Consider the following 115,343-nt stretch of genomic DNA (forward strand, 5'->3'; position numbering starts at 1 on the left):
GCGATGTGCGTGAATGACCTGGTGGTTCAGGGCGCAGAGCCGCTGTTCTTCCTCGATTACTACGCGACCGGCAAACTGGACGTGGATACCGCGGCAAGCGTCATTAATGGTATCGCCGAAGGGTGCCTGCAGTCTGGCTGTGCGCTGGTCGGCGGTGAAACCGCGGAAATGCCGGGCATGTACCACGGCGAAGATTATGACGTCGCAGGCTTCTGCGTCGGCGTAGTAGAAAAATCAGAAATTATTGACGGCAGCAAAGTGGCGGATGGCGATGTGCTGATCGCGCTGGCCTCCAGCGGCCCGCACTCCAACGGCTACTCCCTGGTGCGTAAAATCCTCGAGGTGAGCGGTTGCGACCCACAGACGACCGAGCTTGAAGGGAAACCGCTGGCTGACCATCTTCTGGCCCCAACCCGCATCTACGTGAAGAACGTGCTGGAACTGATCGAGAACGTTGACGTGCACGCTATTGCCCACCTGACCGGCGGTGGCTTCTGGGAAAACATCCCGCGCGTGCTGCCGGACAACACCCAGGCGGTGATCGACGAGTCCTCATGGCAGTGGCCAGCGGTCTTTAACTGGCTGCAGACCGCAGGCAACGTGAGCTCTCACGAAATGTACCGCACCTTTAACTGCGGCGTGGGCATGGTTATCGCCCTGCCGGCAAGCGAAGCGGATAAAGCGGTCAAGCTGCTGACCGAAAAAGGTGAAAACGCGTGGAAAATCGGTACGATTAAAGCCTCCGATTCCGAACAGCGTGTGGTCATTGAATGAAAAACATCGTGGTGCTCATTTCCGGCAACGGAAGCAATTTGCAGGCCATCATAGACGCCTGCAAGCAGAAGAAAATCAACGGCACCATTCGGGCAGTATTCAGCAACAAGGCCGACGCGTTCGGCCTTGAGCGCGCGCGGGAAGCGAACATACCCGCGCACGCGCTGGAAGCCAGCCAGTTCGCCGGGCGTGAAGCCTTTGACCGCGAGCTGGTTCAGGAGATTGATGCCTACGCGCCGGACGTCGTGGTGCTGGCGGGCTATATGCGCATTCTGAGCCCGGCCTTTGTCGCGCACTACGCCGGACGTTTGCTGAATATTCACCCTTCTCTTCTGCCGAAATATCCCGGCCTGCACACCCATCGTCAGGTTCTGGAAAACGGCGATGAGGAGCACGGCACCTCCGTGCATTTCGTGACCGACGAGCTGGACGGCGGTCCGGTTATCCTGCAGGCCAAAGTCCCGGTCTTTGACGGCGACAGCGAAGAAGACGTGACCGAACGCGTGCAGACCCAGGAGCATGCCATTTACCCACTGGTGGTAAGCTGGTTTGTCGACGGGCGTCTTGAAATGCGCGACGGCGCAGCCTGGCTGGATGGCGTGAAGTTACCCCCACAGGGTCATGCTGCCGAAGAGTAGTCTCTTTGAATTGCCCGGCGGCGCTTCGCTTGCACGGGCCTACGATCCCGTAGGTCGTGATAAGCGCAGCGCCCCCCTCCCCCAACCCTCTAAATTCCCCAACAAAAAAAATAACTGTCATACTTTTCTGGCACTGTTGGACATATCGTGGAAATGCTCGCCATAATAAGGACGAGACGGATTTACCACGTCCTGTGATTGAACTGGAGTGTGAGCTGTAATGGGTCAGGAAAAGTTATATATCGAGAAAGAGCTAAGCTGGTTAGCATTTAACGAACGTGTACTCCAGGAAGCGGCTGACAAAAGTAACCCGCTGATCGAACGCATGCGTTTTTTGGGCATCTATTCCAACAACCTGGATGAGTTCTACAAGGTTCGCTTTGCCGAGCTAAAGAGACGCATCATCATCAGCGAAGAACAGGGCCTAAACTCGCACTCGCGGCACCTGCTGGGCAAAATCCAGTCCCGCGTGTTGAAAGCCGATCAGGAATTTGACGGCCTGTATAACGAACTGCTGCTGGAGATGGCGCGTAATCAAATCTTCCTGATTAACGAACGTCAGCTTTCCGTTAACCAACAAAACTGGCTGCGCCACTATTTTAAACAGTACCTGCGCCAGCACATTACCCCGATTCTCATCAACCGCGAAACCGATCTGGTGCAGTTCCTGAAAGATGACTACACCTATCTGGCCGTAGAAATTATTCGCGGTGAATCCATTCGCTACGCGCTGCTGGAGATCCCGTCCGACAAGGTCCCGCGCTTCGTGAACCTGCCGCCGGAAACCCCGCGCAGACGCAAGCCGATGATCCTGCTCGACAACATCCTGCGCTACTGTCTCGACGACATTTTCAAAGGCTTCTTCGATTACGATGCGTTAAACGCCTACTCGATGAAGATGACCCGTGACGCCGAATATGACCTGGTGCACGAGATGGAGGCCAGCCTGATGGAGCTGATGTCCTCCAGCCTGAAACAGCGTCTGACGGCCGAGCCGGTGCGCTTTGTTTATCAGCGCGATATGCCGGACGCTATGGTAGAAATGCTGCGCGAGAAGCTGACCATTTCACGCTATGACTCCATCGTGCCGGGCGGCCGTTACCACAACTTTAAAGACTTTATTGGCTTCCCGAACGTCGGCAAGGCCAATCTGGTGAACAAGCCGCTGCCGCGCCTGCGCCATCTGTGGTTTGATAAATTCCGCAACGGGTTCGACGCCATTCGCGAGCGCGATGTTCTGCTCTACTATCCGTATCACACCTTTGAACACGTGCTGGAGCTGCTGCGACAGGCCTCGTTCGACCCGAGCGTGCTGGCGATCAAAATCAACATCTACCGCGTGGCTAAAGATTCCCGCATCATCGATGCGATGATCCACGCCGCGCACAACGGCAAAAAAGTGACCGTGGTGGTTGAGCTGCAGGCGCGCTTCGACGAAGAGGCGAACATTCACTGGGCGCGCCGTCTGACGGAAGCCGGTGTACACGTGATCTTCTCCGCGCCGGGTCTGAAAATTCACGCCAAGCTGTTCCTGATCTCCCGTAAAGAGGGCGACGACGTGGTGCGATATGCCCACATCGGTACCGGGAACTTTAACGAGAAAACGGCGCGAATCTATACCGACTACTCGCTGCTGACCGCCGATGCCCGCATCACCAACGAGGTGCGCCGGGTCTTTAACTTTATTGAGAACCCGTACCGTCCGGTAAGCTTCGACTATCTGCTGGTCTCGCCGCAGAACTCGCGCCGTCTGCTGTACGATATGATCGATAAAGAGATCGCCAATGCCCAGAAAGGGCTGTCGTCCGGCATCACCCTGAAGCTCAACAACCTGGTGGACAAAGGGCTGGTAGACAGGCTGTACGCCGCGTCCAGCTCCGGCGTGCCGGTTAACCTGCTGATCCGCGGCATGTGCTCGCTGATCCCGGAACTGGAAGGCATCAGCGACAATATTCGCGTGATCAGCATTGTTGACCGCTACCTGGAACACGATCGGGTCTATATTTTCGATAATGCGGGTGATAAACAGGTCTATCTCTCTTCGGCAGACTGGATGACGCGCAATATTGACTACCGAATTGAAGTCGCGGCACCGCTGCTGGATCCGCGCCTGAAGCAGCAGATCCTCGACATCATCGAGATTCTGTTCAGCGATACCGTGAAAGCACGCTATATCGACAAAGAACTCAGTAACCGCTATGTACCGCGCGGCAACCGCCGCAAAGTGCGGTCGCAACTGGCGATTTACGACTATATCAAATCACTCGAGCAACCCGATTAACCTATGCCGATAAATGATAAGACCCCACGCCCGCAGGAATTCGCCGCGGTCGATCTAGGCTCTAACAGTTTCCATATGGTCATCGCCCGTGAGGTGGATGGCGCGCTGCAGATCATTGGTCGTCTGAAGCAGCGCGTGCACCTGGCGGATGGCCTTGATGAACGCAGCATGCTCAGCGAAGAGGCAATGGAGCGTGGGTTAAACTGCCTGTCGCTGTTTGCTGAACGCCTGCAGGGCTTCTCGCCCTCCAGCGTCTGCATCGTGGGCACCCACACCCTGCGTCAGGCGCTGAACGCGCCAGAGTTTCTCAAGCGGGCCGAAAAAGTGATCCCCTACCCGATTGAGATCATCTCCGGTAATGAGGAAGCGCGTCTGATTTTCATGGGCGTCGAACACACCCAGCCGGAAAAAGGGCGCAAGCTGGTGATCGACATCGGCGGCGGTTCTACGGAGCTGGTGATCGGCGAAGACTTTGAGCCTCGCCTGGTGGAAAGCCGCCGTATGGGCTGCGTCAGCTTCGCGCAGATGTATTTCCCGGGCGGCACCATCACCCGCGAGAACTTCCAGCGTGCGCGTATGGCAGCAGTCCAGAAACTGGAAAACCTGGCCTGGCAGTACCGGATTCAGGGCTGGAACGTGGCGCTGGGCGCGTCAGGCACCATCAAAGCGGCGCATGAGGTGCTGCTGGCAATGGGTGAAAAAGACGGGTTCATCACGCCCGAACGCCTGACGCTGCTGACCGACGAAGTGCTGAAGCATAAAAGTTTTGACGCCCTCAGCCTGCCGGGTCTTTCCGACGAGCGTAAGGCGGTCTTCGTGCCGGGGCTGGCCATCCTCTGCGGCGTGTTTGATGCCCTCGCCATTAAAGAGCTGCGCCTTTCCGACGGCGCGCTACGCGAAGGCGTGCTGTACGAAATGGAAGGCCGTTTCCGCCATCAGGATATTCGCAGCCGCACCGCGCAAAGCCTGGCTAACCAGTACAACATCGACCGCGAGCAGGCGAAGCGCGTGCTGGACACCACGGTGCAGATGTACGAGCAGTGGGAAGAGCAGAATCCGAAGCTCGCGCACCCGCAGCTTGCCGCGCTGTTAAAATGGGCCGCGATGCTCCATGAGGTGGGGCTGAACATCAACCATAGCGGGATGCACCGCCATTCGGCCTATATTCTGCAAAACAGCGATCTGCCTGGCTTCAACCAGGAGCAGCAAACCATGATGGCGACCCTGGTGCGGTATCACCGCAAAGCCATCAAGCTCGACGACCTGCCGCGCTTCACGCTGTTCAAGAAAAAGCAGTTCCTGCCGCTCATTCAGCTGCTGCGTCTTGGCGTGCTGCTCAATAACCAGCGTCAGGCGACCACCACGCCGCCCACGCTGAAGCTTAAAACCGACGACCATCACTGGACGCTGAGCTTCCCGCACGACTGGTTCAGCCAGAATGCGCTGGTCCTGCTGGACCTGGAAAAAGAACAACAGTACTGGGAAGCGGTCACTGGCTGGCTGCTCAAAATTGAAGAAGAGAGCGCTGACGTCGCCGCGTAACGGTTCAGGCGTCCGCGCAGGACGCCTCCGTTTCCAGCAGTGATTCAAGCGGCGCTGGCCTGCCAATCAGATAGCCCTGCACATAATCGATGCCTAGCGCGTGAACCGCGCTACGTATTTCCTCGGTCTCGACATACTCTGCCACCACCAGCATCTTCTTCATGCGCGCCAGATGGCAGATAGACGCCACGATCTGATAATCCAGGCTGTTGTTGACGATATTGCGGATAAAGCTGCCGTCGATCTTGAGAATGTCGGCATCCACGCTTTTCAGCCGCGCATAGCTTGCATAGCCGGTCCCGAAATCATCAATTGCAATGCGTACCCCCATTTTCTGCAACTGCTGGAGGATGTGTAGCGCCTGCTCCCCGCTGCCGAAGGTGCTGCACTCCGTCACCTCAAAAATCAGCTGCCACGGCTCAATGGCGTATTTCGCCAGCAGGCGACTCACCTCAAGCGGGAACGGCACCCGGCATACGGTTGAGGGGGCCAGATTAATGGCAAAACGCTGGCCGGGCAGGCTCTCGCGATGCGCGGCCAGGAAGCGCAGCGTATGCTCAAGCACCCACAGGTCCACCCGGGAGGACAAACCAAACTCCTGCGCGACTGGCAGGAACTGGTCGGGAGAGATCAATAGCCCGTTTGTATCCGGCATCCGCAGCAGGACTTCGTGATAGCGATCGCCACGCAGGCCGCGAACGGGTTGAACCAGCAGGGTGAATTCGTCGTTATCGAGCGCCTTTTGCAGGCGGCTCATCATCGCGACTTTATCCTTCAGGCTGCGCTGCAAATGGACGGCACCACGCTGCTGAAGATTTTCCGGATGGTTTGAGGAGAGTGACAGATCGGCCACCACCCCCAGCTCACCCAGCACCAGATAAAGATGGTTAACCGGGGACCGGACATAGCAGTAGCTTACGCCCACCTGCGGCTGCAGCGGCATGCCGTCCCAGACAAAGCGGAACTGCTTGATATGCTCGTCCAGGGTTTCAATTCGCTGCTGGTGCGATTCCGCGTTGAGCCGCACCGCCATGTCATACCCGGTGAGGTGATACACCTGCTCGTTGGGCTGGAGGGTACCGTTTACCCACTGCGCCAGCTGCTGTTTGTACAAAATACGCAGCAGCACGCCGTAATTTCGGCCCAGAATTTCCAGCTCCGGAATGCGCAGCAGGCAGAGCGCCGACCACGGATTCTTCGCCAGATCGCGCGACAGCGCCCGCAGGTTAGGCATATGGACGACCGGGTCGAGCAGCGCCAGCCTGCGGGAACGTTTATTCACGGCGCGCTGGCGAGTCGCCAGCATCGACATATAAATCACCACAAACGAGAAGACCAGGTAACTGGACGAGGTGATCGCCAGCTGAATGTCATACCCCTGGTTCAGCGGGATATAGTGATAATAGTAGTGAATTGACACCAGCAGCACCGGCGTCCAGATCAGCGATATCAGCTTATAGCCAAAACGCATCGCGCCCCAGAGCATCACCGGCATCAGCAGCGACAGGGTATAGTTTGTGGTGAATATGGAACTGTTTTCATTCATCGGGAGCAGCAGCAGCGTAAGCAGTCCGCCTAGCGCAATCGCCCACAGCACAAACTCAGCGACCGTCACCTTTTTGTCTATCTGGGCACGGATCTGCGAGAAAAGACTTTTAATATAGCGCGGATGACGAATCAGGCGGATCAGCAGATAGCTCAGCGGCACGCCCGTCAGCCCGCTGACCAGCAGCGCCTGGTAGTTGATGAGCGTACGAATATTAAGAGGGTTTAATCCCGCAAGGCTCTGGCGGCTCTCATACACGCCCAGATACACGGCAAACTGAAACAGCACCAGAAACAGCGTCGCGGGGCAGAAGGCCTGCCAGAAGATGCGCTGCGCCATCAAGCGGATGTCGCCGTACGCCGTCATATTGCGTCTGGGCGCAAACACCCGGTAGCCGCCCCAGCTGAGCACTAAAGGGACGATAAAATGGAGCACACCGGCAACCGTTTCAAACATCCCGACCGACGGGTAATAGCGGATAAACAGGGATAATACGATCCCGGGCAGCGCTTCCAGGCCAAAGAACATCATCAGCGAAAGCAAAAATGAGAGCGGTAAATAATAGAGTGCCACAATGCCGTCGCCCAGTTGCGTAAACGTATTCGCAACGCTCAGCGCGGGAAGTAAAACCACAGGTAAAATAAGCGGCAATGCCCACCAGCGGTTTGCATTGTTTTTCAGGAAAGCGAGAATAGTCATAGATGCCCGGTTAAACCCCTATCGCTCCAGAGGGAAATAAAGACAGGCATCCAACCTGACGTACGCGCCGCCCGGCAGCATGTCGGGCGAACAGTGTGGAGGAAGGATTTTAAATATCAGGGCCGGGAATCCGTTGACATAAATCAAACTACTTTACGCAAATAACATTTTGTGGCGTTTTTTCGACATCTTTTTCTTCATATTATCAATATGGTAAATGCGTTGATTAATTTCAATAACATTAATTAATGTAAACATTGACGGTTATTTACACATCACAGAATTGACCCCATCTTCTCGCTGTGCCTTAATATCCTTATCGCCCGGAAGGGCTTATCCAGGAAAAACAGAGTGAGTCAGGTCACGCGTATGCGCAAACGACATCGATTTAACACCCGAATGACCCGCATCATACTGCTCATCAGCTTCCTGTTTTTCTTTGGCCGCTTCGTTTACTCTTCGATTGGCGCCTGGTACCACCATCAGGATAAAACCCAGTCGCAGCAATCCAGCCTGACCGTCGACACCGCTGACCGCTAAACCGCCGAAGGATGCTGCACGAGCCGAATAAGGGCCGCGATCCCTTTGCTGAGGATTTTATCCTGCCGCATGACCACCGCCAGCTGCCGCTGCAGCATGGGCATCAGCGACATCACCCATAGCCCTTCGCGATCGACCTCCTGTTCCACCGCCATGCGCGGCACGATGCTGTAGCCCAGCCCTGCGCGAACCATCCGTTTGATCGCCTCGATGCTGCCAAGCTGCATCACCGGCGCGATCGCTAAACCCTGGGCGGCAAACCAGCCGTCGATCAGCGCCCGGGTCCCACTACCTGATTCAAAGGCTATCAGCGGATGAGCGTGCAGCGCGGCTGGGGTGAAGTCCCTGAATACAGCCTGCTGTTCCCTTGAGGCGATAAAGACAAACTCTTCGTCCATCACCGGCATCACGTCCAGCGCTCTGCCACTCACCGGCAGCGTGACCAGCCCCATATCGAGACGGTTCTCTTCGATAGCTCTGACGATGTCGAGGGTGTTGCCCGTCGTGACCCCCACGCTCAGGAGCGGATAGTCGCGGCGTAGCTGCTCCAGCAGCGGCGGCAGAAGATGGATGCAGGCCGTTGCCCCCGTGCCAAGGGTAATGGTGCCGCTTACGTCGTGGCTAAACGCATTCACGGCCCGGATGGCGTCATCCACCACCTGCTGAATACGCTCCCCGTGCGCCAGCAAGGTTTCTCCGGCAGCCGTCGCCTTAATCCCTCGCCCGGTACGCTCCACCAGCCGCGTTTGCAGAAACTGCTCCAGCTGGCGTATTTGCAGGCTGACGGCGGGCTGGGAGAGGCCCAGCACGTCCGCTGCCGCTGAAAAACTGCCGCGCTGGATCACCAGACGGAAGGTGGCGAGATAGCCCAGATTAAGCGTCGTCATTCAAAGTTTCTCTTATACCGCGCATAAGGTTGCGGCCCTGCCAGCACAATACCGCGCCCGTTATGCTCAGGACAACTGCATAGCGGAATGAACACTCATGGAAATACCTGCCCTGCCACACCGCCTCGCCCTCACGGCCGGGTGCAATCAGCTCATCAACTGGGGGATCTCGTTTTATATGCCCGGCACCTTTGCGCTGGCCATTTCAGCCGACCGGGGATGGTCATCACCGCAGATTTACCTCGGCCTGACGCTGGCGATGCTGGTGATGGCGGTAGTATCCCCTTTTGTCGCCCGCCTGCTGGCACGCTTTGGCGGTCAGAAGGTGGTGATGGGCGGAACGCTGCTGATCGCCGCAAGCTGTGCCTGTATGGCGTATACCCGGACGCTTTATGGCTGGTACGGCGCCTGGCTGGTCGCAGGCGTGGGAATGCGCCTGTCGCTGTACGATGCGCTCTTCGCCGCGCTGGTCAACCTCTACGGACAGCAGGCGCGAAGAACAATCTCGCGCGTCACGCTGGCGGGCGGGCTGGCCTCCGTCGTCTTCTGGCCGCTGGGCGATGCGCTGCTTCACGTGATGCGCTGGCAGGACGCATTACGCATTTATGCCCTGCTTGGCCTGCTGAGCGCGTTGCTGATCCGCACGCTTCCCCGGCAGCGGCTGACGGTGACGACGAAAATCGCCGCACCGCCGCTGAACAACGAGCGCCGAAACGGCTGGCTTTATGCCGCCTTCATTGCCCTCATCACCTTTGTCTCTAACGGCACCTCCACCCATCTGCCGGAGTTTATTGCCCACTACGGCCTGCCGGTCGCTATCGGCATGCTGTGGGGAATCGGCCAGACGGGCGCGCGCTCGCTGGAGGTGCTGGCGGGGGCTCGCTTAACGCCCTTCACGTTAACGCTTTTTACCGCTCTCGCCATGCCGCTCTGTTTTCTTGTTGGGTTGAGCAGCGCCCTGTTTGTCTGGTGTGCGGCCGGCTTTGTGCTGGGCTATGGGGCCATCAACGGGCTGGTTACCCTTGTCAAAGCCACCCTGCCGCTGGAGCTGTTTAGCGCGGAAAGCTATGCCCGCCGCACGGGCATGCTGCTTATCCCCGGTCAGCTTATGGCCGCAGCCTCACCGTATGCCTATGCGTGGCTAAATAAAACGCTGGGGATCGCGGGTGCAATGGGGGTATCGACGGGCCTGACGCTGCTGATTGCCGGGCTGGCGATAGCCATTGTGCGCCGTCCCGGGAGGCAAACTGTATCGCACTGTATCCCGCGGGCCACGGTGACAAACGGGTACAAAACGCCCCCTCCGGCAAATATCTCCGATACATAAAAATGGTTTTCTTTCCCTGTCGCCATTGAGAACTGATGAGGAGAGAGAGCAATGATTCGTCGCTACGTAATTTTCCCCCTGCTTGTCCTGACATCCGTCGCAGGTGCCCAGGCCACACCTCTGGACAATCTGAGCGCCGCGGACGTTAACGGCCCCGCCGCCGTTGCCCCGCTGGCGCAGCCGCAGCCGCCTGCAAAACTGATCGTCGATCCGCCGCTTGCCGGGCCGCTGAGCAAAGGCGCGGTGTTTATCCAGTACCGCGCCGAAAACCTTCGCATCGAGCCGGTATTCGGGCCCGACGCGCTCAAGGTCACCCCGCGCATCGGGCACATTCACGTGGTGGTGGATGATGCACCGTGGCACTGGGCTGACACCAGCGGAGAGCCGGTGATCCTGGTGGGGCTGCCCGCCGGTAAACACAAGGTGACGATAATTCTGGCCGACCCGACGCACAAGCCGCTCGACCACAAAACCGTTGAATTCACCGTCCCGCCCCACGCGGCGGTCCACCATTTTTAAGGAGTCTGAAGATGAAAGCACTGTCTGTAGTCACGGCAGGCCTGCTGGCGCTTTCCGCCAGCGCCTTTGCGCAGAGTAAAACCAGCGTCGTGTTGGTCCACGGCGCGTTTGCGGACGGCAGCAGCTGGAATAAGGTCATTACCCTGTTGCAGAAACAGCACGCAGAGGTCATTGCCGTCCAGCTGCCGCTCACGTCGCTAAAAGATGACGTTGCCGCCACAAAGCGGGCCATCGCCCGCGCGCGGGGTGACGTAGTGCTGGTGGGTCACTCCTGGGGCGGCACCGTGATTAGCGAAGCGGGCAACGATGCGCGGGTAAAATCGCTGGTGTATGTGGCGGCTTTCGCGCCGGACTCCGGCCAGTCGACGGCGGACCTGGCAGGAAGCTACCCTGCACCGCCGGGCAGCGCGGGCATTGCCAAAACGGCGGACGGCTATTTATACCTGCCGACGGAAGCCGTCAGGAAGGATTTCGCGCCGGACGTGAAGCCAGCCATTCAAGATACGATTGCAGCCACGCAGGGGCCAATTAAGGCCGAGGCGTTTGGTGAAAAGGTCGCCCACGCGGCGTGGCATGACAAACCGAGCTGGTTTGTGGTCAGCAAGAATGACCGAATGATCAACCCCGATCTTGAGCGTACGATGGCAAAGACGATCCACGCGAAAACCACCGAGGTGGCGGCGAGCCACGTGTCGATGGTGAGCCAGCCGCAGATCGTTGCCCGGACGATTGAGCAGGCGATTGACGCAAAGTAATTTTTTGCGAATTGTAGGCCGGGTAAGCGCAGCGCCACCCGGCAAAAAACAGCCTCAGCGCCCGCCATCCGCGGGATAATCCCGATTAATCCACGCGTGATCCTCTTCCCAGGTGAACATCCATTTGCGCACCGGCCCGGCCATCACGTTGAGATAATAGCTGTCATACCCGGCCATCGTCGCCACCGGGTGGTATCCCTTCGGCACCATGACCACGTCACGGTTGTAGACCGCCATACACTCATCCAGCGCTCTGTCGTCGGTGTAAACCCGCTGCATACAGAACCCCTGCTCCGGGTTGAGGCGATGGTAGTAGGTCTCCTCCAGATACGTCTCCTGAGGCGGGTTATCCGTGTCGTGCTTGTGGCTCGGGTACGAGCTGGTGCAGCCCTCGTTGGTCCAGACCTCCACCACCAGCAGGCTGTCGGCGGGCTTGTCTTCCGGCAGAATGTTATGCACGTAGCGCTGGTTGTGGCCCTTGCCGCGCGCTTCACCGTCGATATCCTGCGGCGCAATCAGCCGCGTCGGACAGGTGCCCTTGCCCGGCGCAGCGCAGACCGCCAGCTCCAGCGTCGTCAGCGCCTTCACCTGCACCGTCTCCTGCGGAGTGACGTACACCGCCCACGGCTTGATGCGCTCGAACGGGCTCATCCGCTCGCCGATGTCGTTAAACTGCGCGGAAGGCGTGCTGATGGAGGCGCGTCCTGCCACCAGCACCAGGCAGCGCTCTTCGCGGACGGCGGGCAGCGTCAGCGTCTGCCCCTCCTGTAGCTCATACGCCTCAAAGCCGACGTACCCCCACCCTGCGCTTTCCGGCGTGACGGACTGGGTGCGCCCCTCCGCGTTCGGCTGTTGCCAGCGTGATAACAGACGTGACATGTCACCTCCTCAAATCAGTCCGGCGTCGCGCGCCAGACGGCTCAGATTGTTATACCCCAGACGGGCGTAGGTCAGCGGATGGGCAATGGCCGGATCCTGCTCCGCCTCCACCACCAGCCAGCCGTGATAGTTCTGCGCCTTCAGCAGCCGCATGATCGGCGGGTAATCCACGCAGCCGTCGCCCGGCACGGTAAACACTCCGCTCAGTACCGCATCAAGGAAGCTGGTTTTACGGTTTTTCACATCCGCCAGCACGTCGGCACGCACGTCTTTGCAGTGAACGTGGTTGATACGCGACGCCCAGCGCTGCGCCACCGCCAGCGGATCGGCCCCGGCAAAGGTAAGATGGCCGGTATCCAGCAGTAGCCCCACCGCGTCGCCGGTGTGGGTCATCAGATTGTCCACGTCGTCGGCGGACTCAATCACCGTGCCCATATGGTGATGGTAGGCAATCTGCACGCCCTGCTGCTGGGTGTAGCGCGCAAATTCGGTAAGCTTCTCGCCGTACTCCTTCCAGCGCGCCTGCGGGAAGCGCGGGCGCAGATGCACCGGGGTCTGCTGCTCGCCGTGAATGCAGCCGCTCACTTCCGCAAAGACCAGCACCTTCGCCCCCAGCTCGCGCAGGAGCGTCAGGTGGGACTGCACGGCGGCGATCTCCTCCTCCACGCTGCGCTCCAGCAGGCGGCCGGAATACCAGCCGGAGACCAGCTGCAGGTCGTGGCGCTGAAGGATGGGGCCGAGCAGGCGCGCTTCGCGCGGGAACTTATTACCCAACTCGAAACCGGCGAAACCGGCCTCTTTACCTTCGCTCAGGCAGGTCTCAAGCGACGTCTCCGCGCCGAGAGAAGGCAGATCGTCGTTCGTCCACGTCAGCGGGTTAATGCCCAGTTGTACACTCATTGTCGTCTCCATTATGCGTGTCCGCGCTCGCGCCACCAGGCGATAAGCTGCAGGTAGTTGTCCCGGATGCGCGCCACCAGCTGCGCATCATCAATATCGTGCTTCAGCCACGCGCGGGAGGCATCGCCGAACAGCGTGCGCCCTACGGCGAAGCCTTTTACTACCGTCTGCCCCGCTGCGGCCCTAAAGTCGGCGCGCAGCTGTTCCGCCGGAGCGTCCAGGCCGAGGATCACCACCCCGCGGCAGTGCGGGTCCCGGCGTTCGATAATCTCGCTCAGCGCCGTCCAGCCCTCCGCTGAGAGCGGCGGCAGCTTCCACCAGTCGGGATAAATGCCGAGGTTGTAGAAGCGGGAAATGGCGCGCAGGTAGAGCTCGTCGCTGCGCGGCATGCTGGCGGGAAGGATCACCTCCAGCAGCAGCTCGTGCCCGGACCGGCAGCAGGCGTGATACACCTCGGCAATTTTCTGCTCCTGCTCCAGGCGCAGGCCGTGAGCGTCTTCCGGATGGAAAAAGACCAGACACTTCACCACGTGCTCCTGCGGCCAGCTGATGAGCTGGGTGCCAATGTTGCCATGCTCCATCTCCAGCGGACGCGAGCCCGGCAGCTCAATGGGGCGACCAATCCACCACCCCTCGCCGGTGATGGCGTTCAGCGCGTCCTGACCAAAGGTGCCGTCGCACAGCAGGCCAGCTTTGCCCTCCAGCCCGGCACGGCTCGCCGCCTCGCGGCTGGCCTGCAGGATCAACTGCTTCAGCGCCGGAATGCGCCCGATCGACGCGCCGCACTGCAGCGCCATATCCTCAAGCTGGCTGCGGTGGTCGAAGGCCATCACGCACAGCTCCGGCCACTCGCGGCGGCGGGTGGTCACCCGGTGGAGGTGGTTCAGACGCGGGTCGAGGTCCGGGCGCGGCACATCCGCAGCGCGGGAGAGATAGTCATCCAGCTCGATTTTGCTCGGCATCGCCGGGGCGCAGCCGTGGCGCGAGACCACCAGCGCGCCGCAGGCGTTGGCATAGCGACACGCCTGCTCCCAGCCCTCGTCGTTCAGGTAGCCGCGCAGCAGGCCGGACATAAACGCGTCCCCCGCGCCGAGGACGTTCAGCACCTCCACGCGCACGCCAGTCACCGTCAGGCCGTCGTCCAGCCGGGGTGGAATGGCGTCGGTATAGACCGAGCAGCCGAGGGCGCCGCGCTTGCAGACCAGCGTTGCTTCACTCACGGCACGCACCTGCCCCAGCGCCTGCAGGGTCTCCGTGCTGCCGCCCGCAATGTGAAACTCCTCCTCGGTGCCGACGATGACGTCGAAGAGGTGCAGCACCTCCTGCAGCTCGCGGGTGACCTTATCGGCGGCGATAAAGCGCGTTTCACCGTCGCCTAAGGAGGTCAGCCCCCACAGCACCGGACGGTAGTCGATGTCCAGCACCGTGCGCACGCCGTGACGGCGGGCATAGCCCAGCGCCGTCAGCACCGCATCGCGGGTCTGAGGATGAGAAAGGTGAGTCCCGGTGATGGCAAGACAACGTGCGGAGGCAATGTAGCTTTCGTCCACATCGCTGGCCGTAATGGCCATATCCGCGCAGTTATCGCGATAAAAAATAAGAGGAAAGGTGTCCCGGTCTTTAATGCCGAGTAGCACCAGCGCCGTGAGGCGGTCTTTATCAGTAATCAGATGGCTGGTATCGCAGCCCACCTGGTTAAGCTCTTCCCGCAGGAAGCGGCCCATATGTTCATCGCCGACACGCGCCAGCATCGACGAGCGCAGGCCCTGGCGCGCGGTGCCGTACGCCACGTTGCCGGACGAGCCGCCGAGGTATTTGGCAAAGCTCGACACATCCTCCAGACGGGCACCAATCTGCTGACTGTAGAGGTCTACCGCCACGCGGCCCATGCATATCACATCAAACTGCTTTTCCACGTTGATACCTCATCAGACAATGTCGTTCACGTTCAGCCAGCGGCCTTCCTGGTGCGAGAGCGCGATCGCGTCCAGCACGCGCGACACCTTCCAGCCCTCTTCGAAGTCCGGCCACATCGGCACGTCGGCGGCAATCCCGTCCACCAGATCGCGCACCTCCACCGTTTTTTGATCGTTAAAGCCTATCCCGTGGCCTGCGCCCATGCAGAACGCGGCGTAGTCGGGGTGTGCAGGGCCAACGAGTAAGGTGCGGAATCCCTGACGGTTAACCGGATCGTCATGCAGATAGAGCTTCAGCTCCGCCATGCGCTCCTGGGTGAAGCTGATGGCGCCTTTCGTCCCGGTAATGACGTACGACAGCCCCATCTTGCGGCCGCAGGCGACGCGGGAGGTTTCAATCACGCCCTGCGCCCCGCCCGCGAAGCGCACCATGGCGTGGGCCTGATCCTCGTTTTCGACGGCAACCATGTCCGACGAGTCGGCCTTCGCCGGGCGTTCCGGGACCACGATCTTCAGGTCGCCGCAAACCTGCTCAATCTCCCCGACCAGGTACTGGGCCATGTTGACGATATGCGCCGCGAGGTCGCCCAGCGCTCCCAGCCCGGCGGTCTCTTTGAAGCAGTGCCAGTGAATGGGCGAGCGCGGGTCGGCCATATAGTCTTCGTTGTGGGTGCCGTAGAAGTGGATCACCTCGCCAATCTCGCCGCGGGCAATAATCTCCTTCGCCAGCTGTGCCGTCGGGTTTTTCATGTAGTTGAACCCCACCAGCGTTTTCACCCCGGCCCGCTTCGCGGCGTCGACCATCTCCCGTGCGTCGTGGGCGTTCAGCGCCAGCGGCTTCTCCGAGTAGACGTGCTTGCCGTGGCGGATCGCCTCCAGCGCCATCTCTTTATGCAGATGGTTGGGTGAGCAAATATCCACCACGTCGATCGCCGGGTCGGCCACCAGCGCCCGCCAGTCGCCGGTGGAGCGGTTGAAGCCAAACGCCTGCGCGCGCGCTGCCGCCAGCTCCGGCGTGACTTCCGCCACCATTTCGCGCACCAGCCTGCCGCGCAGGTTGAACACCGTCGGGGCCTGGGCATAGGCGATAGCGTGCGCCTTGCCGATATACCCGGTGCCAATCAATCCAATACGAACCTCTTTCATCGTGATCCTCACAGTGCGCCGCGACGGCTCTTGGCGTAGGTATCAAACGCCACCGCCAGAACGATAATTAATCCGGTGATAATCTGCTGGTAGTAGGCCGAGACGTTCATCAGCACCAGGCCGTTAATCAGAATCCCCATGATGATGGAGCCGATAATGGTGCCGCCGATGCGCCCGTAGCCGCCCATCAGCGAGGTGCCGCCAATCACCACCGAGGCAATGACGCGCAGCTCAAAGGAGATCCCGGCCACCGCCTCGGCGCTCCCCAGACGCGCGCTCAGAATGAAGCCCGCCAGCCCCGCCAGGCAGCCAATCAGCACGTAGACGCTGACCAGCACGCGCTTGACGTTCACCCCCGCCAGGCGCGCAGCCTCCGGGTTACCGCCGATGGCGTAGACGAAGCGGCCCCAGCGGGTTTTATGCAACGCCAGATAGCCGCCGAGGGCGACGATGGCGAAGATCCAGATCGGAATGGAGATGCCGAACAGCTCCCCGCGCCCCCACCAGCGGTAGCCCTGATCGAAACCGGCAATCGGCGCGCCGTCGTTGATCACCAGCGTCAGGCCGCGCCAGATGGTCATCCCGCCGAGGGTCACGATGAACGGCGGCAGGCGCAGGCGGGTCACGCCCAGACCGTGCAGGAAGCCAATCGCCGTGCCCATCGCCAGGCAAATCCCCAGCCCAATCAGCCAGCTCATGCCGCCCCAGGCGTTCGGGTCGACGGTGGTGAAGTTGTCGCCCTTAATCACGTACGCCGCGGTCATGGCGCAGACCGCCAGAATGGAGCCCACGGAGAGGTCAATCCCGGCAGTCAGGATGACAAAGGTCATCCCCACGGCCATGATCCCGTAGATGGAGACTTCGGTCAGGATGTTGAAAATATTGCGTTCAGAGAAAAAATTGCTGTTCTGCGACTGGAAGAAGATCAGCAGCAGGATCATGAAAATCAGAACCCCGAAGCGCTCGAAGAAGGCGATGGGATCGATGCGTCCGGCGCGTTTGACCGGGGCCTGCGTTTTAGAAATCATCTGCGTCATGAGAAACTCCGTTATGCCGCGTTCAGGGCGTTGTGGTTGATGGCCATCATCGTCATCAGCCGTTCTTCGTTAGCGTCGTCACCGTGGATCTCGCCGGTCACCCGGCCTTCGCTGAGGGTGATGATCCGGTCTGACACCGCCATCACTTCAGGCAGATCGGAGGAAATCACGATCACCGCCACGCCCTTTTTCGCCATGTCAAACAGCACCTGGTGCACTTCCGATTTGGTCCCCACGTCGATGCCGCGCGTCGGCTCATCGACGATCAGCACCCGCGGGTTGAGCGCCATGCAGCGCGCGAGGATCACCTTTTGCTGGTTACCGCCGGAGAGCTTGCGCACCTCCTGCGCGCTGTTGACCATTTTGATCTGCAGCGCCTTGCGGTAGGACTCGATCAGATCGTCCTCTTTGCGGGTGTTCACGAACCAGCGCCACTGCAGCAGCGAGGAGAGGCAGGAGAGCGACAGGTTGTCGCGAATCGACAGTCCCAGCACCGCCCCCTCTTTTTTGCGGTCTTCCGGTACCAGCGCCACGCCCTGGTCGAGGGCATAGAGCGGGTCGCGCGGCTGGTACGGTACGCCGTCCAGCTCAAAGCTCCCGGCGGTAAACGCGTCTGCGCCAAACAGGCAGCGCGCCACCTCGGTGCGTCCCGCGCCCACCAGTCCGGCAATGCCTAAGACCTCCCCGGCGTGAACGTGGAAGCTGATGTCATGCAGGGCGATGCCGTGCGGATCCAGGGGCGGCTTTTCGCGGCTCAGCCCCTTCACCGCCAGACGGACGGGTTTGTCCTCATGATGGGTTTCGCTGGCGGGACGGCGATTAAAGGCCACGTCGCGCCCGACCATCAGGCGGATCAGTTGTTCGACGTTGGTCTCCGCCACCGCGCCGGTGCCGGTGAAACGGCCGTCCTGGAAAACGGTGAAGCGGTCGCAGAGCTGGAAAACTTCGTGCAGGCGGTGGGTGACATAGATAATGCTCACGCCACGGTTTTTAAGCTCGCGCACCACGCGGTGCAGGCTTTCCACCTCGCTGTCGCTCAGCGCGGCGGAGGGTTCGTCCATAATGATTAGCCTGGCGTTGAGGGTCAGCGCCCGGGCGATCTCCACCATCTGCTGCTGGGCAACGCTCAGGCGGGCGACCGGGGTGGTCGGTGCAACGTTCAGCTGCAGATAGTCGAGAATGACCTGCGCCTCCTGATTGACCGCCTTTTCGTCGACGATCAGGTTACGTTTACGCGGCTCGCGCCCGAGAAACATGTTTTCCGCGACGGTCATGTTGGGCAGCAGGTTGAATTCCTGATAGATGGTGATAATGCCCTTGTTCTGCCGTTCCACCGGGGAGTCGTCCACCGGCAGCGTTTCGCCGTTGAACCAGATCTCCCCGCGGGTTTGCGGCTGCGCCCCCGCGAGCGCCTTCAGCAGCGTGGATTTACCCGCCCCGTTTTCCCCCAGCAGGGCGTGGATCTCGCCCGCGCCGACGGTCAGCTGGGCGCTGCTTAACGCCCAGACGCCGGAAAAGCTTTTTGCCAGGTCGGTCACTTTCAGTAAGGGTTGCGACATCGGTCTGCTCCTCCTTTAGAGTGAGCCGCCGCGCCAGCGGCGGCTGCGGATAAATCAGTTACCGGCCTCACCGATACGCTCAGCCTGCTGCAGGTTCTCTTTGGTGATCAGCGTCGGCGGGTAGTCGGCCCCGGTGATGGCTTTTTTCTCGCGCACGTTGGCCACCAGCTGGCTCATCGCCGTCTGCACCGCAAAGCCCGGACGCTGATCCGCCGTCACCGCCAGCCAGCCGTCGCGCACGCGGGCCAGCGCTTCCGGTACCGCATCAAAGCCGGTGACCAGAATTTCGCCCGGCTTCACGCCCTGGCTCTGCAGCGCTTCAATCGCCCCCAGCGCCATGTCGTCGTTGGCGGAGAGGATCACCTGAGGACGTTTCGGCAGCGAGGGCAGCACGCTTTCCACGATGCGCATCCCTTCAGAACGCATCCAGTTGCCGGTCTGATCGGCGACGATCTTGTACTTATCCCCGCCTGCCTTCAGGCTGTCGCGGATCCCTTTGGTGCGTTCGATGTTGGAGGAGGAGCCCGGCTGGCCGGTCAGCAGAATGATCTCCGCCCCGTCGGGGAATTTGGTTTTGACGAAGTCGCCAATCGCCTGGCCACCTTTGTAGTTATTGGCGCCAAAGTGCGGCACCTTCTTCTGGCTGTCGACGGAACGGTCAAGGGTGACCACCGGCAGCTTCGCATCCTGAATTTCATCCACCGCGCTGGAGACCGCATTCACGTCGTTCGGGGAGACGATAAAGCCCTGCGCGCCGCGGGTGATGGCGTTTTCCAGGTCAGCCACCTGCTTCGGTGAACTGCCCTGCCCGTCCAGCACCTGAAGCTTCACGCCCATCTCTTTTGCGGCTTTTACCGCCGTGCGCTGCATGTGAACTTCAAACGGCATGGCCAGGTTTGGCGTACTGAAAACAATTTGCTCGTTTTCGGCGAGGGCGGCCCCGGACGTCATGGCGATGAGGGCGGCTACGATCAGTTTTTTCATTATTATGTCTCTCTGTGTAGGGTTGTGGTGTTTAGAGGACGATCTCGCGCTGGCTGCGCAGTGACTCCAGCGCTTTATCCGCAAGGTACAGCGCACGTTCACCATCATCGCCGCTGCAGTCAGGCACCGCTTCGCCGCGCAGGACCGCGACAAAGTGTTCCCATTCCGCGGCGTAAGCGGATTTGTAGCGCTGCAGGAAGAAGTGTTCCGGCAGCGCGCTGGTGCAGCCCTGTTTGCCGTAGTGCTGCACCTGGTTTTCCAGAATGTTGCCCGCGCACAGCAGCCCTTCGGAGCCGTGCAGCTCCAGGCGCTGGTCGTAGCCGTAAGATGAGCGACGGCTGTTGACGATGGTCGCCATCGCGCCGGAAGCGTATTTCAGAACGATAAACGCGGTATCGATATCCCCCGCCTCGCCAATCGCCGGATCCACCAGGTTGCTGCCCTGGGCATACACCGACACCGGCTCTTCGCCCATGATGAAGCGGGCCATGTCAAAATCGTGAATGGTCATATCGCGGAACATGCCGCCGGAGACGCGCACGTACTCCGCAGGCGGTGGAGACGGGTCGCGGGAGATGATCAGCAGCGATTCCGGCTTGCCGATGCGCCCGGCCTGCACGTCGGTTTTCACGCGGCGGAACTGCGGGTCAAAGCGGCGGTTAAAGCCGATAAACAGCGGCACGTCATACTCTTTGACCACCTTCAGGCAGTCGCGCACGCGGGCGAGGTCGAGGTGGACCGGCTTTTCACAGAAGATGGCCTTGCCGTGGCGGGCGGCCATTTCAATCAGGTCCGCGTGGGTATCGGTGGCGGAGGCGATCAGCACGGCGTGAACGTTAGGGTCGGTCATCGCTTCATCCAGGCTCTGCTGGCGGGCCTGATACTGCGTGGCGAGGCGGGTGGCAAATTCCTGATTCGGGTCAACCACGGACCAGAGCGTGGTCGCGCCGTGGCCGGCGATGTTAGCTGCATGTACCTGGCCAATTCGGCCAGCGCCCAGTAAAGCAATGTTAAACATAACGGCTCCCGGTGTTGGTGAATGCTGTGAACTAACGACCCTATAAATAAAACATTTATTTCATTTTTATAAATAGTGAAAATTATGTTTTTGAGTGCGGGTTAACACTTTTGAGATGAATGAGATAAATTTTGTTATCAATCTCACAACATGGGAGGACATACAGCAGCTCCCCTCACCCCGGCCCTCTCCCCAAAGGGGCGAGGGAGAAAAGAGTGCACCACACCATCCCCTCTCCCCTTTGGGGAGAGGGTTAGGGTGAGGGGAAAATGAAATGAAAATTTCGTTACGACGGAAAAACTTAATACTGACGGGCTTTTTTCACCTGCGCCTGCGTTTGCTCCGCGGCTTCACGCACGGCAGATGATTCCGCCACCTGCGCATCACCGGTTCGCCACCAGGAGGCGTAGTCGTGGGTCATGGTCTTCGGCAGCACCTTGATGTCCAGCAGCGTGGGGCCAGGATGCGCGCGGGACGCCTCCAGCGCCGCCAGCAGGGTTTGCTCGTCGTGCACCCGCCACGCGCGGCAGCCGTAGCTCTGCGCATTTTGCGCGAAGTCGACCTTCACCAGCGGACCGTCAAGCCGTCCGGTTTCCGGGTTGCGATGGCGGTTTTCCGTGCCAAAGCTGCCCATGCCGTGCCCCATCTGCAGGTTGTTAATGCAGCCGAAGCTGGCGTTATCAAACAGCAGAACGGTGACCTTAATGCCCTCCTGAACGGCAGTTTGCAGCTCGGAGTGCAGCATCATGTAGGAGCCATCCCCCACCATGGCGTATACCGGCTGCTGGGGCCGGGCAAGCTTCGCGCCGAGGGCTGCCGCAATCTCGTAACCCATGCAGGAGTAGCCGTACTCCAGATGATAGCTGTCCGGCGTTTTGACCTGCCAGAGGCGCTGTAAATCGCCCGGCAGCGAACCGGCCGCGCCCACCACGATGGCGTTATCTTCAATATGCTGGTTGATCAGCCCCAGCACCCGCGTCTGGGTCAGGCGGGTGTTGAGCGTCTCGCCGTACTCCGCCAACTGCGCGTCCAGGTGCCCCGCCACTTCGGGCGCGTCGTCCGGACGCCACTGGCGATCCCACAGGCGACGGCACTCGTCGCGCCAGGCGGATTTCGCCTCAGCGATTGCCTCTCCCCAGCCGCTGCGGTAATCACCAAGCGCGTGGGTCAATGCCTCGAGCCCGGTTTGAGCGTCGGCAATGAGCGCCGTGGCGTCCAGCTTCAGGGCGTCAAACTCGGCCACGTTCAGCAGCAGAAATTCGACATCCGGATGGGAAAAGAGCGCCTTGGAGCCGGTGGTAAAGTCGGTCAGGCGCGTGCCGATGCCAATCACCAGATCAGCCTGCGGCGCGAGCTGGTTGGCCGCCATTCCGCCCGTCACCCCTACGCCACCGAGGTTAAGTGGGTGGTCACTTACCAGCGCCCCCTTTCCGGCCTGGGTTTCGGCAAACGGCAGCTGCAGCGTCTCGACAAAGTCGCGAAACGCCTCATGTGCGCCGGAATAGCGCACGCCGCCGCCGCACACCACCAGCGGACGACGCTTGCGGGCGATCAGCGCCCGCGCCTGCGCCAGACGCTGCGGATCGGGCGGACGGCGCTCGATGTGGTGCACGCGACGCGCGAAGAAGCTCAGCGGGTAATCCCACGCTTCCCCCTGCACGTCCTGCGGCAGGCAAATCGTCACCGCACCGGTATCTGCCGGGTCAGTAAGCGTTCGCATCGCGCTGAGCATCGCGCTCATCAGCTGCTCGGGGCGGTTAATGCGGTCCCAGTAGCGGGAGACCGGACGGAAACAGTCGTTGGTGCTGATGCTGAGGTCGTGATACTGCTCAATCTGCTGCAGCACCGGGTCGGGCTGGCGGCTGGCATAGATATCGCCCGGGAGCAGCAGCAGCGGGATGCGGTTCGCCGTGGCGGTTGCCGCGGCCGTGACCATATTGGCGGCGCCCGGACCGACAGAGGAGGTGACGGCAAAGATGCGCTGACGCCGATGCTGTTTGGCAAATCCCGTCGCCATATGGGCGATGCCCTGCTCGTTGCAGCCCTGCATCACCTGCAGATGACCGGGATCCTGCTCCAGCGCCTGGCCGATACCCAGCACGTTGCCGTGCCCAAATATGGTGGCGACGCCCTCCACGAAGGGCGTTTCGTGACCATCCACGCTAACGTACTGTTGATTAAGGAACCGGACCAGCGCCTGAGCCATGGTCATACGTTCGGTTTGCATAACGCCTCCTGTCAGCCCAGCGTCGGCATGGAGAACGCAGCGCCTGTCTCCTGCTGCATTTCCGGCCAGCGCGCGGTGATGGTTTTCATTCGGGTGTAGAAACGCACGCCGTCGTTGCCGTGGACGTTGAGCGCCCCGAAGATGGAGCGCTTCCAGCCGCCAAAACTGTGGAATGCCATCGGCACCGGGATTGGCACGTTGACCCCCACCATGCCCGCCTGCACCTCTTCGCAGAAGCGACGCGCGCAGCCACCGTCGCGGGTGAAGATTGCCGAGCCATTACCATATTCATGGCGGTTAATCAGGTCCACCGCGCTGGCGTAATCTGCTACGCGCACCACAGAAAGCACCGGACCAAAAATCTCTTCTTTATAGATGGTCATCTCCGGGGTGACGTTATCGAACAGCGTCGGCCCGACGAAATAGCCCTGCTCGTGGCCCTTCACGCTAAAGCCGCGGCCGTCCACGCGAAGCGTCGCCCCCTGCGCTTCCCCGCTGTCGATGTAGCCCAGCACCTTGCTACGGTGCGCGGAGGAGATGAGCGGCCCCATTTCGTTTTCCGGCGTCTGGTCGAGCCCCGGTCCGACGCGCAGCCCGGCAATCTGTTTTTCGAGCCGGGCGCAGAGGTCATCGGCGGTGTTATCCCCCACCGCCAGCACCACCGAGAGCGCCATGCAGCGCTCGCCCGCCGCGCCGTAGGCCGCGCCCATGATGGCGTTAGTCGCCATCTCCATGTCGGCATCCGGCATTAAAATGCAGTGGTTTTTCGCACCGCCCAGCGCCTGGCAGCGCTTACCGTGGGCGGACGCGGTCTGGTAAATGTATTCCGCAATCGGCGTGGAGCCGACAAAGCTCACCGCCTGCACGCGCGGGTCGGTCAGGAGCACGTCAACGGACTCTTTATCGCCCTGCACCACGTTGAAGACGCCGTCCGGCAGGCCGGCTTCTTTCAGCAGCTGCGCCAGCGCGAGCGCCAGAGAAGGGTCTTTTTCCGACGGTTTCAGCACGAAGGTATTCCCGGTCGCCAGCGCAATCGGGAACATCCACATCGGCACCATCGCCGGGAAGTTAAACGGCGTGATCCCGGCGCAGACGCCGAGCGGCTGCATCAGCGAGTGGCTGTCGACGCCGGTCCCGACGTTCGCCGAGTGTTCGCCCTTTTGCAGATGCGGAATACCGCAGGCAAACTCCACCACTTCCAGGCCGCGGGTCAGTTCGCCCACCGCGTCGGAGAAGACCTTGCCGTGCTCTTCGCTGATGAGGCGAGCCAGGCGATCCATGTTCTCTTCCAGCAGCGCTTTGAAGCGGAACATCACGCGCGCGCGCTTAAGCGGAGCATGACGCGCCCACGCCGGAAACGCCTGCTGCGCGGCGGCAATCGCCTGCTCCGTTTCCTGTGCCGTACTCATCACCACCTGGCGGATCTGCTCGCCGGTGGCCGGGTTGAAGATCGCCTGAACGCGCTGGCCTGAACCGGTGACACATTCGCCGTGAATAAAATTCGCTACCGTCTCCATCCTTAACCTCTCGCTGTTGATACGTGACTGTGACCTGAACACTGTGTACTGACCACTATATATGAAACAAATATTCCATTTTAAGTTGAAATAAAATAAATGATGATTATTGTGATCAAGGATGGATTTTTATGTTAACAGCCAGCACCACTGACGCCGCGTGCGCTATTAAGGGATTTCGGGCGAGGAAATGACTGAAGCTTCTGTTTCATTTTTGCTGCCAGATGGATGGCCGACATTTAAAAGACGCGGTTTTGCGTTTAGAATCATATGACTGTATTTGGGGGATAAGATGACGACAGCAACCAGCCTGAACGAACTGCAGCAGCAAATCCGCGATCGCTACGATAGCCTGAGCAAGAGGCTGCAGCAGGTCTCCCGCTACGTGCTGGACAACACCAACAGCGTAGCCTTCGATACGGTTGCCGTCATTGCCGAGCGCGCCGACGTGCCGCCCTCGACGCTGATCCGCTTTGCCAACGCCTTTGACTTCACCGGCTTCAACGAAATGAAACAGCTGTTTCGCATGAACCTGGTGGAGGAGACCGCCAGCTACAGCGACCGCGCCCGTCTGTTCCGCGAGATGGAGAGCGAGGCCGTGCCGGAAACGCCGCTCGATATCCTGCAGGAGTTTGCCCGTTCAAACGCGCAGGCGCTGCAGCAGCTGGCCGCCCGCGCCGAGCCGGAGATGCTGGAGCGCGCGGTACAGCTGCTGGCCGACGCCGATACCATCTACATCGCCGGACTGCGCCGCTCCTTTAGCGTCGCCGCGTACCTTACCTATGCACTGAGCCATCTGGAGTGCCGCCCTATCCTGCTCGACGGCATGGGCGGGATGCTGCGCGAGCAGATCAGCCGTATTAAGTCGCGCGACATTGTGGTGTCGATCAGCTTCTCGCCGTACGCGGAAGAGACGGTGATGGTCAGCGAAACCGCCGCCAGCGTTGGCGCGCGGCAGATCGTGATTACGGACAGCCAAATCAGCCCGCTGGCGACGTTCAGCGATCTCTGCTTTGTGGTGAAAGAGGCGCAGGTAGACGCGTTTCGGTCTCAGTCGGCAACGCTGTGCCTGGTGCAGTCGCTGGTGGTGGCGCTGGCGTATCGGTTGGGTGGCGGGGATAAATAGCCCACGGTACCGCTCAACAGGCCGGGTAACATAAACCCGCTACCCGGCATAATCGCCGTTTCCGGTGAACATCCGCTCGATCTTAGCGGTTTTCGATCTCAGGACACTCAGGATAGCTGACCGAAGCGAGGGCATTTAGACGCTGCCCCGTAATCTGTAACACGCGCAGCAAAAGCATGATGCCGCGGCGGGTATCAGGGTCGTTGAGCATAGTAAACACCTGACGAAGCGAGATATCCCCTTCCCGGTTAACCTGCTCCCCCCACGCCATGCGTAGCGCGGTTCCCCCTTCCCAGCCGACGGTCACGACATCGTCAAAAACGCCAGCCAGTTTTTCGACCATCGCGTTATCGGCCATTTCCAGCAGGTCTGCGACGACGGCAAGCAGATCAACCAGATTATTCAGGCGATTGCCCGCCATAAGCGGGGCAAGGCTTTTTAGTAACTGTTCCTGGTCACTCATCAGAACATCCCCCTCACGACGCCCCAATACAGTCCACGGTTAAAACCGTTTCGCAGCATGCCGCCGAGTTTTGTCGCCGGCATGGGGGTCACGTCATTGCGATAGTCATATACCAACGGCATGCCGGCCCAGAGCCCCATCTGCGCGACGGCCTGAACCCGTCCATCATAATGGTTACCGCTTCCGGGCGGTCTGCCGTAGAGCTCCGCCACAATGTTGTCAGCAATGACGGGCGCCTGGTTGTGGCACGACCCTCCCGCTTTACTGATCGGCAGATCGACGGTATCGCCGATCACATATACCCCTTCTAAACCGTAGACGCCCAGCGTCTGGTGATCCGTCGGCAGCCAGCCTTCACCGTTCTGAACCTCGCTAAGCCCGGTATCACGCACCGCGTCGACTGCCCGAATGGGAGGCGTTGCCATCAGGATGTCGAAATTCTGTGAATCGCCCTCGGCGGAATAGGCAATTTTGCTGTCAGGATCGACATGGCTTAAGGTAAAACCACGCTGATGCTGTATTCCTTTGGCGGCAAAAATATCGCCAAGCGCCTCCCCCACCGGACGTTGCAGGAACAGGCAGTTTCGCAGCAGCTGCGCGACGGTCGGATAGGTATAAACAATCTCAACCTGATTACGCACCCCACGCTGGCGCAGATAATCGTCAACCATCAGCGTGGTTTCAATAGGGGCGATGCCGCACTGGTGGGGCACATTCGGCGTTTCCGGGAAAGAGACGGTAATAAATATTCGCCCCTTTTTAATGGTGGAGAGCTTATGCGCTAATTGTCTGGCCGCCGCGTATTGATAAAAATGATCGCCCGCGTCGGCAAGGCCAGGGATTTTTTGTGTAAAAGGTGTGCAGCCGGTGGCAATAACCAGCAGATCCCAGTCGTAATGTCGCTTACTGGCTCCGTACAGTCGACGCTGCTTAAAATCGAAAGATTCAATCCTGTCGGTAATAAATTGAATTTCCGGACTCAGTAATTGCCGTTCAGGCCGGGCCAGTTCATGGTGATGGAAGAGGTTAAAGGCGACATACATAAAAGCGGGTTTGTAGTAGTGCACTGGTGATTCGGAAATCAGTACCAGCTCTACCTGACCGGCAGCAATTTCACGTCGTAATTTCCTGGCCAGCAGGTTGGCAACAATGGTTCCTCCCGTGCCGCCGCCGACAATCATTATGCGGTTTTTCATTCCTTTATTCGCTCATGGTAGTGAATGGGAATTCACGTAACCAGACCGCTTCACTGTTACGCTCAGCTAAAGCGTAGTGACAGAGTAATATTCCGCAACATAACCAATAACAAGAAATTTAATTTTGACAACCCGATCAGCATTTATAATATACACTACAAAATATAATTTATATCTCTATAACGTAGCCTTTCACTGTGGTCTCTTTTCATCACCATTATTCGCCAAAGAGCAGCGTTGTGTACTTTTTAGACACCGCCCCGGAGCGCTGTCCGTTCGCGCCATAATAGCGATCTTCACGGCACAGTCGCTCCTTCACATCGCAGAAAATACCGTTGGCAAAGGTGAATTCAGTCAGATCGACATTGCTCGACGTGAACACCTCGTTTGCAGCAGCCTTCTTACCGAGATAGGTCTCTGTCAACGCGCGGGATAATCCCTTGTCATTGGCGCATACATATCGGTCGCAGAGCACGCCCGATACTGGCGACTTGAGCCTGGCGGGGGTCCTGGCCTGGGCGGACATGGCGGACACGACCAGCAGCACGGCCACAGAGCATGCGAGTATTGATTTGTTCAAGATGATAATCTCCGTTGGTTAATGAGTGTCGGCTTTACGCCGGGCGCGGTGGTACCATCATGAGGGTGAAAAACCCTGGAGGGTTCTGAGTTTCAACAGGAAACAGCCCGTTTAGCTTTTTGTTGACTTAAATAGTCGTCTAAAGTTCGGCTCGGAGGCAATTGTAAGGGCCCTATCCCGGTGAGTCATGCGATTTAAAGACCTGAACGACTATGCGCTAAAGGGAGTGTGCTTGTGGGCGGGTCCGCTCTGAGCGAGAAGCGGACATAAAGATGCTGCTTCAAATAGGTGATGCTGCTGGGTCAGATTGCCCCAGCCCAACACTGCGGATATCTCAGGATGCCAGTTTCATCATAATAAGGCCCGCTACAATCACCAACGCAGCGAGTATGCGCTTCGGCGTTGCGGGTTCTCCGAGAAAATACAGACCAGCAACAAATGAGCCTACTGCTCCTATCCCAGTCCAGATGGTATAAGCCGCTCTCAGCGGTAATGAGCGCATTGCCGCCGAGAGTAAGGCAAAACTTGCTATCATGCCGATGAAAGTCACTATCGAGTACAGTGGGCGGGTAAATCCATCGGACAACTTCATTGCATAAGCCCATACAACTTCAAGTAAACCTGCAGTAACCAGCATTCGTCAGGCCATAATTTCTACTCCTAGGGCGTTCAGGGCTCTACGGCCGCAGCCCAACGGGCCGCCAATTCTGTTCGTCGACCACTTGTAAGGCATATGGTACCAACAATGGGCATACCGTAATCATTACTCCCCACTTTCTGCCAGAACCGGGGCATTCAGTCTATTTTCTATGCGACCTAGACAGTTCAGTGATTACCCCCAGCTCTACTGACAGGGAAAAATCAGCTGTTAAGTAATCCTCCACCTGTGACCTTGGTTATTTCTTCCCTTTAATCCACGACCAACCGGACAGACTAAAATTTATTCCCAATGACAAAATTTTACCTAAAGAATCGCGTATTCTGCTCGATAACTACCTAATCACTAACGGAGATAAAACAATGAAATGTTGCTGCGGATTAAAACACTTCTTTTTCCTCATGTTGTTATTCACTCAATTTGCAAACGCAAAATCCCCCTGCTACAAGTTGGCGACTACGGCATTTTTCAACAGCAGCCTTGCACCGACCGTTTCAACACCCGATAGCTTGAAAGATGCAAATCTTGAAATGACTGATGGTGAAACATTCTGCAAACGTCTTGTTCAGGCCGTAAAAACGAAGAAAACAACAACCGGGATACTGAGACAAAAAGCGGATGACATGCTTAAGGCTGCAAAAGACGACTTTGAGCACAATGGCGATATGGATCAACTTGAACTTGCGAAATATCACTATGAGCTGACCGTTGGCTCTGCCAATATTGCAGAAGAACAGCCTTAATTTTCCTTTCTATTATTTATAGAGCTTATTGGGACCATCAGCGATGATGACTGCCGCCTCGCATGATGAATAAAAAATATTTAACCGGCAGCTATGAGTGAGGAGCAGACATCTATAGCCCATAACGCCCAGATTACTGGCTGTCAGTTCTCACAGGCCATCGTAGCGTGGGTATCCAGACACGCATTACGCCACATTCTTAGTAATCTCTGCTATGAATGAGGGTATTCCTCATCCATGAATTGGTAGAGACTTAATTGAATGACGAAAATCATCTCATTACTCACACCTTGATGCGAGAATGATATCGGAACATGCCGAAGCTGGTGGTGTCAATTTTGGTCCACTGGTAAGACCGCTGGAATCATGGACGAGAATAGAGCTCCGCCTACTGAAGTGATAATCATTCCTCCTAAAGGTGGTTGTTTTGATATTGAAAAAATGTGCTGAGTGATTTTTATTTTTATAAATCATATACTTATGACTTTTTATATCAACTTTTCATCATCACCGAATTTTAACATTGACCAACTTAATAGTGATGTCTTCAAAAGACTTAGCCATCTGATAGCTACTACTATGCTTACTGCAAGTAAGGTATTATGGTCATTCTAAAGCTAACCCTAGGAGGGATTATGGCAACATTATATTTCAAGATTTACCCTCAATCACAAGACCTCCACTTGATTGATGGCACGGAATTTCCGGGCACGAAAAATTGCCATGTTGAGGATGATTTTTTGTCAGAAATCTATGATGTAATAGGTGAACAGAAGGTCGTGATCTACGGTGATGAATCAGGTACTGATGAAGTCGGGTATCCCTGCATAGCAGGTGATGCAATTACACAAGTAAAATTGAAGGCCGAGAAATTTATTGACGAGCTAATAATTGCCGCGGCTGATCTTATCGCTAAAGAGGAAGATCGAGCGGAACATTATTCAAAAATAATGCACATGACTGAGCTTCGGCATCTACTTAACCTCAAACTTGAATACAGCCTTTATAACGATTTTGCCATCCTTCAGCTGGAGCCTTAACAATGAGTGATAATAAGGGTAAAAACGGTGAATTGATGGTGTTGGGTATTCTGAATGACGCAAGCATTGCTTTAGGTGGGATTGAGCCGCTCAGGCCAACAAGTACGCACACCGCTGATCAGGGAGTCGATATTGTTCTTGTAGGAAGTAAAAGTGATATAGAAACCGTTATTGGTATTGGTGAAGGGACGTTCAAAGATGACTCAGAGGCCCGTGCGGTCATTGTGTTAGATAACACTCGTGTTAAAGCAAGGGTTGATGTTAAGAGCTACGGGAAAGGAATTACTAAAGCAGCAGTGGATAAATTTGTTAGCGAAGTATTCCTTTTAGAAGGTTATGATTACCACATAATGGCTGGTTCTAAAAATTTGCTACCCAAAGCGGAAGCTGCATTTAATGAAGCCAAAGAACAGTTGGCAGAGAGAAATAAGCATCTCCATTATATCAATGATCATGGTCTTTACCACGTAGCCCAAACTTTTCCTCCTACGCGGCCAACCAACCCGCAGGAACATAAGGTAGAAACTGATCAGCAGCAACAAGATGGTGAAGAAAATAAAAAATGATATGCAAAACTCTTTAAAAGTACATGAATTATTAAAAGTCATCCGCTCTTGGCACAGAGCCGCCGCAGTGGAGAGCGAGGAGCGGGAATTGAAGTATTTAGCTTCCTACTCAATTTTATTTAAGTAAAGAAGTAGGCACGTGGTTAAATATGAATATTTGGGCTGATTATGCCTTTACATATAGATCTAGGAAATAATCACCCCTTCTGCTTAAGTATGAATTACCGACTTTTGAAAAATCATACTTTACGAACAAATGCTGCATACGATCATTATTTTGACGAACTGTTGCAAAGCATCTCTTGTCTAATAAATTTTCAGACATGTAATTACATATTGATTCCATTAATTTATTTCCTAGTTGTAGTCCTCTCATTTTTTCATTGACGTAGATCCATCCTAGCTCACAATCGTATTTTTCTTGCTCGGGAACACCTGCTTTTATAAAAGAACCTAATTTATACCCTGCATCTGGATGCTTGATTGCGCCAATACCAACACATTGCTCCTTGGCATAGATAAAGAACAGATGCTCAGCATTAGATATCCTTCCACTTAGCCCCACAGAATCGACTTCAGCCCCCTCGATTACTAGTTTTTCGAATGTTTTTAACTCGTTTTCATCGCAATTTTTAGGGCTTTTAGCTATTAGTTTAACTTCCATCTTGATAAACCTCTTCACATATAGGTGACTAATTTAACTATGAATATTACGCTTTTTTATATCGATTTAAAATATAGATAAGTAACTGCAGATAGGCGATTTTATTTTTATAGACTTCAACGGCTAGTCGTACCCCAAGATTCATTAGCAGTTATCATGACATTTGTAAAGTCCGCTTTTGGCACAGAGCAGACAGAGCAGATACAGAAGCATGATGTCCACTGTAAGCGAGATGCGAACGCTGACCTTTCATATTTGTACGATTTACGCTCTGGCCTGATCTGACATGTATCATAGATACAGGAACTCACTAGCATGATCGGAGATTGCATATGCTGATATATAACGTTTTTGGACGGCATATTGGCGTTCAACGTAAGCATGATCGGTGGCTGGTATTTCGTGCTGACCTGACGGAGAGAAAGTTTTCTCGACTCTATGACATCGCTATTCCTGACGATATGACTGAAGGCGAGATTGCCGGCTGGCTGGGTGACATTTTCCATGAATCCGCAACCGATCGTCATCCAAATGTGGAACGCATCGAATAAGGATTTAATGGATAGCATTACGTTGCGCCCGCTCGTGGCACTCACCTGACATGGTATTGCCAGCCATGGCCCAAAAAAAAGCCCGCAATCCGCGGGCTTAGAGATAATTTAGAACCTGTTAGTACCAGACGTATCCGGTTGGGAAATCATTCCCACTCAATCGTAGCCGGTGGCTTACCGCTGATGTCATACACCACGCGGGAAATACCGTTCACTTCGTTGATGATGCGGTTAGACACGCGGCCCAGGAAGTCATACGGCAGGTGCGCCCAGTGCGCGGTCATGAAGTCGATGGTTTCCACCGCACGCAGGGAAACAACCCAGTCGTACTTACGGCCATCGCCCATTACGCCGACAGAGCGAACTGGCAGGAACACGGTGAACGCCTGGCTTACCTTGTTGTACAGGTCAGCTTTGTGCAGCTCTTCGATGAAGATCGCGTCCGCACGACGCAGCAGGTCGCAGTACTCTTTCTTCACTTCGCCCAGCACGCGCACGCCCAGACCCGGGCCCGGGAACGGGTGACGGTAGAGCATGTCGTACGGCAGACCCAGTTCCAGACCGATCTTGCGCACTTCGTCTTTGAACAGCTCGCGCAGCGGCTCCACCAGCCCCATCTTCATCTCTTTCGGCAGGCCGCCCACGTTGTGGTGAGATTTGATGACGTGCGCTTTGCCTGTGGCGGATGCCGCGGATTCGATCACGTCAGGGTAGATGGTGCCCTGCGCCAGCCACTTCACGTCGTCCAGCTTCAGCGCTTCTTCGTCGAACACTTCCACGAACACGCGACCGATGATCTTACGTTTTGCTTCCGGATCGTTCTCGCCTTTCAGCGCGTCCAGGAAGCGCTGCTCGCCTTCCACGTGAACGATGTTCAGACCGAAGTGGTCGCCGAACATGTCCATAACCTGCTGGGCTTCGTTCAGGCGCAGCAGGCCGTTGTCCACGAAGACGCAGGTCAGATTTTTGCCGATAGCGCGGTGCAGCAGCATCGCGGTCACGGAGGAGTCCACGCCGCCGGAGAGGCCGAGGATCACTTTGTCATCGCCAACCTGCTGGCGGATACGCTCAACGGCGTCGTCGATAATTTTTGCCGGGGTCCACAGGGCTTCACACTGGCAGATGTCGCGCACGAAGCGCTCCAGCATGCGCATACCCTGACGGGTGTGGGTTACTTCCGGGTGGAACTGCACGCCGTAGAAGCGTTTTTCTTCGTTCGCCATGATGGCAAACGGGCAGCTCTCTGTGCTGGCAACGGTCACGAAGTCAGACGGGATAGCGGTGACTTTGTCGCCGTGGCTCATCCACACGTCCAGCAGCGGTTTGCCGTCTGCGGTCAGGGAGTCTTCGATACCGCGCACCAGCGCGCTGTCGTTAACCACTTCAACCTGCGCATAGCCGAACTCGCGCTCGCTGGAGCCTTCTACGTGGCCGCCCAGCTGCATTGCCATGGTCTGCATACCGTAGCAAACGCCGAATACCGGCACGCCAGCTTCGAACACGTACTGCGGCGCGCGCGGGCTGTTCTCTTCGGTGGTGCTTTCCGGGCCGCCGGACAGGATGATGCCGCTTGGATTGAATTCGCGAATCTGTGCTTCCGTGACATCCCACGCCCACAGTTCACAGTAAACGCCCAGTTCACGTACGCGACGCGCCACCAGCTGAGTATACTGCGAACCGAAGTCCAGGATGAGAATGCGATGTTTATGAATGTTTTCCGTCATTGACGCTAATTCCGAGGCAAGTGAAACAAAAACAGAGCGCCCGGCAGAAGCCGGGCGCGGAAACTTATCAGGAGCCCAGACGATAGTTCGGGGACTCTTTGGTAATCGTCACGTCGTGAACGTGGCTCTCCTGGATACCCGCACCGCTGATGCGTACGAATTCCGCTTTAGTACGCAGCAGGTCAATGGTACCACAGCCGGTCAGACCCATACAGGAGCGCAGGCCGCCCATCTGCTGGTGGATGATCTCTTTCAGACGGCCTTTATAGGCAACGCGACCTTCGATACCTTCCGGCACCAGTTTGTCAGCAGCGTTATCGGTCTGGAAGTAACGGTCAGAGGAACCTTTGGACATCGCGCCCAGGGAGCCCATGCCGCGGTAGGATTTGTAAGAACGGCCCTGGTAGAGTTCGATTTCACCCGGGGATTCTTCGGTACCGGCCAGCATGGAGCCAACCATCACGGCAGCGGCGCCAGCGGCGATGGCTTTTGCGATGTCGCCAGAGAAGCGGATACCGCCGTCAGCGATAACCGGAATACCGGTCCCTTCCAGGGCTTCAACCGCGTCAGACACCGCGGTGATCTGCGGAACGCCCACGCCGGTCACGATACGCGTGGTACAGATAGAGCCAGGACCGATACCCACTTTGACCGCGCTGCAGCCAGCGTCAGCCAGCGCGCGAGCGCCTGCGCCAGTGGCCACGTTACCGCCGATGATCTGCAGGTCAGGGTATTTGGCACGGGTGTCACGAATACGCTGCAGCACGCCTTCGGAGTGGCCGTGAGAGGAGTCAATCAGCAGGACGTCAACGCCCGCAGCAACCAGCGCGTCAACGCGCTCTTCGTTACCAGCACCTGCGCCTACCGCAGCGCCAACGCGCAGACGGCCATGCTCGTCTTTACAGGCGTTAGGCTTACGTTCTGCTTTCTGGAAATCTTTAACGGTGATCATGCCGCGCAGGTGGAAGTTGCTGTCAACAACCAGCGCTTTTTCAACGCGTTTTTCGTGCATTTTTGCCAGCACCACGTCGCGGGTTTCACCTTCGCGAACGGTGACCAGACGCTCTTTTGGCGTCATGTACACGCTGACAGGCTGGTTCAGGTCAGTCACGAAACGCACGTCACGACCGGTAATAATACCGACCAGCTCGTTCTCTTCGGTCACCACCGGGTAACCGGCGAAGCCGTTACGCTCGGTCAGGGCCTTCACTTCGTGCAGGGTGGTAGTTGGCAGAACGGTCTGTGGATCGGACACGATGCCGGATTCATGTTTCTTCACGCGGCGAACTTCTTCCGCCTGACGTTCGATAGACATGTTTTTGTGAATAAAGCCAATGCCACCTTCCTGTGCCAGGGCAATAGCCAGGCGCGCTTCAGTCACGGTGTCCATTGCCGCAGAGAGCATAGGAATGTTCAGGCGAATGGTTTTCGTCAACTGCGTGCTGAGATCGGCAGTATTCGGCAGAACAGTGGAGTGAGCGGGAACGAGGAGGACGTCGTCAAACGTCAGTGCTTCTTTAGCGATACGTAGCATGGGCAATATCTCTGACCTGGGTGGTTAAATATTGCCGTGGCATTATACAGAGCGTAACCGATTGCATCTACACTTTTTTATAAAAAAGCTTGCGATTGCCTCTCAGCAGGTTACTATCGACTGAATAACTTGCTGATTTAGAATTTGATCCCGCTCACATGTTATCCTCTCAATCCTCCTCAATTTATACCGTCAGCCGCCTTAATCAGACGGTGCGTTTGCTGCTTGAGCAGGAAATGGGACAGGTCTGGATCAGCGGTGAAATCTCTAACTTCACGCAGCCCTCCTCCGGCCACTGGTACTTTACGCTAAAAGACGATACCGCTCAGGTGCGCTGCGCGATGTTCCGCAATAGCAACCGCCGCGTGACGTTCCGCCCTCAGCACGGCCAGCAGGTTCTGGTGCGCGCCAATATCACCCTGTATGAGCCGCGCGGTGATTATCAGATTATCGTCGAGAGCATGCAGCCTGCGGGCGAAGGCCTGCTGCAGCAAAAGTACGAACAGTTAAAGGCGAAGCTCTCGGAAGAGGGACTTTTCGACCAGCAGTTCAAAAAGCCACTACCCTCGCCTGCCCACTGCGTGGGTGTCATCACCTCGAAAACCGGTGCGGCACTGCACGATATTTTGCACGTCCTGAAACGTCGCGATCCTTCCCTGCCCGTCATCATCTACCCGACCGCCGTGCAGGGTGACGATGCGCCGGGGCAGATTGTGCGCGCCATTGAGCTGGCGAACGCCCGTCAGGAGTGCGACGTCTTAATCGTCGGACGCGGCGGCGGTTCGCTGGAAGATCTGTGGAGCTTTAACGACGAGCGCGTGGCGCGGGCAATCTTTGCAAGTCAGATCCCCGTGGTGAGCGCCGTCGGCCACGAAACGGACGTGACGATCGCCGATTTTGTCGCGGATCTCCGCGCGCCGACGCCGTCCGCGGCGGCAGAGGTGGTCAGCCGCAACCAGCTGGAGCTGCTGCGTCAGATCCAGAGCGGCCAGCAACGTCTTGAGATGGCGATGGACTACTACCTCGCCAACCGGACCCGTCGCTTTACCCAGCTTCATCACCGTCTTCAGCAGCAACACCCGCAGCTGCGTCTGGCGCGTCAGCAAACCGTGCTGGAGCGTCTGCGCCAGCGCATGAACGTGGCGATGGACACGCAGATCAAGCGCGCGGTGTCGCGCCAACAGCGCGTGACGCAGCGTCTGAACCAGCAGAACCCGCAGCCGAAAATTTATCGCGCGCAAACGCGGATTCAACAGCTGGAGTACCGTCTGGCGGACACTCTCCGCGCGCGACTGAGCACCACCCGCGAACGCTTTGGCAATGCGGTGACCCACCTTGAAGCGGTCAGCCCCCTCTCCACGCTGGCGCGCGGCTATAGCGTGACGACGGCGACGGACGGCAAGGTGCTGAAGCAAACCAAACAGGTGAATACTGGCGATGTGCTGACGACGCGTCTGTCAGACGGCTGGGTAGAAAGCGAAGTGAAATCAATTAAACCGGTGAAAAAGACGCGTCAGCGTAAAACCGGATAATTCTTCGCCGGTTACTTACTATACTGCTGCTATTCCCTTTTTTAATAAGGAGAGCAGCATGTTCCATCTTTATAGCGTGATCCCCCCGTATATTCTTCGTCGTATTATCGAAAGCGGTTCCGAACCGCAGCAGCGCTGTGCCCGCCAGACCTTAACCCACGTCCAGACGCTGATGGCCCATATGCCGGGCAAACCCGCCGCGCCGCACGTGAATAAAGCCGGGCAGCTGGAGCGGGATATCTACGACGCGAAGCAAACTCAGGAGCTACCGGGTACGCAGGTGCGTTATGAAGGTCAGCCGTCGAACGGCGATGTGGCAGTAGACGAAGCCTACGAGTATTTGGGTATTACCCATGATTTCTTCTGGAAGGAATATCAGCGCGATTCGCTCGATAACAAAGGGCTTATTTTAACCGGTACCGTTCACTATGGCCGGGAATATCAGAACGCCTTCTGGAACGGTCAGCAGATGGTATTTGGCGACGGCGACGGGGAAATATTTAACCGCTTCACCATCGCCATAGACGTCGTGGCGCATGAGCTGAGTCACGGCGTGACCGAGACCGAAGCCGGGCTTATCTACTTTGAGCAGTCCGGCGCGCTGAACGAGTCGCTGTCGGACGTGTTTGGCTCACTGGTGAAGCAGTACCATCTGAAGCAAACCGCCGATAAAGCGGACTGGCTGATTGGTGAGGGATTACTGGCGAAAGGCATCAATGGCAAAGGGCTGCGCTCGATGTCTGAACCGGGCACCGCCTACAACGATCCGCTGCTCGGCAAAGACCCGCAGCCTGCACACATGAAGGATTTCATCAAAACGCGTGAGGATAACGGCGGCGTACATCTGAACTCCGGCATTCCCAACCGGGCATTTTATCTGGCCGCGACGGCGATCGGCGGCTACGCCTGGGAAAAAGCGGGTTATGCCTGGTACGACACGGTTTGCGATCGCAATCTGGCGCAGGATGCAGATTTTGAGGCCTTCGCAAAACTGACGATCGCGCATGGAGAGAAACGCTCCGGCGGCGACGTTGGGGCGGCCATTAAACAAGCCTGGGAACAGGTGGGAGTGTTGTAAATGCAGGTTCCGGAACTGACGGATGACGCCGTGGTTGAGCTGGCCCGGGAAGGCGGCGTCGCCTATATTCCCAAGCTGAGCGGCCAGCGCACCATTGCGCTCTCCTCGCTCAATGAGGCCCAGCGCCAGCGCCTGGTAAGCATCCTGGAGCAGGCCTTTCCGCGCGGTCAGCCGCCGGGACAGGCCTCGTCACCCGGCAGCGGCGACCAGCGCTATTTCCGCATCCAGATTATCTGGACCGGGCAAAATCAGGCGCACTACGCCGATATCATCGTGCTGGTACCGGAGCAGGAAGCGCCCGAGTCGCTGGTCGAGCTGTGGAAGAAAGGCGAAGGCTGCGTGTGCGATTAACCTTCGGCCCGAACAAACTCCACGCGTTTTTTAGAGATAAGACCGTGGCCGTTCTGGCAGAAGTAGTCCACCGCCCCGCAGGCTTTTAAGACCTGGAGTGGCTGATGGCACTCCGGGCAGCGGGCTTCAAGCGCAATATCCTTATTACAGCTCTCGCAGTGTGCCACCCCGTTCAGGGGCTCAAGCGGTGCCTGGCAATCCGGGCAGGTAATCGTCATGGTGACTCCTTAAAGCATTCTGGTCTGCAATAATTTTACCACGTTGCGTTCAGTGCGGGCCACGCAGCTGTTGCTGCAAGGTCAGCAGCAGCTCAACTTCCTCGATTCGGCGACGCGTTGTGCGGCTCACCTCGTGCGGATCCCGTTCAAACAGGCTGTTCGTGCCCAGAATGTGTCCGGTAAGACAGTGCTCGTAGATTGTCCCGGGGATATGCCAGCGCTGAATGTTCTCACCCTCAATCAGCTCCAGCACATCCTCCGCACCGCGCCGGTCGTAGCTAATGATGCGCCCGTCGCGCAACCAGATCCGTAAGCCTTTTTGCCCGCCAGCGGGTCCCGCATATTTATTAAGCCAGATATCCACCGGCACGCCGCTGATGCGGCCCTGCAGATGCGCCTCGCCCTCCGCTGTGGTCAGGTCGCCTTTTGCGATAGCGCGGCCCAGGCGGTCTTTAGCCGTCACCACCTGCAACGTCATCTCATCATTCCCGCCCAGATAACGCACCGTTTCGCGCAGCATCGCCAGCACGTGCGTACCGATATCCAGAATCACGCCGTCAGGGTGACGAAGCGTACGGGTGTCCGGTTCGCCGGTAGCAAAGTTAAGCGCGATGGGCTCCCCTGCAGCGTTAAATCCGCTCGGCTCCTGCAAAAAGCCGTCGATTTTGACGATGTCAGAAACAGTGCCCACCAGCGACCGCTTCACCGTTTCGAGGCGCGCCATCCAGTGATCGAGCGCCAGCACGCGGGGTGCAACGTCGGGGTTTGCCAGCAGCGCGTTGAGCTTTTCGATTTGAGCAAGCGTGGCAACGATCGGTTTTTCAACCACGATGCGGGAAACCGATGAGGCGAGAGCGTGTTCAAGCACCTCAAGATGGTGGAGCGACGCCGTGGTAATAAACAGGGTATCAAGCGGCTGGGAGAGGAGTTCAGCCAGTGTGGCACAACGCGTTACCCCCTCCGGCTGTTTTACGGGCTGGATATCAAAGCCTAAAAAGTGCGGGGGATTATCAAAGCATTTTCGTATTGCGGGCAGGTAAGCTGTTTCAACGACTGCGCCAAGACCAACAAACCCTAACAGCATGTTCTTACCTCGTTGAGTAAATTGCCGGGGCATAACGCCGCCCCGGCAAGCCCGAGGTTTATGAGGCGTTAGCTGCCGGTTTAGTCTGCGCATTTTCCAGCATGCGGCGTACCGGAACAATGAGGACGATCAGTACCGCGGCACAAATCAGCAGCGCGACGGAACAGCGCGCAAAGAGATCCGGTAGCATATCCAGCTGGTCGGCCTTCACGTGGCCGCCAATCAGACCCGCCGCCAGGTTACCCAGCGCGCTGGCACAGAACCACAGCCCCATCATCTGACCGCGCATTCTCTCCGGCGCCAGCAGCGTCATGGTCGCCAGGCCAATCGGGCTCAGACACAGTTCGCCGAGCGTCAGCATCAGGATGCTGCCCACCAGCCAAAACGGCGATACGCCCGCCCCACCGCTGCTCAGCACGTTCTGTGCCGCCAGCATCATCAGGCCAAAGCCCGCTGCGGCACACAGAATACCGATAACAAACTTGGTGATGCTGCTCGGGCGAATGTTCATGCTCGCCAGCTTCGGCCACGCCCAGCTGAACACCGGTGCCAGCAGGATGATGAACAGGGCGTTGATTGACTGGAACCACACCGCCGGGATTTCGAAATCGCCGATCATGCGGTTAGTGTAGTCGTTGGCAAACAGGTTGAACGAGGTTGGCTTCTGTTCAAACGCGGACCAGAAGAACGCCGCGGAGATCAGCAGAATAAAGCAGACCAGCAGTCTGGCGCGCTCTTTACGGTTCAGGCCCGCAAAGACAAACAGATAGATAAAGTAGAGGGCCACGGACGCCGCAATCACGTAGACCAGCACGCTGGCTACCGCGACCGGGTTAATCACAATCACGCCCTGCGCAATCAGCGTCACGAGCGTTGCCACGCCTGCCGCCAGCGCCAGCAGCCAAACGCCCACGCCGTTACGCTTCACCACCGGGCTGTTCCAGGTGGAGTCGAGGCCGACTTCGCCGTCATAGCGTTTCATGGCCGGAACGGCAAACACGCGGAAGATAATCAGCGCCACCAGCATCCCGATACCGCCAATGCCAAAGCCCCAGTGCCAGCCGTGGGTTTTAATCAGCCAGCCGGAAATCAGCGGCGCGATGAACGAGCCCATGTTGATACCCATATAGAACAGCGAGAAGCCGCCGTCGCGACGCGCGTCGCCTTTTTTATACAGGGTACCGACCATCACCGAAATACAGGTCTTGAACAGCCCGGAGCCGAGCACGATGAACATCAGTCCGATAAAGAACAGGTTGTTGCCCATCACCGCCGAGAGCGCAATCGACAGGTGACCGAGCGCAATCAGGATCGAACCGTACCAGACGGCTCTCTGCTGACCGAGCCAGTTATCCGCCAGCCAGCCGCCCGGCAGCGCAGCCAGGTACATGGTACCGGCAAAGATACCGACAATCGCCGAGGCGTTTTCACGCGCCAGGCCCATCCCGCCGTCATAGACGGTGGCGGCCATAAACAGGATCAGTAACGGACGAATGCCGTAAAACGAGAAACGCTCCCACATCTCGGTGAAGAACAGCGAACCGAGCGGATACGGGTGGCCGAAGAACGTTCGGCTCTCTTTTTGATTAACAGTGGATTGCATAATTCTCCCGAAAGGTATGTCGTCGTGCTTGTAAACACCAGCAGGTACGCCGGCCAGTTACGTATCTGGCCGATTTTTTACATGCGGCGAAAGGTTAGTTAACCATTTGATAACCAGGCGCTAGTTTTGTCTAGTACCGGACCCTGGACTTTAAGATGAAAATTCGACGATTGTCTACTTTCTTAGATTTAAACATGGTTAAAAGTGAATAGTGATTGACTTCACACAGGGAAAACCGGCGGTATGATTGGGCAAAAAAAAGCCCGCGATCATCGCGGGCTTTCGTGAGAGCAGCAAAGCTTATTTGCTTTTCTTAATGTGCTTAATCAGGCGCTTACGCTTACGCATCTGGTTTGGCGTCAGGGTGTTGCGCTTATTGGCGAACGGGTTTTCCCCTTCCTTGAACTGGATACGGATAGGCGTGCCCATCACGTCCAGCGATTTACGGAAGTAGTTCATCAGGTAGCGCTTGTAGGAATCCGGCAGGTCTTTCACCTGGTTGCCGTGAATCACCACGATTGGTGGGTTATAACCACCAGCGTGGGCGTATTTCAGCTTCACGCGACGACCGCGCACCAGTGGCGGCTGATGGTCTTCCGCAGCCATATTCATGATACGGGTCAGCATGGCGGTGCTCTGACGACGGGTGGAGCTGTCGTAAGCTTCGCGCACGGATTCGAACAGGTTACCCACGCCGCTGCCGTGCAGCGCAGAGATGAAGTGCACGCGAGCAAAGTCGATAAAGCCCAGACGGAAGTCGAGGGTCTCTTTCACCTGCTCACGAACCTCGTTGCTCAGGCCATCCCATTTGTTGACCACGATAACCAGTGAGCGCCCACTATTGAGGATAAAGCCGAGCAGAGAGAGGTCCTGATCGGAGATCCCTTCGCGTGCGTCGATAACCAGCAGCACGACGTTGGCATCTTCGATCGCCTGCAGGGTTTTGATAACGGAGAATTTTTCCACAACATCGGTGATTTTCCCGCGCTTACGCACCCCGGCGGTGTCGATGAGGACATACTCACGCTCATCGCGCTGCATCGGGATGTAGATACTGTCGCGGGTGGTGCCCGGCATGTCGTAAACGACCACGCGCTCTTCACCCAGAATACGGTTAGTTAGTGTAGACTTACCTACGTTTGGACGGCCCACGATAGCCAGCTTGATCGGCAGATCCTGCGGGTTGAAGTCGTCTTCAGGCTCTTCTTCTTCGCCCTCTTCTCCGTCTTCAAACTGCGCCCAGTATTCAGCGTCTTCGTCCACCTCTTCCGGCGGGTTCACTTCGTCAACCCACGGCAGCAGAACGGTTTCCAGCAGGCTGGTAACGCCACGGCCATGCGATGCCGCGATAGGGTAGATTTCACCCAGGCCCAGAGACCAGAAATCCGCGATGGCCTGATCGGCATCGATGCCGTCGGTTTTGTTCGCCACCAGGAAGGTTGGCTTTTCGCGTGAACGCAGGTGTTTAGCGATAGCGGAGTCCGCCGGCATCAGGCCAGCGCGTGCATCCACCATGAACAGCACCACGTCCGCTTCTTCAATCGCCAGCAGCGACTGTTCCGCCATGCGGGTTTCCACGCCGTCTTCTGTGCCGTCAATACCACCGGTATCAATACAGATGAACTCGCGTCCTTCCACCTCTGCACGACCGTACTTACGGTCACGCGTCAGCCCCGGGAAATCCGCAACCAGCGCATCACGGGTGCGTGTTAAACGGTTAAAAAGAGTGGATTTTCCAACGTTAGGGCGCCCGACAAGCGCGACCACAGGTACCATGTTTGAAGCCTCATAAAATTCAAAATAACGTCGCTTTCGCGGCGTTTTTAAAAATGTCAAAACGGCTCCTGAGTGAACAGGAGCCGTTTAGTATACTACAACCGCCGGGTAATTAACGCGTGATCGCGTACAGCGTGCCGTCTTTTGCCTGAATCAGCAGTTTGCCGTCGGCCACAACCGGGTCGGTCAGGAAACCGGAGCTGTCGACTTTTTGCTGCGCAACAAAGCGGCCGTTATCCGGATCGATCCAGTGCATATACCCTTCGCTGTCGCCGACAACCAGGCTACCGTTGTACAGCGCTGGCGCAGTCAGCAGACGGTGCAGCAGGTCGCTTTGCGTCCACAGCGTCACGCCGCCTTCGGTACTCAGGGCCAGCAGACGGTCGTTCTGGTCAACCATATAGATGCGGTTACCCTCAACGATGAAATCATTTACCGAGCCCAGTTCACGTTTCCACATGATCTGGCCGCTACGCAGATCCAGCGCGGTCAGGTTGCCGTTGTAGGCCAGCGCGTAAACCACACCGTTAACGATGACCGGCGTTGTGTCCACGTCGCTCAGACGGTCAATTTCCGTTGAGCCAGTGGCCTGAGAGATACGCTGCTGCCAGATCATCTGGCCCTGCTGCATCAGCACGGCGCTCACGCGACCGTTGTCACCGCCGACAATGGCAGCACCAAATGCGGTAGCCGGGGCAGATTCGCCACGCAGAGAGAGCGCAGGCATATCCAGGTTAACGGTCCATTTCACCAGGCCGTCCGCTTCGTTAAGCGCCTGCAGCTGGCCATTGCTGGTATGAATCAGCACCAGGCCGTCGCTTACTACCGGACGCGACAGGGATTCACCCGCCACGGTTGTTTGCCAGGCAATGGAGCCGTCGCTGCTGTTCAGGGCATAAACCTGCGCTTTTTCGCTGCCCACGTAGACGTGGCCACCGGCAACGGTCAGGCCGCCAGACAGCAGTGCAGGCTTACGGGAGAACCAGCCGTCTTTTTCCGCCAGGTTAACGGACCACACTTCTTTTCCGTCATCCGCGTTCACCGCTTTCACGGTACCTTTGCGGTCAGCCGCATAGACAACGCTGTCTGCATACGCTGGATGAAGGTTGGAATAGAAATCACCAATCCCACTGCCCACGGAGACATCCCACGCGGTGGATGGGGTAAACTGGTTTTCAACCGTCGGCAGTGGGGACATTTTCACAACGTCTTCTTCGCCACTGAACAGTGAACAACCACTCAATAACGTAACAGAAAGCAGTCCTGGCAGAAGTAATTTACGCAATTGCATCGGGTCCCTCTCAGACGGACAAATTATTTATTTTCATCTGCATCATTTCGCTCAGCGCAGGTGAAGCATTGCTCTCTACGCCAGCTTGCCACGCTTTACGCGCGCCCGCTTTGTCACCTTTGCTCAGCAGTGCTTCACCGCGGAGATCGGCAACGATGGCAGCAAAACCTTCGCCTTTGATGGTATCGAGCGTTTTCAGCGCATCGTCAGCTTTCTTCTGCTGAACCTGAATACGTGCCAGGCGCAGATTGATCACCGCTTTCAGGTTTTCATCACTGGCGGCAGCAAGGCCCTGAGACAACTGTGCTACGGCTTTATCCAGTTCGTTCTTATCAACGTACTGCTGAGCCACTTCCAGCGCAGCCAGTGCACCGTAGGTGTTTTTGTTGTCAGCCGCAAATTTTTCTGCCGCCGTCAGCGTTTGCGGCTGATCGGCACGAATTGCGCTCACGGTATTTTCATAGGACAGGGACGCGCCGCGCGCGGAATCCGCCTGATGATTGTTCCAGTAACGCCAGCCTACCAGCGCACCGACACCTAAAATAACCCCAACAACCAGCGCTTTGCCGTTTTCAGCAAAGAAGCGTTTAATCGCGTCGACCTGATCGTGTTCGTTCTCGTAAATTTCCACGCAGTCCTTCTCCTTAGCCCAATAGAGTGCGCAAGTGCGCCGCAACGCCGTCCTGCGTTACCGTTGTCTGCTCACCAGAGCGCAGGTCTTTCACCACCACTTCGCCGTTGGCCACTTCGGACTCACCCAGCACCAGTGCGATACTTGCGCCCCACTTATCGGCACGAGCAAACTGTTTTTTGAAGTTGCCGCCGCCATGGTTGGTCATCAGCTTAACGCCCGGCAGCGCATCGCGCACGCGTTCGGCAAGCTGCATTGCCGCAGACTGCGTTTCCGCGCCTGAGGCCACCAGGTATATATCGACAACGGAATCTGCTTTAAATTCCGGATTAACTGCCTGAACCAGCAAAACAAGTCGCTCAAGACCCATCGCGAAGCCTACAGCAGGTGCTGCGCGACCGCCAAGTTGCTCAACCAGACCGTCATAACGACCGCCCGCGCACACGGTGCCCTGAGAGCCGAGGCTCGTGGTCACCCACTCAAACACGGTACGGTTGTAGTAGTCCAGACCGCGTACCAGGCGCTGGTTTACGGTGTAGGCGATGCCAGCCGCTTCAAGCAGCTTGCACAGGCCCGCGAAGTGTTCGCGAGATTCTTCATCCAGATAATCACCCAGCGCAGGCGCATCGTTCAGCAGTGCCTGAACATCTGCGTTTTTGGAATCCAGAACGCGCAGCGGGTTGCTGTACATGCGACGTTTGCAGTCTTCGTCCAGCTTCTCTTTATGCTGTTCCAGGAACGCCACCAGTGCATCGCGGTAGTTAGCGCGCGCTTCCAGAGAACCGATAGAGTTCAGCTCGAGGGAAACGTGATCGGCGATACCGAGCGCACGCCACCAGCGGGCGGTCAGCATAATCAGTTCAGCGTCGATGTCGGGGCCCTGCAGGCCAAAGACTTCCACACCCAGCTGATTGAACTGGCGATAACGCCCTTTCTGAGGACGTTCGTGGCGGAACATCGGGCCGATATACCACAGGCGCTGCTCCTGATTGTACAGAAGACCATGTTCGATGCCGGCGCGTACGCAGCCCGCCGTCCCTTCCGGACGCAGGGTCAGGCTGTCGCCGTTGCGGTCCTCAAAGGTATACATCTCTTTTTCAACCACGTCGGTAACTTCACCAATCGCGCGTTTGAATAACGGGGTCTGCTCTACAATCGGCAAACGGATTTCGCTGTAACCGTAGCTGCCGAGCACCTGCTTCAGCGTGCCTTCAATGCGCTGCCAGATGGCGGTTTCGCCAGGCAGATAATCGTTCATGCCGCGGATGGCTTGAATGTTTTTTGCCACGTTTATTCTCTTTCTATATACAAAAAAAACCCAAAGAATGGGTTCAATCATACATGGGAAGCTCGCGGCTTCCCATCACGTTATTTTTCAACCTGCTGAACGTTAATACGCTGTGTCTCGTCCATCATGGCGGCTTTCGCACGGATGCGGGCTTCAAGCTGGTCGATCATGTCGCTATTATCCAGACGATCTTTACGAACGCCATCTTCATAGAGACCACTTTTCTTGTTACCACCGGTCACGCCCAGGGTTGACACCAGTGCTTCACCCGGACCGTTCACCACGCAGCCGATGATAGAGACGTCCATCGGGGTGATAATGTCTTCCAGACGTTGCTCCAGGGCATTCACCGTCCCGATCACATCAAACTCCTGACGCGAACAGGTTGGGCAGGCAATGAAGTTGATCCCACGCGCGCGAATACGCAGCGACTTCAGGATATCGAAACCGACCTTGATCTCTTCGACCGGATCGGCCGCCAGCGAGACGCGCAGGGTGTCACCGATCCCTTCAGAGAGCAGCAGCCCCAGACCGATCGCGGATTTTACCGAGCCGCTGCGCAGGCCGCCCGCTTCGGTGATCCCGAGGTGCAGAGGCTGGTCGATCTGCTTTGCCAGCAGGCGGTAAGATTCTACGGCAAGGAACACATCGGAGGCTTTTACGCTTACTTTGAACTGATCGAAGTTGAGACGATCGAGATGATCGACGTGACGCATCGCGGATTCGAGCAGCGCCTGTGGCGTCGGCTCACCGTATTTTTCCTGCAGATCTTTTTCCAGCGAACCGGCGTTAACGCCGATACGGATAGGAATATTTTTATCGCGGGCGCAGTCCACAACCATGCGGATACGCTCTTCGTTACCGATGTTGCCCGGGTTAATACGCAGACAATCGACGCCGTATTCGGCCACTTTCAGTGCGATTCGGTAGTCGAAGTGAATATCAGCCACCAGCGGAACGCTGACCTGCTGTTTGATCAGTTTGAACGCCTCAGCGGCATCCATGGTCGGGACGGAGACGCGAACAATGTCCGCGCCTACACGTTCTAATGCTTTGATTTGATTGACCGTCGCTTCCACATCGGTGGTGCGCGTGTTGGTCATCGACTGAACGGCGATAGGTGCCCCATCGCCGATTGGCACATTCCCAACGTAAATCCGTTTCGATTTTCTACGTTGAATCGGAGCCTGGTTATGCATGAAAAATCTCCCGCGTTGCCCGTCTGTTACTGTGCTGCTGATTGTTCGGCATTAACGGTAAGACGTGCAACCTGGTTAGTTCTGATAAAGCGGCTCAGGTCGACAGGTTTTCCTTGATACTGGATCTGTACCGCTGCCGGAGCGCCGATTTTAAGTTTATAGGGAGCCTGGCCTGTTAGGTTTAACGTGCCATCTTTACGCTGCAGGCCGCTGAACAGTTTTTTACCTGTCGCGTCAGTCACTTCCAGCCAGCAGTCGGCGCTGAAGTTCATTACCAGCGCATTAGGGTCGGCTGCTGTTGTCGCCGTACCCGCCGGGCTGGTTGGCAGAGACGCTGCGGTATTGTCTGCAGGCTGAGTAGCTACAGGCGCGTTCGCCGCCGTATCAACATTTGCCTGAGAAGGGGCAACCACCGCATTTTGATCCTGAGCCTGAGGCGCAGCGGTGTTAGCCGTTGCTGCCGGAGCCTGTGCTGCACCAGTCGCCGATGCGTCTGGCGCTGCGGTCTGTGGCTCGCTGGAGGACGCCGCTCCGTCGGTATTCAGCGGCACGCTCTGGGCGTTATCATTTCCGGCCTGGTTGAGTTCGGCGGAGGATTGATCGGCCATGGTGGTGATCTCTTCCTGCTGCGCCTTGTGGTTTTGCCACCACCATGCACCGGTCAGACCGACCACCACAAACAGCACCAGCCAGGTAAAGCTCATCAGCCAGCCATCACGTTTTTTACGACGTTTCCCCAGGGAGAAGGTCTGCATCGGCGCAACTTTTGCTGCACGGACCGGCGCCTGCTTCTCCATCATTGGCAGTAATTCGTTTTCGGGGATGTGCACCAGTTTTGCGTAAGAGCGGATATAACCGCGCAAGAACGTTGAAGCCAGATCGGCAGGCGCCTTATCTTCTTCAATATCGCGAACCGTGGAAACCTTCAGGCACAAGCGTTCCGCAACGGCTTGCTGGCTGAGTCCGAGTTGTTCACGGGCGTTGCGAAGACGAACGCCAGTGGAGAGTGCTTCATGTTGGTCGTGAGTGGCTTCAGTATTCATTCGCTACAACTACTGGTACGTGAAAAATAAGGGTTCAGGCGCTGGTGAGTCACAATGCCACCCGCACCGCGAAACTTCTGGTCAGTTAACCTTGAACAGAGAGTATAAGACTGTCAGCCCGGAGATGACAGTACAGCCCTGCCCGTACGGCTAAACTGTTGTTACGTCGTTACATACTGCCCGAAAGTCGGATGAAACGCACCGTAATTATTGATCAGTCTTCACGAATCTGACTGATTATTCAGTAAGGTTATGTCTCACGGCGCAGATAATGCGCCGCGAGTGCATAATAATCAAACAGCTTTAACCGCGATCGTCTCGCCCTGCATGCGTTTACGCAGGGTGCGCTTGGTACGGTCAATGACATCACCAGCCAGCTGTCCACATGCGGCATCAATATCATCACCACGCGTTTTACGCACGATGGTGGTGAAACCATACTCCATCAGTACCTTGGAGAAACGGTCGATACGGCTGTTCGAGCTACGGCCATACGGCGCGCCCGGGAACGGGTTCCATGGGATCAGGTTGATTTTGCACGGCGTATCTTTCAGCAGTTCAGCCAGCTGATGCGCATGTTCGGTGCCGTCATTGACGTGGTCCAGCATCACGTACTCGATGGTCACGCGGCCCTGGTTGGCGTTGGATTTCTCCAGGTAGCGACGTACGGCAGCGAGGAAGGTTTCGATATTGTACTTTTTGTTGATCGGCACAATTTCGTCACGAATTTCATCGTTTGGTGCGTGCAGGGAGATCGCCAGCGCGACGTCAATCATGTCGCCGAGTTTGTCCAGCGCAGGCACAACGCCTGAGGTCGACAGCGTGACGCGACGCTTGGACAGGCCAAAGCCAAAGTCATCCAGCATGATTTCCATCGCCGGAACGACGTTGGTCAGGTTCAGCAGTGGTTCACCCATCCCCATCATCACCACGTTGGTGATAGGGCGCGTGCCGGTGACTTTTGCCGCGCCCACGATTTTCGCAGCACGCCAGACCTGGCCGATAATTTCTGAAACACGCAGGTTACGGTTAAAGCCTTGCTGCGCGGTTGAGCAGAATTTGCACTCCAGCGCACAGCCAACCTGGGAGGAGACGCACAGCGTCGCGCGGTCTTCTTCCGGGATGTAGACGGTTTCAACACGCTGATCGCCGACCGCAATCGCCCATTTGATGGTGCCATCCGCGGAGCGCTGCTCTTCCACCACTTCCGGTGCACGGATTTCTGCCACTTCTTTGAGCTTATTGCGCAGGACCTTGTTGATGTCAGTCATGTCATCAAAATTGTCGCTGCAGTAATGGTACATCCACTTCATGACCTGATCGGCACGAAACGGCTTTTCGCCCATCTCTTTGAAGAACTCGCGCATCTGCTGACGGTTCAGATCCAGCAGGTTGATTTTTCCATTTTTATTGGGAACCGCAGGAATGGCGACTTCGGAGGTATTCACTAATTCAGACATAATATTTACCGGCCTCGTTGTTACACGTTATGGCCCATGGAGGGTTGAATAGAAACGCCCCGGAAAGCGGTCTGCTCGTCCGGGGCGTTGCATTGTACAAAGTCTGGCGCAGGGATGCCACGTCTGGACGCGGCATTTACGAAAATAATGTGTAAACGAAACCGTTAAATTAACGGGTACGTGGACACACTTCGCCTTCTGCGAAGAAGAAAGCGATTTCGCGTGCAGCAGATTCAACAGAGTCAGAACCGTGGGTGCCGTTCTCGGTGAAGCTGTCAGCGTAGTCAGCGCGCAGAGTTCCTGCCAGCGCGTTGTCCGGGTTGGTTGCACCCAGCAGATCGCGGTGACGCTGTACGGCGTTTTCGCCTTCCAGTACGGATACCACGATTGGACCGGAGGTCATGAACTCAACCAGGCCGTCAAAGAATGGGCGACCTTCGTGCTCAGCGTAGAAGCCGCGCGCCTGCTCAACGGTCAGGTGCAGCATTTTGGTGCCAACAATTTTGAACCCTGCAGATTCAAAGCGAGCGAAGATGCTGCCAATAACGTTTTTTGCCACCGCGTTTGGTTTGATGATGGAAAAAGTACGTTCAATAGCCATGATAACCTCTGTCAATGTTCTGTTGTTTTGCATACCTGAGTATGGTGTGGCGCGGATTATAATGAGCAATGGCGCCATTGCCTATGGATTCAGGTAACATTTTTTTAAAATAAGACGAGTTTTAGCAACAGCTCACATCAGAAAGCTGTTTTCAGATCACTGAAGCGTAAAATTCACCGTCGCGACCTGCCCGGTCTCATCCATAACGAGTAACTGATAATCGCCCGACTTATCAAGCTGTAATGTGTAAACGCTTCCTTTCACATTCAGCGGTTCACCGTTCAAAAACCACCAGCGCTCACCGCTATTGCCGGTCGCCTGAAGCGGCAGCGAAACGCGGGATTCACCCGGGAGACGTTTAATAACGGCCCCTTCACGCACGCCGGTCAGAATGAGTGGTGCAGGTGCGTCCTGCGAGAGTGGAGGACAGGTTGTTGATGAAGGCGGAATCCGTACCGCACGACGCTCGGTTGCAGGCAGCCACGGCTCCAGCGGCAGCGGCCAGACATCCAGGACTTTTTCAGTAGCATCCGGGCAATCTGCGGCCACGCGTTTGCCGGTTTTATCCAGCCAGACCGGGAAACGGATCCCGCGTATGCCCTCCTGTTCGGGCAGGAGCAGCGTGGGCGGTTCACTGCCTTCCAGCAGCCAGGTCGACAGGCGACGTCGACAGTTTTCACTGCCTTCCGGTAGCGACTGGCCGCCCGGCCAGCAGATCACGCCCCGCCCGACGCTTGCCGGACGCGGATCGCGCGGCAGACGGGCTTCGTCTACCGTTGAGCGCGACTGAAGCAGGTTATTGACCTGGTTTAACAGCGGAACCGCGCTGGCAAACCCAAACTGTCCCGCCACGGGCGTGCCGTCCGGTCGTCCGGTCCAGATGCCTATCACATAACGGGCATTCAGACCGATGGCCCAGGCATCACGGTAGCCGTAACTGGTACCGGTTTTCCACGCCAGCGGCGCAACCTGGGGTAGCGCATTATCCGGCAGCGGCTGCGCTTCATTGGCCAGAATACGGCGAATAATCCACGCCGAGCCCGGTGATAACAGCGGACGTTCAGTCAGCGGATCGCCCGGCTGCAGGCGCAGCCTTCCCGCCTTACCGTGTCGGGCAAAAGCACTGTAGGCCGCAGCAATATCTGCCAGCCGCGCGCCTGCCCCACCGAGGATCAGAGACAGATTCGGCTGCGCCCCCGCAGGCAGGATCAGCGGCAGGCCTGCGTTGCTCAGCATCCCGGCAAATCGTTTTGGTCCGTAGGCTTCCAGCACCTGAACGGCAGGCAGGTTGAGGGAGCGTACCAGCGCTTCACTCATGCTGACCGGTCCATGAAACCCGCTGTCAAAATTCCCGGGCCGATAATCACCGGTTTTTCTGGGAACGTCCTGAAGCAGCGAGGCGGGATGGATCAGGCCATCATCCAGCGCCATGCCGTAGATAAAGGGTTTTAACACCGATCCCGGCGATCGGATCGCATTGACCATATCCACATGGCTAAAACGCGTGTCATCGTTGATATCCACCGATCCCACCCAGCCGCGCACTTTCATATCGGTATGATCGACCACGATCATCGCCAGCGAGCTGCGTGCCGGCAGGCGGGATTTCCAGTTCATCGCCAGCTCTTCCAGCTGCCGCTGCAGTCCGGCATCCAGCGTGGTGACAATTTTCGTGTCGCGACTTTTGCCGAGCATCATGCGTGCAAAGAGCGGCGCCAGCTGCGGCATCTGCCGGGGCGCCAGCCATACTGATTCTTCACGGGACTCTTTGACCTGCTTTGCGGACCAGACGCCCTGCGTCGCCATGCGGTCGAGCACTTTATTGCGCGCCGCTTCGGCCCGTTCAGGCCAGCGATCCGGGCGTAAACGACTCGGTGCCTGCGGCAGCACCGCCAGCAGCGCCGCGTCGGAATAGCTGAGCTGCGACGGCGGCTTGCCGAGATACGTCCAGCTTGCCGCACCCACGCCCTGCAGCGTACCGCCAAATGGGGCGCGATTGAGATAGAGCGTGAGGATTTCGCGTTTGGAAAGATGCCACTCCAGCTGCATGGCACGCCAGAGCTGGCGAATTTTACCGCCAAAGGTGCGCGGATGCGGGTCCAGCAGTCGCGCGACCTGCATGGTGAGCGTGCTTCCGCCAGAGATGACTTTCCCGGAACTGAGATCCTGCCAGGCGGCACGCAGGACAGAAAGCGGGTTTACGCCGGGATGATCCCAGAACCAGCGATCTTCGTACTGGATCAGCGCCTCAAGATAACGGGGAGAGACCTCTTCGATCGTAACCGGATAGCGCCAGATCCCGTCGCTATCGGCAAAACGCCAGAGCGGCGTGCCCTTCTCATCCACCACCACCCGGGCAGGGTTAACCTCTTTCAGCGGCAACGGCCACAGGCGGTCGGCGGCGACAATCAGCCCCCATAAAACGAGAAGCGCTCCCGCCAGCCACAGCCAGCGGGAGCGTGTCAAACGTGCCATTCGCATATTACGGAACAACAATCAGCGGGCCACTGGCCGCACCCGTTGCCCGCCACTGCGGCACATACATAGACTCGACCATCGGAACCGGCACCTGGTAGGTTCCCGGCGTCACGGCGCGCGCCAGATAAACCAGCGTAACCGGCTGACCTTCATTTACTGGCACGGCCGCCACAAAGCGGTCGTCGCGGAATTCCATATGCTGAATGTCCGCCTGCTGCATCTGGCTGAGCAGGTTCTGCACTTCGCTACCGCTGTCCTGCAGGCTGGCGCTGCTGCTTGCCAGGTTCTGGTTTTCCAGCTCCAGACCCGCAGGGAGGAGATCCACCACCAGCGCGTCCGGCACGTTCTGGCTGGCTTTGACTTCCAGCCATACCAGCACCAGCTCGCCGCTCTTCAGCGAAGAGAGCGATTTCGTGCTGCCGTCCGTAGCCAGAATATGGCGTTCAACCTGCAGCACGTTCGAGCTCGGCTGAGGAGCATAGTCAGGATAACCGGTGCTATCAAGGCGGACCCACAGCGGTGAAGTACCGGTATTGGTCACCTGCAGCGCGACAAGCTGATCGCCGCTCACGTTTTGTACCTGCGCTTTATCGCCACCTGATGCGGAATCTGACAGGGAGGTTTTCGCCTGCCATGCACCGGACAGAGTTTGCAGCGAACGACCGGCCAGGAACAGCGCATTGCTCTCCTGAGTGGACAACCAGCGCTGGCTGAAGGCCTGCTCAGACAGGGCATTCAGCAGCGTATTTTGCGCATCCGGCAGAAGTTTGTACTCCTCCAGCAGGGAGAGCATCAGCGCGTTATCGCGAAGCTGGCTGCCGTAATCGGCCATCCAGGTTTTGCTGTCGTTGCGCGGCGTTTTGAGCGCCAGATCCAGCGCCTGCTGGCTGCGCGGGGCATCGCCCATCAGCTTGAGCGCCATGCCCAGCTGCATCAGCGGCAGGCCGGACGCCGCCTGAGCGTGACGATCCCAGATTTCACGCAGCGCGCCCAGCGGCGCTTTTTGCTGACGTGCCAGCACCAGCGCGGCATAGGCCTGCACGGCGAACTTGCTGGCCTGCGTATCGTCGCTGTAGCGAATAGACATCATGCCCGGGTCCTGCAGGTAGCGCAGCAACCGGCTATTGGCATTATTCACCGCATCGGCGGGCACGCTGTAGCCCTGCTCGCCCGCACGGACCAGGAAGTCGGTCACGTAGGCCGTCAGCCAGTACTCTTCCGGACCGTTTTTATCCCACAGCGCGAACCCGCCGTCTTCACGCTGCATCTGCAGCAGACGGGAAATACCGATATCAATGGCGGCACGGCGTTTATCGTCCGTATCACCTTTGATGCCAAGCGCCGTTAGCTGCGCCGCGTTGGTGTAGAGCGACGGGAACAGACCGCTGGTGGTCTGCTCCAGACAGCCATACGGATAGGCCTGCAGTTCGCGAATATAGCGCGCCAGGTTGAGCGGTGGTTTGCCGCTCAGCAGCAGTTGCCCCTGCAGGGTGGCAGGAGAGAAACCGTTGCTGTGCTGCGCCGGTGCGGTCCACGATTCGCCAGGGTTCAGCATGGCACCGGTATTGACCGTCTGCGCCGGGAACGCCGGACGCACGCCGATTTTCCAGCTCTTCTGCTGCGGGGCGAAGGTCTCGCCTGGAAGCTGCAGGCCGGTCACCTGCGCGGTCACTTCACCGTCACCATAACCGTCCAGCGCGCGTACCGGAATAAACAGCGTGCTGCGCGCCCCCGGTGGCAGCTGAACCGGCTGAGGCTGCGCGCCTTCCAGCGCCAGTTTGCCTGTCGCGTTCAGGGCGATATTCAGCGTTTGCGGCTGGTCGGTCAGGTTAGTGATATCCAGCGTCAGCCGCGAGGTATCTCCGCTTGCCAGGAAGCGCGGGGTATTCAGCTCGGTAATGACCGGCGCGGCCACGATAATCTTGCTTTCGCTGCTGCCGAAATCCTCTTCCGTCCAGGCCTGCGCCATCAGACGCAGCTCACCGTTGAAGTCTCCAACTGGCAATGTAATTGTGCCTTCCCCGTTGGCATCCAGCGTAACCGGCTGTGCCTGCTGGGCAATGATGGTGACGTGGTTCACCGGCGGTTTGCCGCCGCGCTTCAGTTCATCCCCATCGCCACCAAAGCGCAGCGCGGCCAGACGGCCCTGCCCTTCAATGACCTGGCCGTATATATCGTAGATATCCGCGCCGTAACGCTTCTGACCAAAGAAAGCCTGCCACGGATCCGGCGTGACGTAATCGGTAATATTCAGCACGCCGCTGTCCACCGCCGATACCAGGACGTTCACCTTCTGCGGCACGGCCCCCTCTTTCACGCTGGCTTTCACCTTCACCGAGAGCGTCTGGTTTGGACGCATTTTCTGCGGGTTATCGAGCGCAATATTCAGGCGGCGATTTTCGTCACCCATCGGCAGATGCAGCAGGCCGACCGCGCGTTTCGGCGTGGCGGATTTGGATTTATCTCCGGGACGTACCACCAGCGTACTCAGGTAGAGGTCGTGACGCTTCCAGGCCTTGTCGACCGGGATAGCGAGATCCAGTCCGTTTGCCGGTACGTCGATCTCTTTCCACCACAGCGGCCCTTCGCTGGACTCGATCATCGCATAGCCCTTGCCTGCGGCTGGCGCGGCAATGTGCAGGTTGATGGTGTCGCCTGGCTGATAGGCTGGCTTATCCAGTTTCAAGGTCACGCGGTCAGGGCGTGCAGCGCCGGTGCCGTCGCTGTTATCCTGCCAGCTGTACCCCGCCCAGAAGCGCACGCTGCTGACCATCTCATCAGGCGCTTTCACCTCCAGACGATAAGAGCCCCATTCCACCGGGAAGGTGACTTTACCCGTTTCATCGGCCTTAAGCGTCAGCTCCTGCTCACCTTCGACCAGATCTTTCTGATCGAACTGAGACTGCCAGCCTTCGCTCTCAGACCAGTTCCAGAAGTAGTCCCGACGCTCGCGAATCAGACGAACCTGTAACCCGGAAACGGCCTTTTTCGCGCCGCTGGCATCGGCATACACGATGTCGAAGCTGGCGTTGCCGTTCTCATCAACAATCGGTTGGTTGACGGTCGTATCGGTGCGGTAGTCGTAAACGGCTTTACTGGCGAACTGAGGGCGAATACCCGGCAGCTCAGCCGCCGGCCAGATCGCCTGCTCAGCACGACGCGTCACCGGACGACCGCCCGACTCCAGCAGGCTGGCCTGCAGAATCAGCTGCAGCGGAGAGTGCACCTCTTTCCACTGGCTTTCGGTAGAAACCTGCCCACGTCCCTGCTCGTCCAGCGTAAGCTGCACTTCATCCAGGCTGCGGCTCAGGTTCTCTTCGGCGATATCACCAAACTGGAAGCCCGGCAGCGCGGCCACCGCGTCACGCAGCGGACGCAGGAAGAGCTGGCCCTGCAGAGAGTTACCGTTGGCCGGAGCGCCATACAGGTAATAGCCGACCACGTTAAAGTCGACGTTATCCTGCGGTGAAACCGGCGTTTTTTGTCCGCTCAGGTTGAGCGCCATACGCTCTGGCATGAAGTCTTCAACGTGGAAGTCCCACAGACGCTGCAGGTTATCGCCCGTGTTGGCGCGGATATGCCACATGCCGGTCTGCGCCCCGCTGTCCAGCGGATAGTTGAAGCGATAGAGTCCGTTCTCCGGCTTGACGACGATCGTACGCGCGACCTGTCCATCCGGTCGCAGCACGTCGAGCTTCACGGGCTGATCGGGAAGTGGCTTACCGTCACTGTCGCGCAGCAGGCCGTTGAGGATCACCGTTTCGCCCGGGCGGTAGAGATCGCGTGGGCCAAACATAAAGAACTGCTTGCTGTAGCCCGGACTCCCTGCGATATCAAACTCCGCCAGATCAAGAGCCGGAAGCTTGAGGTCAAGCAGCGTGGTCTGGCCGTCTTTACTGGCCAGGATCAGCGCGGCCTCTTTGTCGGTCTCAAGCTTTGCGTGGCCATCACCGTCGCTTTTCGCTTCGGCAAGCGTCTGCCCTTTATCGTTCAACAGGGTGACGGTGACGCCAGACTGCGCCGCACCGTTCTCCAGACTCTGGGTGAAGATGTCCAGGCGATTATGATAACGGTGAGCGGACAGGCCAATATCGCTTAAGGTAAAGAGCGTCGCGGCGTTGCTGTAGTTGTAGTGCCCGGCCTGGTTCATGACCGCGATATAAACGCCAGACTGCTGGAGCGGTTTAATATCCTTCAGGGGCAACAGTAATTTTTCGCGCGTGTTGCGCGCCGGATTAAGATCGAATCGACCGGTGTAAACCAGCTCCGCCATCTTCAGCAGGTTGTCGGATTCCCAGTTGGTCAGCGAGTTACGGTATTCCCACTGGCTGACAAGGGAAGCCAACGATTCCGGCTTCACGCGGTAGAAGTTGACGTCAACATTGTTGACGTTGAGCGCCATTACCGGCAACCCTTCCACCACCTTACCCGGCAGCAGCGAGCCGCGGCTGGCAAAACCAACGGTGGGTTCAACGTCCCGGGTGGTCAGGGCTTTCTCATAATCAATGCCGAACGTCGCCTTGTTCAGCGCCTGCAGGCCCCGTTCAACGGTGACGACCAGGTTGCGGTTGGGCTCCAGATGGCGCAGGCGAAGCTCTTTCAGGTTAGGCGCAAGTTCCCACGCCCCGTCAACTTTGCCGCTTTTTTTGTCCACGACATGCACGGTTTTCGCGAAATCCTGATCGGGATTCAGCGGAACCGAGAATGTCAGCACCAGCGTGGCGGCACCGTCGAGCTGAACTTCAGAGGCATCCAGCAGGGTCAGCGCTTTTCCCTGACTCTGGGCGGCGAGCTTAGCCAGCGTTTCAGCATTTGGCTTTTCCGCGGCTTTCGGTGTGGATGCGGTGGATGCCGCGGGAGCCGCAGCCTGAGATTTATCGTCGCTGTTATCACAGCCGACAAGCGTAAACGTGGTAAGCAGCGCAAGGGAGAGCGCGGCTAAGCGAAACGGTTTCATCCTTTGTCCCTGGCCCTGAGGGGGCCTGTTGGTCGTCGTCCGGATAAGTATTATCCGCAAGTTTCATTAATTCAAAAAGTCCAATTTTAGAATCTGGAAAGCGCCTCGCAGAATGGCAACACGCCGCTACGCCGTGATGGAACCGCGATCACAGCCCCAAACGTCACATGTTACCTTTCACGTCATTTGTTTTTAAAACAAGAGGATAGCTGGATAAGCGTCCCTGAAGGCTGCTAGTTTTATAACCATGACGCACCCCGAGTGCGCGGTTCAATAAGAGAGAAAGCCATGAAACGAGCCGTGAATGCCCTACAAAATTTCGGAAAATCATTGTACGGACCGGTGCTTATCTTACCGATCGTCGGTCTGTTTATCGCCTTTGGTAACGTGCTGGGTAACGGTAATCTCGCTGAATACCTGCCCTTTCTTGGCCATCCGCTGATTCAGCATCTTGGTCAGCTTATCGCGAAATCGGCCGTGTCGGTGCTGGTGAACCTGGCGCTGGTGTTTGCCGTTGGTATTCCGATTGGTCTGGCGACGCGCGATAAAGGCTATGCCGCGCTGATTGGGCTGGTCACCTTTGTCGTATTCATCAACGCCATGAACGTCACGCTGCAGCTGCAGGGCGCGCTGGCGCCTGCAGCCGAAATGAAGGCGGCCGGGCAGACCATGGTGCTGGGCGTCCAGGTGCTGGAGATGGGCGTTTTCGCCGGGATCCTGACCGGGGCGCTGTCGGGATACCTGTACAATAAATATTCCGGCGTACAGTTTAACGGTGCGATGGCGATTTACTCCGGCCACTGTTTTGTCGCCATTGTAATGCTTCCGGTCTCCATGGTGCTCGGCGTGGTGATGAGCGAACTGTGGCCGTTTGCCCAGCACGGCATTAGCGCCCTGGCGCTGGCCATCAAAGGCTCCGGACCGTTTGGCGTGGCCATCTACGGCTTCCTGGAACGCATTCTGGTCCCCACTGGCCTGCACCATCTGGTCTATACCCCGTTCCTCTATACCGAACTCGGGGGCACGCAGGAGGTCTGCGGCACGGTGTATCAGGGCGCGCGCAATATCTACTTCGCTGAGATGGCCTGCCCGGACGTGAAGCAGCTCAGCAGCACCGTGGTGTGGGACGCCCGCGGCATCAGCAAGATGTTTGGCCTGCCCGCCGCGGCGCTGGCGATGTATATGACCGCCAGGCCAGAGCGTAAAGCGGCGGCGAAAGCGATTCTGATCCCGGCGGCGCTGACCTCGCTGCTGGTCGGCGTCACCGAGCCGATTGAATTCTCCTTCCTGTTCGTCGCCCCGCTGCTGTTCGTGGTGCATGCGGTGCTGACCGGCATCGGCATGATGCTGTTCTCCCTGCTGGGCGTTCACGCCATCGGCGCCAACGGGATTATCGACTTCATCCTCTACAACCTGCCGCTCGGCACGGCCAAGTCCAACTGGCCGATGTACATCCTGGTCGGACTGATCATGTTCGCTCTCTACTTCGTGGTGTTCCGCTTTCTGATCCTGCGCTTCAACATGAAAACGCCGGGTCGTGAAGATGAGGACCAGGAGACGCGCCTCTACAGCAAGCAGGAGTACCAGGCGAAGGGCAATAACGACGGTCTGGGCGAGTCCATCGTGGTGGGGCTGGGCGGCCGGGAAAATATTGAAGTGGTGGACAACTGCTACACCCGCTTACGCGTCACGGTAAAGGACGTCGCCATTATCGACGAGCCGCGTCTGAAGGCGACCGGCGCGAAAGGGATTATCAAACAAGGTAACAACGTTCAGGTGGTCTACGGGCTGCATGTCAAAAAAATGCGAGAAGCCGTTGAGACGTTTCTCTGAAAGGAGCTAAAGATGTTTACACCCCCATTCATTCTGTCGATTGCCGGCGGCGGCAGCACCTACACGCCGGGCATTGTGAAAAGCCTGATGGTGCGCCTGCAGGATTTCCCGCTGGCCGAAATTCGCCTGTACGATATCGACGAGGCGCGTCAGAACACCATTGCGCCGGTCGTCGAGAAGGTCATTCGCGACCACAGTCAGCATATCAAATTTACCGTCACCAGCGACCCGGAAGTGGCCTTCAGCGGCGCCCATTTCGTCTTTGCCCAGATGCGCGTCGGTCAGTATAAGATGCGCGAGCAGGATGAGAAGATCCCGCTGCGTCACGGCGTGGTGGGTCAGGAAACGTGCGGACCCGGTGGCCTGGCGTACGGACTGCGCACGATCCTACCGATGGTGGAGCTTATCGATCTGGTGGATCGCTACGCGCATGAAAAAGCCTGGATCGTGAACTACTCCAACCCGGCGGCGATCGTCGCGGAGGGCGTGCGCCGTCTGCGGCCAAATGCGCGGGTGCTGAACATCTGCGATATGCCGGTGGCCGCCATGCGCAATATGGGGGCGATTCTGGGTGTCGATCGCCGCAAGCTGGAAGTGGACTACTTCGGCCTGAACCACTTCGGCTGGTTTACCCGCGTGCTGGTGGACGGCGAAGACAAGCTCCCGGCGCTGCGTAAGCATATCGCTAAGTTTGGCCTGCTGACGGAAGATGCGGCTAAAACCGATCCGCAGCATTCTGACCCCTCCTGGGTGAAAACCTGGCGCAACATCAAGCCGATCATGGACAATTTCCCCGAGTATCTGCCGAACCCGTATCTGCAGTATTACCTGATGCCGAACCAGATTGTGGCGCACCAGAACCCGGACTATACCCGCGCGAATGAAGTGATGGACGGGCGCGAGAAAAAGCTGTTCGCCGCCGCCGAAGAATATCAACGCACCGGAATTTTACCGGATGCCTTCCACGTGGGCGTCCACGGCGAGTTTATCGTCGATGTGGCCTGCTCGCTGGCCTTTAACCTGCGAAGCCGCCATCTGGTGATGGTGGAAAACCGCGGGGCGATTACCAACCTACCGTACGATGCGGTGGTGGAAGTTCCCGCTTATATCACCTCCGAGGGCCCAGAACCGATCCGTATTGGTCAGGTGCCGCTGTTCCATCAGACGCTTTTGCAACAGCAGCTCGCATCTGAACAGCTGCTGGTGGAGGCGACTATCGAAGGCAGCTATGAGAAAGCCTTGCAGGCGTTTACCCTCAACCGCACCGTGCCGACCATGGAACATGCAAAAGCCATTCTGGATGAGATGATTGAGGCCAACCGCGACTACTGGCCAGCGCTGCAAAAAGCCTGGCAGGACGGTGAACCGGTGAAAAAATAGGGGCTTGCTCGCGAGTTGAACGTGGTTTGCTTGTCGGTGTCAGAAAAAACACCGACAATCCTTTTTTACGGAAAAGAATGGAGGCAAACCATGTCCACCTCATATTTTGTCGCTGCCGACTGGCTGATTGAGCACGGCGACGATCCGGAAGTTCAGATTATCGACGCGCGTATGGCCCCTCCGGGACAAGAGCATCGTGACGTGCCCGGTGAATACCGTGCCGGGCATCTGCCGGGTGCGGTATTTTTTGATATTGAAGCCCTCTCCGATCACACCTCTCCCCTGCCGCACATGCTGCCGCGCCCGGAAGCGTTTTCCGTGGCGATGCGCGAGCTGGGCATCAGCAAAGACAAACACCTCGTTGTCTATGATGAAGGTAACCTCTTCTCCGCGCCGCGCGCGTGGTGGATGCTGAAAAACTTCGGCGTGGAAAAAGTCTCGATTCTTGCCGGCGGGCTGGCGGGCTGGAAGCGCGACGAGCTGCCGCTTCAGCAGGGTGACGTCACGCTGCCGGAAGGTGAATTCGACGCGACCTTTGACACCCACGTGGTAAAACGCCTGACCGACGTGCTGGTCGTGAGCCATGAAAAAACGGCGCAAATCGTCGATGCCCGCCCTGCTCCTCGCTTCAAGGCCGAAGCGGATGAACCGCGTCCGGGGCTGAAGCGCGGACATATTCCGGGCGCGCTGAACGTGCCGTGGGGCGATCTGGTATTTGAGGGCGAGCTGAAAACTACCGACGAACTGCGCGCCATTTTTGACCGGGCAGGGGTTGATTTACATCGTCCAGTGATTGCCAGCTGCGGTTCCGGCGTAACGGCCTGCGTGGTCATTCTGGCGCTCGCCACGCTCGGCGTAAGCGACGTCACGCTCTACGACGGCGCCTGGAGCGAATGGGGTGCGCGAGACGATCTGCCTGTCGAACCCGCGAAATAATGGATAACCGCCTGGCCACGCTGTTAACGCGCGGAGCGTCATTGACCCGCGCGGAGTATCGCGTCCTCGCCCACCTCACGGAGCATCCGCTGCTGGTGGGCAATATTACGGTTCGCGAGCTGGCACAGGCGACATTCGTTTCTACCGCCACCATTATGCGGCTGTGCCAGAAGCTGGGGTTCAGCGGCTTTAGCGAGTTTATCTGGCACTGCAAGCAGTTGCTCACCGACACGCCGCACATTGCCGTTCAGGGGCAATCGCCCCCTGAGCTCCCGGCGCTGTTTAATCAGTTTATCGCCAACTATCAGCACACCTTTCAGTGGGTCACCCAGGACAAACGCCAGCAGTTTGCTAACCTGCTGCGCCAGAAAGAGAGTTTCTTTCTCTACGGAGCCGGGTTCTCTTATCTGTTTGCGGAGTACCTGACCAAGAAGCTGCAGGTGCTGGGCAAAACGGCGTTTATCTCCGGACCGGGCGACAGCCGGAACATTTTTCTCAGCAATGCCGCCCGCTATCAGGTGTTTATTGCCGTCTCGCGCAGCGGCGAAACGGAGCAGGTGCTGGATAAAGCGCGGATAGCCAAAAACGTCGGCATGACCATCGTCGCGTTTACCCGCGCCTCGGCCAACACGCTGGCGGAGATGGCCGACGTTCACTTTGCGCTCTATGACGAAGCGGTGCACTACGCCGCCGAAGCCGCAGGGGTGACGTCGTTTGAGTCGAATCTGGTGCTGCTGATGGATTTACTGCTGCTGGAAGCAACGGGGTGACATTCACCCCGCAGAAATCAGATGATGCGGTTGGTTTTGAGATCGCGCAGGAACCCGCCCCAGCGACGCTCATAGAACGGCGTGATGTGCTCGGTAATAAAGTGGCTGATGCCCTTCTCACCGTTTTTCACCTGACAGATATCAATTGGTTCATCGCCCGGTAGCGTGTCGGTCGCCACGCTGCCCGCCGCCTGAACGATCTCGTCGAAATCGCCATCGGCTTCAATACCGATCAACAGCACCGGCTTTTCGTCCGCGCGCTCTTTGATGGAGCAGAGAAACGCGCGCCTGACGGGCTTGAGCGTTTTGAACAACGTCGTCAGAGAATCAATCATCTGCGTGGGCGGCTCGGCCACTTCAGACAGCAGCAGCGTTTCGCCCCCTTCCAGCACTTCCTGCGTGCTGAGCGGGTTGCCCTCTTCGCCAATCAGGTGGCTGATTTCACGCGGCGTAAACTCTTTCCCGGTCGGCAACTTGGCGTTGAGGAACAGCGTCTGGCCGAGCGTCATTTCAAACAGGGTACGCACCGGCATCACCACGAACGCCTGTTCGTCTTCAACCGCTTCCTGCAGCGCTTCCAGCGAGGTGAAGAACGGGATCACCGACGTGCCGTCGTCTTTCTCCCAGTGCAGCAGATCCAGCGCGCTGTCTTCCACGACCTGCTCACCTTCCGCGGCGGTACCTGGTACCCAGACGGTGGACTCCAGCAGCGTGCGGAAAAATGCCGGACGGTGGGCGGGCTCGGTCGCCGCCTGTTCCAGCAGAGTCTCTAATTCGTTTTTGGTATCTGACATAGTTTGGCTACTTCAAAAAACGCCGGGTGGCGCTTCGCTTACCCGGCCTACAAAACCGTAGGTCCGTGCAAGCGCAGCGCCGCCGGGCAATATGATGACTCCGAAGGCGCGCGTAAGCGTAGCGCCACCCGGCTAAAAAGATTACTCAGCCGTCAGCAGGTTCGCTACGGTACGCACGCCCAGACCGGTCGCGCCCGCGGACCACTGCTCAACCGCCGCTTTGCGGTACGTTGCGGAGCAGTCAATGTGCAGCCAGCCTTCATGGTAGTTCTCAACAAAGTGAGACAGGAAGCCTGCTGCGGTGCTTGCACCCGCCGGGTACGCCGCGCTGGCGGTATTGTTCAGTTCGGCAAAGTTGGACGGCAGCTGGCTACGGTGGAACTCGGCCAGCGGCAGACGCCAGAACGGTTCGTTTTCCGCCGCAGCGCTGGCCAGCAGGCGTGCGGCCAGCTTGTCGTCAAAGCTGAACAGCGCGTGGTAGTCGTTACCCAGCGCGGTTTTCGCCGCACCGGTCAGAGTCGCCATGTCGATGATCAGCTCAGGCTTCTGGGCAGACGCGTCGATCAGGCCATCGGCCAGCACCAGACGGCCTTCGGCGTCAGTGTTCATCACCTCAACGTTTTTGCCGTTACGGTAGCGAATGATGTCGCCCAGCTTGAAGGCGTTACCGCTGACCATGTTGTCCGCGCAGCACAGGTACAGCTTCACGCGCTTTTTCAGACCGCGGGTGATGGCAAACGCCAGCGCACCGGTGATGGTGGCCGCGCCGCCCATGTCGGACTTCATGGAGTCCATGAACGCGCTCTGCTTCAGGCTGTAGCCGCCGGTGTCGAAGGTGATACCTTTACCTACCAGGCAGGCAAAGACAGGGGCGTCTTTATCGCCGGTTGGGTTGTAGTCCAGCGCCAGCAGCACCGGTGGACGCTCAGAACCACGGCCCACGGTGTGGATACCCATGTAATTCTGCTCGCGCAGGTCTTCACCCTTGGTGATGCGGTAGGACATCTTGTCGCCCGCCACGCCGCATAGCAGGTCAACGGCGCGCTGCGCCAGCTGCTCAGGGCCTAACTCTTCCGCCGGAGCGTTAATGGTGTCGCGTACCCAGTCGATGATTTGCAGGCGGCTTTCCAGCTCTTTCTGACCGGCTTCGTCGAGGTTCGCCCACTCAATTTTGCGGGTGCCTTTCGGCCCTTTGTAACCCGCCCAGAACGCCCAGCTGCGGTCGGTGTCCCAGCCTTCGCCTTCCAGCGAGACATGCTTGATGCCCAGACCGTCAATTTTACGCGCGGCGCGCTGGATCAGGCCCAAATCATCGTTGCCCGTCAGGTGCAGGGTAATACCGTCGTTGTTGATGCTGTAACTGGCTTTCTCGCCCCAGCGCGCGTCGGCGGGCTGCGTAGAGAGCGTAATCTTCATCGCTTCGGTCATTTTATTTTTCCTTATTAGCAACTAGCAAACGGGCCGCCTGAAGGCAGCCCGTTTTGTTATTTATTCTGCTTCATCTAACCAGACTAACAGAATCGCCTCCAGAATTTTTTCATTGGATGCGTTTGGATCGTCGTCGAAATCTTCCAGATCGCAGATCCACTGATGCATATCGGTGAATCGTACGGTCTTCGGATCGAGATCCGGGTTCGCGTCGTAGAGCGCTTCGCCGATTTCACGGCTGTCTGTCCACTTCAGTCCCATATTAATGCTCGCGTGCGTGGTTGATGGTATAGCGTGGGAACTCCACGACCAGATCTTCATCGGTCACCGCAGCCTGGCAGCTTAAGCGGCTGTCTGGCTCCAGACCCCATGCTTTATCCAGCATGTCGTCTTCGTCTTCGGTGCTCTCGGCGAGAGAGTCAAAACCTTCACGCACGATGCAGTGGCAGGTGGTGCAGGCACAGGATTTTTCACAGGCGTGTTCCACTTCGATACCTGCACGCAGGGCAACATCGAGAATGGTTTCACCGGTCTTCGCTTCCAGAACAGCGCCATCCGGACAGAGGTCCGCATGAGGCAAAATTACAATCTTTGGCATATTAAACCTCGTCCACGGACTGGCCTTTCAGCGCGACGCGGACAGATTTGTCCATGCGGCGAGCAGCAAAGTCCTGGGTTTGTTTATCAACGTTTTTAATGGCTTCTTCTATTGCGTCAGCGTCATTACCTTCGGCCACGGCGCTTAAGCGCGCGGCAGCGTCGTCAATCACCTGGCGCTCAGCGGCGCTTAACAGCGCGGCGTCGGCAGCGAGCGCACCGTTCAAGCTCTCCAGCACGCGTGCGGCTTCCACTTTTTGTTCCGCCAGCATACGCGCCTTCACATCCTGCTCGGCGTAGCTCATTGAGTCCTGAATCATAGAGGCGATTTCGCCATCGGTCAGGCCGTAGGACGGCTTCACCTGAATGGACGATTCCACGCCGGTGGATTTTTCCATCGCCGTGACGCTCAGCAGGCCGTCGGCATCCACCTGGAAGGTGACGCGAATATGCGCCCCGCCCGCAGGCAGCGCCGGGATACCGCGCAGCGCAAAGCGCGCCAGAGAACGGCAGTCCTGCACCAGCTCGCGTTCGCCCTGCATCACGTGGATGGACATCGCGGTCTGGCCGTCTTTAAAGGTGGTGAACTCCTGCGCGCGCGCCACCGGAATGGTAGTGTTACGCGGGATCACTTTCTCCACCAGGCCGCCCATGGTTTCTAAGCCCAGCGACAGCGGGATGACGTCCAGCAGCAGCATTTCGCTGTCCGGCTTGTTGCCAACCAGAATATCGGCCTGGATCGCGGCGCCCACGGCAACCACTTTGTCCGGGTCGATAGAGGTCAGCGGCGTGCGGCCAAAGAATTCGCCCACGCGCTCGCGCACCAGCGGCACGCGGGTCGAACCGCCCACCATGACTACTTCCAGCACCTCGTTCGCCTCAACGCCCGCATCTTTCAATGCGCGACGGCAGGCCAGTAAGGTGCGTTTCACCAGTGGGGCGATCAGATCGCTGAACTGATCGCGAGAGATCTCACCCTGCCAGCCCGCAACATTGACGGTAACCGTCTGCGCATCGCTCAGGGCGATTTTGGCGTCGATGGCCGCATCCAGCAGTTCACGCTGTACGCGCGCATCGCTGCGATCGCTGATGCCCGCCTGCTCGCGGATGTAGTCCGCCAGCAGATGGTCGAAGTCATCACCGCCCAGCGCGGAATCCCCGCCGGTCGCCAGCACTTCAAACACCCCGCGGCTCAGGCGCAGGATAGAGATATCAAACGTCCCGCCGCCGAGATCGTAAACCGCGATCACCCCTTCCTGACCGGAATCGAGGCCGTAGGCAATCGCCGCCGCCGTTGGTTCGTTCAGCAGACGCAGCACATGCAGGCCCGCCAGACGCGCGGCGTCTTTGGTGCCCTGACGCTGTGCATCGTCAAAGTAGGCAGGAACGGTGATCACCACGCCGTCCAGATCGCCACCGAGCGTTGCCGTAGCGCGCTCAGCCAGCGCTTTGAGGATGTCAGCAGAAACACGAATCGGGTTCAGCAGACCGGCCGCGGTCGAGATCATCGGCAGGCCGTTTTCACTGGCCTGCAGCTGATACGGCAGATGCGGGTAGCGGGTCTGAATATCGGCCAGCGAGCGGCCCATCATGCGCTTGACGGAGCTGATGGTATTCGCCGGATCGCGCGCGGCGTTAGCGCGGGCGTCATAGCCTACCGCGTGACCCTGCTGCTGGTAGTGGACCACGGAAGGCAGCAGATGGCGCCCCTGCTCATCAGCCAGCGTTTCCGCCTGGCCGCTGCGCACGGTCGCCACGAGGGAATTGGTGGTGCCCAGATCAATACCCACCGCCAGACGACGCTGGTGCGGTGCGGCACTTAAGCCAGGCTCACTAATTTGTAATAAGGCCATAATTGCTTCCGAAATTAAAAATCGAGCAGCTTTTCTTCGAGTTGTTCAGCACTGCTTCGCAGTTTATCGAGAAAACGGAGTTTGCGCACAGTATCTGCCGCCACGTCCCAGGTCTCGTTGTTCAGTTGCTCCACCATCTGCTGATGGCGGGTATCGAACATGCCCTTTACGCGCGTAATAAAGCTTTCCAGACGCGCTTCGTCTTTGGCCTGTTCAATCTCATCGAGCTCTTCGCGAAGCTCCAGCTGCTCCATCAGAAACGCCGTGTCACGCACGGTATGCTGTTCGCTCGCCAGATCAAAACCGTGGAGCGAGAGCAGATATTCAGCGCGCGCCAGCGGATGGCGCAGCGTCTGCCAGGCCTGGTTGATGGTGGCAGAGTGGGAAACCGCAGCCAGCTGCTCTGCCTGAGTACCGCTCGCGAATTTGTCCGGATGGTACTGACGCTGCAGATCCTGAAAACGGATCGTCAACGCCTGGAGATCAATCGGGTATTGAGCGGGTAGTCCGAAGAGAGTGAAGTAATCCATAACAATCTCAGGGGTAGCCTGTTAAAACAAACCCCACGCGTAGCGGGTAACGCCACGGTGGGGTTTCGGATGACGCGCGGTTAAACGTGGAAGCTTTCGCCGCAACCACACTCGTCTTTGACGTTCGGGTTCGTGAATTTGAACCCTTCGTTCAGGCCTTCTTTAACGAAGTCCAGCTGAGTGCCGTTGAGGAATTGCAGGCTTTTGCCATCGACCACCACCTTCACGCCCTTGTCTTCAAACACGGTGTCGTCAGACGCCGGTTCGTCAACAAACTCCAGTACGTAAGCCATACCAGAACAGCCGGAGGTACGTACGCCCAGTCGCAGGCCAAAGCCTTTACCACGGTTCGCCAGAAAAGAGCTTACTCGCGCGGCAGCGCTGTCGCTAAGGGTAATCGACATACTCAAACCTCAATTATTTTGCTTCACGTTTGCTTTTGTAATCCGCAATAGCGGCTTTGATCGCGTCTTCTGCCAGAATTGAGCAGTGAATTTTCACCGGTGGCAGTTCGAGTTCTTCAGCAATATCCGTGTTCTTGATTGCCTGTGCTTCGTCCAGAGACTTGCCCTTCACCCATTCGGTAACCAGGGAGCTGGACGCAATTGCAGAACCGCAGCCGTAGGTCTTGAAGCGCGCGTCTTCAATGATACCTTCATTGTTGACTTTAATCTGCAACTTCATCACGTCGCCACACGCTGGCGCACCGACCATGCCGCTACCAACAGATTCGTCGCTGTTGTCAAAAGAGCCAACGTTGCGTGGGTTTTCGTAATGATCGATGACTTTTTCGCTGTATGCCATGATTGAATTCTCCTTATGTACCGATTAGTGATGTGACCATTCAATGCTGTTCAGATCCACGCCCTGCTTGAACATTTCCCACAGTGGAGAAAGGTCGCGCAGACGGCCAATGGCGTTGCGAACCAGCTTGATGGTGTAGTCAATCTCTTCTTCGGTAGTGAAACGACCTAAAGAGAAACGGATAGAGCTGTGTGCCAGCTCGTCAGTCATACCCAGCGCACGCAGCACGTAGGATGGCTCAAGGCTTGCAGACGTACAGGCAGAACCGGAAGAAACCGCTAGGTCTTTCAGCGCCATGATCAGCGACTCGCCTTCAACATAGTTGAAGCTGACGTTGAGGATGTTCGGTGCGCCCTGCTCGAGATCGCCGTTCAGATACACTTCTTCCATATCCTTCACGCCGTCCCACAGACGGTTACGCAGCGTGCGCAGGCGTGCCATCTCGGTTTCCATCTCTTCTTTTGCAATGCGGTAGGCTTCGCCCATGCCCACGATCTGGTGAACAGGCAGCGTACCGGAACGCATGCCGCGCTCGTGACCACCACCGTGCATCTGCGCTTCGATGCGGATACGGGGTTTACGACGAACGTACAGCGCGCCAATCCCTTTCGGGCCATAGATTTTGTGGCCGGAGAAAGACATCAGGTCCACTTTCAGCTGGCTCAGGTCGATAGGCAGTTTGCCCACGCTCTGGGTCGCGTCCACGTGGTAGATGATACCGCGCGCACGGCACATTTCGCCGATGGTCGCGATGTCTTGTACCACGCCGATTTCGTTGTTGACGTGCATGATGGAGACCAGAATGGTGTCATCACGCATGGCCGCTTCGAGCTCTTTCAGATCGATGATGCCGTTGCTCTGTGGCGCCAGGTAGGTGACTTCATACCCTTCACGCTCCAGCTGACGGCAGGTGTCCAGCACGGCTTTGTGTTCGGTTTTGCTGGTGATGATGTGCTTGCCTTTTTTCTGATAAAAGTTGGCTGCACCTTTGATCGCCAGGTTGTCGGATTCGGTCGCACCGGAGGTGAAAACAATCTCACGCGGGTCGGCACCCACCAGGTCAGCAATCTGATTACGGGCGATATCAACCGCCTCTTCAGCATGCCAGCCAAAACGGTGTGAACGGGAAGCTGGGTTACCAAAGTTTCCGTCCAGGGTCAGACACTGCATCATTTTCTCGGCAACACGCGGGTCCACCGGCGTGGTTGCGGAGTAGTCGAGATAAATCGGTAATTTCATTGCTCTATAAACTCCGTACATCGCTTCAATGCAAGGAATCAGGCAACCGGCTGGATGTACGACCGAGTACACGGGGCGAGTCTTCGCCCCGGCCTGATTCTGAAATACTTATCGTTTTATTACGCGCGTAATTTGACGTCGATAGCGTCCTGCGCGCGGGTGCTGCGTTGGGAATCATGGCCGTGCTGACGGCCCGATACGTCCAGAACTTCCTGGTTGTTCACCAGCTCACCGAGGGTGATGTTGTTCAGGAAGCCGGTCAGACGGTCGCTCAGATCGCGCCACAGCGCGTGGGTCAGGCACTTATCGCCGCCCTGGCAGCCGCCTTTACCCTGGCAACGGGTCGCGTCAACGGATTCGTCAACTGCGCTGATCACTTCGCCAACTGCAATACTGCCCGCGTCTTTACCCAGCAGATAACCGCCGCCTGGGCCACGAACGCTGGAAACCAGTCCATTTTTACGCAGTCTGGAGAACAGCTGTTCCAGGTAAGAGAGGGAGATCCCTTGTCGTTCAGAAATATCAGCCAACGGAACCGGGCCCGCTTCGGAGTTGAGCGCAACGTCCAGCATCGCGGTCACGGCATAACGCCCTTTAGATGTCAGTCTCATGTCTTACTTAACCTCAAACTCGCCCCTGCCCGGGGTTTTTTATTGTAAAATGGGGGTATTGCATAGCAGGGCCAAGTCTGACATTCCTGACTAAAATGGTCAACTATTTACTTGACTGTTTTAGTCAGGTATTTAACCTTCCGTGCCGTTTTTTGTCGGGTGACGCTTCGCGTACCCGACCGACGGTTTTGTAGGCCGGGTAAGCGAAGCGCCACCCGGCGAACAGACGACACTACTCTTTATTCTTCTGCTCAATCGACGCCAGGATCCCGCGCAGGATGTTCAGCTCCTGGCTTTCCGGACGCGCGCGGGTGAACAGACGGCGCAGCTTATTCATTACCTGACCCGGGTGGCCTTCGCGGATAAAGCCGGTCGAGAGCAGCGTCTGCTCCAGGTGACCGTAGAAACGCTCAAGGTCGTCCACCAGCGGGTAAGCCGTCTCTTCTTTAGGCTCAACCTCTTTTTCCTGCGTTGCCAGCCACGCCATACGCACTTCATAGGCGATAACCTGCACCGCCATCGCCAGGTTCAGCGAGCTGTACTCCGGGTTTGCCGCAATCGCGACGTGATAATGACACTTTTGCAGTTCATCGTTGGTCAGGCCAACGCGCTCGCGGCCAAATACCAGCGCAACCGGTGCCTGTTCTGCTTCCGAGACACTTTTCAGGCCGCATTCACGCGGATCGAGCATTGGCCACGGCAGCGTGCGCGAACGCGCGCTGGTACCGACAACGAGGCTGCAGCCAGCCAGCGCTTCGTCAAGGGTATCGACGATCTGGGCATTGCCGATCACGTCGCTGGCCCCGGCCGCCAGCGCAATAGCCTGCGAGTCAGGTTTCACCAGCGGGTTAACCAGCCACAGGTTCGTTAAGCCCATGGTTTTCATAGCGCGGGCAACGGAGCCCATGTTGCCGGTATGCGATGTTTCGACCAGCACAATTCGAATGTTTTGCAGCATAATTTTTAATGTCTGAATTCAGTGTCTGAAGAATATTCGGGCATATTATCATAAACGGGAGACATAATCCGATCCCGCTGCTATACTCTGCGCCGATTTTCCTGTTCTTTAACATCCAGTGAGAGAGACCGATGCATCCGATGCTGACCATCGCCGTGCGCGCAGCGCGCAAGGCGGGTAATGTAATTGCCAAACACTACGAAACGCCAGACTCCGTAGAAACCAGCCAGAAAGGCAGCAATGATTTCGTGACAAACGTCGATAAAGCCGCAGAAGCGATTATTATCGAAACGATCCGCAAATCTTACCCACAGCACACCATCATCACCGAAGAAAGCGGTGAACATGAAGGTACCGATCAGGATGTTCAATGGGTTATCGATCCACTGGATGGCACCACCAACTTCGTCAAACGCCTGCCACACTTCTCTGTGTCTATCGCAGTACGCATTAAAGGCCGTACTGAAGTCGCCGTTGTGTACGATCCAATGCGTAACGAACTGTTCACCGCGACCCGCGGTCAGGGCGCGCAGCTGAACGGCTACCGTCTGCGCTGCAGCAACGCACGCGATCTGGACGGCACCATCCTGGCGACCGGTTTCCCGTTCAAGGCGAAACAGCACGCGACCACCTATATGAATATCCTGGGCAAACTGTTCACCGAATGCGCGGACTTCCGTCGCACCGGTTCTGCTGCGCTGGATCTGGCCTACGTGGCAACCGGCCGCGTTGACGGTTACTTCGAACTCTCACTGAAGCCATGGGATTTTGCTGCGGGCGAGCTGATCGCGCGTGAAGCAGGCGCCATTGTTTGCGACTTCACCGGCGGCCATAACTATATGTCTACCGGCAACATCGTTGCGGGTAACCCACGCGTTGTTAAAGCCATGCTGGCCAACATGCGTGATGAACTGAGCGATGCGCTGAAGCGTTAATCCAGTTTGTTAAGCCCGGTGGCGCTACGCTTACCGGGCCAACAAAATCCCTCTGTACGCTAGAAAGGCCGTAATCCCCTTCCCACCGGTACCGCACTCATCCACATCGTCACCGCCGCCACCAGCAGAATCACCCCACCCGCCAGCGCAAGCGTGGTCCACCCTATCTGTCGCCACAGCACCGGCGTTTTATTGCCGCTGAGTTTGACCGCCAGCTGACGGAAGCTGTGTACCAGCAGCGCTAAAGACGAAATGGTGAGAGAGGTTCCAGCCGCCATCGCCAGCGCGGACAGCATGCCCCAGCCGAACACGCCGATGACCTTACTGAACAGCAGCACCATGATGGCACCCGAGCACGGGCGCATGCCCATCGAGAGAACAATCATCAACCTCGCGCGCCAGTCGTCGCCATTCTGTAATTGTTCCTGCGTGGGCAAATGCTGATGTCCGCAGCCGCAGTGTTCATCATGAACGTGGTGCGGCGTAAAGGCTTTGAATGTCGGTTTTTGCAATAGCACGCGCAGCTTTTTCAGCGCCCGCCAGCACAGGATCAGCCCCAGCACGCCCACCAGCGCATAGCTCCCTTTCTCCAGCCAGAAGCTGCTCATGTGCAGCTGGCGCGCCGGAAGCTGCAAAAGTGAAAGCACAACAACGACCAGCGCAATCGCCACGCCGCCCTGTAGCAGCGAGGAAGCCAGCGTCAGGCCGATGCTCGATTTCAGCTTTGACGGATGGGTGGCGAGCCAGGTCGTAATCACGATTTTGCCGTGCCCCGGCCCCAGCGCGTGCAGAACGCCATAGACAAAACTGAACGCCAGCAGGGATCCGCCCGCTTTGGTCGGGTTCTCCGCCACCGCCTTCAGCAGTCCGCTCATCTGCTGGTTGACCTCACGCTGCCAGATAATGCTTTTCATCATGACCTGCGGCCAGGCCTGCCACAGCCACAGCGCGCCGCAAACCGCTAACAGCAAAAAGAGCGCCAGCGGCCAGAGATGCAGCCAGCGGCGAGGTTTCCGAACCGGAGAGGAGATCACTGACATTGTAACGTCACCTCCTGTGCGAACTGTTTACCCAATTCCATATCCTCGGGTGGGGCATCGTCCTTGTCGAGTGAGACCGCAAAGTTCAGCATCTCTTCGCTGGGCTTCGGGGTATGAACGCCAATTTTGCAGCTTTTTTGCAGCGCGTCCGGCAGCCGTACGTCGCTGTCTTTGTCATAGCGCATATCAACATAGTAAGTGGGATCAAAAGTGGAAAACGTGTACGTTTGCCCGGCCAGCGGCTGAGGATGCGCCAGCGGAAGCACGAACGTCAGCACCGCCTGGTGCCCTTCACGCGTCATCCCGTATTCCGTTGGTCGGTTCAGAAATTTGACCTTTTGGCCGTTATGCCAGAACTCGGTGAAGTAGTGCTGGCCGAGCACGTTGGCCATTACTTCCGCTGCCAGCTTTTTCCAGATTTCATCGCCGGGCTTCGCGTTTCCCGCGTCATAGAGCAGGTCAGCCGAGGTGATTTCATCCATCGTCCAGCGCATTTTCAGGCCGCTCAGCTGCGTGCCGTCGGTAAACAGCTCGGTTTTGAGGTCAATAAAGCTGTGAGGGTGTGCGCTGGCAGTTAAGCTGATAACCGCCAAAAATAACGCCATCGCACATTGTTTAACTGTTTGCATCAATTCCTCACGTCAAAAATTCTGTGATGTTCCCCAGCAATCCTGAATGAAAGGCCTGCCGGCGCGCTTTTCAGCGCTCATCCTTTAGCTATTCTTATCAAACATTCACACTGGATACCCGACAGATGATGACGACGCTTGAAATTCCATCTGTGCTTTCCAGTTCGCAGCGCCGCTGCCAGGTGCTTTTGATGCTTTACCTGCCCGATGCTGCCGTCACCGCACAGAGCATAATCGCTGCCAACGGCGTGGACGACGCGATGGCACGGCAAGATATAGCCGAGACGCGCGATGAAATCCAGCGCTATCACCGGCTGGATATCGTTACGCACCACGACGGCTGCTACCGGATTGAAGGCACAGCCCTGAATCAGCGTTTATGCCTGCTGCACTGGCTGCGCCGGGCGCTACGGCTTTGCCCGCAGTTCGTCTCGCACCAGTTTACCCCCGCATTAAAAACCGCGCTTAAACAACACGGCATCGCGCGCCCGCTTTACGACGATGCGAACCTGCGGGCGCTGATCGGCTTCTGCTCACGCAAGCTCCAGCGCCAGTTTGAATGCCGCGACGTCCAGTTTTTACAGCTCTATCTGCAATACTGCCTTATTCAGCACCAGCTCGGGAATACGCCGCAGTTTTCCCACGTTCAGCGCAGCTGGACCCAGTCAAGAGGGGAGTATTTTACGGCGCAGGAGATCGTGCGCCACTGGAGACGGCGCGTCCCGCAGGGTGCTCACGGAGATGAACAGCTGTTTCTGGCGCTGCTGTTTATGATGCTCCGCACGCCCGATCCGGTGCTTGATAAGCACCAGCAGGATCAGCGTCTACGCCGGGCCATCGTGCGCATGGTGGCCCGCTTTCGTTCCCAGACGGGGATGAACTTCAGCGATGAGCAAGGGCTGACCGATCAGCTGTATATCCATCTGGCTCAGGCGCTGGACCGTTCGCTGTTTGAGATCGGCATCGACAACAGCCTGCCGGAGGAGATCCACCGCCTTTATCCCCGACTGTTACGCACTACGAAAGAGGCGCTGTTTGAGCTGGAGGCGGAATTTGGGCTACGTTTTTCCGATGAAGAGATGAGCCTCGTGGCGGTGATTTTTGGGGCCTGGCTGATGCAGGAGACCGACCTGCATGAAAAACAGGTGATCCTGCTGACGGGAGAAGACAAAGCCAGTGAGGAGCAGATCGAACAGCAGCTTCGCGAGCTGACGCTGCTGCCGCTCAACATTCGCTATCTGACGCTACAGGCTTTTCAGAAAGAGGGAGCGCCGCGCGAAGCCGCGCTGGTTATCACCCCCTATCCGACTGCCCTGCCGCTGTTCTCGCCGCCGTTGATCCATGCCGTTGAGACATTGAACGCGCAGCAGCAAGAACATATTCGCGCCATGCTGGAATCGTAGTTACGCGCGTGCGGCCACTTTCGGTCGAACAAACATTGCCGGTAGCGCCACCAGAGCCATTACCCAGAACACGCCATGCCCCAGATGCTGGTAGAGGAACCCTGCAAAGACCGTCATGATCGCGATACTGCCCCCCATTGCCACTGCCGAATAGACGGCCTGCAGGCGAATCACGTCCCCGCCCTCGCGCGCAGCGATATAGCGCATGGCCGCCAGATGGCACACGGTAAAGGTGCCGCAGTGAAGAATTTGCGCCACAATCAGCCACGGCAGATCGGTCGTCCAGCCCATAATCCCCCAGCGCGCCACGCCGCACACGGCGGAAAGTAGCAGCAGGTCACGCGCGCCAAAGCGACGGAACAGTTTTTTGCTCAGGGCAAAGATAATGACTTCGGCCACCACGCCCAGCGACCACAGATAGCCCACGGCGGAAGCGGAATATCCTGCGCCTTGCCAGTAGATGGCGCTGAAACCATAGTATGCCGCATGTGCCCCCTGAAGGAGGCATACGCACGCCAGAAAACGCCAGCTCTGTGCGACCAGGCTCCGCCATGCGGGCCAGCCCGCGCTCTCCTGATGGCGACTTTCCCCTTGCGGCATCACCGACGGTCGCAGCAGCATGCCCAGCAGCATCGAGGCAATACCGATACTCAGCAGGGCAAGAATGGCGCGGTAATCGTACAGGCTGACCAGTTTGCCCACCAGCGCCGAGCCAATCACAAAGGCGATAGAGCCCCACAGGCGCACGCGACCGTAGTCCATGGTGATCTGCTTTTGCCAGGTGTTCGCCAGGGCATCCGTCAGCGGCACCAGCGGTGAGAAGAACAGGTTAAAGCCAACCATCACCACCATCAGCCAGGCAAACTGGTGGCTGACCCAGAAGCAGGCCACAAAGACCAGGGTCAACAGAGCCAGAATACGCACGGCCTTGATCAGTAAGGAGGGATCGCTGACGCGTGGGGCGATCAGCAGGCTGCCGAGGAAACGCGCCACCAGCCCGGCTCCCAGCAGAACGCCGATGGTCTCGGGCGTCAGGCCGATACCCTTAAGCCAGACGCTCCAGAAAGGCAGAAAAATGCCGTAGCTAAAGAAATAGGTGAAATAACTGAGCGCCAGCCAGCGCGTGGAATGCAAGACCATGAATCCCTCCCGAAATCGAGGCCATAGTCTGGCGAGAATATAAAAATTAAGCAAGTAGATAGCCTGCTATAAATTAACGAAAAATTAACATCTTGTGCAATCGTCTGGCTTATGGCAGGGAATGAAAATATGTATTACGTTTAAATTACTCCACTTGCAGAGGTTTTTCTGCCATGAACTCACTACGTTATCTCGATTTCGGCCAGTCACGTCACCTGCTGCTGCTCATTGGCCGCATCGCGCTTGTCGTGCTGTTTATTATCTTTGGTTATCCAAAACTGACGGGGTTTAGCGGCACCGTACAATACATGACCTCGCTGGGCACGCCGATGCCCATGCTGGCGGCCATTATTGCGGTAGTCATGGAAGTGCCTGCCGCCATTCTGATCGTACTGGGCTTTTTCACCCGTCCTCTCGCGGTACTGTTTGTGTTCTACACTCTCGGAACGGCGGTGATTGGGCATCATTACTGGGATATGACCGGTGATGCGGTCGTACCGAACATGATTAACTTCTACAAGAACGTCAGTATTGCTGGCGCCTTTATTTTGCTGGCGATTGTGGGGCCAGGCGCCATCTCCCTGGACCGGCGTTAAGCCATAAAAAAAGGCCGCATGCGCGGCCTTTTTTATTTCTGCAAAGCAGAGGAATTATGCGTAAACCGGGAAGCGTGCGCAGATATCCAGAACTTTACCTTTGACGCGCTCGATAACCGCTTCGTCATTGATGTTGTCCAGAACGTCACACATCCAGCCAGCCAGTTCTTTCACTTCTGCTTCTTTGAAACCGCGGCGAGTCACGGCCGGAGAACCGATACGGATACCGGACGTCACGAACGGGCTCTTCGGATCGTTTGGCACGCTGTTTTTGTTCACGGTGATGTTGGCGCGGCCCAGGGCTGCGTCAGCTTCTTTACCGGTCAGGTTCTTATCAACCAGATCCAGCAGGAACAGGTGGTTTTCAGTCCCGCCGGATACCACTTTGTAGCCACGGTTCAGGAACACTTCCACCATCGCTTTGGCGTTCTTAGCAACCTGCTGCTGGTAAACCTTGAACTCTGGCTCCATCGCTTCTTTCAGCGCGACCGCTTTTGCCGCGATAACGTGCATCAGTGGGCCACCCTGCGCGCTTGGGAACACCGCGGAGTTCAGTTTTTTGTACAGCTCTTCGTCACCGCCTTTCGCCAGGATCAGGCCACCGCGTGGACCCGCCAGGGTTTTGTGGGTGGTGGTGGTCACAACGTGAGCGTGTGGAACCGGGTTCGGGTAAACGCCTGCAGCGATCAGACCCGCAACGTGCGCCATGTCAACGAACAGGTAAGCACCGATGCTGTCTGCAATTTCGCGCATTTTTGCCCAGTCAACGATACCGGAGTAAGCAGAGAAGCCACCGATGATCATCTTCGGTTTGTGCTCTTTAGCCTGCTTCGCCATGTCTTCGTAGTCAATTTTACCGGACTCATCAATACCGTAAGGGATGATATTGTACAGTTTGCCGGAGAAGTTAACCGGGGAGCCGTGAGTCAGGTGGCCGCCCTGCGCCAGGTTCATACCCAGAACGGTATCGCCCGGCTGCAGCAGTGCGGTGTAGACCGCGAAGTTAGCCTGAGAGCCAGAGTGCGGCTGGACGTTTGCATAGTCAGCGCCAAAAAGTTCTTTCGCACGATCGATAGCCAGCTGCTCAACGATATCAACGTACTCGCAACCGCCGTAATAGCGTTTGCCCGGGTAACCTTCAGCGTATTTGTTGGTCAGCTGAGAACCCTGCGCCTGCATAACGCGCGGGCTGGTGTAGTTTTCGGAGGCGATCAGTTCGATGTGCTCTTCCTGACGTACTTTTTCCTGCTCCATAGCCTGCCACAGTTCGGCATCATAATCGGCAATGTTCATTTCACGCTTTAACATCCGCATCTCCTGACTCAGCTAACAAGTAAATTTTGGCCTGAAAAGGCAGTCCTGTTGGACGACGGGCAACAGTATAACTGATTAGTTCTGTGATAACAGGTCTTGACAAACGATTTTACGCAAACGTTTTCCTTCCCGCCACGCAAGGGTTTGAGGAATAAAGCGCTCGCCCTTTCCAGCGGATTTCTTTTCAGGTTTGTGATGCATATTTTTCATCTTGCAAAGAACCATTTACAACGCAGGGGTATTTTTTATAAGATGCATTTAAAATACATCATTAAAGTGACATCAAAAGGACGCGCTCATGCTCGACGCTCAAACCATCGCTACCGTAAAAGCCACCATTCCCCTGCTGGTGCAAACCGGCCCTAAACTCACCGCCCATTTCTACGATCGCATGTTCACGCACAACCCGGAGCTCAAAGAGATTTTCAACATGAGCAACCAGCGTAACGGCGATCAGCGTGAAGCGCTGTTCAACGCCATCGCGGCGTACGCCAGCAATATTGAAAACCTGCCGGCACTGCTGCCTGCGGTGGAAAAAATCGCGCAGAAACATACCAGCTTCCAGATCCAACCCGAGCAATACGACATCGTGGGTGGTCACCTGCTGGCAACGCTGGACGAGATGTTCAGCCCGGGCCAGGAGGTGCTGGATGCGTGGGGTAAAGCCTACGGAGTGCTGGCAAACGTGTTTATCAACCGTGAAGCGCAGATCTACAGCGAAAACGCCAGTAAGAACGGCGGCTGGGAAGGCACGCGCGCGTTCCGCATCGTTGAGAAAACGCCGCGCAGCGCGTTAATCACCAGCTTCGAGTTTGAGCCGGTGGACGGTCAACCGGTGGCCGATTACCAGCCAGGGCAGTATCTGGGCGTGTGGCTGAAGCCTGAAGGTTTCCCGCATCAGGAGATCCGCCAGTATTCTCTTACCCGCAAGCCAAACGGTAAAGGCTACCGCATTGCGGTGAAGCGTGAGGACGGCGGTCAGGTTTCCAGCTGGCTGCACAACGAAGCGAACGTGGGCGACATGGTCCATCTGGCCGCGCCAGCGGGCGACTTCTTTATGGCCGTTGAAGCCCATACGCCGGTCACGCTGATCTCTGCGGGCGTCGGCCAGACGCCGATGCTGGCCATGCTTGATACGCTGGCAAAATCACACCACGGTGCACAGGTTAATTGGTTCCATGCCGCCGAAAACGGCGACGTGCATGCCTTTGCGGATGAGGTGAAAACGCTCGGGGCCTCCCTGCCGCGTTTCACCGCGCATACCTGGTATCGCCTGCCGACGGATGCAGACCGCGCAGCTGCCCGCTTTGACAGCGAAGGTCTGATGAATTTAAGCCAGATGGAAGGGGCGTTTAGCGCGCCGGACATGCAGTTCTACGTCTGCGGGCCGGTGGCGTTTATGCAGTATGCCGCGCAGCAGCTGGTGGGGCTGGGTGTGAACAAAGACAGCATTCATTACGAGTGCTTCGGCCCGCATAAGGTGCTGTAATCGCCCGGCGGCGCTTCGCTTGCGCAGGCCTACGAAGAGTTTTGTAGGCCGGGTAAGCGCAGCGCCACCCGGCAAGAACGTTAAATCGCGGCGTCGTCTTCTTCGCCGGTACGGATACGGATCACGCGCGCCACGTCAAAGACGAAGATTTTACCGTCGCCAATTTTGCCGGTTTGCGCCGTGCGGATAATGGTGTCCACGCAGGTGTCCACGATATCGTCGCTGACCACGATTTCAATTTTCACTTTCGGCAGAAAGTCGACCATGTATTCTGCGCCACGGTAAAGCTCGGTGTGACCTTTCTGACGACCAAAACCTTTCACTTCCGTCACGGTCATCCCGGTGATGCCGACTTCCGCCAGCGCTTCACGCACATCATCCAGTTTGAAAGGTTTAATAATCGCATCAATCTTTTTCATGGTGGGTCCTTAAACTCTTGCCTGTAAGCTGCCTCGTAATCGATTGCTCACAGTACCATATTCAGGCGAATTTTGCGGTACTACTCTTTAAAATCGTTCGCTTCCAGCTCGTGACGCGAGAGCAGCTTGTAAAACTCGGTGCGGTTGCGCCCGGCCATCCGCGCCGCGTGGGTCACGTTGCCTTTGGTGATCTGCAGCAGCTTACGCAGATAGTTCAGCTCAAACTGGTTACGCGCTTCGGCAAACGTCGGCAGCGCCGTGTTTTCCCCTTCCAGCGCCTGCTCCACCAGCGCGTCGCTGATGACCGGTGAGGAGGTCAGCGCCACGCACTGCTCAATCACGTTGACCAACTGACGCACGTTACCCGGCCAGCTTGCGGCCATCAGCCGCTTCATCGCATCGGTGGAAAACGCGCGCACGAACGGTTTATGACGATCGGCCGCCTGACGCAAAAGATGGTTCGCCAGCAGCGGGATGTCTTCCGCACGTTCGGCCAGCGCCGGGATCTTCAGGTTGACCACGTTCAGACGGTAGTAGAGATCTTCGCGGAACTCGTTGCGGGCCATCACTTTTGGCAGATCGCGGTGGGTAGCGGAGATAATTCGCACGTTAATATCGATATCGCGGTTGCTGCCCAGCGGGCGCACTTTGCGCTCCTGCAGCACGCGCAGCAGCTTGACCTGCAGCGGCGCGGGCATGTCGCCAATCTCGTCCAGGAACAGCGTGCCACCTTCCGCCGCCTGGAACAGCCCTTCACGGCTGCTTACCGCGCCGGTGAATGCGCCGCGGGCGTGACCAAACAGTTCGGATTCAAGCAGTTGTTCCGGGAGCGCGCCGCAGTTAATCGCAATAAAGGCGTTCTTGCTGCGCGGGCTGGCGTTATGAATCGCCTGCGCGAGGATCTCTTTCCCGGTTCCGCTCTGGCCGTTGATGAGCACGCTGACGTCAGACTGCGCCACCATCCTCGCCTGTTCCAGCAGGCGCAGCATCACGGGGCTGCGGGTGACGATAGGCTCCCGCCACGCTTCATCCCCCGCCGGAGCGGCATGTTCCAGTGCGCTGTCGATAGCCTTATACAGCGCATCTTTGTCCACCGGCTTGGTCAGGAAGCTGAATACCCCCTGCTGCGTCGCGGCAACCGCATCCGGGATCGACCCGTGCGCGGTCAGGATAATCACGGGCATCCCCGGCTGCTGCTTCTGGATCTCCGCAAACAGCTGCAGGCCATCCATTTCATCCATCCGCAGGTCGCTTATCACCAGATCGATTTTCTCGCGGCTGAGAATTTTCAGCCCCTCCAGCCCGCTTTCCGCGGTCACGACGCTGTAACCTTCACTCACCAGACGCATCCCCAGCAGCTTTAACAGACCGGGATCGTCATCCACCAGTAAGAGATGGGCTGGTTTACGGCTCGTCATGCTTCACATCCTCTTGTTTCGGCGTATCGCTGTCCGGCGCAGCGGATGAACTCCCCGGCTGATATTTACGCGACGAGAGCTGTCTTTCGATATCGGTCAGGTTCTCCAGCTTACGCGTCGTGGTATCCAGCTGCGTACGTAAATGTTGCTGCTGTTGGCGCAGTGTATCAAGCTCGCTATCGGTTGACTGTTGCAGCTTGCTGTAGCGGGAGCGCTCTTCAGAAAGCTGAAGCTGTAGCGTCTGTCCCTCACGCCAGAGCTGGTATACCGGGCGGATCTGTACCGGAAGATTGACCACAAACGTGTCCAGTCGGGTCACGTTGGCGCGGCGTTCAACGGGAGTGATTTTCGCATCCGCCAGCAAAATCCCACGCTTGAACGCGTCCTGCCAGGTATCATCATCCAACATCGCCGCTTTCGCGCGGGCGTCAACCGGCGCCAGACGCTGGGCGCAGTCTATCCCGCGCAGCCAGAACAGCGGGTTACTTTCGACGTCATGCCCCGACAGGTTCCAGATGTCGTCACAGCGGGTTGAGAGGAAATCGGCCAGCTGGTTATCGGGCCATTTATCTTCTTGTTTATCGCTAATCGCACTTTGCGGCACATGGGAAACACACCCAGCCAGAAATAAACAGGGCAGGCTCAGGCGAAGCGTGCTGCGGGAAAACACCGCGCGTACGGCGCGTGAAAAGACGTGTGACATACTCACCAGACATAGATTCATTTTATTGATTTTTCCGGCTCAGGGGCAGATCAATACGGAAGCAAACATCCGAACGTTCGTCCGTGGCAATGTTTAGCTCACCCTGCATACGTCGTATGCAGTCCCGGGCAATGCTTAAGCCCAGACCACTGCCTTTCACCGCACCTTTCCGCTGATGACTCCCCTGGAAAAAGGGCTCGAAGATCATGGTTTTTTCGTCATCGGGGATCGGGGTGCCGGTGTTAGCGACGTCTATAAACACCCGGGAACCCTTCGTATAGCTTCGGATATAAATGTTACCGGATTCAGTACCATAGTGCACCGCATTGGAATAAAGATTATCCAGCACGCTCATTAGCAGCATGGGTTCAGCGAGACAGGTCGGCGCATTCAGCTCTACACCGGTATGCATCATTTTAGCTCTTGCTGGCAAGCTATGGGCGGAGATCACCATATCCACCAGCGGTTCAATGTCGACGTTTTCCAGTACAACCGCCCCGTCAGCCAGCTTGCGGTTGTAATCCAGCAGTTGCTCAATCAGCTTCTGCAGATTGCGGCTGCTGTTATCCAGGATCTCGACAATTTCTTTCTGTTCGGGCGTAAGCGGCCCTGCCACTTCGTCCGCCAGCAGTTCCGTCCCTTCGCGCATGCTGGCCAGCGGTGTTTTAAGCTCATGGGAGATATGGCGCAGGAACTGATGACGCTGTGATTCAAGCCACGCCAGGCGCTCGGACAGCCAGATAATGCGCTGGCCTACGGATCGCAGCTCGCGGGGACCTTTAAAGGCGACCGTATCTCCGAGTGATTTCCCCTCCCCCAGGCGGTTGATCATCCGCTGAATGCCCTTCACCGGGCCGATGATCATGCGGGTAAAGAGCAGAACCAGCCCGAGGCTCACGAGGAACAGCACCAGCGCCTGCCAGCCGAAGAACTGGCCGCGCTCGGCGATCTCCTGCTGAAGCTGCTGGCCGCGCGAGAAAATCACCGTGCGCGTTGACTGCACCATCTCGGTGTTCGCGTTGGCGAAGGCTTCCAGGCGCGCGGCGGCGGCGGCATCGGGTCCACTATTTTGGCACTGCAGCTGTGCGAGATCGTTCAGATCCTGACGTAACGCCTGATACAGCTTGTCGTCAGGCAATACGCCGGCGTGGGCATCCAGCATTTCGCTGTAGCGCTTGCGCTGACTCTGGTACACCTTTTCCAGCGTGCGATCGTCAAGCACGCAGTACTGACGATAGCTGCGCTCCATCTCCAGGGCGGCGTTGGTCATGGCCTCACTGCGCCGGGCGTCAATAAGCGTCGTGCGGTTGGTTAATGCCGCCTGCGCGCTCAGCGCGTTCAGGCTTTGCCACGCCTGCCAGGCAAGGATCAGCAACGGCAGCAGGATCAGCAGAAAGGCCATCATGACGAGCTGTCGCAGGGAGCGGGGAAAAACGGGCCAGCGTTTCAACGCATTACTCTCTTAATGGGGTTTACGCAGAGCGTAACTGAGTCTGCCCTTCAGATACAACAAAGCCGGGTAAAAACCCGGCTTTGTCATGGAATGAGGCGGTGCCTAACTCGACGTTTCGCCCTGGCCTGATAAAGCATCGCTATGATCAGTAGTTGGACGGCAGGCACCTTTTTGTGCGTCATTCGAAGTTTATGTAGCACGTCCCGAAGGGGCTGACATAAGAAGGTGAATGAGCCACTGATTAATATTATGCAACACCCGTGCCAGAATGCAAAACAAAAAATTATCACCTTGAAATATATAATTTTTACTCGCTTAACCCGTTCGTTATCGGTTGAATGATTTCCAGGCTAAGTGTCGCTGTTCAGCAACACCTTAACGGGAACCTTTCCTGCCACATATAAATCAATAAGTTAAATGTCTCCTTTTGGAGACACCCAAACCAAAGTGTTGTCGCGATTTTGCGACAGAGACAAAAAAGCCCGGTGGCGCTCGCGCTCACCGGGCCTACAGTCAGGACGCTGAAACTTAACCCAGCTGCTTACGGGCGTTGCGGAAGATACGCATCCACGGGCTGTCCTCGCCCCAGTTTTCCGGGTGCCAGGAGTTGCTCACGGTACGGAACACACGTTCCGGATGCGGCATCATGATGGTTGCACGACCGCTTTCGCTGGTTACCGCAGTAATACCGTTCACCGAACCGTTCGGGTTGGCCGGGTAGGTTTCCGTGACCTTGCCGAAGTTATCGACAAAGCGCAGCGCTACCAGACCTTTGCTCTCCAGCTGAGCCAGATGCGCAGCATCACGCACCTCTACCTGACCTTCGCCGTGGGACACCGCGATTGGCATCTGCGAACCGACCATTCCCTGCAGCAGCAGAGACGGGCTCTGGGTCACTTCCACCAGGCTGAAGCGCGCTTCAAAGCGGTCAGACTGGTTACGCACAAAGCGCGGCCAGGCTTCGCTGCCCGGGATCAGCTCGCGCAGGTTAGACATCATCTGGCAGCCGTTACACACGCCCAGCGCCAGGGTCTGCGGACGATGGAAGAAGGTTTCGAACTCGTCGCGCACGCGGCTGTTGAAGAGGATAGATTTCGCCCAGCCCTCGCCCGCACCCAGCACGTCACCGTAGGAGAAACCACCGCACGCCACCAGCGCCTGGAAATCTTCCAGACCGGTCCGTCCGGCCAGCAGGTCGCTCATGTGAACGTCGATAGCGTCAAAGCCCGCGCGGTGGAAGGCGGCAGCCATCTCAACGTGGGAGTTAACGCCCTGCTCGCGCAGCACGGCCACTTTCGGACGCGCACCAGTCGCAATGTACGGCGCGGCGATGTCTTCGTTGATGTCGAAGGAGAGCTTCACGTTCAGGCCTGGATCCTGGTCATTGGCCTTCGCGTTGTGCTCCTGATCGGCACATTCCGGGTTATCACGCAGGCGCTGCATCTGCCAGGTGGTTTCCGCCCACCACATGCGCAGCGTGGTGCGGCTTTCGCTGAACACGGCGTGACCGTCAGCTTCAATGACGAAGCGATCGCCCTTAACGGCTTTACCCAGATAGTGCACGCAGTCAGCCAGACCGTGCTGCGCCAGAATCGCTTCAACCGCGTCGCGATCTGCCGCACGCACCTGAATCACGGCACCCAGCTCTTCGTTAAACAGCGCCGCCAGACGATCTTCACCCAGCGTAGCGATGTTGGCTTCAACCCCGCAGTGGCCGGTGAAGGCCATCTCTGCCAGGGTTACCAGCAGGCCGCCGTCGGAACGGTCGTGGTAGGCCAGCAGCTTACGCTGCGCCACCAGCGCCTGGATGGCGTCGTAGAAGCCCTTTAGCTGCGCCACGTCGCGCACGTCGGCTGGCTTATCGCCAAGCTGACGATAAACCTGCGCCAGCGCGGTGGCGCCCAGCGCGTTGTGGCCTTTACCCAGGTCAATCAGCAGCAGGGCGTTATCTTCGGTCGCCAGCTGCGGCGTAACGGTGTGACGCACGTCTTCCACGCGGGCAAACGCGGTGATCACCAGCGACAGCGGGGAGGTCATCTCGCGCTGCTCGTTACCTTCCTGCCAGCGGGTTTTCATCGACATGGAGTCTTTACCCACCGGAATGGTCAGGCCGAGGGCAGGACACAGTTCCTCACCCACCGCCTTCACGGCTTCATACAGGCCCGCGTCTTCGCCTGGGTGACCGGCAGCGGCCATCCAGTTTGCGGAGAGCTTGATACGTTTGATGTCGCCAATCTGCGTGGCGGCGATGTTGGTCAGCGCTTCACCGACCGCCAGACGGGCAGAGGCCGCGAAGTCCAGCAGCGCGACCGGGGTGCGTTCGCCCAGCGCCATCGCTTCGCCGTAGTAGCTGTCGAGGCTCGCGGTGGTCACGGCGCAGTTTGCCACCGGGATCTGCCACGGACCAACCATCTGATCGCGGGATACCATACCGGTCACGGTACGGTCGCCGATGGTCACCAGGAAGGTTTTCTCCGCGACAGCTGGCAGGTGCAGCACGCGATTAACGGCTTCAGCTACGGTAATGCCCTGGCGATCCAGCGCTTTGCCCGCCGCTTTACGGGTCTGCACGTCGCGGGTCATCTTCGGCGTTTTACCGAGCAGAACGTCGAGCGGCAGATCGATCGGCTGGTTGTCGAAATGGGTGTCGCTCAGAGTCAGGTGCTGCTCTTCGGTCGCTTCACCGATGACGGCATACGGCGCGCGCTCGCGGCGGCACAGCTCGTCAAACAGCGGCAGCTGATCCGCCGCAACGGCCAGCACGTAGCGCTCCTGGGATTCGTTACACCAGATTTCCAGTGGGCTCATGCCCGGCTCATCGCTCAGGATATCGCGCAGGTTGAAACGGCCACCGCGACCGCCGTCGCTCACCAGCTCCGGCATGGCGTTGGACAGACCGCCCGCGCCCACGTCGTGGATAAAGAGGATCGGGTTAGCATCGCCCAGCTGCCAGCAGCGGTCGATCACTTCCTGGCAGCGACGCTCCATCTCAGGGTTGTCACGCTGCACGGACGCGAAGTCGAGATCCGCATCAGACTGGCCGGAGGCCATCGAAGAGGCCGCACCGCCGCCCAGACCGATGTTCATCGCCGGGCCGCCGAGCACGATCAGCTTCGCGCCGACGACGATCTCGCCTTTCTGCACGTGATCGGCACGGATGTTGCCGATCCCGCCCGCCAGCATGATCGGTTTGTGGTAGCCGCGCAGCTCTTCGCCGTTGTGGCTGTCCACTTTCTCTTCATAGGTACGGAAGTAACCGTTCAGCGCCGGACGACCAAATTCGTTGTTAAACGCCGCGCCGCCCAGCGGGCCTTCGGTCATGATATCCAGCGCGGTCACAATGCGCTCTGGCTTGCCGAAGTCTTCTTCCCACGGCTGTTCAAAGCCCGGGATACGCAGGTTGGAGACGGAGAAACCGACCAGACCCGCTTTGGGTTTTGCACCACGACCGGTCGCCCCTTCGTCACGGATTTCACCGCCGGAGCCGGTCGCCGCACCCGGCCACGGGGAGATCGCGGTCGGGTGGTTGTGGGTTTCAACCTTCATCAGGATATGCGCGGGCTCCTGATGGAAGTCATAGCGCCCTGCTTCGCGATCGGCGAAGAAGCGGCCCACCTCGGAACCTTCCATCACCGCGGCGTTGTCTTTATAGGCAGACAGCACGTGGTCAGGAGTTTGCTCCATGGTGTTTTTGATCATTTTGAACAGCGACTTTGGCTGCTGTTCGCCGTCAATAATCCAGTCGGCATTGAAAATCTTGTGACGGCAGTGCTCAGAGTTCGCCTGCGCGAACATATAGAGCTCGATATCGTTCGGGTTACGGTTGAGCTTAACGAACGCATCCTGCAGGTAGTCGATTTCGTCTTCTGCCAGCGCCAGGCCGAGACGCAGGTTGGCGTCAATCAGTGCCTGACGGCCCTGCCCCAGCAGGTCCACGCTCTGTACCGGCGCAGGCTGATGGTGGGAGAAAAGCTTCTGCGCGTCATCGAGAGAGGCAAACACGCTCTCCATCATGCGGTCGTGCAGTTCAGCCGCGACCGCCTGCCACTGCGCGTCGCTCAGGGTAGAGGCTTCCACGTAGTACGCCACGCCGCGCTCCAGACGGTTAATCTGGCTCAGGCCACAGTTGTGGGCGATGTCGGTGGCTTTGGAAGACCAGGGGGAGATGGTGCCCGGACGCGGCGTCGCAAGGATCAGTTTGCCGGTTGGCGTATGGCTGCTGAGGCTTGGGCCATACTTGAGCAGGCGTTCCAGCTGTACGCGCTCCTCTGCATTCAGGGGGGCATTCAGGTCAGCAAAATGGACATACTCAGCGTAAATATTGCTTACCGGAAGGTCGGCCGCCTGAAAACGTGCCAGCAGTTTGGTAATACGGAAGGCAGACAGTGCAGGCGAACCACGCAGAATTTCCATCATAAGTCTCTCGTCTTCGAAGCGCCGGGGCGCTTACAGTGTGCGCAAGGGGGGAAAACGGGCGTCATTATAGAGAATCCTGAGCGCCGACGAAACCGTTTGCGTCGAAATAAAATTGACGAAGAGATTTAACAATAGATGTGACCTGTCTCTCTAATTGGTTGCCAAGTGGCGCAAGTTTACGCAAAATGCCGCTCATTCAATGGCAAACCTTATTGTTAACATGGCTACAGCAGACTGAGGCAACCGGCGTCGCAGAGAATTAACTAATTGAAAAAATTAAAGATTAATTATCTGCTCATCGGCATTGTAACGTTGCTGCTGGCAGTGGCCCTCTGGCCTTCCCTCCCCTGGATCGGCAAAGCCGAAAACCGTATCGCCGCCATTCAGGAGCGGGGGGCATTGCGCGTCAGTACCCTTAACTCTCCGCTGATTTACAGCGACATCAACGGCAAAATCATTGGTCTGGATTATGAACTGGCACAACAGTTCGCCGATTATCTTGGCGTGAAGCTAAAAATCACCGTCCGCCAGAATATCAACCAACTGTTTGATGACCTCGATAACGACGATGCCGATATGCTTGCCGCCGGGCTGGTGTATAACAGCGAGCGCAGCAAAAACTATCAGCCAGGCCCGACCTACTACTCCGTTTCGCAGCAGCTGGTTTATCGCGTCGGGAGCCTGCGCCCGCGCTCGCTGGCCTCGATTAACGATCGGCAGCTGACGATTGCCCCCGGTCACGTGGTGATTGACGATCTGCGTGAGCTCAAGGAGAAGAAATATCCGGACCTGAGCTGGACGGTGGATGCGAAACTCGGCACGACGGAGCTGCTGGAGCAGGTAAAAGATCAGAAAGTCCCCTACACCATCGCCGATTCGGTCGCGATCAGCCTGTTCCAGCGGGTACATCCAGAAATCGCCGTGGCGCTGGACGTCACCGACGAGCAGCCTGTGACCTGGTTTACTCAGCTCGATGACGATCAGACCCTCTCTGCCGCGATGCTCGATTTCTTCAACACCATGAATGAAGACGGTACGCTGGCGCGCCTGGAGGAGAAGTACCTCGGGCATGGTGATGACTTTGACTACGTTGACACCCGCAGCTTCCTGCGTGCGGTAGACAGTGTCCTGCCGGACCTGCAGCCGCTGTTCGAAAAATACGCCCAGGAAATTGACTGGAAACTGCTGGCGGCTATTTCTTATCAGGAATCCCACTGGGATACCCAGGCCACGTCTCCGACTGGCGTACGTGGTTTGATGATGTTAACCAAAAATACCGCGCTGAGCCTGGGCGTCAATGACCGTACCGATGCGGAACAGAGCATCAGCGGCGGCGCGCGCTACCTGCAGGATATGATGGCCAAAGTCCCGGAAACGGTGCCGGAAGAGGAGCGGATCTGGTTCGCTCTGGCGGCCTACAATATGGGCTATGCGCATATGCTGGATGCGCGAGCGCTGACGGCAAAAACGAAAGGCAACCCGGACAGCTGGTCAGACGTAAAGCAGCGGCTGCCGCTGCTAAGCCAGAAGCCATGGTATAACAAGCTGACGTACGGCTACGCGCGCGGGCATGAAGCCTACGCCTACGTGGAAAATATCCGTAAATATCAGATTAGCCTGGTCGGGTATCTGCTGGAGAAAGAGAAAGAGGCGACAGAGGCCAAACAGTTGGCCCAAAGCTACCCTGTCGTGGCACCGGACGAGCTTAATCGGCCGACGGCTTCAATTCTGCCTTTTGCTGCTTTTTCTGCTGACGGCGCATTCGAAAGAAATCGCTTAATAGCCCCGAACACTCTGGTGCAAGCACCCCGCCGATAGTCTTCACCTGGTGGTTCATCCCCGGGTGACCCAGCACGTCCATCAGTGAACCGGCCGCGCCGGTTTTTTCATCCCGCGCACCGAAGACTAAAGTCCCGATCCGGCTGTGTACCATCGCCCCGGAACACATCACGCATGGCTCAAGCGTCACATACAGCGTGGTATCAAGCAGGCGATAGTTTTGCAGCACCAGACCGCCCTGACGAAGCGCCATGATTTCGGCGTGCGCGGTAGGATCGTGGCGACCAATGGGGCGGTTCCATCCTTCACCAATCACCTGGTTATTGTGGACCAGCACGGCGCCCACGGGCACTTCGCCCTCGTCCCAGGCACGCTGAGCCAGCGTCAGCGCATGGCGCATCCAGTATTCATGGTCGAGTTCAGGGTTGGACAACGGTTGATACTCCAGTCGAAAAGCGGGCGGCATTATACACGCCGATTATGGATAAGACTATTCGAGTTGCTGGAGTTCACCTGATGGCGTAACGCGCCAGCGGTGCTGGCAAAAATAGAGCAGCGGGTTGTCCTGTTTACTGTCGCTGTAGCCGCTGTACAGGCGCAGCGGCGTACCGATGCGTTTCTCCAGTTGGACCACTTTTTCATGCCCCAGGCAGCGCATCGTCAGTACCCAACCGCCGTAGCCGCGGGCAATTTGCGTGGCAATAAGATTCACGCGCGGAAGCCAGGGGGTATCAAAATAGACTTGCTCCACCAGCGTCTGCGGGGAGCCGGTAATCAGCCAGATGTCCGCATCATTCGCATCGAGATAGCCGGTCAGGCGCGCCTGCACCACCGGAAAGGCGGCGACGTGGCCGCGAAACCAGTGCGCAAAATCCTGCTCCAGCTGTTTAAGCCGCGCTTCGCTGTGCCCAAACGTACATCCCCACAGCAGCAGGCTCATCGGCCATCGCGCCGCACGGCCTTTCACCAGCAGCGCGATACCGATCGCCGGTAAGAGCGGTAGCACGAGCAGCGCATTCAGAGGTAGACGCCGCAGCAGGTAACGCATAAACGTACCAAACATATCCTGCTGATGCAGCGTGCCATCCAGGTCGAAAAAGACAACGCGACGCGCGTGATTTGCCAAACCTTACTCCTCTGGGTCGTTGAATCCTAATAGCCAGGTAAACAGGAACCCGGCGATCACCGCTACTAAATAGCCTAACAGATAGAGCATCACTTTTCCGGTCACGATGGTTAATGCCAGCGGTAAACCCGAAATGCCAAAGGTAATAACGGTTGCGACCTTCCAGTAGCTGATCAGCGCCCCGCCTACCGCGCCGCCCAGACAGGCCGCGAGGAACGGTTTACCCAGCGGCAGCGTGACGCCAAAAATCAGCGGCTCGCCAATACCGAGCAGGCCGACCGGGAGTGCGCCTTTAATCACCTTTTTCAGACGCGCGTTGCGGGTTTTCATCAGTACGGCAATCGCCGCACCGACCTGCCCTACCCCCGCCATCGACAGGATAGGCAGCAGCGCATTATAGCCGTGCGCCTGCACCAGCTCGACGTGGATCGGCACCAGACCCTGATGCAGCCCGGTCAGCACCAGCGGCAGGAAAGTACCCGACAGCACCGCGCCCACTAACAGGCCGCCACGGTCAATCGCCAGCGACGCACCGTGGGCGATGGCTTCAGAGATCCACCCGCCTAACGGCTGGAGGGCGACAATCGCTACGCTACCGGTAATCAGCGTAGTCAGCAGCGGGTTGAGAATCAGCTCGATAGAGCCTGGCAGAACCGCGCGCAGCCTTTTCTCAATCCAGCACATCAGGATGACCACCAGCAGCACCGCAATCACCCCGCCGCGGCCGGGCTGGAGCGCCTCACCAAACAGCGTGATCTGCGCCAGCTGCGGGCTGGACAAGATGCCCGCCATCACGCCGCCCATCGCCAGCGATCCGCCAAACACCTTCGCGGTATTGACCCCGACCAGAATGTTCATGATGGCGAACACCGCGCTGCCGAAGATCCCGAGAATCCCCAGCAGGTTCGGATACTGCGTGGCGAAATCCCCCACAATATCCGGTCGCTTGAGGATATTGATGATCCCGGTGATCAGGCCCGAAGCAATAAACGCCGGGATCAGCGGAATAAAGACGTTTGCGAGCTGTCGCAGCGCGTCGCTCATCGGGGCTTTATATTTGGCCTTCACCTGCGCTTTGGTGCGCTCAGCATCGTCAATCGACACGCTCGCGCTAACGCCCATCAGCGCCCGCATGGCATCGACAACCTGCGCCGCTTTCCCCGGGCCGACAATCAGCTGATGCTGCTGACCCTGTTTCACGTAGCCGCTGACGCCGGAAAGTTGCTTCAGACGTGGCACGTCAAGCTGGTCGTCGTTATGCACCTCGACGCGTACCCGCGTCATGCAGTTTTCGAGACGCTGAATATTTTTTTCCCCACCGATCCCCTGCAGGATACCGCTGGCGAGCGCTGCTGTTTTGTCCATACACGCCTCTGTTAGTTTTCTAATGCCGCCCGTAAGAAGCCGTTATGCGCATCGAGTTTGGCTCTCGCGCTCGCCGCATCCAGCCCGCTTAAGATCATCAGAATGGCAGGCTTAACATCGTGATCGGTCTGTTTGAGCACCGCTTCCGCCTCTTCACGGCCTGCGCCCGTCGCCTCCATCACCATGCGGCAGGCTCTGTCCACCAGCTTCACGTTGGTGGCCTGCATATCCACCATCAGGTTCTGATACACCTTGCCGAACTTCACCATCGCGCCGGTGGAGATCATATTGAGCACCAGCTTTTGCGCGGTCCCGGATTTCAGGCGCGTGGAGCCGGTGAGCGCTTCCGGCCCAACCACCGGAGAGATAGCGATAGCGGCCACCTGTGCAATCGGTGAGCCTGGGTTACAGGAGATGGCGACCGTCGTGCAGCCGGTCTGGTTAGCGTATTCCAGCCCGCCAATCACGTATGGCGTGCGCCCGGATGCCGCCAGCCCGACCACCAGATCCTTCGCCGTCAGATTCAGCGCCTTCAGGTCATCCTCGCCCAGCTGTTTGTTATCTTCCGCCCCTTCAACGGCTTTCAGCAGCGCACCGGGTCCACCGGCAATCAGCCCAACCACCAGACCATGCGGCACTCCAAAGGTGGGCGGACATTCTGACGCGTCCAGGACCCCAAGACGCCCGCTGGTCCCCGCCCCCATGTAAATAATGCGTCCACCGGCCTTGAGGGCTTCCGCCGCCGCATCCACCGCTTTCGCCACCTCAGGTAATGTCTCTTTCACTGCCTGCGCGACCAGCGTATCCTGTTGATTAAAGCGGTTAACCAGCTCCAGGGTGGAGAGCGCATCCAGATCCATGGTTTGCGGGTTACGCGTTTCAGAAACAAGTGAGCCAAGATTCATTTTTGTACCTCAAGAATTTTTAATTCATAATAATCACACTATAATGGAATATAAAATTCATTCAGGCGAGCAAAATCCGTATTTGCGCAGATAATCACATTTTCGCCAGGAGACCGTATGAACTGTTTAATTCGCATTCGCCAGCGCTACGCAGGCTTTGCCCAAAGCGACAAGAAACTGGCGGATTTTCTGCTTTCTCAGCCCGACCACGCGCGCCATCTCAGCTCGCAGCAGCTGGCGAGTGAAGCCGGGGTGAGCCAGTCCAGCGTGGTGAAATTTGCGCAGAAGATTGGCTTTAAGGGATTCCCCGCCCTCAAGCTGGCGATCAGTGAAGCGCTGGTCAGTAACCCCAATCCGCAGTCCATGCCGGTGCATAATCAGATCCGCGGAGACGATCCGATGCGGCTGGTCGGCGAAAAGCTGATCAAAGAGAACGTGGCGGCCATGCATGCGACGCTCGATGTGAATACGGAAGAGAAGCTGCTGGAGAGCGTGGCGATGCTGCGCGGCGCACGGCGAATCATTCTGACCGGCATCGGCGCGTCCGGACTTGTGGCGCGTAACTTTGGCTGGAAGCTGACAAAAATTGGCCTTAACGCCATCGTCGAGCAGGATATGCACGCCCTGCTGGCGACCGTACAGGCGATGGATCCTGACGATCTGCTGCTGGCGATCTCCTATTCCGGCGAGCGCCGCGAGATCAACATGGCCACCGATGAAGTCCTGCGCGTCGGCGGTAAAATTCTGGCGATCACCGGTTTTACGCCGAATGCCCTGCAGCAGCGGGCCACGCGCTGTTTATATACCATTGCCGAGGAGCAGGCCACGCGCAGCGCGGCTATCTCGTCCACCAGTGCACAAATGATGCTGACGGACCTGCTGTTTATGGCGCTGGTGCAGCAGGATCTGGAGCGTGCGCCCGAGCGCATTCGCCACAGCGAAGAACTGGTAAAGAAACTGGTTTGACGCGTATAATGCCCGCCCAGTTTGTGTTGTTTCTGAGAATTTCCTGATGGCGCTGTTAATTACCAAAAAATGCATTAATTGCGATATGTGCGAGCCCGAATGCCCGAACCAGGCCATTTCGATGGGCGACAGCATTTATGAGATTAACAGCGACCGCTGCACCGAATGCATCGGCCACTATGAAACGCCGACCTGTCAGAAAGTGTGCCCGATCCCCAATACCATCCTGAAGGATCCGGCACACGTCGAGAGCGAAGAGCAGCTATGGGATAAGTTTGTCCTGATGCACCACGCGGACAAACTTTAACTTTCGATGATCACCGTTGCGCTGGCATAGTGGCGCTCATCGGCGATCGTCACGTGCACGTGATTCACGCCCAGCTTCTCGGCCAGCTTTTGCGCCTCGCCCCATAAGCGCAGGCTTGGCTTACCCAGCTCATCGTTAAACACTTCAAACTGGTTGAACGCCAGACCGTTACGAATGCCGGTTCCGAAGGCTTTGGCGGCCGCCTCTTTTACCGCAAAGCGCTTCGCCAGGAAACGCACAGGCTGCTGATGCGCTTCCCAGATGGCCCATTCGTTATCGCTCAGCACGCGTCTTGCGAGGCGATCGCCGCTGCGGGCGATCACCGCTTCAATGCGGGCTATTTCAACGATATCGGTGCCTAAGCCCAGAATGGCCATTACTGACGCGCTTCCTGCATCAGGCGTTTCATCTCTGAGACGGCCTCTTTCAGGCCGCTCATCACCGCACGGCCAATGATCGCGTGACCGATGTTCAGCTCGTGCATTTCCGGGATGGCGGCAATGGGCTTCACGTTATGGTAGGTCAGGCCGTGACCGGCATTGACCTTCAGACCCAGGCTCGCCGCGTAGGTGGCCGCTTTAGCAATACGCTCCAGCTCTTTCGCCTGCTCTTCATCATTTTTGGCATCGGCATAGCAGCCGGTGTGAATTTCGATGTACGGCGCGCCCACGTCGGCTGCCGCTTTAATCTGGGTGAAATCGGCGTCAATAAACAGCGAAACCAGGATACCGGCATCCGCCAGGCGCTTGCAGGCATCGCGCATTTTGTCGAGCTGACCGGCCACATCCAGACCGCCTTCGGTCGTCACTTCCTGGCGTTTTTCCGGCACCAGGCAGCAGAAGTGCGGCTGGGTCTCACAGGCAATCGCCAGCATCTCTTCGGTGACCGCCATCTCCAGATTCATACGGGTATCCAGCGTCTGGCGCAGAATGCGCACGTCGCGGTCGGTGATGTGGCGACGGTCTTCACGCAGATGAACGGTAATGCCGTCGGCGCCAGCCTGTTCAGCGATAAACGCCGCCTGAACCGGATCGGGATATGCCGTGCCGCGCGCATTACGCAGCGTGGCGATATGATCGATGTTGACGCCTAACAGTAATTCAGCCATGACAATCCTCGGTTTTCTTTTCGATTCTGTAGTCTAACGTTTCGGCACAAACTGCCTGAATAATTCGCGGCTCTTTAAGGGCTTGCCGCCAAGATACGGCTTGAGGGCAATCCGGGTAAAGCGTTTTGCTGCGCGCAGGGTATCCTGATCGGGAAACTCGCGCTCATACAGCGCCCGGAGCTGGCGCCCGGTAAAGGTGCTGTTGTCGATCACGATGCTGGCAATAAAGCCCTTTTCTTCTCGGTAGCGGTAGGTCATGGTGTCTTCCACTTCGTCACCGCTGCCCGCACAGTGCAGAAAATCGACCCCGTACCCAAGATGGCCCAGCAGCGCCAGTTCAAAACGCCGCAGCGCAGGCTCGGGCGTGCCGGTTGCGCCAGCCAGCGCCTGGATACAGTGCAGATAATCAAAGAAAAGTTCAGAGAAGCGCGTCTCATGTTCAAGAACGCGAGAGATGAGTTCATTGACATACAGACCGCTGTAGAGCGTGATGCCTGAGAGAGGAAGCGCCAGGGAGACGGCTTCGGCGCTGCGCAGGGTTTTGACTTCCCCTCGCCCACCAAAACGTACCAGCAGCGGCGTGAAAGGCTGTAAGGCGCCTTTCAGGTTAGAACGTTTGGAACGTGCGCCTTTTGCAACAAGGCGCACGCGGCCCGACTCTTCCGTGAAGACGTCCAGCATCAGGCTGGTTTCGCTCCAGGGACGACTATGCAGGACAAAGGCGCGCTGCCATCCATCCATATGCTCGTCGTCTTGCGTTACTGGTCTTCGCCGTAACCGAGGCTGCGCAGAGCACGCTCATCATCGGCCCAGCCAGATTTCACTTTCACCCACAGTTCGAGGTGAACCGGCGCTTCGAACATCTCCTGCATGTCCTTACGGGCTTCGATACCGATGGTTTTGATCTTGGCGCCTTTGTTGCCGATCACCATCTTCTTCTGCCCTTCACGCTCAACGAGGATCAGGCCGTTGATGTCGTAGCCGCCACGCTCGTTGCTCTGGAAACGCTCGATCTCCACCGTCACAGAGTACGGCAGTTCAGCACCCAGGAAACGCATCAGCTTTTCACGGATGATTTCAGACGCCATAAAGCGCTGAGAACGATCGGTGATGTACTCTTCCGGGAAGTGGTGAATCGCTTCCGGGAGGTGCTTACGCACGATGCCCGCGATGGTGTCCACGTTCAGCCCCGTCTCCGCAGACAGCGGGACGATATCAAGGAAGTTCATCTGGCTACCGAGCCACTGCAGATGCGGCAGCAGATCGGCCTTTTCCTGCACGTTGTCAACTTTGTTGACGGCGAGGATGACCGGCGTTTTGCCGTCGCGCAGCTTGTTCAGCACCATCTCGTCGTCCGGTGTCCAGCGGGTGCCTTCCACAACGAAAATCACTAGCTCCACGTCGCCAATCGAGCTGCTCGCCGCCTTGTTCATCAGACGGTTGATGGCACGCTTCTCTTCCATGTGCAGACCCGGGGTATCGACGTAGATCGCCTGATACGCGCCTTCAGTATGGATACCGACGATGCGGTGACGCGTGGTCTGCGCCTTACGCGAGGTGATGGAAATCTTCTGCCCAAGCAGATTATTCAACAGGGTGGATTTGCCAACGTTCGGACGTCCGACGATGGCAATAAATCCGCAATAGGTCTTTTCTTCGCTCATTCCAGCTCCAGCATTTTTAACGCCTGTTCGGCGGCAGCCTGTTCAGCCTTACGACGGCTTGAACCTGTGCCCACCACCGGTTCACTCAGGCCACTGACCTGGCAATGGATGGTAAATTCCTGATCGTGCGCTTCGCCACGAACCTGCACCACCAGATAAGATGGCAGCGGCAGATGACGACCCTGCAAATATTCCTGCAGGCGCGTTTTGGGATCTTTCTGTTTATCGCCCGGGCTGATTTCGTCCAGACGCGTCTGATACCAGTTCAGGATCAGCTTTTCGACGGTCTGGATATCGCTGTCCAGGAACACACCACCAATTAATGCTTCGACCGTATCGGCAAGAATAGATTCACGACGGAAGCCGCCGCTTTTCAGTTCACCCGGCCCAAGACGCAGACATTCCCCCAGTTCAAATTCGCGCGCGATTTCCGCAAGGGTATTACCCCGAACCAGCGTGGCACGCATGCGGCTCATATCCCCTTCATCCACACGCGGGAAACGATGATAAAGCGCATTCGCAATCACGAAACTTAAAATAGAGTCGCCTAAAAACTCGAGACGCTCATTATGTTTGCTGCTGGCACTGCGGTGGGTTAATGCCTGTTGCAACAACTCCTGATGATGAAAAGTGTAGCCCAGCTTCCGTTGAAGCCGATTAATTACGATGGGGTTCATGCGATACCAATAAATGAATGCGTCAAAAATGCAGCACACGAAACCGACCTGAGAAAACCAACGCGGTTTCGTGTGCCGTGGCACCCTTGCAGGGCCAACCTTAAACTTCGGGGGAATATTCTATACACAACGACAGGGGATGTCGTTAGTTCGAAGAGATTTATCGGTGAAATAATTCGTGTAGCCGCTTTAATTAGCGGCTACACGTTCATTTAGTGAGAATTAATGGATTCCGCCAATACGATTCAGGCGTACGCCGGTCGGCCATTCGCCTTCCTGCTTCTCAAAACTCATCCAGATCGCGGTCGCTTTACCCACCAGATTCGCTTCCGGCACAAAGCCCCAGTAACGGCTGTCCGCAGAATTATCGCGGTTGTCACCCATCATGAAGTAATGGCCCGGCGGTACAATCCAGCTTGCCAGCTGCTGACCCGGCTGACGATAGTACATACCCAGCTGATCCTGCGCGATTGGCACGGTGAGGATCCGGTGCGTCACGTCGCCCAGCGTCTCTTTGCGCTCAACCAGACGGATACCGTTATCTTTGGTTTCGCCTTTCGGTACCTGGAAGAATCCGCTGGTCGCTTCACCGCCGTTATGACGGGCAAAGGTCTGCACAAAATCACTTGGCTCGACGTTTGAGTAGGTGATTGGCAGCGCGTTTTCACATGCGGTACCGGAACTGCAGCCTGGCTGAACGGTGACTTCTTTCGCAACCGGATCGTAAGTCACTTTGTCACCCGGCAGACCTACCGCACGCTTGATGTAGTCCAGGCGCGGATCTTCCGGATATTTGAACACCACGATGTCGCCACGTTTCGGATGACCGGTTTCGATCAGCGTTTTCTGGTAAATAGGATCTTTAATGCCGTAGGCAAACTTCTCTACCAGAATAAAATCACCAATCAGCAGCGTTGGCATCATTGAACCTGATGGGATCTGGAACGGTTCGTAAATAAACGAACGTACCACCAGCACAATCGCCAGCACCGGAAACACCGAGGCGCCCGTTTCCAGCCAGCCCGGTTTCGGACCGACTTTCTTCAGGGTTTTCGCGTCAATACCATCGCCAGTGGCTGCCTGTGCGGCAGCCTGACGTTCACGACGTTTTGGGGCGAAGATAAACTTATCCAGACACCACAGCAGACCCGTCACCAGGGTAGCAATGACCAGGATCAGGGCAAACATGTTCGCCATGCCAACTCCTTAGGGTTATTTGCCGTCTTTACCAACATGAAGGATGGCAAGGAATGCTTCCTGCGGCAGCTCGACGTTACCGACCTGCTTCATACGCTTCTTACCTTCTTTCTGCTTCTGGAGCAGCTTTTTCTTACGGCTGACGTCACCGCCATAGCACTTCGCCAGAACGTTTTTACGCAGCTGTTTCACGGTGGAACGCGCGATAATGTGGTTGCCGATGGCCGCCTGAATCGCGATATCGAACTGCTGACGCGGGATCAGATCTTTCATCTTCTCAACCAGCTCGCGACCACGGTATGGCGCATTGTCGTTGTGGGTGATCAGCGCCAGCGCATCCACACGCTCGCCGTTGATCAGCACGTCCACACGCACCATGTTGGAAGCCTGGAAGCGTTTGAAGTTGTAATCCAGTGACGCATAGCCACGGGAGGTGGACTTCAGACGGTCGAAGAAGTCGAGTACCACTTCCGCCATCGGGATTTCATAGGTCAGCGCGACCTGGTTACCGTGGTAAACCATGTTGGTCTGCACGCCACGCTTCTCAATACACAGCGTAATGACGTTACCGAGGAATTCCTGCGGCAGCAGCATGTGACATTCGGCAATAGGCTCACGCAGCTCGTGAATATTGTTCAGCGGCGGCAGCTTGGACGGGCTGTCGACGTAGATCACTTCTTTCGAGGTGGTTTCAACTTCATACACTACCGTCGGCGCGGTGGTGATCAGGTCCAGATCGTATTCACGCTCCAGACGTTCCTGAATGATCTCCATGTGCAGCAGGCCGAGGAAGCCGCAGCGGAAGCCGAAGCCCAGCGCCGTTGAGCTTTCTGGCTCGTAGAACAGGGAGGCATCGTTCAGGCTCAGCTTGCCAAGCGCATCACGGAAGTTTTCGTAGTCGTCAGAGCTGACCGGGAACAGGCCCGCGTAAACCTGCGGCTTCACCTTTTTAAAGCCTGGCAGCGCTTTTTCTGCCGGGTTACGCGCACCGGTCAGGGTATCGCCCACCGGCGCACCGAGGATGTCTTTGATGGCGCATACCAGCCAGCCTACCTCACCGCATGTCAGCTCGGTACGATCAACCTGTTTTGGCGTGAAGATACCCAGACGGTCGGCGTTGTAGACCTGTCCGGTACTCATAACCTTGATTTTGTCGCCTTTGCGCATGGTGCCGTTTTTAATACGCACCAGGGAGACAACGCCCAGATAGTTATCGAACCAGGAGTCGATAATCAGCGCCTGCAGCGGGGCATCCGGATCGCCTTCCGGGGCCGGAATATCACGCACCAGACGTTCCAGCACGTCGGTCACGCCGACACCGGTTTTAGCAGAGCAGCGCACGGCATCGGTCGCGTCAATGCCGACAATATCTTCAATCTCTTCCGCGACGCGCTCAGGATCGGCGGCTGGCAGGTCAATCTTGTTCAGAACCGGCACAACTTCGAGGTCCATTTCCATCGCGGTGTAGCAGTTTGCCAGGGTCTGGGCTTCTACGCCCTGCCCGGCATCGACTACCAGCAGCGCGCCTTCACAGGCCGCGAGCGAGCGTGAAACCTCATAGGAGAAGTCAACGTGGCCTGGGGTGTCGATAAAGTTCAGCTGATAGGTTTCGCCATCAGCCGCCTTGTAATCCAGCGTGACGCTCTGCGCTTTGATGGTGATACCGCGTTCGCGTTCCAGGTCCATGGAGTCCAGAACCTGGGCTTCCATTTCACGATCAGACAGGCCACCGCAAATCTGGATAATACGGTCAGACAGCGTCGACTTACCGTGGTCAATGTGAGCAATGATCGAAAAGTTACGTATGTTCTTCATATAGTTAAATAATTATGCCTTACGAATTCCTGGAGGCCGCTGTTCTTAGCCTGACGTTTTTCAGTGCGAAAACGCAGCATTCTACACTACATCTCCGCTACCTGGAAATGGACTTAGCGCCAGGTATAGCGTGAAGAAAGGACGTTTTCTGTTTTAAGACGTAAAAATGATAAAGCCCGATGAATCACCGGGCCTCAGAAGAGAGCGTCTCGACGCGAAGCTGGTCTGGCGCCAGCCCAACGCTGAGAATGACAGGCTGCCACTCCTCGCGCGCGGCAAGCGTCGGGGAGAGGCCTTTGGCAAGCCAGAATCCCCCCAGACCACCTAATGCGGCACCGCACATGGCGGCTCCGTCGGTGCCAAACAGCATCTGGAAAACGCCGCCCATAATAAACAGCCCGATCAGCGGAGAGAGATAGACCAGCATGGCGGAGCTGAGCAGACTGCCTTCCGCGATGCCCAGTTCAACCTTCTGCCCGGCCATCAGCGGCTGTTCGCTTGGCACAGAAATCGTGTGCGATGTTTGCGGCCCGAGCTTATTCAGCACGCGGCTGCCGCAACCGGCTCGGGATGCGCAGCTATTGCATGAGGCTTTTACATCGCAGCTCACCAGCGCAATGCCGTTTTGCCACGAGACTACCGTCGCCCACTCTTTGATCATTGTGCGGCCCTGAATTTAATGCTGTCGGAGATGCGCTTCGCCGTTTGCGGAGGAAGTTCACCCACAATAGTGATCTCTGCGTTATCGCGTACCGTTGTGCTCACCGTACGGCGCCCGGTACGCAGCATTTGTTCGGCGCTGTTTGCCGTTGCGCGATTGATATTCACCGAGAAGCTGAACAAACCATCGGAATACAGGCGCGATTCCACCGGCGTTTCAATCGTTGGCAGTTGACGACGGCTGCTGGACACTTCGCTAAACCCTTGTGGGATCCAGGCAGGTACCCAGTTGAAATTAACGGAATCGCCTGCCGGAACGGAAAGCAGCGGCGGCAGGCTGGCCTTAGCCAGATTCTGCATGCTGTTGCCAACCTGATTGTTCACGCTGAAGGAGATAACGCGGAACTGTTCCAGCGTTTCACCGTCACGGTCAAGCAGATCTACACGCATGGGGAGCTTGGTTTCCGCGTCGATCCAGACAATATAGCTGTAGCGCGTTCCATCCCGGGCGACAACACGGATCACCTCACACAGTCTGTCCGCAATACGCGTACGCCCTACCGAGATAAAATCGTAGTAAGGGGCCAGCCGTTTGAAGTCGGTGTAAATGAGTGACGGCAGAGAATCAACGATATAGTCGCCATTCAGCGTGAAAGGCTCCAGGCCGGGCTCGAAATAGCTGATTTCGTTACCACGCTGGACAACTTCCCGACGCGGGCCATCCATCTGTAAAAGCTGGGCGAGCGGCTGATTATCAAGACGGGCATGGCGATAGCGTAACGACTCGACGCCCTGCTTATTGATGCTGATAAATGCCAACTCGTAATTGAGTGACTGGCTGGCCAGATTCATTTGCTGCAACAACGCCCCGGATGATACATCAGCCGAGGCGTTGGCAGAGAAGAACAGGCTACCCGCCATCAGAGACATGGCGAACCAAAGTTGCTTCATTACTGCGATTGCGTTCCTAAAGTTTGGTTTCCGGGCACCTGCACAGCAGCTTGCTGTGTCTGCGCCTGCTCAAACTGAAGCTGTTCAGAGTGCAGACGACGCTGCAACTCGTAATCCTGCAACATCGCATTAATGCGACGGCGCTGCTCCTGAACCTGCTGTTGCTGACCGCCGCTGGCGGAAGCATCAGCCGGTACGCCCAGGCTTACCGGGCTGGCTTTGCCCATCATCGGCAGTGTGTTAAACACTGGCGCTTCTGGCTGCTGATTAGTTTCAGACTGAGTATTATAGTGCTGGACGCCAACGATAACTGCAAGCGATACGCATGCAGCCACACCCATTTGGGTAAGCTGGCTGGCCCACGGACGCACCTTTTGCCAGAATGGCATTTTCTGCCACTGGTGAGGCGCGGGTTGAGCTTCAGGAATCAGCGGAGTGGTCTGATGAACAGGCTCATTCTCAATCGCCGCCATAACGCGGGCTGAGATATCGAAATGGAGAACCTCGCCGGTGTCACCGCGAAGGGTGTCACGGATGAGATGGTAACTCTCCCAGGTCTCTTGCATTTCGGGAGAATGAGACAGCTCGTTGAGCAGCTCACTATCCACCGTTTCACCATCCATTAAAGCGGAAAGTTTTTCTTTCTGCATGCCTAATACCTTTTCCAGTATCCCGCTATCGTCAACGCCTGATAAGCGGTTGAACTTTATTATCAATAGCTTCTCGCGCACGGAAAATTCGTGAACGTACCGTGCCGACCGGACAATCCATGATAGCGGCTATCTCTTCATAGCTCAGACCATCCAGCTCCCGTAACGTAATTGCCATGCGTAAATCTTCCGGGAGCGACTCGATCGTGCGAAAAACGATTTGTCTCAGTTCTTCTGACAACATTAAGTTCTCAGGGTTCGAAATTTCTTTCAATGCGCCGCCACTTTCGAAGTTTTCGGCGTCGATTGCGTCCACATCACTAGAAGGCGGACGACGGCCCTGAGCGACCAGATAATTCTTTGCCGTATTGACCGCAATACGGTACAGCCAGGTATAAAAAGCACTATCTCCCCGGAACGAATCCAGCGCGCGATAGGCCTTAATAAAAGACTCTTGCACCACATCAGGCACATCGCCTGACGGTACATAGCGGGAAACCAGGCTCGCCACCTTATGCTGGTAGCGCACCACCAGTAAGTTAAAGGCTTTCTGATCTCCCTTCTGGACCCGTTCAACCAGGACCTGGTCCGTTAACTGCTCGCTCATCCGAGGTAATGTCTCCCCAAACCTAAATTCCACGCGTTATCGAAACGCCACTCTAAAAATACCGCACTTTGAGCAAGCACCGAATTAGAGTGTCTGATCTTCAATAAGTTCCGTAACGCCTTTGTTTTTGTTCATCGCGCCGCAGACTGTTCATTTTCTCTCATTATAAGTCTGTTCACGATACGCACCACTTTCTGACAAGAAACATCTTTTTCCCGCCAGAAGAGTAACGCAACCCAGTCTTTATTTCATCACAAAATCTGACGCTAACGATCTGCTTCGCAAAATAATTTCACTCATTTACCCTCCGTTTACCTCTGCTTACGCGTTTAGTCATTGCAACAGCCATTAAAAAAAACGTGCGATAAATCGCATTCAGGTGCTATTCTGGCCTAACACTGTTTAGTAAATTAAACAACAATCATGAACACAACACCTGAACTCCATTGTGATGTACTGATCATCGGCAGCGGCGCTGCCGGTCTCTCTCTGGCGCTACGCCTGGCCGAGCATCAAAACGTTATCGTTCTGAGTAAAGGGCCGATAAGCGAGGGTTCCACGTTTTATGCCCAGGGCGGGATTGCCGCCGTGTTTGATGAGACAGACAGCATTGCCTCCCACGTCGACGATACGCTGATTGCCGGGGCCGGGATCGTGGATGCGCATGCCGCAGAGTTTGTCGCCAGCAATGCCCGCCATTGCGTGCAGTGGCTCATCGATCAGGGCGTCTTATTCGATACGCAGGTTCAACCCAACGGTGAAGAGAGCTACCACCTGACGCGTGAAGGCGGCCATAGCCACCGCCGTATCCTGCACGCAGCGGATGCCACCGGGAAAGAAGTGGAGACCACGCTGGTCGGCAAGGCGCTGAGCCATCCTAATATTCGTGTGCTTGAACGAAGTAACGCCGTTGACCTGATTATCTCCGACAAGATTGGCCTGCCGGGCACGCGTCGCGTGGTGGGCGCCTGGGTCTGGAACCGCAATAAAGAGAAGGTGGAAACTTGCCAGGCGAAGGCTGTAGTGCTGGCCACGGGCGGCGCCTCTAAAGTGTATCAGTACACCACGAACCCGGACATTGCCTCCGGAGACGGTATCGCGATGGCCTGGCGCGCCGGCTGCCGGGTGGCGAACCTTGAGTTCAATCAGTTTCACCCAACCGCCCTGTTCCATCCTCAGGCGCGCAACTTCCTGCTGACGGAAGCCCTGCGCGGCGAAGGTGCCTATCTGAAACGCCCTGACGGCACCCGCTTTATGCCAGACTTTGACTCTCGTGGCGAACTGGCCCCGCGCGATATCGTTGCCCGCGCCATCGACCATGAAATGAAGCGTCTTGGCGTGGATTGCATGTATCTTGATATCAGCCACAAACCTGCAGAGTTTATTCGCCAGCACTTCCCGATGATTTACGAAAAGCTGCTCAACCTTGGCATCGATTTAACGCGCGATCCGGTGCCAATTGTGCCAGCCGCCCACTATACCTGCGGTGGGGTGATGGTTGACGATCATGGGCGTACCGATGTCGATGGCCTGTATGCTATCGGTGAGGTCAGCTATACCGGGCTTCACGGCGCGAACCGTATGGCGTCTAACTCGCTGCTTGAGTGCCTGGTCTACGGCTGGTCGGCCGCAGAAGACATCACCAAACGCATGCCCTACGCCCGCGAGACAGAGCGCCTGCCTGCCTGGGATGAAAGCCGCGTGGAAAATCCGGACGAGCTGGTCGTGATCCAGCATAACTGGCATGAGCTACGGCTGTTCATGTGGGATTACGTCGGGATTGTGCGCACCACGAAACGTCTTGAGCGCGCGCTGCGCCGCATCACGATGCTGCAGCAGGAAATTGATGAGTATTATGCCAATTTCCGCGTATCGAATAATCTGCTGGAGCTGCGCAATCTGGTGCAGGTTGCCGAGCTGATCGTTCGCTGCGCGATGATGCGTAAAGAGAGCCGCGGGTTGCACTATACGCTGGACTATCCGGATCAGCTTGCGGAGTCCGGCCCGTCGATCCTCGCCCCGCAGGTTTACATAAACAGATAAAACGCCTGGGTCAGGGCAGTGTAATCTTCGGAATAACGCTGGTCTGGCCCACGGATCACCATTCGATCGTTAAAGCATTCACCCTCTTTCGGCGAGAGCGCCAGCAGCACGCGGTGTGGCAGTCGCCCTTCCGTATCCGAAATATCGGTACGCAGACGTAACGTCCAGCCAATCTCCTGCGCGATACCGATGAACGTGTTGCCGGTACTCTCTGGCAGGACCACGCAGAAAAAGCCTTCTTCGGAGATGAGTTCGGCCGCACTGGTGAGCAGCGCTTTATGATCGAGGGAACGGGTATAACGCGCCTGTTCGCGCTCGGGTGTCCCGCACTCAACGCCGGGCGCATAGTAGGGAGGGTTGCTGACGATCAGGTCGTAACGCGCGGTTTGTTCAGGCGCCCAGGCGAGCACATCGGCGCAGTCCACTTTCATGCGGGCAGCCCAGGGGGATTCGGCCACATTTTCACTTGCCTGCTCTGCCGCCTGCGCATCCAGTTCGACGGCATCGATGGTGACATGTTCTTCCGTGCGCTGCGCCAGCATTAACGCCACCAGCCCGCTGCCGGTACCGATATCAAGAATACGCTTAACCCCTGCGACAGGCGCCCACGCGCCCAGTAAAATACCGTCCGTACCGACCTTCATGGCACAGCGATCGTGAGCGACAAAAAATTGTTTAAACGTAAAACCATCGCGGCGCAGCTGCGCTTTGAGTTGAGACATGTCGGAGCAACCTTCTAAGTGAAACTGGAGTAGCATAGGGGAAAGCGAAGTGGCCGAAAAGCGATATCCATACAAACAGATGAAGATTACAGCCGTAACGTCTATAATCAGCGCCCCACACAGAGGTAGAACATGACTGTAACGACTTTTTCCGAACTTGAACTCGATGAAAGCCTGCTCAATGCACTTGAGAGCAAAGGCTTTACACGCCCGACCGCCATTCAGGCAGCGGCCATTCCGCCTGCGCTTGAGGGCCGCGATGTGCTCGGTTCTGCGCCAACCGGCACGGGGAAGACAGCAGCCTATTTGCTGCCTGTGTTGCAGCATCTGCTCGATTTTCCACGTAAAAAATCTGGCCCGCCGCGTATTTTAATCCTGACGCCGACGCGCGAACTGGCCATGCAGGTGGCCGATCACGCGCGTGAACTCGCGGCAAATACCCATCTGGATATCGCGACCATCACCGGCGGCGTTGCGTATATGAACCACGCCGAAGTGTTCAGCGAAAACCAGGACATCGTCGTTGCAACGACGGGCCGCCTGCTGCAGTACATTAAAGAAGAGAACTTCGACTGCCGCGCGGTTGAAACGCTGATCCTCGACGAAGCCGACCGTATGCTGGACATGGGCTTCGCACAGGATATCGAGCACATTGCCGGGGAAACGCGCTGGCGTAACCAGACGATGCTGTTCTCTGCCACCCTCGAAGGGGAAGCGATTAAAGACTTTGCAGAGCGTCTGCTGGAAGATCCGGTAGAAGTGTCGGCGACGCCGTCCACCCGTGAGCGTAAGAAGATCCACCAGTGGTACTACCGCGCGGACAACCTTGAGCACAAGGTCGAATTGCTCAAACACCTGCTGAAGCAGGAAGATGCGCTGCGCACAATCGTGTTTGTCCGTAAGCGCGAGCGCGTGCATGAGCTGGCAGAAATGCTGCGTAACGCCGGGATCAACAACTGCTATCTTGAAGGCGAGATGGCGCAGATCAAGCGTACCGAAGGCATTAAGCGCCTGACCGATGGCCGCGTTAACGTGCTGGTTGCCACAGACGTTGCCGCTCGCGGGATCGACATCCCTGACGTCAGCCACGTCATTAACTTCGATATGCCGCGCAGCGGCGATACCTATCTGCACCGTATTGGCCGTACCGGCCGCGCGGGCCGCAAAGGGATTGCGATTTCACTGGTCGAAGCGCATGACTACCTGCTGCTGCAGAAAATTGGCCGCTATGTTGACGAGCCGCTGAAAGCGCGCGTTATTGATGGCCTGCGCCCAACCACGCGTGCGCCGAGTGAAAAAATGACGGGTAAACCGTCCAAGAAAGCGCTCGCGAAACGTGCTGAGAGAAAAGAGAAAGAAAAAGAGAAACCGCGCGTGAAGCAGCGCCACCGCGATACCAAAAATATTGGTAAGCGCCGTAAGCCAAGCTCTGCTGCACCAGAGACAAAAACGGAAGAGTAAAAAAAAGCCGGGGAAATCCCCGGCTTTTTTATTCCCCCCGTAGCTGAAGCCTTACAGGCTTTCAGTAAAGGTACGCGCGATAACGTCGCGCTGCTGTTCTGGGGTCAGAGAGTTGAAGCGTACCGCATAGCCGGACACGCGAATGGTCAGCTGTGGGTATTTTTCTGGGTGCTCAACCGCGTCCATCAGCGTTTCGCGACGCAGTACGTTTACGTTCAGGTGCTGACCACCTTCCACGCGCACTTCCGGTTTCACTTCCATTGGAATTTCACGGTATTCGATTTCGCCCAGTTTGCTCACCGGCACGATTTCATCTTCAGCAAAACCCGCTTTCGCGACGACACAGCGCGCTTCGTTTTTCTCGCTGTCCAGCAGCCAGAAAGAGTTGAGCAGATCGTCATTTGCAGCTTTAGTAATCTGGATACCTGTAATCATGTGTTGCCTCCCTTAGGCTACATTAACTGATGTCGGCCTCTCGCGGCCAATTGGTAAAACCATTGTTTCTTGTGTGTATATATATCATTCACACCCCGGTGATTTATTGATTTAAATCAACAAAAACACCAACCACATAAAGAGTGTGGTTTGAATTTATTGCTTTAGATCAATTTCACGACCTTACCAATTCAATTTAACCTGCACATTTTCAACATAAATTTAGCCACTTAGCGCACATTTCGGCGTGGAATTTTGCTCACCAGGCTTTAGCAGGTAAGCTAGTCAGAGATTGAAATTCGCAGGAGAGCGAGATGACGACACCTTTAACCTGGCATGACGTGCTGGCAGAAGAAAAGCAGCAGCCCTATTTTATCAATACGCTCAGCACCGTTGCGGCTGAGCGCCAGTCCGGACAGACGATTTACCCGCCGCAGAAAGATGTGTTCAACGCCTTTCGCTACACCGAACTGAGCGATGTGAAAGTGGTCATTCTGGGCCAGGATCCCTATCACGGCCCGGGTCAGGCGCATGGGCTGGCGTTTTCCGTACGTCCCGGCGTGGCGATCCCTCCTTCTCTGCTCAACATGTATAAAGAGCTTGAGGGAACCGTGCCCGGGTTTACCCGGCCAAACCATGGCTACCTGGAAAGCTGGGCGCGTCAGGGCGTGCTGTTATTGAACACGGTACTCACCGTTCGGGCCGGCCAGGCGCACTCGCACGCCAGCCTGGGCTGGGAGACGTTCACCGATAAAGTCATCAGCCTGATCAACGAACACCGTGAAGGGGTCGTGTTTTTACTCTGGGGATCGCACGCGCAGAAGAAAGGGGCGATTATTGACCGTCAGCGTCATCACGTGTTGAAAGCGCCGCACCCGTCACCGCTGTCTGCACATCGCGGTTTCTTTGGCAGTAATCATTTTGTTCTGGCGAACGAATGGCTGGAAAAACGTGGCGAAACGCCCATTGACTGGATGCCTGTGTTACCGGCAGAGAGCGAATAGTATTTGAATGTGCCGGGTCTGACCCGGCACATGAAGAGGCTTATGCCTTATTCTGACGCCACCATTCGGCCAGCAGTACACCGGTCGCAACGGATACGTTCAGACTTTCCACATTGCCTGTCCCATCAATAGAGACGCTCAGATCCGCACTAGAGAGGGCCGCATCAGACAGACCATCGCGTTCCTGACCCAGCACCAGCACCATTTTGCGTGGCAGCGTCGCTTTAAACAGCGGCGTACCGGCATGGCTCGAGGTGGTCACGATGGAATAACCCGCTTTACGGAACTGCTCAAGGGCATCCAGCACGCTGTCGCCGGTGATCGGCTGTACGTGTTCGGCTCCGCCTTCCGCAGTACGGATCGCGGCACCGGATTCCAGCAGCGCGGCATCCTGCAACAGCACGCCTTTCACGCCAAAGTGAGCGCAGCTACGCATCATTGCGCCCAGGTTATGCGGGTTGCCCACGTCTTCCAGCGCCAGTACACAGTCATCGGCATCCGCCTGACTGACCCACTGCTGAACGGTCGTACCGTTACGTTTTTTGATCAGGAAGCAGACGCCGCCGTGGTGTTCGGTACCGGATGCTTTGGTCAGCTCGGCATCATCAACCACGTGGTAGGCTTTGCGGTTTGCCGCCATCCAGCGCAGCGCTTCTTTAAAGCGCGGGGTTACGCTCTGAATAAACCAGGCGCGGACGATACATTCAGGACGGCTCAGGAACAGCGCCTGGCAGGCGTTTTCACCATACACGCGAGTCTCTTCCGCACGCTGACGGCGCAGCACTTCCGGGTCGATAAAGCTTTTACCGCTGATACCGCCGTGATCGGCCTTTTCTGGCGTTTCGTCGCCAGGGGCACGAGAAACGGTGCGCCACGGGGAGGCGTTATCACGTGAGAAGTCATCCCGTGGACGGTCATCGCGTTTGCGATCGTCACGCTTGCGGTCATCACGTTTGCGGTCATCACCGCGGTTGTTTCTGTCATCGCGGGCGGGGCGACGGCCACCGTCTGCACGAGAAGACGCCGGACGCCCGCCACCTTTTCCGGTACGCGGATTTTGGGTGCGTTTATCAGAGTCATCATCACTGCGGACATACATCACTTTGACCTTGCCGCTTTTATTTTTCATTTCGTCGTTCATGCTTTTCTCCACCAGCGCTGCGCGAAGCGCGCAGATTACCCGATGTGCCAGCGCATAGCCATAATTTCGTACAAAAGCCTGTGACTATTGTTCTCATTGAATAAAACGCATTGTTGTTTCAAACAGGCTCATTGATAATATGTAACATATTAGAAACATTATCGGCATTTTGCCGCTGTCCCACGGCTCTATCAGAGGTTAGTTATGAATACCGTATGTGCCAACTGTCAGGCTCTTAACCGCATTCCGGACGATCGGATTGAAGATGGTGCGAAATGCGGACGCTGCGGCCATGAATTGTTTGATGGCGAGGTCATTAACGCGACGGGTGCTACGCTGGACAAACTCCTCAAGGACGATCTTCCTGTTGTGGTTGATTTCTGGGCGCCCTGGTGCGGCCCATGTCGTAGCTTCGCGCCGATCTTCGAAGACGTGGCCGAAGAGCGCAGCGGAAAAATACGTTTCGTTAAGGTCAATACTGAAGCTGAACCTGAACTGAGCGCCCGTTTTCGCATTCGCAGCATCCCGACCATTATGATTTTCAAAAATGGTGAAGTGCTCGATATGCTCAACGGTGCGGTGCCTAAAGCGCCTTTTGAAAGCTGGTTAAACGAGTCGCTGTAACATTCTCGGGGCACATCTTGTGCCCCGTTCTCGCCTCTGCGAAAATAGGGTTTTTCCTGCATTTCGCCCATGACTGATAACGCTGTTCTTCAATTACGCGCCGAACGCCTTGCGCGCGCTACCCGCCCCTTCCTCGCGCGCGGAAACCGTATTCGCCGCTGTCAGCGCTGCCTGCTGCCGCTGAAGGTTTGCCTGTGCGAGACGCTGGCGCCGAGTACGGCCCAGAGCCGTTTTTGTCTGGTCATGTTTGATACCGAGCCGATGAAGCCCAGCAATACAGGTCGCCTCATTGCCGATATTCTGCCGGATACCTCGGCATTTCAGTGGTCCCGTACTGAGCCCCCTCAGGCGCTGCTCGACTTAGTGGCAAGCCCGGACTATCAGCCGATGGTCGTTTTCCCTGCGTCATATGCAGGTGTCGATCGCCAGGTGCTTTCGACGCCGCCATCCGGTAAACCGCCGTTGTTTATTATGCTGGACGGCACCTGGACCGAAGCGCGAAAAATGTTTCGTAAAAGCCCGTATCTCGACGCACTGCCGGTGATTTCTGTCGATCTGTCCCGCGTCTCCGCCTATCGCCTGCGTGAAGCGCATGCTGACGGGCAATACTGCACCGCCGAAGTGGCCATTGCGCTTCTGGACCTGGCGGGTGATACCGCTGCGGCTCACGCCCTGGGCAACCATTTCTCCTGTTTCCGGGAACGCTATCTGGCGGGAAAAACCGTTCATAAGGGCAGCGTCACAGCAGCCGAGACGGAAAGCGTTTAAAATCATCAGGTCGCTTGCATTCACAGGAGGCCTGCATGAGCCAGCGAGGGTTAGAAGCGCTACTTCGTCCTAAATCCATTGCCGTCATCGGCGCATCAATGAAACCGGATCGTGCTGGCTATCTGATGATGCGCAACCTGCTGGCCGGGGGATTTAATGGTCCCGTCATGCCCGTCACACCGGCGTATAAGGCGGTTCAGGGAGTGCTTGCATGGCCTGATGTACAGAGCCTGCCTTTCGTACCGGATCTTGCCGTACTGTGTACAAACGCAAAACGGAATCCGGAACTGCTGGAATCGCTCGGCAAGAAAGGCTGTAAAACCTGCATTATTCTCTCGTCTCCGCCTGAACAGAAAGCCGAGCTTCTGGCCTGCGCCAGCCGCTATCAAATGCGCATTCTTGGGCCAAACAGTCTGGGCCTGCTCGCCCCCTGGCAGGGGCTGAATGCCAGCTTCTCTCCGGTTCCAATCCGCAAAGGCAAGCTCGCGTTTATCTCGCAGTCGGCTGCAGTATCGAACACCATTCTCGACTGGGCGCAGCAGCGTGAAATGGGATTCTCCTACTTCATTGCGCTCGGCGACAGTCTGGATATCGACGTCGATGAGCTACTGGATTTTCTGGCGCGCGACGGTAAAACCAGTGCGATCCTGCTTTATCTTGAGCACCTCAGCGACGCGCGTCGTTTTGTCTCGGCGTCACGAAGCGCGTCGCGCAATAAGCCGATCCTGGTGATCAAAAGTGGACGTAGCCCTGCGGCACAGCGTCTGCTGCATTCCCATTCCGGCATGGATCCCGCCTGGGACGCCGCCATTCAGCGCGCGGGTTTGCTGCGGGTACAGGATACCCACGAGCTTTTTTCCGCCGTTGAGACGTTAAGCCATATGCGCCCGTTGCGCGGCGAGAAGTTAATGATTGTCAGTAACGGCGCCGCCCCCGCCGCACTCGCCCTGGATGAGCTGTGGCGGCGTTTCGGCAAGCTGGCCACGCTGAGTGAAGAGACGCTGCAGCGCCTGAAAGATGCGCTTCCGACCAGCGTGACGCCCGGCAATCCGCTTGATTTGCGCGATGATGCCAGCAGCGAGCGCTATATCAGGGCCATTTCCATTTTGCTGGATAGCCAGGATTTCGATGCGCTGATGATTATCCACTCCCCCAGCGCGGTCGCGCCGGGCAGCGAAAGCGCGCGCGCGCTCATTGAGGCCGTGCGCAACCATCCACGAGGCAAATATGTCACCCTGCTGACCAACTGGTGCGGAGAGTTTTCTTCGCAGGAGGCGCGACGTCTGTTCAGCGAAGCCGGACTTCCAACCTACCGCACGCCGGAAGGCACCATTACCGCGTTCATGCACATGGTGGAATATCGCCGCAACCAGAAACAGCTCCGCGAGACGCCGGCGTTGCCCGGAAATCTGACGGCCAATACCGTCGACGTTCACCGGCTGTTGCAGCAGGCAATCGAAGAAGGCGCAACGTCGCTGGATACGCATGAAGTCCAGCCCATTCTGGGCAGCTACGGGATGCAGACCCTGCCGACCTGGATCGCCAGCGACAGCGCTGAGGCCGTGCATATTGCCGAGCAGATTGGCTATCCGGTTGCCCTGAAGCTGCGCTCCCCGGATATTCCGCATAAGTCTGACGTTCAGGGGGTGATGCTCTACCTGCGTACAGCGACTGAGGTGCAGCAGGCCGCAGACGCCATTTTTGACCGGGTCAAAATGGCCTGGCCACAGGCCAGGATCCACGGCTTGCTGGTGCAAAGCATGGCTAACCGCGCAGGCGCTCAGGAGTTACGGGTGGTGGTCGAACACGATCCCGTCTTCGGCCCGCTCATCATGCTGGGTGAAGGCGGCGTGGAGTGGCGCCCGGAGGAACAGGCCGTGGTGGCGTTACCGCCGCTGAACATGAACCTGGCACGTTATCTGATTATCCAGGCGATCAAAAGCAAAAAGATCCGCGGCCGGAGCGCGCTGCGTCCGCTTGATATTGCCGGGCTAAGTCAGTTCCTGGTGCAGGTTTCTAACCTGATTGTGGATTGTGCCGAGATCCAGCGGCTGGACATTCATCCGCTGCTTGCCTCCGGCAATGAGTTTACGGCGCTGGACGTGACCCTGGATATCGCGCCCTTTGAAGGAGACAGAGAAAGCCGTCTTGCGATCCGCCCGTATCCCCTGCAGCTGGAGGAGTGGGTTGAGATGAAAAATGGGGAACGCGCCTTGTTCCGCCCTATTCTGCCGGAAGATGAGCCCCAGTTGCGGGCCTTTATCTCTCAGGTCACGAAAGAGGATCTTTATTATCGCTATTTTAGCGAAATCAACGAATTTACCCACGATGATTTAGCCAATATGACCCAGATCGACTACGATCGAGAAATGGCGTTTGTTGCCGTTCGTTGCGCCGATAAGGGTGATGAGATCCTCGGCGTCACGCGTGCGATTTCTGACCCGGATAACGTCGATGCGGAGTTTGCCGTGCTGGTACGCTCCGATCTTAAAGGTCTGGGCCTGGGAAGACGACTGCTGGAAAAACTCATCAGTTATACGCGAGATCACGGATT

The 115,343-nt window shown here is 57.2% G+C and carries 104 protein-coding genes (2 of these 104 running past the window's edge); 33 read left to right on the forward strand and 71 right to left on the reverse strand.

Annotated elements, in window-relative coordinates:
• The 4 genes from purM to ppx all read left to right on the forward strand — a co-directional run.
• A protein-coding gene (purM, locus tag BMW97_RS15780; protein WP_025758936.1) for a phosphoribosylformylglycinamidine cyclo-ligase crosses the window boundary here: on the forward strand, positions 1 to 774 show its 3' portion. Its footprint begins 264 nt before the window's first position; only the last 774 of its 1,038 coding nucleotides appear in the window; the start codon falls outside the window, past its left edge; its stop codon occupies positions 772 to 774.
• Positions 771 to 1,412 (forward strand): phosphoribosylglycinamide formyltransferase, encoded by a 642-nt coding sequence (gene purN / locus BMW97_RS15785; RefSeq protein WP_021241814.1) that lies wholly within the window; start codon positions 771 to 773, stop codon positions 1,410 to 1,412. Before purM ends, purN begins: the two co-directional genes overlap by 4 nt.
• 220 nt (positions 1,413 to 1,632) lie before the next feature.
• Positions 1,633 to 3,693: a polyphosphate kinase 1 gene (gene ppk1 / locus BMW97_RS15790; protein WP_025758934.1), complete on the forward strand. Its 2,061-nt coding sequence runs from the start codon at positions 1,633 to 1,635 to the stop codon at positions 3,691 to 3,693.
• 3 nt (positions 3,694 to 3,696) lie between these two features.
• Entirely contained in the window at positions 3,697 to 5,235 is a 1,539-nt protein-coding gene (gene ppx, locus BMW97_RS15795; RefSeq protein ID WP_008501646.1) for an exopolyphosphatase, read from the forward strand.
• A gap of 4 nt (positions 5,236 to 5,239) precedes the next feature.
• Here ppx and BMW97_RS15800 read toward each other — a convergent pair whose 3' ends face one another.
• Positions 5,240 to 7,480 (reverse strand): EAL domain-containing protein, encoded by a 2,241-nt coding sequence (locus BMW97_RS15800; protein ID WP_045908580.1) that lies wholly within the window; start codon positions 7,478 to 7,480, stop codon positions 5,240 to 5,242.
• Between the two features lie 351 nt (positions 7,481 to 7,831).
• Here BMW97_RS15800 and BMW97_RS15805 point away from each other — a divergent pair, with 351 nt between their 5' ends.
• Positions 7,832 to 8,020 carry a YfgG family protein gene (locus BMW97_RS15805; RefSeq protein WP_021241815.1) on the forward strand — a complete coding sequence of 63 codons (189 nt, stop codon included), beginning with the start codon at positions 7,832 to 7,834 and terminating at the stop codon, positions 8,018 to 8,020.
• Here BMW97_RS15805 and BMW97_RS15810 read toward each other — a convergent pair.
• Positions 8,017 to 8,907, reverse strand: coding sequence for a LysR family transcriptional regulator (locus BMW97_RS15810; protein WP_045908579.1), 891 nt, complete (start codon positions 8,905 to 8,907; stop codon positions 8,017 to 8,019). The genes BMW97_RS15805 and BMW97_RS15810 overlap by 4 nt on opposite strands.
• 97 nt (positions 8,908 to 9,004) lie before the next feature.
• Here BMW97_RS15810 and BMW97_RS15815 point away from each other — a divergent pair, with 97 nt between their 5' ends.
• Genes BMW97_RS15815 through BMW97_RS15825 form a run of 3 tightly spaced genes read left to right on the forward strand, consistent with a single transcriptional unit; the run spans position 9,005 to position 11,508 of the window.
• On the forward strand, positions 9,005 to 10,234 hold the full coding sequence (locus BMW97_RS15815; protein WP_045908578.1) for an MFS transporter: 1,230 nt from the start codon (positions 9,005 to 9,007) through the stop codon (positions 10,232 to 10,234).
• Positions 10,235 to 10,285: 51 nt separating this feature from the next.
• Positions 10,286 to 10,753 (forward strand): DUF6130 family protein, encoded by a 468-nt coding sequence (locus BMW97_RS15820; RefSeq protein ID WP_032675311.1) that lies wholly within the window; start codon positions 10,286 to 10,288, stop codon positions 10,751 to 10,753.
• An 11-nt stretch (positions 10,754 to 10,764) separates the two neighbouring features.
• Positions 10,765 to 11,508, forward strand: a complete 744-nt coding sequence (locus BMW97_RS15825; protein WP_045908577.1) for an alpha/beta fold hydrolase — start codon at positions 10,765 to 10,767, stop codon at positions 11,506 to 11,508.
• Positions 11,509 to 11,562: 54 nt separating this feature from the next.
• Here the strand turns inward: BMW97_RS15825 and iolB are convergent, their stop codons facing one another.
• From iolB to BMW97_RS15875, 10 genes are all read right to left on the reverse strand, one after another.
• Positions 11,563 to 12,387, reverse strand: a complete 825-nt coding sequence (iolB, locus tag BMW97_RS15830) for a 5-deoxy-glucuronate isomerase (protein ID WP_045908576.1) — start codon at positions 12,385 to 12,387, stop codon at positions 11,563 to 11,565.
• A 9-nt stretch (positions 12,388 to 12,396) separates the two neighbouring features.
• The gene (iolE, locus tag BMW97_RS15835; RefSeq protein ID WP_045908575.1) at positions 12,397 to 13,287 is read right to left on the reverse strand and encodes a myo-inosose-2 dehydratase; all 891 of its coding nucleotides are present in this window, start codon (positions 13,285 to 13,287) and stop codon (positions 12,397 to 12,399) included.
• Between the two features lie 11 nt (positions 13,288 to 13,298).
• Entirely contained in the window at positions 13,299 to 15,203 is a 1,905-nt protein-coding gene (gene iolC / locus BMW97_RS15840) for a bifunctional 5-dehydro-2-deoxygluconokinase/5-dehydro-2-deoxyphosphogluconate aldolase (RefSeq protein WP_045908574.1), read from the reverse strand.
• A 12-nt stretch (positions 15,204 to 15,215) separates the two neighbouring features.
• Positions 15,216 to 16,349: a Gfo/Idh/MocA family protein gene (locus BMW97_RS15845; protein ID WP_045908573.1), complete on the reverse strand. Its 1,134-nt coding sequence runs from the start codon at positions 16,347 to 16,349 to the stop codon at positions 15,216 to 15,218.
• An 8-nt stretch (positions 16,350 to 16,357) separates the two neighbouring features.
• Positions 16,358 to 17,386, reverse strand: coding sequence for an ABC transporter permease (locus tag BMW97_RS15850; RefSeq protein ID WP_045908572.1), 1,029 nt, complete (start codon positions 17,384 to 17,386; stop codon positions 16,358 to 16,360).
• A gap of 11 nt (positions 17,387 to 17,397) precedes the next feature.
• Positions 17,398 to 18,945 (reverse strand): sugar ABC transporter ATP-binding protein, encoded by a 1,548-nt coding sequence (locus tag BMW97_RS15855; RefSeq protein ID WP_032675318.1) that lies wholly within the window; start codon positions 18,943 to 18,945, stop codon positions 17,398 to 17,400.
• 54 nt (positions 18,946 to 18,999) lie between these two features.
• Positions 19,000 to 19,929 carry a sugar ABC transporter substrate-binding protein gene (locus tag BMW97_RS15860; RefSeq protein WP_008502118.1) on the reverse strand — a complete coding sequence of 310 codons (930 nt, stop codon included), beginning with the start codon at positions 19,927 to 19,929 and terminating at the stop codon, positions 19,000 to 19,002.
• A 31-nt stretch (positions 19,930 to 19,960) separates the two neighbouring features.
• Complete coding sequence (iolG, locus tag BMW97_RS15865) at positions 19,961 to 20,947, reverse strand: inositol 2-dehydrogenase (protein ID WP_045908571.1); 987 nt, start codon at positions 20,945 to 20,947, stop codon at positions 19,961 to 19,963.
• 301 nt (positions 20,948 to 21,248) lie between these two features.
• Positions 21,249 to 23,174 (reverse strand): 3D-(3,5/4)-trihydroxycyclohexane-1,2-dione acylhydrolase (decyclizing), encoded by a 1,926-nt coding sequence (gene iolD / locus BMW97_RS15870; RefSeq protein ID WP_045908570.1) that lies wholly within the window; start codon positions 23,172 to 23,174, stop codon positions 21,249 to 21,251.
• Positions 23,175 to 23,185: 11 nt separating this feature from the next.
• Positions 23,186 to 24,691 carry a CoA-acylating methylmalonate-semialdehyde dehydrogenase gene (locus BMW97_RS15875; RefSeq protein ID WP_045908569.1) on the reverse strand — a complete coding sequence of 502 codons (1,506 nt, stop codon included), beginning with the start codon at positions 24,689 to 24,691 and terminating at the stop codon, positions 23,186 to 23,188.
• Between the two features lie 292 nt (positions 24,692 to 24,983).
• On the opposite strand from BMW97_RS15875, the gene BMW97_RS15880 reads away from it, so the two are divergent.
• Positions 24,984 to 25,817, forward strand: coding sequence for a MurR/RpiR family transcriptional regulator (locus BMW97_RS15880; protein WP_045908568.1), 834 nt, complete (start codon positions 24,984 to 24,986; stop codon positions 25,815 to 25,817).
• Positions 25,818 to 25,899: 82 nt separating this feature from the next.
• Here the strand turns inward: BMW97_RS15880 and BMW97_RS15885 are convergent, their stop codons facing one another.
• The 4 genes from BMW97_RS15885 to BMW97_RS15900 form a co-directional block, all read right to left on the reverse strand.
• On the reverse strand, positions 25,900 to 26,280 hold the full coding sequence (locus BMW97_RS15885) for a DUF1641 domain-containing protein (protein ID WP_023617688.1): 381 nt from the start codon (positions 26,278 to 26,280) through the stop codon (positions 25,900 to 25,902).
• Complete coding sequence (locus BMW97_RS15890; RefSeq protein WP_045908567.1) at positions 26,280 to 27,476, reverse strand: NAD(P)/FAD-dependent oxidoreductase; 1,197 nt, start codon at positions 27,474 to 27,476, stop codon at positions 26,280 to 26,282. The genes BMW97_RS15885 and BMW97_RS15890 overlap by 1 nt, the downstream gene beginning before the upstream one ends.
• A 217-nt stretch (positions 27,477 to 27,693) precedes the next feature.
• Positions 27,694 to 28,056, reverse strand: a complete 363-nt coding sequence (locus BMW97_RS15895; protein WP_368086738.1) for a YcgJ family protein — start codon at positions 28,054 to 28,056, stop codon at positions 27,694 to 27,696.
• Positions 28,057 to 28,390: 334 nt separating this feature from the next.
• Entirely contained in the window at positions 28,391 to 28,693 is a 303-nt protein-coding gene (locus BMW97_RS15900; RefSeq protein WP_090392985.1) for a DMT family transporter, read from the reverse strand.
• 383 nt (positions 28,694 to 29,076) lie between these two features.
• Between BMW97_RS15900 and BMW97_RS15905 the strand changes: the two genes are divergently transcribed.
• The 3 genes from BMW97_RS15905 to BMW97_RS15915 all read left to right on the forward strand — a co-directional run bounded on the left by BMW97_RS15905 (position 29,077) and on the right by BMW97_RS15915 (position 31,063).
• Positions 29,077 to 29,457 carry a hypothetical protein gene (locus tag BMW97_RS15905; protein ID WP_045908566.1) on the forward strand — a complete coding sequence of 127 codons (381 nt, stop codon included), beginning with the start codon at positions 29,077 to 29,079 and terminating at the stop codon, positions 29,455 to 29,457.
• A gap of 635 nt (positions 29,458 to 30,092) precedes the next feature.
• Positions 30,093 to 30,497, forward strand: a complete 405-nt coding sequence (locus BMW97_RS15910; protein ID WP_139177210.1) for a hypothetical protein — start codon at positions 30,093 to 30,095, stop codon at positions 30,495 to 30,497.
• A gap of 2 nt (positions 30,498 to 30,499) precedes the next feature.
• Positions 30,500 to 31,063, forward strand: coding sequence for a hypothetical protein (locus BMW97_RS15915; protein WP_045908564.1), 564 nt, complete (start codon positions 30,500 to 30,502; stop codon positions 31,061 to 31,063).
• A gap of 166 nt (positions 31,064 to 31,229) precedes the next feature.
• Here the strand turns inward: BMW97_RS15915 and BMW97_RS15920 are convergent, their stop codons facing one another.
• On the reverse strand, positions 31,230 to 31,727 hold the full coding sequence (locus tag BMW97_RS15920) for a GNAT family N-acetyltransferase (RefSeq protein ID WP_045908563.1): 498 nt from the start codon (positions 31,725 to 31,727) through the stop codon (positions 31,230 to 31,232).
• A gap of 332 nt (positions 31,728 to 32,059) precedes the next feature.
• Between BMW97_RS15920 and BMW97_RS15925 the strand changes: the two genes are divergently transcribed.
• Entirely contained in the window at positions 32,060 to 32,278 is a 219-nt protein-coding gene (locus tag BMW97_RS15925; RefSeq protein WP_045908562.1) for a DUF7661 family protein, read from the forward strand.
• A 146-nt stretch (positions 32,279 to 32,424) separates the two neighbouring features.
• Here BMW97_RS15925 and guaA read toward each other — a convergent pair whose 3' ends face one another.
• Together guaA and guaB are read right to left on the reverse strand one after the other, a co-directional pair.
• Positions 32,425 to 34,002, reverse strand: coding sequence for a glutamine-hydrolyzing GMP synthase (gene guaA, locus BMW97_RS15930; protein ID WP_008502126.1), 1,578 nt, complete (start codon positions 34,000 to 34,002; stop codon positions 32,425 to 32,427).
• A 67-nt stretch (positions 34,003 to 34,069) separates the two neighbouring features.
• The gene (gene guaB, locus BMW97_RS15935; protein ID WP_008502128.1) at positions 34,070 to 35,536 is read right to left on the reverse strand and encodes an IMP dehydrogenase; all 1,467 of its coding nucleotides are present in this window, start codon (positions 35,534 to 35,536) and stop codon (positions 34,070 to 34,072) included.
• A 158-nt stretch (positions 35,537 to 35,694) separates the two neighbouring features.
• On the opposite strand from guaB, the gene xseA reads away from it, so the two are divergent.
• The 3 genes from xseA to BMW97_RS15950 are packed head-to-tail and all read left to right on the forward strand — an operon-like array spanning position 35,695 to position 38,497.
• Positions 35,695 to 37,068 carry an exodeoxyribonuclease VII large subunit gene (xseA, locus tag BMW97_RS15940; RefSeq protein ID WP_045908561.1) on the forward strand — a complete coding sequence of 458 codons (1,374 nt, stop codon included), beginning with the start codon at positions 35,695 to 35,697 and terminating at the stop codon, positions 37,066 to 37,068.
• Between the two features lie 58 nt (positions 37,069 to 37,126).
• The gene (locus BMW97_RS15945; protein ID WP_045908560.1) at positions 37,127 to 38,146 is read left to right on the forward strand and encodes a M4 family metallopeptidase; all 1,020 of its coding nucleotides are present in this window, start codon (positions 37,127 to 37,129) and stop codon (positions 38,144 to 38,146) included.
• Positions 38,147 to 38,497, forward strand: a complete 351-nt coding sequence (locus BMW97_RS15950) for a protealysin inhibitor emfourin (RefSeq protein WP_021241848.1) — start codon at positions 38,147 to 38,149, stop codon at positions 38,495 to 38,497.
• Here the strand turns inward: BMW97_RS15950 and BMW97_RS15955 are convergent.
• From BMW97_RS15955 to BMW97_RS16015, 13 genes are all read right to left on the reverse strand, one after another.
• Positions 38,494 to 38,715 carry a zinc ribbon domain-containing protein gene (locus BMW97_RS15955; protein ID WP_023294288.1) on the reverse strand — a complete coding sequence of 74 codons (222 nt, stop codon included), beginning with the start codon at positions 38,713 to 38,715 and terminating at the stop codon, positions 38,494 to 38,496. The two genes, BMW97_RS15950 and BMW97_RS15955, sit on opposite strands and share 4 nt — an antisense overlap.
• Before the next feature lie 49 nt (positions 38,716 to 38,764).
• A complete protein-coding gene (locus BMW97_RS15960) occupies positions 38,765 to 39,799 on the reverse strand; it encodes a Gfo/Idh/MocA family oxidoreductase (RefSeq protein ID WP_090392987.1) in 1,035 nt (344 codons plus the stop codon).
• Between the two features lie 58 nt (positions 39,800 to 39,857).
• Positions 39,858 to 41,402, reverse strand: coding sequence for a peptide MFS transporter (locus tag BMW97_RS15965; RefSeq protein ID WP_069719846.1), 1,545 nt, complete (start codon positions 41,400 to 41,402; stop codon positions 39,858 to 39,860).
• A 300-nt stretch (positions 41,403 to 41,702) separates the two neighbouring features.
• On the reverse strand, positions 41,703 to 43,178 hold the full coding sequence (gene der / locus BMW97_RS15970) for a ribosome biogenesis GTPase Der (RefSeq protein WP_024908655.1): 1,476 nt from the start codon (positions 43,176 to 43,178) through the stop codon (positions 41,703 to 41,705).
• Between the two features lie 112 nt (positions 43,179 to 43,290).
• Entirely contained in the window at positions 43,291 to 44,469 is a 1,179-nt protein-coding gene (gene bamB / locus BMW97_RS15975) for an outer membrane protein assembly factor BamB (RefSeq protein ID WP_090392989.1), read from the reverse strand.
• A 10-nt stretch (positions 44,470 to 44,479) separates the two neighbouring features.
• Positions 44,480 to 45,100 (reverse strand): YfgM family protein, encoded by a 621-nt coding sequence (locus tag BMW97_RS15980; protein WP_008502136.1) that lies wholly within the window; start codon positions 45,098 to 45,100, stop codon positions 44,480 to 44,482.
• A gap of 13 nt (positions 45,101 to 45,113) precedes the next feature.
• Positions 45,114 to 46,388 carry a histidine--tRNA ligase gene (gene hisS, locus BMW97_RS15985; RefSeq protein ID WP_032622984.1) on the reverse strand — a complete coding sequence of 425 codons (1,275 nt, stop codon included), beginning with the start codon at positions 46,386 to 46,388 and terminating at the stop codon, positions 45,114 to 45,116.
• Between the two features lie 80 nt (positions 46,389 to 46,468).
• Positions 46,469 to 47,587, reverse strand: a complete 1,119-nt coding sequence (ispG, locus tag BMW97_RS15990) for a flavodoxin-dependent (E)-4-hydroxy-3-methylbut-2-enyl-diphosphate synthase (protein WP_008502138.1) — start codon at positions 47,585 to 47,587, stop codon at positions 46,469 to 46,471.
• A gap of 26 nt (positions 47,588 to 47,613) precedes the next feature.
• Complete coding sequence (gene rodZ, locus BMW97_RS15995; protein ID WP_045908557.1) at positions 47,614 to 48,630, reverse strand: cytoskeleton protein RodZ; 1,017 nt, start codon at positions 48,628 to 48,630, stop codon at positions 47,614 to 47,616.
• Positions 48,631 to 48,923: 293 nt separating this feature from the next.
• Positions 48,924 to 50,090: a dual-specificity RNA methyltransferase RlmN gene (locus BMW97_RS16000; protein ID WP_014171168.1), complete on the reverse strand. Its 1,167-nt coding sequence runs from the start codon at positions 50,088 to 50,090 to the stop codon at positions 48,924 to 48,926.
• A 169-nt stretch (positions 50,091 to 50,259) separates the two neighbouring features.
• A complete protein-coding gene (gene ndk, locus BMW97_RS16005) occupies positions 50,260 to 50,691 on the reverse strand; it encodes a nucleoside-diphosphate kinase (RefSeq protein WP_003860625.1) in 432 nt (143 codons plus the stop codon).
• Between the two features lie 156 nt (positions 50,692 to 50,847).
• Positions 50,848 to 53,172, reverse strand: a complete 2,325-nt coding sequence (gene pbpC, locus BMW97_RS16010; protein ID WP_045908556.1) for a peptidoglycan glycosyltransferase PbpC — start codon at positions 53,170 to 53,172, stop codon at positions 50,848 to 50,850.
• Between the two features lies 1 nt (position 53,173).
• Positions 53,174 to 58,126: an alpha-2-macroglobulin family protein gene (locus tag BMW97_RS16015; protein ID WP_045908555.1), complete on the reverse strand. Its 4,953-nt coding sequence runs from the start codon at positions 58,124 to 58,126 to the stop codon at positions 53,174 to 53,176.
• A gap of 288 nt (positions 58,127 to 58,414) precedes the next feature.
• On the opposite strand from BMW97_RS16015, the gene BMW97_RS16020 reads away from it, so the two are divergent.
• From BMW97_RS16020 to BMW97_RS16035, 4 genes are all read left to right on the forward strand, one after another.
• On the forward strand, positions 58,415 to 59,959 hold the full coding sequence (locus BMW97_RS16020; RefSeq protein ID WP_045908554.1) for a PTS transporter subunit EIIC: 1,545 nt from the start codon (positions 58,415 to 58,417) through the stop codon (positions 59,957 to 59,959).
• A gap of 12 nt (positions 59,960 to 59,971) precedes the next feature.
• Positions 59,972 to 61,339, forward strand: coding sequence for a 6-phospho-alpha-glucosidase (locus tag BMW97_RS16025; protein ID WP_045908553.1), 1,368 nt, complete (start codon positions 59,972 to 59,974; stop codon positions 61,337 to 61,339).
• 90 nt (positions 61,340 to 61,429) lie between these two features.
• Positions 61,430 to 62,275, forward strand: coding sequence for a 3-mercaptopyruvate sulfurtransferase (gene sseA / locus BMW97_RS16030; RefSeq protein WP_045908552.1), 846 nt, complete (start codon positions 61,430 to 61,432; stop codon positions 62,273 to 62,275).
• Positions 62,275 to 63,045, forward strand: coding sequence for a MurR/RpiR family transcriptional regulator (locus BMW97_RS16035; RefSeq protein ID WP_045908551.1), 771 nt, complete (start codon positions 62,275 to 62,277; stop codon positions 63,043 to 63,045). Before sseA ends, BMW97_RS16035 begins: the two co-directional genes overlap by 1 nt.
• Before the next feature lie 17 nt (positions 63,046 to 63,062).
• On the opposite strand, the gene sseB is transcribed toward BMW97_RS16035, so the two are convergent.
• The 11 genes from sseB to trmJ all read right to left on the reverse strand — a co-directional run bounded on the left by sseB (position 63,063) and on the right by trmJ (position 71,859).
• Complete coding sequence (gene sseB / locus BMW97_RS16040) at positions 63,063 to 63,839, reverse strand: enhanced serine sensitivity protein SseB (protein ID WP_090392991.1); 777 nt, start codon at positions 63,837 to 63,839, stop codon at positions 63,063 to 63,065.
• 141 nt (positions 63,840 to 63,980) lie between these two features.
• Positions 63,981 to 65,267, reverse strand: a complete 1,287-nt coding sequence (pepB, locus tag BMW97_RS16045; protein WP_024908644.1) for an aminopeptidase PepB — start codon at positions 65,265 to 65,267, stop codon at positions 63,981 to 63,983.
• A gap of 60 nt (positions 65,268 to 65,327) precedes the next feature.
• The gene (gene iscX, locus BMW97_RS16050; RefSeq protein WP_003860650.1) at positions 65,328 to 65,528 is read right to left on the reverse strand and encodes a Fe-S cluster assembly protein IscX; all 201 of its coding nucleotides are present in this window, start codon (positions 65,526 to 65,528) and stop codon (positions 65,328 to 65,330) included.
• A gap of 1 nt (position 65,529) precedes the next feature.
• The gene (gene fdx / locus BMW97_RS16055; protein WP_003860652.1) at positions 65,530 to 65,865 is read right to left on the reverse strand and encodes an ISC system 2Fe-2S type ferredoxin; all 336 of its coding nucleotides are present in this window, start codon (positions 65,863 to 65,865) and stop codon (positions 65,530 to 65,532) included.
• Position 65,866: 1 nt separating this feature from the next.
• Entirely contained in the window at positions 65,867 to 67,717 is a 1,851-nt protein-coding gene (hscA, locus tag BMW97_RS16060) for a Fe-S protein assembly chaperone HscA (RefSeq protein WP_045908549.1), read from the reverse strand.
• A 14-nt stretch (positions 67,718 to 67,731) separates the two neighbouring features.
• The gene (gene hscB, locus BMW97_RS16065; RefSeq protein WP_024908642.1) at positions 67,732 to 68,247 is read right to left on the reverse strand and encodes a co-chaperone HscB; all 516 of its coding nucleotides are present in this window, start codon (positions 68,245 to 68,247) and stop codon (positions 67,732 to 67,734) included.
• A gap of 80 nt (positions 68,248 to 68,327) precedes the next feature.
• Entirely contained in the window at positions 68,328 to 68,651 is a 324-nt protein-coding gene (gene iscA / locus BMW97_RS16070) for an iron-sulfur cluster assembly protein IscA (protein ID WP_003860659.1), read from the reverse strand.
• A 13-nt stretch (positions 68,652 to 68,664) separates the two neighbouring features.
• Positions 68,665 to 69,051 carry a Fe-S cluster assembly scaffold IscU gene (gene iscU / locus BMW97_RS16075; RefSeq protein ID WP_003860661.1) on the reverse strand — a complete coding sequence of 129 codons (387 nt, stop codon included), beginning with the start codon at positions 69,049 to 69,051 and terminating at the stop codon, positions 68,665 to 68,667.
• A gap of 24 nt (positions 69,052 to 69,075) precedes the next feature.
• Complete coding sequence (gene iscS / locus BMW97_RS16080; protein ID WP_045908548.1) at positions 69,076 to 70,290, reverse strand: cysteine desulfurase; 1,215 nt, start codon at positions 70,288 to 70,290, stop codon at positions 69,076 to 69,078.
• 119 nt (positions 70,291 to 70,409) lie between these two features.
• Positions 70,410 to 70,901 carry a Fe-S cluster assembly transcriptional regulator IscR gene (iscR, locus tag BMW97_RS16085; protein WP_045399615.1) on the reverse strand — a complete coding sequence of 164 codons (492 nt, stop codon included), beginning with the start codon at positions 70,899 to 70,901 and terminating at the stop codon, positions 70,410 to 70,412.
• 232 nt (positions 70,902 to 71,133) lie between these two features.
• The gene (gene trmJ, locus BMW97_RS16090; RefSeq protein WP_008502159.1) at positions 71,134 to 71,859 is read right to left on the reverse strand and encodes a tRNA (cytosine(32)/uridine(32)-2'-O)-methyltransferase TrmJ; all 726 of its coding nucleotides are present in this window, start codon (positions 71,857 to 71,859) and stop codon (positions 71,134 to 71,136) included.
• A gap of 131 nt (positions 71,860 to 71,990) precedes the next feature.
• Between trmJ and suhB the strand changes: the two genes are divergently transcribed.
• A complete protein-coding gene (gene suhB / locus BMW97_RS16095) occupies positions 71,991 to 72,794 on the forward strand; it encodes an inositol-1-monophosphatase (protein ID WP_003860668.1) in 804 nt (267 codons plus the stop codon).
• Positions 72,795 to 72,853: 59 nt separating this feature from the next.
• On the opposite strand, the gene BMW97_RS16100 is transcribed toward suhB, so the two are convergent.
• The gene (locus BMW97_RS16100; RefSeq protein ID WP_045908547.1) at positions 72,854 to 73,834 is read right to left on the reverse strand and encodes a nickel/cobalt transporter; all 981 of its coding nucleotides are present in this window, start codon (positions 73,832 to 73,834) and stop codon (positions 72,854 to 72,856) included.
• Complete coding sequence (locus tag BMW97_RS16105; RefSeq protein ID WP_045908546.1) at positions 73,825 to 74,463, reverse strand: DUF1007 family protein; 639 nt, start codon at positions 74,461 to 74,463, stop codon at positions 73,825 to 73,827. The genes BMW97_RS16100 and BMW97_RS16105 overlap by 10 nt, the downstream gene beginning before the upstream one ends.
• Before the next feature lie 125 nt (positions 74,464 to 74,588).
• On the opposite strand from BMW97_RS16105, the gene csiE reads away from it, so the two are divergent.
• On the forward strand, positions 74,589 to 75,866 hold the full coding sequence (gene csiE / locus BMW97_RS16110; protein ID WP_045908545.1) for a stationary phase inducible protein CsiE: 1,278 nt from the start codon (positions 74,589 to 74,591) through the stop codon (positions 75,864 to 75,866).
• Here csiE and BMW97_RS16115 read toward each other — a convergent pair whose 3' ends face one another.
• Positions 75,867 to 77,006, reverse strand: coding sequence for a 3-phenylpropionate MFS transporter (locus BMW97_RS16115; protein WP_045908544.1), 1,140 nt, complete (start codon positions 77,004 to 77,006; stop codon positions 75,867 to 75,869). It lies immediately after the preceding gene.
• A gap of 173 nt (positions 77,007 to 77,179) precedes the next feature.
• Between BMW97_RS16115 and BMW97_RS16120 the strand changes: the two genes are divergently transcribed.
• Positions 77,180 to 77,602 carry a DoxX family protein gene (locus tag BMW97_RS16120; protein ID WP_008502164.1) on the forward strand — a complete coding sequence of 141 codons (423 nt, stop codon included), beginning with the start codon at positions 77,180 to 77,182 and terminating at the stop codon, positions 77,600 to 77,602.
• Positions 77,603 to 77,656: 54 nt separating this feature from the next.
• Here the strand turns inward: BMW97_RS16120 and glyA are convergent, their stop codons facing one another.
• Positions 77,657 to 78,910 (reverse strand): serine hydroxymethyltransferase, encoded by a 1,254-nt coding sequence (gene glyA / locus BMW97_RS16125; protein WP_008502165.1) that lies wholly within the window; start codon positions 78,908 to 78,910, stop codon positions 77,657 to 77,659.
• Between the two features lie 304 nt (positions 78,911 to 79,214).
• Here glyA and hmpA point away from each other — a divergent pair, with 304 nt between their 5' ends.
• On the forward strand, positions 79,215 to 80,405 hold the full coding sequence (gene hmpA, locus BMW97_RS16130) for an NO-inducible flavohemoprotein (protein ID WP_045908543.1): 1,191 nt from the start codon (positions 79,215 to 79,217) through the stop codon (positions 80,403 to 80,405).
• A gap of 80 nt (positions 80,406 to 80,485) precedes the next feature.
• Here hmpA and glnB read toward each other — a convergent pair whose 3' ends face one another.
• From glnB to purL, 5 genes are all read right to left on the reverse strand, one after another.
• Entirely contained in the window at positions 80,486 to 80,824 is a 339-nt protein-coding gene (gene glnB / locus BMW97_RS16135) for a nitrogen regulatory protein P-II (protein ID WP_003860685.1), read from the reverse strand.
• Between the two features lie 80 nt (positions 80,825 to 80,904).
• Positions 80,905 to 82,242 (reverse strand): two-component system response regulator GlrR, encoded by a 1,338-nt coding sequence (gene glrR / locus BMW97_RS16140; protein WP_045908542.1) that lies wholly within the window; start codon positions 82,240 to 82,242, stop codon positions 80,905 to 80,907.
• The gene (gene qseG, locus BMW97_RS16145; protein WP_023325881.1) at positions 82,229 to 82,966 is read right to left on the reverse strand and encodes a two-component system QseEF-associated lipoprotein QseG; all 738 of its coding nucleotides are present in this window, start codon (positions 82,964 to 82,966) and stop codon (positions 82,229 to 82,231) included. The genes glrR and qseG overlap by 14 nt, the downstream gene beginning before the upstream one ends.
• Before the next feature lies 1 nt (position 82,967).
• A complete protein-coding gene (gene qseE, locus BMW97_RS16150) occupies positions 82,968 to 84,395 on the reverse strand; it encodes a two component system sensor histidine kinase QseE/GlrK (protein WP_052714363.1) in 1,428 nt (475 codons plus the stop codon).
• A 531-nt stretch (positions 84,396 to 84,926) separates the two neighbouring features.
• On the reverse strand, positions 84,927 to 88,814 hold the full coding sequence (purL, locus tag BMW97_RS16155) for a phosphoribosylformylglycinamidine synthase (RefSeq protein WP_045908540.1): 3,888 nt from the start codon (positions 88,812 to 88,814) through the stop codon (positions 84,927 to 84,929).
• Between the two features lie 267 nt (positions 88,815 to 89,081).
• On the opposite strand from purL, the gene mltF reads away from it, so the two are divergent.
• Positions 89,082 to 90,632 carry a membrane-bound lytic murein transglycosylase MltF gene (mltF, locus tag BMW97_RS16165; protein ID WP_045908539.1) on the forward strand — a complete coding sequence of 517 codons (1,551 nt, stop codon included), beginning with the start codon at positions 89,082 to 89,084 and terminating at the stop codon, positions 90,630 to 90,632.
• Here mltF and tadA read toward each other — a convergent pair.
• Genes tadA through murQ form a run of 4 tightly spaced genes read right to left on the reverse strand, consistent with a single transcriptional unit; the run spans position 90,520 to position 93,989 of the window.
• Complete coding sequence (tadA, locus tag BMW97_RS16170; RefSeq protein ID WP_045908538.1) at positions 90,520 to 91,059, reverse strand: tRNA adenosine(34) deaminase TadA; 540 nt, start codon at positions 91,057 to 91,059, stop codon at positions 90,520 to 90,522. The two genes, mltF and tadA, sit on opposite strands and share 113 nt — an antisense overlap.
• A 24-nt stretch (positions 91,060 to 91,083) precedes the next feature.
• Positions 91,084 to 91,719, reverse strand: a complete 636-nt coding sequence (gene yfhb, locus BMW97_RS16175) for a phosphatidylglycerophosphatase C (RefSeq protein ID WP_045908537.1) — start codon at positions 91,717 to 91,719, stop codon at positions 91,084 to 91,086.
• Positions 91,720 to 91,722: 3 nt separating this feature from the next.
• Entirely contained in the window at positions 91,723 to 93,084 is a 1,362-nt protein-coding gene (locus tag BMW97_RS16180) for a PTS transporter subunit EIIC (protein WP_045908536.1), read from the reverse strand.
• 11 nt (positions 93,085 to 93,095) lie between these two features.
• The gene (gene murQ, locus BMW97_RS16185) at positions 93,096 to 93,989 is read right to left on the reverse strand and encodes an N-acetylmuramic acid 6-phosphate etherase (protein WP_045908535.1); all 894 of its coding nucleotides are present in this window, start codon (positions 93,987 to 93,989) and stop codon (positions 93,096 to 93,098) included.
• Between the two features lie 117 nt (positions 93,990 to 94,106).
• Between murQ and BMW97_RS16190 the strand changes: the two genes are divergently transcribed.
• The gene (locus BMW97_RS16190; RefSeq protein ID WP_045908534.1) at positions 94,107 to 94,955 is read left to right on the forward strand and encodes a MurR/RpiR family transcriptional regulator; all 849 of its coding nucleotides are present in this window, start codon (positions 94,107 to 94,109) and stop codon (positions 94,953 to 94,955) included.
• A 46-nt stretch (positions 94,956 to 95,001) separates the two neighbouring features.
• Positions 95,002 to 95,262, forward strand: coding sequence for a YfhL family 4Fe-4S dicluster ferredoxin (locus BMW97_RS16195; RefSeq protein ID WP_008502177.1), 261 nt, complete (start codon positions 95,002 to 95,004; stop codon positions 95,260 to 95,262).
• Here BMW97_RS16195 and acpS read toward each other — a convergent pair.
• From acpS to rseD, 12 genes are all read right to left on the reverse strand, one after another.
• Positions 95,259 to 95,639: a holo-ACP synthase gene (gene acpS / locus BMW97_RS16200; protein ID WP_008502178.1), complete on the reverse strand. Its 381-nt coding sequence runs from the start codon at positions 95,637 to 95,639 to the stop codon at positions 95,259 to 95,261. The two genes, BMW97_RS16195 and acpS, sit on opposite strands and share 4 nt — an antisense overlap.
• On the reverse strand, positions 95,639 to 96,370 hold the full coding sequence (gene pdxJ, locus BMW97_RS16205) for a pyridoxine 5'-phosphate synthase (RefSeq protein WP_045908533.1): 732 nt from the start codon (positions 96,368 to 96,370) through the stop codon (positions 95,639 to 95,641). The genes acpS and pdxJ overlap by 1 nt, the downstream gene beginning before the upstream one ends.
• A 33-nt stretch (positions 96,371 to 96,403) precedes the next feature.
• The gene (gene recO, locus BMW97_RS16210) at positions 96,404 to 97,111 is read right to left on the reverse strand and encodes a DNA repair protein RecO (protein ID WP_023333058.1); all 708 of its coding nucleotides are present in this window, start codon (positions 97,109 to 97,111) and stop codon (positions 96,404 to 96,406) included.
• A 17-nt stretch (positions 97,112 to 97,128) separates the two neighbouring features.
• Positions 97,129 to 98,034, reverse strand: a complete 906-nt coding sequence (era, locus tag BMW97_RS16215; protein WP_008502181.1) for a GTPase Era — start codon at positions 98,032 to 98,034, stop codon at positions 97,129 to 97,131.
• Positions 98,031 to 98,711 carry a ribonuclease III gene (gene rnc / locus BMW97_RS16220; protein WP_003860711.1) on the reverse strand — a complete coding sequence of 227 codons (681 nt, stop codon included), beginning with the start codon at positions 98,709 to 98,711 and terminating at the stop codon, positions 98,031 to 98,033. The genes era and rnc overlap by 4 nt, the downstream gene beginning before the upstream one ends.
• A 222-nt stretch (positions 98,712 to 98,933) precedes the next feature.
• Positions 98,934 to 99,908 carry a signal peptidase I gene (gene lepB / locus BMW97_RS16230; protein ID WP_045908532.1) on the reverse strand — a complete coding sequence of 325 codons (975 nt, stop codon included), beginning with the start codon at positions 99,906 to 99,908 and terminating at the stop codon, positions 98,934 to 98,936.
• A 15-nt stretch (positions 99,909 to 99,923) separates the two neighbouring features.
• Positions 99,924 to 101,723, reverse strand: coding sequence for a translation elongation factor 4 (gene lepA / locus BMW97_RS16235; RefSeq protein ID WP_008502183.1), 1,800 nt, complete (start codon positions 101,721 to 101,723; stop codon positions 99,924 to 99,926).
• Between the two features lie 184 nt (positions 101,724 to 101,907).
• A complete protein-coding gene (rseC, locus tag BMW97_RS16240; protein WP_032653064.1) occupies positions 101,908 to 102,384 on the reverse strand; it encodes a SoxR-reducing system protein RseC in 477 nt (158 codons plus the stop codon).
• The gene (rseB, locus tag BMW97_RS16245; protein WP_023308851.1) at positions 102,381 to 103,334 is read right to left on the reverse strand and encodes a sigma-E factor regulatory protein RseB; all 954 of its coding nucleotides are present in this window, start codon (positions 103,332 to 103,334) and stop codon (positions 102,381 to 102,383) included. The genes rseC and rseB overlap by 4 nt, the downstream gene beginning before the upstream one ends.
• Positions 103,334 to 103,984, reverse strand: a complete 651-nt coding sequence (gene rseA / locus BMW97_RS16250) for an anti-sigma-E factor RseA (protein ID WP_008502186.1) — start codon at positions 103,982 to 103,984, stop codon at positions 103,334 to 103,336. Before rseA ends, rseB begins: the two co-directional genes overlap by 1 nt.
• A 31-nt stretch (positions 103,985 to 104,015) precedes the next feature.
• Entirely contained in the window at positions 104,016 to 104,591 is a 576-nt protein-coding gene (rpoE, locus tag BMW97_RS16255; protein ID WP_006176728.1) for an RNA polymerase sigma factor RpoE, read from the reverse strand.
• Complete coding sequence (gene rseD, locus BMW97_RS24440) at positions 104,588 to 104,671, reverse strand: rpoE leader peptide RseD (protein WP_223605340.1); 84 nt, start codon at positions 104,669 to 104,671, stop codon at positions 104,588 to 104,590. Before rseD ends, rpoE begins: the two co-directional genes overlap by 4 nt.
• 343 nt (positions 104,672 to 105,014) lie before the next feature.
• On the opposite strand from rseD, the gene nadB reads away from it, so the two are divergent.
• Positions 105,015 to 106,634 carry an L-aspartate oxidase gene (gene nadB, locus BMW97_RS16260; RefSeq protein ID WP_045908531.1) on the forward strand — a complete coding sequence of 540 codons (1,620 nt, stop codon included), beginning with the start codon at positions 105,015 to 105,017 and terminating at the stop codon, positions 106,632 to 106,634.
• Here the strand turns inward: nadB and BMW97_RS16265 are convergent.
• A complete protein-coding gene (locus BMW97_RS16265) occupies positions 106,619 to 107,356 on the reverse strand; it encodes a tRNA(1)(Val) (adenine(37)-N(6))-methyltransferase TrmN (RefSeq protein WP_045908530.1) in 738 nt (245 codons plus the stop codon). The genes nadB and BMW97_RS16265 overlap by 16 nt on opposite strands.
• Before the next feature lie 132 nt (positions 107,357 to 107,488).
• Between BMW97_RS16265 and srmB the strand changes: the two genes are divergently transcribed.
• Complete coding sequence (gene srmB, locus BMW97_RS16270) at positions 107,489 to 108,817, forward strand: ATP-dependent RNA helicase SrmB (protein WP_023344704.1); 1,329 nt, start codon at positions 107,489 to 107,491, stop codon at positions 108,815 to 108,817.
• 51 nt (positions 108,818 to 108,868) lie between these two features.
• Here srmB and grcA read toward each other — a convergent pair whose 3' ends face one another.
• On the reverse strand, positions 108,869 to 109,252 hold the full coding sequence (gene grcA, locus BMW97_RS16275) for an autonomous glycyl radical cofactor GrcA (RefSeq protein ID WP_008502190.1): 384 nt from the start codon (positions 109,250 to 109,252) through the stop codon (positions 108,869 to 108,871).
• Positions 109,253 to 109,566: 314 nt separating this feature from the next.
• On the opposite strand from grcA, the gene ung reads away from it, so the two are divergent.
• Entirely contained in the window at positions 109,567 to 110,256 is a 690-nt protein-coding gene (gene ung, locus BMW97_RS16280; RefSeq protein WP_023333064.1) for a uracil-DNA glycosylase, read from the forward strand.
• A 40-nt stretch (positions 110,257 to 110,296) separates the two neighbouring features.
• On the opposite strand, the gene BMW97_RS16285 is transcribed toward ung, so the two are convergent.
• Positions 110,297 to 111,397 (reverse strand): tRNA/rRNA methyltransferase, encoded by a 1,101-nt coding sequence (locus BMW97_RS16285; RefSeq protein WP_045908529.1) that lies wholly within the window; start codon positions 111,395 to 111,397, stop codon positions 110,297 to 110,299.
• 204 nt (positions 111,398 to 111,601) lie between these two features.
• On the opposite strand from BMW97_RS16285, the gene trxC reads away from it, so the two are divergent.
• The 3 genes from trxC to pat form a co-directional block, all read left to right on the forward strand.
• Complete coding sequence (trxC, locus tag BMW97_RS16295) at positions 111,602 to 112,021, forward strand: thioredoxin TrxC (protein WP_045908528.1); 420 nt, start codon at positions 111,602 to 111,604, stop codon at positions 112,019 to 112,021.
• A gap of 69 nt (positions 112,022 to 112,090) precedes the next feature.
• The gene (tapT, locus tag BMW97_RS16300; protein WP_045908527.1) at positions 112,091 to 112,789 is read left to right on the forward strand and encodes a tRNA-uridine aminocarboxypropyltransferase; all 699 of its coding nucleotides are present in this window, start codon (positions 112,091 to 112,093) and stop codon (positions 112,787 to 112,789) included.
• Positions 112,790 to 112,824: 35 nt separating this feature from the next.
• Positions 112,825 to 115,343 carry the 5' portion of a bifunctional acetate--CoA ligase family protein/GNAT family N-acetyltransferase gene (gene pat, locus BMW97_RS16305; RefSeq protein ID WP_045908526.1) on the forward strand. Its footprint extends 145 nt past the window's final position, so the window shows 2,519 of its 2,664 coding nt (coding positions 1-2,519); the start codon lies at positions 112,825 to 112,827; its stop codon lies off the right edge, out of view.

Origin of the sequence: Enterobacter sp. NFIX58 (assembly GCF_900110475.1) — a bacterium.
Taxonomy (GTDB): domain Bacteria; phylum Pseudomonadota; class Gammaproteobacteria; order Enterobacterales; family Enterobacteriaceae; genus Enterobacter; species Enterobacter quasiroggenkampii.

Bases quoted from the DNA above. Each gene is read 5' to 3' on its own strand.
- rseB (WP_023308851.1), bottom strand. From the start codon at position 103,334: ATGAAGCAACTTTGGTTCGCCATGTCTCTGATGGCGGGTAGCCTGTTC.
- recO (WP_023333058.1), bottom strand. From the start codon at position 97,111: ATGGATGGATGGCAGCGCGCCTTTGTCCTGCATAGTCGTCCCTGGAGC.
- iscS (WP_045908548.1), bottom strand. From the start codon at position 70,290: ATGAAATTACCGATTTATCTCGACTACTCCGCAACCACGCCGGTGGAC.
- BMW97_RS16115 (WP_045908544.1), bottom strand. From the start codon at position 77,006: ATGGTCTTGCATTCCACGCGCTGGCTGGCGCTCAGTTATTTCACCTAT.
- BMW97_RS15850 (WP_045908572.1), bottom strand. From the start codon at position 17,386: ATGACGCAGATGATTTCTAAAACGCAGGCCCCGGTCAAACGCGCCGGA.
- BMW97_RS16285 (WP_045908529.1), bottom strand. From the start codon at position 111,397: ATGAACGACGAAATGAAAAATAAAAGCGGCAAGGTCAAAGTGATGTAT.
- suhB (WP_003860668.1), top strand. From the start codon at position 71,991: ATGCATCCGATGCTGACCATCGCCGTGCGCGCAGCGCGCAAGGCGGGT.
- BMW97_RS16190 (WP_045908534.1), top strand. From the start codon at position 94,107: ATGAACTGTTTAATTCGCATTCGCCAGCGCTACGCAGGCTTTGCCCAA.
- fdx (WP_003860652.1), bottom strand. From the start codon at position 65,865: ATGCCAAAGATTGTAATTTTGCCTCATGCGGACCTCTGTCCGGATGGC.
- BMW97_RS15860 (WP_008502118.1), bottom strand. From the start codon at position 19,929: ATGAAAAAACTGATCGTAGCCGCCCTCATCGCCATGACGTCCGGGGCC.
- BMW97_RS15845 (WP_045908573.1), bottom strand. From the start codon at position 16,349: ATGAAAGAGGTTCGTATTGGATTGATTGGCACCGGGTATATCGGCAAG.
- iscR (WP_045399615.1), bottom strand. From the start codon at position 70,901: ATGAGACTGACATCTAAAGGGCGTTATGCCGTGACCGCGATGCTGGAC.
- pdxJ (WP_045908533.1), bottom strand. From the start codon at position 96,370: ATGGCTGAATTACTGTTAGGCGTCAACATCGATCATATCGCCACGCTG.
- hscA (WP_045908549.1), bottom strand. From the start codon at position 67,717: ATGGCCTTATTACAAATTAGTGAGCCTGGCTTAAGTGCCGCACCGCAC.
- BMW97_RS16180 (WP_045908536.1), bottom strand. From the start codon at position 93,084: ATGGACAAAACAGCAGCGCTCGCCAGCGGTATCCTGCAGGGGATCGGT.
- acpS (WP_008502178.1), bottom strand. From the start codon at position 95,639: ATGGCCATTCTGGGCTTAGGCACCGATATCGTTGAAATAGCCCGCATT.
- trmJ (WP_008502159.1), bottom strand. From the start codon at position 71,859: ATGCTGCAAAACATTCGAATTGTGCTGGTCGAAACATCGCATACCGGC.
- ppx (WP_008501646.1), top strand. From the start codon at position 3,697: ATGCCGATAAATGATAAGACCCCACGCCCGCAGGAATTCGCCGCGGTC.
- ung (WP_023333064.1), top strand. From the start codon at position 109,567: ATGACGACACCTTTAACCTGGCATGACGTGCTGGCAGAAGAAAAGCAG.
- der (WP_024908655.1), bottom strand. From the start codon at position 43,178: ATGGTACCTGTGGTCGCGCTTGTCGGGCGCCCTAACGTTGGAAAATCC.
- qseG (WP_023325881.1), bottom strand. From the start codon at position 82,966: ATGAATCTATGTCTGGTGAGTATGTCACACGTCTTTTCACGCGCCGTA.
- iscX (WP_003860650.1), bottom strand. From the start codon at position 65,528: ATGGGACTGAAGTGGACAGACAGCCGTGAAATCGGCGAAGCGCTCTAC.
- iolG (WP_045908571.1), bottom strand. From the start codon at position 20,947: ATGTTTAACATTGCTTTACTGGGCGCTGGCCGAATTGGCCAGGTACAT.
- BMW97_RS15800 (WP_045908580.1), bottom strand. From the start codon at position 7,480: ATGACTATTCTCGCTTTCCTGAAAAACAATGCAAACCGCTGGTGGGCA.
- nadB (WP_045908531.1), top strand. From the start codon at position 105,015: ATGAACACAACACCTGAACTCCATTGTGATGTACTGATCATCGGCAGC.
- purN (WP_021241814.1), top strand. From the start codon at position 771: ATGAAAAACATCGTGGTGCTCATTTCCGGCAACGGAAGCAATTTGCAG.
- BMW97_RS15955 (WP_023294288.1), bottom strand. From the start codon at position 38,715: ATGACGATTACCTGCCCGGATTGCCAGGCACCGCTTGAGCCCCTGAAC.
- BMW97_RS16105 (WP_045908546.1), bottom strand. From the start codon at position 74,463: ATGCAAACAGTTAAACAATGTGCGATGGCGTTATTTTTGGCGGTTATC.
- tapT (WP_045908527.1), top strand. From the start codon at position 112,091: ATGACTGATAACGCTGTTCTTCAATTACGCGCCGAACGCCTTGCGCGC.
- pbpC (WP_045908556.1), bottom strand. From the start codon at position 53,172: ATGCGAATGGCACGTTTGACACGCTCCCGCTGGCTGTGGCTGGCGGGA.
- trxC (WP_045908528.1), top strand. From the start codon at position 111,602: ATGAATACCGTATGTGCCAACTGTCAGGCTCTTAACCGCATTCCGGAC.
- BMW97_RS15965 (WP_069719846.1), bottom strand. From the start codon at position 41,402: ATGCAATCCACTGTTAATCAAAAAGAGAGCCGAACGTTCTTCGGCCAC.
- BMW97_RS16015 (WP_045908555.1), bottom strand. From the start codon at position 58,126: ATGAAACCGTTTCGCTTAGCCGCGCTCTCCCTTGCGCTGCTTACCACG.
- rpoE (WP_006176728.1), bottom strand. From the start codon at position 104,591: ATGAGCGAGCAGTTAACGGACCAGGTCCTGGTTGAACGGGTCCAGAAG.
- rodZ (WP_045908557.1), bottom strand. From the start codon at position 48,630: ATGAATACTGAAGCCACTCACGACCAACATGAAGCACTCTCCACTGGC.
- BMW97_RS16265 (WP_045908530.1), bottom strand. From the start codon at position 107,356: ATGTCTCAACTCAAAGCGCAGCTGCGCCGCGATGGTTTTACGTTTAAA.
- BMW97_RS15815 (WP_045908578.1), top strand. From the start codon at position 9,005: ATGGAAATACCTGCCCTGCCACACCGCCTCGCCCTCACGGCCGGGTGC.
- iscU (WP_003860661.1), bottom strand. From the start codon at position 69,051: ATGGCATACAGCGAAAAAGTCATCGATCATTACGAAAACCCACGCAAC.
- BMW97_RS15875 (WP_045908569.1), bottom strand. From the start codon at position 24,691: ATGGAGACGGTAGCGAATTTTATTCACGGCGAATGTGTCACCGGTTCA.
- BMW97_RS15890 (WP_045908567.1), bottom strand. From the start codon at position 27,476: ATGAAAAACCGCATAATGATTGTCGGCGGCGGCACGGGAGGAACCATT.
- ndk (WP_003860625.1), bottom strand. From the start codon at position 50,691: ATGGCTATTGAACGTACTTTTTCCATCATCAAACCAAACGCGGTGGCA.
- grcA (WP_008502190.1), bottom strand. From the start codon at position 109,252: ATGATTACAGGTATCCAGATTACTAAAGCTGCAAATGACGATCTGCTC.
- pepB (WP_024908644.1), bottom strand. From the start codon at position 65,267: ATGACCGAAGCGATGAAGATTACGCTCTCTACGCAGCCCGCCGACGCG.
- guaA (WP_008502126.1), bottom strand. From the start codon at position 34,002: ATGACGGAAAACATTCATAAACATCGCATTCTCATCCTGGACTTCGGT.
- xseA (WP_045908561.1), top strand. From the start codon at position 35,695: ATGTTATCCTCTCAATCCTCCTCAATTTATACCGTCAGCCGCCTTAAT.
- lepB (WP_045908532.1), bottom strand. From the start codon at position 99,908: ATGGCGAACATGTTTGCCCTGATCCTGGTCATTGCTACCCTGGTGACG.
- sseA (WP_045908552.1), top strand. From the start codon at position 61,430: ATGTCCACCTCATATTTTGTCGCTGCCGACTGGCTGATTGAGCACGGC.
- BMW97_RS15905 (WP_045908566.1), top strand. From the start codon at position 29,077: ATGAAATGTTGCTGCGGATTAAAACACTTCTTTTTCCTCATGTTGTTA.
- BMW97_RS15925 (WP_045908562.1), top strand. From the start codon at position 32,060: ATGCTGATATATAACGTTTTTGGACGGCATATTGGCGTTCAACGTAAG.
- BMW97_RS15810 (WP_045908579.1), bottom strand. From the start codon at position 8,907: ATGACGACGCTTAATCTGGGCTATCTCGCCACCTTCCGTCTGGTGATC.
- BMW97_RS15960 (WP_090392987.1), bottom strand. From the start codon at position 39,799: ATGCTGTTAGGGTTTGTTGGTCTTGGCGCAGTCGTTGAAACAGCTTAC.
- BMW97_RS15885 (WP_023617688.1), bottom strand. From the start codon at position 26,280: ATGAGTGACCAGGAACAGTTACTAAAAAGCCTTGCCCCGCTTATGGCG.
- BMW97_RS16020 (WP_045908554.1), top strand. From the start codon at position 58,415: ATGAAACGAGCCGTGAATGCCCTACAAAATTTCGGAAAATCATTGTAC.
- purL (WP_045908540.1), bottom strand. From the start codon at position 88,814: ATGATGGAAATTCTGCGTGGTTCGCCTGCACTGTCTGCCTTCCGTATT.
- glrR (WP_045908542.1), bottom strand. From the start codon at position 82,242: ATGACGAGCCGTAAACCAGCCCATCTCTTACTGGTGGATGACGATCCC.
- BMW97_RS15945 (WP_045908560.1), top strand. From the start codon at position 37,127: ATGTTCCATCTTTATAGCGTGATCCCCCCGTATATTCTTCGTCGTATT.
- hmpA (WP_045908543.1), top strand. From the start codon at position 79,215: ATGCTCGACGCTCAAACCATCGCTACCGTAAAAGCCACCATTCCCCTG.
- rnc (WP_003860711.1), bottom strand. From the start codon at position 98,711: ATGAACCCCATCGTAATTAATCGGCTTCAACGGAAGCTGGGCTACACT.
- iscA (WP_003860659.1), bottom strand. From the start codon at position 68,651: ATGTCGATTACCCTTAGCGACAGCGCTGCCGCGCGAGTAAGCTCTTTT.
- murQ (WP_045908535.1), bottom strand. From the start codon at position 93,989: ATGAATCTTGGCTCACTTGTTTCTGAAACGCGTAACCCGCAAACCATG.
- BMW97_RS15855 (WP_032675318.1), bottom strand. From the start codon at position 18,945: ATGTCGCAACCCTTACTGAAAGTGACCGACCTGGCAAAAAGCTTTTCC.
- srmB (WP_023344704.1), top strand. From the start codon at position 107,489: ATGACTGTAACGACTTTTTCCGAACTTGAACTCGATGAAAGCCTGCTC.
- BMW97_RS16025 (WP_045908553.1), top strand. From the start codon at position 59,972: ATGTTTACACCCCCATTCATTCTGTCGATTGCCGGCGGCGGCAGCACC.
- iolD (WP_045908570.1), bottom strand. From the start codon at position 23,174: ATGCAAACCGAACGTATGACCATGGCTCAGGCGCTGGTCCGGTTCCTT.
- glnB (WP_003860685.1), bottom strand. From the start codon at position 80,824: ATGAAAAAGATTGATGCGATTATTAAACCTTTCAAACTGGATGATGTG.
- rseA (WP_008502186.1), bottom strand. From the start codon at position 103,984: ATGCAGAAAGAAAAACTTTCCGCTTTAATGGATGGTGAAACGGTGGAT.
- hscB (WP_024908642.1), bottom strand. From the start codon at position 68,247: ATGGATTACTTCACTCTCTTCGGACTACCCGCTCAATACCCGATTGAT.
- bamB (WP_090392989.1), bottom strand. From the start codon at position 44,469: ATGCAATTGCGTAAATTACTTCTGCCAGGACTGCTTTCTGTTACGTTA.
- BMW97_RS15950 (WP_021241848.1), top strand. From the start codon at position 38,147: ATGCAGGTTCCGGAACTGACGGATGACGCCGTGGTTGAGCTGGCCCGG.
- BMW97_RS15825 (WP_045908577.1), top strand. From the start codon at position 10,765: ATGAAAGCACTGTCTGTAGTCACGGCAGGCCTGCTGGCGCTTTCCGCC.
- BMW97_RS15820 (WP_032675311.1), top strand. From the start codon at position 10,286: ATGATTCGTCGCTACGTAATTTTCCCCCTGCTTGTCCTGACATCCGTC.
- BMW97_RS15880 (WP_045908568.1), top strand. From the start codon at position 24,984: ATGACGACAGCAACCAGCCTGAACGAACTGCAGCAGCAAATCCGCGAT.
- BMW97_RS16000 (WP_014171168.1), bottom strand. From the start codon at position 50,090: ATGTCTGAATTAGTGAATACCTCCGAAGTCGCCATTCCTGCGGTTCCC.
- sseB (WP_090392991.1), bottom strand. From the start codon at position 63,839: ATGTCAGATACCAAAAACGAATTAGAGACTCTGCTGGAACAGGCGGCG.
- guaB (WP_008502128.1), bottom strand. From the start codon at position 35,536: ATGCTACGTATCGCTAAAGAAGCACTGACGTTTGACGACGTCCTCCTC.
- BMW97_RS16120 (WP_008502164.1), top strand. From the start codon at position 77,180: ATGAACTCACTACGTTATCTCGATTTCGGCCAGTCACGTCACCTGCTG.
- BMW97_RS15900 (WP_090392985.1), bottom strand. From the start codon at position 28,693: ATGCTGGTTACTGCAGGTTTACTTGAAGTTGTATGGGCTTATGCAATG.
- rseC (WP_032653064.1), bottom strand. From the start codon at position 102,384: ATGATCAAAGAGTGGGCGACGGTAGTCTCGTGGCAAAACGGCATTGCG.
- BMW97_RS16100 (WP_045908547.1), bottom strand. From the start codon at position 73,834: ATGTCAGTGATCTCCTCTCCGGTTCGGAAACCTCGCCGCTGGCTGCAT.
- tadA (WP_045908538.1), bottom strand. From the start codon at position 91,059: ATGCCGCCCGCTTTTCGACTGGAGTATCAACCGTTGTCCAACCCTGAA.
- BMW97_RS15920 (WP_045908563.1), bottom strand. From the start codon at position 31,727: ATGGAAGTTAAACTAATAGCTAAAAGCCCTAAAAATTGCGATGAAAAC.
- glyA (WP_008502165.1), bottom strand. From the start codon at position 78,910: ATGTTAAAGCGTGAAATGAACATTGCCGATTATGATGCCGAACTGTGG.
- ppk1 (WP_025758934.1), top strand. From the start codon at position 1,633: ATGGGTCAGGAAAAGTTATATATCGAGAAAGAGCTAAGCTGGTTAGCA.
- iolB (WP_045908576.1), bottom strand. From the start codon at position 12,387: ATGTCACGTCTGTTATCACGCTGGCAACAGCCGAACGCGGAGGGGCGC.
- iolE (WP_045908575.1), bottom strand. From the start codon at position 13,287: ATGAGTGTACAACTGGGCATTAACCCGCTGACGTGGACGAACGACGAT.
- lepA (WP_008502183.1), bottom strand. From the start codon at position 101,723: ATGAAGAACATACGTAACTTTTCGATCATTGCTCACATTGACCACGGT.
- BMW97_RS16195 (WP_008502177.1), top strand. From the start codon at position 95,002: ATGGCGCTGTTAATTACCAAAAAATGCATTAATTGCGATATGTGCGAG.
- era (WP_008502181.1), bottom strand. From the start codon at position 98,034: ATGAGCGAAGAAAAGACCTATTGCGGATTTATTGCCATCGTCGGACGT.
- BMW97_RS16035 (WP_045908551.1), top strand. From the start codon at position 62,275: ATGGATAACCGCCTGGCCACGCTGTTAACGCGCGGAGCGTCATTGACC.
- csiE (WP_045908545.1), top strand. From the start codon at position 74,589: ATGATGACGACGCTTGAAATTCCATCTGTGCTTTCCAGTTCGCAGCGC.
- BMW97_RS15915 (WP_045908564.1), top strand. From the start codon at position 30,500: ATGAGTGATAATAAGGGTAAAAACGGTGAATTGATGGTGTTGGGTATT.
- ispG (WP_008502138.1), bottom strand. From the start codon at position 47,587: ATGCATAACCAGGCTCCGATTCAACGTAGAAAATCGAAACGGATTTAC.
- BMW97_RS15910 (WP_139177210.1), top strand. From the start codon at position 30,093: ATGGCAACATTATATTTCAAGATTTACCCTCAATCACAAGACCTCCAC.